This is a genomic window from Demequina aurantiaca (genome assembly GCF_000975135.1).
GTDB lineage: Bacteria > Actinomycetota > Actinomycetes > Actinomycetales > Demequinaceae > Demequina > Demequina aurantiaca.
In genome coordinates this window covers 142,036-257,378 of record NZ_BBRF01000001.1, presented here as the reverse complement: position 1 = coordinate 257,378, position 115,343 = coordinate 142,036, and the positions used below count along the sequence as shown (strand labels likewise).

At 64.9% G+C, this 115,343-nt stretch carries 97 protein-coding genes and 3 tRNA genes (1 of these 100 running past the window's edge); 51 read left to right on the top strand and 49 right to left on the bottom strand.

Annotated features, from left to right (window positions below; translation table 11 throughout):
• Window positions 1-1,832, top strand: the 3' portion of a protein-coding gene (locus AOP73_RS01120; protein WP_369345508.1) for a UPF0182 family membrane protein. The gene continues 1,213 nt to the left of window position 1, outside the view; 1,832 of the gene's 3,045 nt are visible here — the last part of the coding sequence; the start codon falls outside the window, past its left edge; it ends in the stop codon at window positions 1,830-1,832.
• A gap of 129 nt (window positions 1,833-1,961) precedes the next feature.
• Here the strand turns inward: AOP73_RS01120 and AOP73_RS01115 are convergent, their stop codons facing one another.
• Entirely contained in the window at window positions 1,962-2,717 is a 756-nt protein-coding gene (locus tag AOP73_RS01115) for a DUF4328 domain-containing protein (RefSeq protein ID WP_152650496.1), read from the bottom strand.
• Window positions 2,718-2,811: 94 nt separating this feature from the next.
• Here AOP73_RS01115 and AOP73_RS01110 point away from each other — a divergent pair.
• The 3 genes from AOP73_RS01110 (at window position 2,812) to AOP73_RS01100 (ending at window position 4,691) form a co-directional block, all read left to right on the top strand.
• Window positions 2,812-2,885 (top strand) — tRNA-Met (locus AOP73_RS01110).
• Between the two features lie 99 nt (window positions 2,886-2,984).
• Window positions 2,985-4,283: an APC family permease gene (locus AOP73_RS01105; RefSeq protein WP_061962814.1), complete on the top strand. Its 1,299-nt coding sequence runs from the start codon at window positions 2,985-2,987 to the stop codon at window positions 4,281-4,283.
• Between the two features lie 126 nt (window positions 4,284-4,409).
• Window positions 4,410-4,691, top strand: coding sequence for a DUF427 domain-containing protein (locus tag AOP73_RS01100; protein WP_236683476.1), 282 nt, complete (start codon window positions 4,410-4,412; stop codon window positions 4,689-4,691).
• A 46-nt stretch (window positions 4,692-4,737) separates the two neighbouring features.
• On the opposite strand, the gene AOP73_RS01095 is transcribed toward AOP73_RS01100, so the two are convergent.
• From AOP73_RS01095 to AOP73_RS01085, 3 genes are read right to left on the bottom strand one after another with little or no spacing between them, the layout of a single operon-like run.
• Window positions 4,738-5,106 carry a fluoride efflux transporter FluC gene (locus tag AOP73_RS01095; RefSeq protein ID WP_084626463.1) on the bottom strand — a complete coding sequence of 123 codons (369 nt, stop codon included), beginning with the start codon at window positions 5,104-5,106 and terminating at the stop codon, window positions 4,738-4,740.
• Entirely contained in the window at window positions 5,103-5,573 is a 471-nt protein-coding gene (locus AOP73_RS01090) for a FluC/FEX family fluoride channel (RefSeq protein ID WP_061962812.1), read from the bottom strand. Before AOP73_RS01090 ends, AOP73_RS01095 begins: the two co-directional genes overlap by 4 nt.
• Window positions 5,570-6,073, bottom strand: a complete 504-nt coding sequence (locus AOP73_RS01085; RefSeq protein WP_061962811.1) for a DUF2505 domain-containing protein — start codon at window positions 6,071-6,073, stop codon at window positions 5,570-5,572. Before AOP73_RS01085 ends, AOP73_RS01090 begins: the two co-directional genes overlap by 4 nt.
• A gap of 59 nt (window positions 6,074-6,132) precedes the next feature.
• Here AOP73_RS01085 and AOP73_RS01080 point away from each other — a divergent pair, with 59 nt between their 5' ends.
• On the top strand, window positions 6,133-7,578 hold the full coding sequence (locus AOP73_RS01080; RefSeq protein WP_061962810.1) for a sensor histidine kinase: 1,446 nt from the start codon (window positions 6,133-6,135) through the stop codon (window positions 7,576-7,578).
• Window positions 7,579-7,639: 61 nt separating this feature from the next.
• Here the strand turns inward: AOP73_RS01080 and AOP73_RS01075 are convergent, their stop codons facing one another.
• A complete protein-coding gene (locus tag AOP73_RS01075) occupies window positions 7,640-7,894 on the bottom strand; it encodes a WhiB family transcriptional regulator (RefSeq protein WP_061962809.1) in 255 nt (84 codons plus the stop codon).
• Between the two features lie 164 nt (window positions 7,895-8,058).
• On the opposite strand from AOP73_RS01075, the gene AOP73_RS01070 reads away from it, so the two are divergent.
• The gene (locus AOP73_RS01070; protein WP_061962808.1) at window positions 8,059-8,460 is read left to right on the top strand and encodes a hypothetical protein; all 402 of its coding nucleotides are present in this window, start codon (window positions 8,059-8,061) and stop codon (window positions 8,458-8,460) included.
• Window positions 8,461-8,482: 22 nt separating this feature from the next.
• Here the strand turns inward: AOP73_RS01070 and AOP73_RS01065 are convergent, their stop codons facing one another.
• Both AOP73_RS01065 and AOP73_RS01060 read right to left on the bottom strand, forming a co-directional pair.
• Window positions 8,483-11,524: a type VII secretion EssC family protein gene (locus AOP73_RS01065; protein WP_152650495.1), complete on the bottom strand. Its 3,042-nt coding sequence runs from the start codon at window positions 11,522-11,524 to the stop codon at window positions 8,483-8,485.
• A gap of 63 nt (window positions 11,525-11,587) precedes the next feature.
• On the bottom strand, window positions 11,588-13,711 hold the full coding sequence (locus tag AOP73_RS01060; RefSeq protein ID WP_152650494.1) for a glycosyltransferase family 39 protein: 2,124 nt from the start codon (window positions 13,709-13,711) through the stop codon (window positions 11,588-11,590).
• A gap of 105 nt (window positions 13,712-13,816) precedes the next feature.
• Here AOP73_RS01060 and AOP73_RS01055 point away from each other — a divergent pair, with 105 nt between their 5' ends.
• Together AOP73_RS01055 and AOP73_RS01050 are read left to right on the top strand one after the other, a co-directional pair.
• Window positions 13,817-14,494, top strand: coding sequence for a response regulator transcription factor (locus AOP73_RS01055; RefSeq protein WP_061964716.1), 678 nt, complete (start codon window positions 13,817-13,819; stop codon window positions 14,492-14,494).
• Window positions 14,495-14,502: 8 nt separating this feature from the next.
• The gene (locus AOP73_RS01050) at window positions 14,503-15,819 is read left to right on the top strand and encodes an ATP-binding protein (RefSeq protein ID WP_061962805.1); all 1,317 of its coding nucleotides are present in this window, start codon (window positions 14,503-14,505) and stop codon (window positions 15,817-15,819) included.
• On the opposite strand, the gene AOP73_RS01045 is transcribed toward AOP73_RS01050, so the two are convergent.
• Complete coding sequence (locus AOP73_RS01045) at window positions 15,770-16,336, bottom strand: GtrA family protein (protein ID WP_084626462.1); 567 nt, start codon at window positions 16,334-16,336, stop codon at window positions 15,770-15,772. The genes AOP73_RS01050 and AOP73_RS01045 overlap by 50 nt on opposite strands.
• Between AOP73_RS01045 and AOP73_RS01040 the strand changes: the two genes are divergently transcribed.
• Both AOP73_RS01040 and purE read left to right on the top strand, forming a co-directional pair.
• Window positions 16,335-17,480, top strand: coding sequence for a 5-(carboxyamino)imidazole ribonucleotide synthase (locus tag AOP73_RS01040; protein ID WP_061962804.1), 1,146 nt, complete (start codon window positions 16,335-16,337; stop codon window positions 17,478-17,480). The genes AOP73_RS01045 and AOP73_RS01040 overlap by 2 nt on opposite strands.
• Entirely contained in the window at window positions 17,477-17,983 is a 507-nt protein-coding gene (gene purE, locus AOP73_RS01035; RefSeq protein ID WP_061962803.1) for a 5-(carboxyamino)imidazole ribonucleotide mutase, read from the top strand. Before AOP73_RS01040 ends, purE begins: the two co-directional genes overlap by 4 nt.
• Before the next feature lie 67 nt (window positions 17,984-18,050).
• Here purE and AOP73_RS01030 read toward each other — a convergent pair whose 3' ends face one another.
• Both AOP73_RS01030 and AOP73_RS01025 read right to left on the bottom strand, forming a co-directional pair.
• Window positions 18,051-19,343 (bottom strand): LCP family protein, encoded by a 1,293-nt coding sequence (locus AOP73_RS01030; protein WP_061962802.1) that lies wholly within the window; start codon window positions 19,341-19,343, stop codon window positions 18,051-18,053.
• A 174-nt stretch (window positions 19,344-19,517) separates the two neighbouring features.
• Window positions 19,518-20,723 (bottom strand): LCP family protein, encoded by a 1,206-nt coding sequence (locus AOP73_RS01025; RefSeq protein WP_152650493.1) that lies wholly within the window; start codon window positions 20,721-20,723, stop codon window positions 19,518-19,520.
• Between the two features lie 131 nt (window positions 20,724-20,854).
• Between AOP73_RS01025 and AOP73_RS01020 the strand changes: the two genes are divergently transcribed.
• From AOP73_RS01020 to AOP73_RS01005, 4 genes are all read left to right on the top strand, one after another.
• Entirely contained in the window at window positions 20,855-21,853 is a 999-nt protein-coding gene (locus AOP73_RS01020; protein ID WP_236683475.1) for a glycosyltransferase family 2 protein, read from the top strand.
• A gap of 81 nt (window positions 21,854-21,934) precedes the next feature.
• Window positions 21,935-22,255 carry a WhiB family transcriptional regulator gene (locus AOP73_RS01015; protein ID WP_061962799.1) on the top strand — a complete coding sequence of 107 codons (321 nt, stop codon included), beginning with the start codon at window positions 21,935-21,937 and terminating at the stop codon, window positions 22,253-22,255.
• Between the two features lie 24 nt (window positions 22,256-22,279).
• Window positions 22,280-25,414 carry a glycosyltransferase family 2 protein gene (locus AOP73_RS01010; RefSeq protein WP_061962798.1) on the top strand — a complete coding sequence of 1,045 codons (3,135 nt, stop codon included), beginning with the start codon at window positions 22,280-22,282 and terminating at the stop codon, window positions 25,412-25,414.
• Entirely contained in the window at window positions 25,414-26,745 is a 1,332-nt protein-coding gene (locus tag AOP73_RS01005; RefSeq protein WP_061962797.1) for a DUF5719 family protein, read from the top strand. Before AOP73_RS01010 ends, AOP73_RS01005 begins: the two co-directional genes overlap by 1 nt.
• On the opposite strand, the gene AOP73_RS01000 is transcribed toward AOP73_RS01005, so the two are convergent.
• The gene (locus AOP73_RS01000; protein ID WP_061962796.1) at window positions 26,727-27,131 is read right to left on the bottom strand and encodes a metallopeptidase family protein; all 405 of its coding nucleotides are present in this window, start codon (window positions 27,129-27,131) and stop codon (window positions 26,727-26,729) included. The two genes, AOP73_RS01005 and AOP73_RS01000, sit on opposite strands and share 19 nt — an antisense overlap.
• Before the next feature lie 71 nt (window positions 27,132-27,202).
• On the opposite strand from AOP73_RS01000, the gene AOP73_RS00995 reads away from it, so the two are divergent.
• Genes AOP73_RS00995 through ahcY form a run of 4 tightly spaced genes read left to right on the top strand, consistent with a single transcriptional unit; the run spans window position 27,203 to window position 31,520 of the window.
• The gene (locus AOP73_RS00995; RefSeq protein WP_061964714.1) at window positions 27,203-27,559 is read left to right on the top strand and encodes a DUF3499 domain-containing protein; all 357 of its coding nucleotides are present in this window, start codon (window positions 27,203-27,205) and stop codon (window positions 27,557-27,559) included.
• A 41-nt stretch (window positions 27,560-27,600) separates the two neighbouring features.
• Window positions 27,601-29,049 carry a phosphomannomutase/phosphoglucomutase gene (locus AOP73_RS00990; protein WP_061962795.1) on the top strand — a complete coding sequence of 483 codons (1,449 nt, stop codon included), beginning with the start codon at window positions 27,601-27,603 and terminating at the stop codon, window positions 29,047-29,049.
• Window positions 29,050-30,036 (top strand): cation diffusion facilitator family transporter, encoded by a 987-nt coding sequence (locus AOP73_RS00985; protein ID WP_061962794.1) that lies wholly within the window; start codon window positions 29,050-29,052, stop codon window positions 30,034-30,036. It begins immediately after the preceding gene.
• Window positions 30,037-30,041: 5 nt separating this feature from the next.
• Window positions 30,042-31,520 (top strand): adenosylhomocysteinase, encoded by a 1,479-nt coding sequence (ahcY, locus tag AOP73_RS00980; protein ID WP_061962793.1) that lies wholly within the window; start codon window positions 30,042-30,044, stop codon window positions 31,518-31,520.
• A gap of 6 nt (window positions 31,521-31,526) precedes the next feature.
• Here the strand turns inward: ahcY and AOP73_RS00975 are convergent, their stop codons facing one another.
• Entirely contained in the window at window positions 31,527-32,354 is an 828-nt protein-coding gene (locus AOP73_RS00975; protein ID WP_061962792.1) for an RDD family protein, read from the bottom strand.
• A gap of 41 nt (window positions 32,355-32,395) precedes the next feature.
• Between AOP73_RS00975 and AOP73_RS00970 the strand changes: the two genes are divergently transcribed.
• Window positions 32,396-33,391 carry a stage II sporulation protein M gene (locus AOP73_RS00970; RefSeq protein WP_061962791.1) on the top strand — a complete coding sequence of 332 codons (996 nt, stop codon included), beginning with the start codon at window positions 32,396-32,398 and terminating at the stop codon, window positions 33,389-33,391.
• A 104-nt stretch (window positions 33,392-33,495) separates the two neighbouring features.
• On the opposite strand, the gene AOP73_RS00965 is transcribed toward AOP73_RS00970, so the two are convergent.
• The 5 genes from AOP73_RS00965 to AOP73_RS00945 are packed head-to-tail and all read right to left on the bottom strand — an operon-like array spanning window position 33,496 to window position 38,877.
• Window positions 33,496-34,788, bottom strand: coding sequence for a DUF58 domain-containing protein (locus AOP73_RS00965; RefSeq protein ID WP_061962790.1), 1,293 nt, complete (start codon window positions 34,786-34,788; stop codon window positions 33,496-33,498).
• 8 nt (window positions 34,789-34,796) lie between these two features.
• Window positions 34,797-35,765: an AAA family ATPase gene (locus AOP73_RS00960; protein WP_084626694.1), complete on the bottom strand. Its 969-nt coding sequence runs from the start codon at window positions 35,763-35,765 to the stop codon at window positions 34,797-34,799.
• Window positions 35,766-35,806: 41 nt separating this feature from the next.
• A complete protein-coding gene (locus AOP73_RS00955) occupies window positions 35,807-37,021 on the bottom strand; it encodes a DUF4350 domain-containing protein (RefSeq protein ID WP_061962788.1) in 1,215 nt (404 codons plus the stop codon).
• Window positions 37,018-37,656 (bottom strand): DUF4129 domain-containing protein, encoded by a 639-nt coding sequence (locus AOP73_RS00950; protein WP_236683542.1) that lies wholly within the window; start codon window positions 37,654-37,656, stop codon window positions 37,018-37,020. Before AOP73_RS00950 ends, AOP73_RS00955 begins: the two co-directional genes overlap by 4 nt.
• A 3-nt stretch (window positions 37,657-37,659) precedes the next feature.
• Window positions 37,660-38,877 carry a hypothetical protein gene (locus tag AOP73_RS00945; protein WP_061962786.1) on the bottom strand — a complete coding sequence of 406 codons (1,218 nt, stop codon included), beginning with the start codon at window positions 38,875-38,877 and terminating at the stop codon, window positions 37,660-37,662.
• A 97-nt stretch (window positions 38,878-38,974) separates the two neighbouring features.
• Here AOP73_RS00945 and mtrA point away from each other — a divergent pair, with 97 nt between their 5' ends.
• The 6 genes from mtrA to secA all read left to right on the top strand — a co-directional run bounded on the left by mtrA (window position 38,975) and on the right by secA (window position 47,810).
• Window positions 38,975-39,658 (top strand): MtrAB system response regulator MtrA, encoded by a 684-nt coding sequence (gene mtrA, locus AOP73_RS00940; RefSeq protein ID WP_061962785.1) that lies wholly within the window; start codon window positions 38,975-38,977, stop codon window positions 39,656-39,658.
• A 13-nt stretch (window positions 39,659-39,671) separates the two neighbouring features.
• Window positions 39,672-41,306, top strand: a complete 1,635-nt coding sequence (gene mtrB / locus AOP73_RS00935; RefSeq protein ID WP_084626461.1) for an MtrAB system histidine kinase MtrB — start codon at window positions 39,672-39,674, stop codon at window positions 41,304-41,306.
• Window positions 41,303-43,078, top strand: a complete 1,776-nt coding sequence (locus tag AOP73_RS00930; RefSeq protein WP_084626460.1) for an LpqB family beta-propeller domain-containing protein — start codon at window positions 41,303-41,305, stop codon at window positions 43,076-43,078. The genes mtrB and AOP73_RS00930 overlap by 4 nt, the downstream gene beginning before the upstream one ends.
• Window positions 43,079-43,192: 114 nt before the next feature.
• Window positions 43,193-43,990 carry a ComF family protein gene (locus AOP73_RS00925; RefSeq protein ID WP_152650492.1) on the top strand — a complete coding sequence of 266 codons (798 nt, stop codon included), beginning with the start codon at window positions 43,193-43,195 and terminating at the stop codon, window positions 43,988-43,990.
• 72 nt (window positions 43,991-44,062) lie between these two features.
• Window positions 44,063-44,767 carry a ribosome hibernation-promoting factor, HPF/YfiA family gene (gene hpf, locus AOP73_RS00920; protein ID WP_061962781.1) on the top strand — a complete coding sequence of 235 codons (705 nt, stop codon included), beginning with the start codon at window positions 44,063-44,065 and terminating at the stop codon, window positions 44,765-44,767.
• A 187-nt stretch (window positions 44,768-44,954) separates the two neighbouring features.
• Window positions 44,955-47,810 carry a preprotein translocase subunit SecA gene (gene secA, locus AOP73_RS00915; protein ID WP_061962780.1) on the top strand — a complete coding sequence of 952 codons (2,856 nt, stop codon included), beginning with the start codon at window positions 44,955-44,957 and terminating at the stop codon, window positions 47,808-47,810.
• On the opposite strand, the gene AOP73_RS00910 is transcribed toward secA, so the two are convergent.
• Both AOP73_RS00910 and AOP73_RS00905 read right to left on the bottom strand, forming a co-directional pair.
• Window positions 47,807-48,277: an Rv3235 family protein gene (locus AOP73_RS00910; RefSeq protein WP_152650491.1), complete on the bottom strand. Its 471-nt coding sequence runs from the start codon at window positions 48,275-48,277 to the stop codon at window positions 47,807-47,809. The genes secA and AOP73_RS00910 overlap by 4 nt on opposite strands.
• A complete protein-coding gene (locus AOP73_RS00905) occupies window positions 48,274-49,053 on the bottom strand; it encodes a LysM peptidoglycan-binding domain-containing protein (protein WP_061962778.1) in 780 nt (259 codons plus the stop codon). The genes AOP73_RS00910 and AOP73_RS00905 overlap by 4 nt, the downstream gene beginning before the upstream one ends.
• A 120-nt stretch (window positions 49,054-49,173) precedes the next feature.
• Here AOP73_RS00905 and AOP73_RS00900 point away from each other — a divergent pair, with 120 nt between their 5' ends.
• The gene (locus AOP73_RS00900; protein ID WP_061962777.1) at window positions 49,174-49,701 is read left to right on the top strand and encodes a hypothetical protein; all 528 of its coding nucleotides are present in this window, start codon (window positions 49,174-49,176) and stop codon (window positions 49,699-49,701) included.
• Window positions 49,702-49,730: 29 nt separating this feature from the next.
• Here AOP73_RS00900 and AOP73_RS00895 read toward each other — a convergent pair whose 3' ends face one another.
• Window positions 49,731-49,937 carry a helix-turn-helix domain-containing protein gene (locus tag AOP73_RS00895; protein ID WP_061962776.1) on the bottom strand — a complete coding sequence of 69 codons (207 nt, stop codon included), beginning with the start codon at window positions 49,935-49,937 and terminating at the stop codon, window positions 49,731-49,733.
• 107 nt (window positions 49,938-50,044) lie between these two features.
• Between AOP73_RS00895 and AOP73_RS00890 the strand changes: the two genes are divergently transcribed.
• The 3 genes from AOP73_RS00890 to AOP73_RS00880 are packed head-to-tail and all read left to right on the top strand — an operon-like array spanning window position 50,045 to window position 52,384.
• Window positions 50,045-50,677 carry a CpaB family protein gene (locus AOP73_RS00890; RefSeq protein WP_061962775.1) on the top strand — a complete coding sequence of 211 codons (633 nt, stop codon included), beginning with the start codon at window positions 50,045-50,047 and terminating at the stop codon, window positions 50,675-50,677.
• On the top strand, window positions 50,674-51,939 hold the full coding sequence (locus tag AOP73_RS00885; RefSeq protein WP_236683474.1) for a CpaE/TadZ family protein: 1,266 nt from the start codon (window positions 50,674-50,676) through the stop codon (window positions 51,937-51,939). Before AOP73_RS00890 ends, AOP73_RS00885 begins: the two co-directional genes overlap by 4 nt.
• Before the next feature lie 4 nt (window positions 51,940-51,943).
• Entirely contained in the window at window positions 51,944-52,384 is a 441-nt protein-coding gene (locus tag AOP73_RS00880) for a DUF6912 family protein (RefSeq protein ID WP_061962774.1), read from the top strand.
• A 36-nt stretch (window positions 52,385-52,420) separates the two neighbouring features.
• Here the strand turns inward: AOP73_RS00880 and hisN are convergent, their stop codons facing one another.
• The 4 genes from hisN to AOP73_RS00860 all read right to left on the bottom strand — a co-directional run bounded on the left by hisN (window position 52,421) and on the right by AOP73_RS00860 (window position 56,179).
• Window positions 52,421-53,218 carry a histidinol-phosphatase gene (hisN, locus tag AOP73_RS00875; RefSeq protein ID WP_061962773.1) on the bottom strand — a complete coding sequence of 266 codons (798 nt, stop codon included), beginning with the start codon at window positions 53,216-53,218 and terminating at the stop codon, window positions 52,421-52,423.
• Window positions 53,219-53,286: 68 nt separating this feature from the next.
• Window positions 53,287-54,327, bottom strand: a complete 1,041-nt coding sequence (gene rsgA, locus AOP73_RS00870; protein ID WP_061962772.1) for a ribosome small subunit-dependent GTPase A — start codon at window positions 54,325-54,327, stop codon at window positions 53,287-53,289.
• Window positions 54,328-54,335: 8 nt separating this feature from the next.
• A complete protein-coding gene (gene aroA, locus AOP73_RS00865; RefSeq protein WP_061962771.1) occupies window positions 54,336-55,658 on the bottom strand; it encodes a 3-phosphoshikimate 1-carboxyvinyltransferase in 1,323 nt (440 codons plus the stop codon).
• Window positions 55,655-56,179, bottom strand: a complete 525-nt coding sequence (locus tag AOP73_RS00860) for a hypothetical protein (protein ID WP_061962770.1) — start codon at window positions 56,177-56,179, stop codon at window positions 55,655-55,657. Before AOP73_RS00860 ends, aroA begins: the two co-directional genes overlap by 4 nt.
• Before the next feature lie 189 nt (window positions 56,180-56,368).
• On the opposite strand from AOP73_RS00860, the gene AOP73_RS00855 reads away from it, so the two are divergent.
• Both AOP73_RS00855 and rsrA read left to right on the top strand, forming a co-directional pair.
• Window positions 56,369-56,998 carry a sigma-70 family RNA polymerase sigma factor gene (locus AOP73_RS00855; protein ID WP_061962769.1) on the top strand — a complete coding sequence of 210 codons (630 nt, stop codon included), beginning with the start codon at window positions 56,369-56,371 and terminating at the stop codon, window positions 56,996-56,998.
• A complete protein-coding gene (rsrA, locus tag AOP73_RS00850) occupies window positions 56,991-57,233 on the top strand; it encodes a mycothiol system anti-sigma-R factor (protein ID WP_061962768.1) in 243 nt (80 codons plus the stop codon). Before AOP73_RS00855 ends, rsrA begins: the two co-directional genes overlap by 8 nt.
• A 115-nt stretch (window positions 57,234-57,348) precedes the next feature.
• On the opposite strand, the gene AOP73_RS12280 is transcribed toward rsrA, so the two are convergent.
• The gene (locus AOP73_RS12280; RefSeq protein WP_371327667.1) at window positions 57,349-57,423 is read right to left on the bottom strand and encodes a 50S ribosomal protein bL37; all 75 of its coding nucleotides are present in this window, start codon (window positions 57,421-57,423) and stop codon (window positions 57,349-57,351) included.
• 125 nt (window positions 57,424-57,548) lie between these two features.
• Between AOP73_RS12280 and AOP73_RS00845 the strand changes: the two genes are divergently transcribed.
• Window positions 57,549-58,637 carry a type IV pilus twitching motility protein PilT gene (locus AOP73_RS00845; protein WP_061962767.1) on the top strand — a complete coding sequence of 363 codons (1,089 nt, stop codon included), beginning with the start codon at window positions 57,549-57,551 and terminating at the stop codon, window positions 58,635-58,637.
• Between the two features lie 121 nt (window positions 58,638-58,758).
• Here the strand turns inward: AOP73_RS00845 and AOP73_RS00840 are convergent, their stop codons facing one another.
• On the bottom strand, window positions 58,759-59,373 hold the full coding sequence (locus AOP73_RS00840) for a GDSL-type esterase/lipase family protein (protein ID WP_061962766.1): 615 nt from the start codon (window positions 59,371-59,373) through the stop codon (window positions 58,759-58,761).
• Entirely contained in the window at window positions 59,370-63,113 is a 3,744-nt protein-coding gene (locus AOP73_RS00835) for a multifunctional oxoglutarate decarboxylase/oxoglutarate dehydrogenase thiamine pyrophosphate-binding subunit/dihydrolipoyllysine-residue succinyltransferase subunit (protein WP_439645232.1), read from the bottom strand. Before AOP73_RS00835 ends, AOP73_RS00840 begins: the two co-directional genes overlap by 4 nt.
• A gap of 417 nt (window positions 63,114-63,530) precedes the next feature.
• Here AOP73_RS00835 and AOP73_RS00830 point away from each other — a divergent pair, with 417 nt between their 5' ends.
• The 4 genes from AOP73_RS00830 to ald all read left to right on the top strand — a co-directional run bounded on the left by AOP73_RS00830 (window position 63,531) and on the right by ald (window position 68,086).
• Window positions 63,531-64,844 (top strand): hemolysin family protein, encoded by a 1,314-nt coding sequence (locus tag AOP73_RS00830; RefSeq protein ID WP_061962765.1) that lies wholly within the window; start codon window positions 63,531-63,533, stop codon window positions 64,842-64,844.
• Complete coding sequence (locus AOP73_RS00825) at window positions 64,841-65,872, top strand: hemolysin family protein (RefSeq protein ID WP_061962764.1); 1,032 nt, start codon at window positions 64,841-64,843, stop codon at window positions 65,870-65,872. The genes AOP73_RS00830 and AOP73_RS00825 overlap by 4 nt, the downstream gene beginning before the upstream one ends.
• A 165-nt stretch (window positions 65,873-66,037) precedes the next feature.
• A complete protein-coding gene (locus AOP73_RS00820; protein ID WP_236683472.1) occupies window positions 66,038-66,850 on the top strand; it encodes a M15 family metallopeptidase in 813 nt (270 codons plus the stop codon).
• Window positions 66,851-67,006: 156 nt separating this feature from the next.
• A complete protein-coding gene (gene ald / locus AOP73_RS00815) occupies window positions 67,007-68,086 on the top strand; it encodes an alanine dehydrogenase (protein WP_061962762.1) in 1,080 nt (359 codons plus the stop codon).
• Between the two features lie 13 nt (window positions 68,087-68,099).
• On the opposite strand, the gene AOP73_RS00810 is transcribed toward ald, so the two are convergent.
• Window positions 68,100-69,152 (bottom strand): patatin-like phospholipase family protein, encoded by a 1,053-nt coding sequence (locus tag AOP73_RS00810; protein WP_061962761.1) that lies wholly within the window; start codon window positions 69,150-69,152, stop codon window positions 68,100-68,102.
• Window positions 69,153-69,309: 157 nt separating this feature from the next.
• On the opposite strand from AOP73_RS00810, the gene AOP73_RS00805 reads away from it, so the two are divergent.
• The 5 genes from AOP73_RS00805 (at window position 69,310) to AOP73_RS00785 (ending at window position 74,819) form a co-directional block, all read left to right on the top strand.
• Window positions 69,310-70,179, top strand: coding sequence for an aldo/keto reductase (locus AOP73_RS00805; protein WP_061962760.1), 870 nt, complete (start codon window positions 69,310-69,312; stop codon window positions 70,177-70,179).
• Window positions 70,180-70,340: 161 nt separating this feature from the next.
• Window positions 70,341-71,408 carry a LacI family DNA-binding transcriptional regulator gene (locus tag AOP73_RS00800; RefSeq protein ID WP_152650490.1) on the top strand — a complete coding sequence of 356 codons (1,068 nt, stop codon included), beginning with the start codon at window positions 70,341-70,343 and terminating at the stop codon, window positions 71,406-71,408.
• 242 nt (window positions 71,409-71,650) lie between these two features.
• On the top strand, window positions 71,651-72,625 hold the full coding sequence (locus tag AOP73_RS00795) for a carbohydrate ABC transporter permease (RefSeq protein WP_084626458.1): 975 nt from the start codon (window positions 71,651-71,653) through the stop codon (window positions 72,623-72,625).
• Entirely contained in the window at window positions 72,622-73,443 is an 822-nt protein-coding gene (locus AOP73_RS00790) for a carbohydrate ABC transporter permease (RefSeq protein WP_061962758.1), read from the top strand. The genes AOP73_RS00795 and AOP73_RS00790 overlap by 4 nt, the downstream gene beginning before the upstream one ends.
• A 65-nt stretch (window positions 73,444-73,508) precedes the next feature.
• Window positions 73,509-74,819: an ABC transporter substrate-binding protein gene (locus AOP73_RS00785; RefSeq protein WP_061962757.1), complete on the top strand. Its 1,311-nt coding sequence runs from the start codon at window positions 73,509-73,511 to the stop codon at window positions 74,817-74,819.
• Between the two features lie 191 nt (window positions 74,820-75,010).
• Here the strand turns inward: AOP73_RS00785 and AOP73_RS00780 are convergent, their stop codons facing one another.
• Window positions 75,011-76,594: a sulfatase family protein gene (locus AOP73_RS00780; RefSeq protein WP_061962756.1), complete on the bottom strand. Its 1,584-nt coding sequence runs from the start codon at window positions 76,592-76,594 to the stop codon at window positions 75,011-75,013.
• Window positions 76,595-76,992: 398 nt separating this feature from the next.
• Between AOP73_RS00780 and AOP73_RS00775 the strand changes: the two genes are divergently transcribed.
• The gene (locus tag AOP73_RS00775) at window positions 76,993-79,773 is read left to right on the top strand and encodes an alpha-L-rhamnosidase (RefSeq protein ID WP_061962755.1); all 2,781 of its coding nucleotides are present in this window, start codon (window positions 76,993-76,995) and stop codon (window positions 79,771-79,773) included.
• A 78-nt stretch (window positions 79,774-79,851) separates the two neighbouring features.
• Here AOP73_RS00775 and AOP73_RS00770 read toward each other — a convergent pair whose 3' ends face one another.
• The 9 genes from AOP73_RS00770 to AOP73_RS00730 form a co-directional block, all read right to left on the bottom strand.
• Window positions 79,852-81,162, bottom strand: a complete 1,311-nt coding sequence (locus AOP73_RS00770; RefSeq protein ID WP_084626691.1) for an alpha-hydroxy acid oxidase — start codon at window positions 81,160-81,162, stop codon at window positions 79,852-79,854.
• A 44-nt stretch (window positions 81,163-81,206) separates the two neighbouring features.
• On the bottom strand, window positions 81,207-82,634 hold the full coding sequence (locus AOP73_RS00765; RefSeq protein ID WP_061962754.1) for a rhamnulokinase: 1,428 nt from the start codon (window positions 82,632-82,634) through the stop codon (window positions 81,207-81,209).
• Window positions 82,631-84,667: a bifunctional rhamnulose-1-phosphate aldolase/short-chain dehydrogenase gene (locus AOP73_RS00760; RefSeq protein ID WP_061962753.1), complete on the bottom strand. Its 2,037-nt coding sequence runs from the start codon at window positions 84,665-84,667 to the stop codon at window positions 82,631-82,633. The genes AOP73_RS00765 and AOP73_RS00760 overlap by 4 nt, the downstream gene beginning before the upstream one ends.
• 46 nt (window positions 84,668-84,713) lie before the next feature.
• On the bottom strand, window positions 84,714-85,880 hold the full coding sequence (gene rhaI / locus AOP73_RS00755) for an L-rhamnose isomerase (protein ID WP_061962752.1): 1,167 nt from the start codon (window positions 85,878-85,880) through the stop codon (window positions 84,714-84,716).
• 101 nt (window positions 85,881-85,981) lie between these two features.
• Window positions 85,982-87,064, bottom strand: coding sequence for a rhamnose ABC transporter substrate-binding protein (gene rhaS, locus AOP73_RS00750; protein WP_061962751.1), 1,083 nt, complete (start codon window positions 87,062-87,064; stop codon window positions 85,982-85,984).
• A gap of 9 nt (window positions 87,065-87,073) precedes the next feature.
• Window positions 87,074-88,180 carry an ABC transporter permease gene (locus AOP73_RS00745; RefSeq protein ID WP_061962750.1) on the bottom strand — a complete coding sequence of 369 codons (1,107 nt, stop codon included), beginning with the start codon at window positions 88,178-88,180 and terminating at the stop codon, window positions 87,074-87,076.
• Entirely contained in the window at window positions 88,173-89,231 is a 1,059-nt protein-coding gene (locus AOP73_RS00740; protein ID WP_061962749.1) for an ABC transporter permease, read from the bottom strand. The genes AOP73_RS00745 and AOP73_RS00740 overlap by 8 nt, the downstream gene beginning before the upstream one ends.
• Window positions 89,231-90,757: a sugar ABC transporter ATP-binding protein gene (locus AOP73_RS00735; RefSeq protein ID WP_061962748.1), complete on the bottom strand. Its 1,527-nt coding sequence runs from the start codon at window positions 90,755-90,757 to the stop codon at window positions 89,231-89,233. The genes AOP73_RS00740 and AOP73_RS00735 overlap by 1 nt, the downstream gene beginning before the upstream one ends.
• A 153-nt stretch (window positions 90,758-90,910) precedes the next feature.
• A complete protein-coding gene (locus AOP73_RS00730) occupies window positions 90,911-91,258 on the bottom strand; it encodes an L-rhamnose mutarotase (RefSeq protein ID WP_061964710.1) in 348 nt (115 codons plus the stop codon).
• Between the two features lie 92 nt (window positions 91,259-91,350).
• Here AOP73_RS00730 and AOP73_RS00725 point away from each other — a divergent pair, with 92 nt between their 5' ends.
• Complete coding sequence (locus AOP73_RS00725; protein ID WP_369345507.1) at window positions 91,351-92,379, top strand: LacI family DNA-binding transcriptional regulator; 1,029 nt, start codon at window positions 91,351-91,353, stop codon at window positions 92,377-92,379.
• 3 nt (window positions 92,380-92,382) lie between these two features.
• On the opposite strand, the gene AOP73_RS00720 is transcribed toward AOP73_RS00725, so the two are convergent.
• The 6 genes from AOP73_RS00720 to AOP73_RS00695 all read right to left on the bottom strand — a co-directional run bounded on the left by AOP73_RS00720 (window position 92,383) and on the right by AOP73_RS00695 (window position 100,142).
• Window positions 92,383-92,455: transfer RNA gene (locus AOP73_RS00720), tRNA-Arg, on the bottom strand.
• 32 nt (window positions 92,456-92,487) lie between these two features.
• The gene (gene pgmB / locus AOP73_RS00715) at window positions 92,488-94,869 is read right to left on the bottom strand and encodes a beta-phosphoglucomutase (protein ID WP_061962747.1); all 2,382 of its coding nucleotides are present in this window, start codon (window positions 94,867-94,869) and stop codon (window positions 92,488-92,490) included.
• Window positions 94,870-94,931: 62 nt separating this feature from the next.
• Window positions 94,932-95,789 carry an ATP-binding cassette domain-containing protein gene (locus AOP73_RS00710; protein ID WP_061962746.1) on the bottom strand — a complete coding sequence of 286 codons (858 nt, stop codon included), beginning with the start codon at window positions 95,787-95,789 and terminating at the stop codon, window positions 94,932-94,934.
• Entirely contained in the window at window positions 95,786-97,534 is a 1,749-nt protein-coding gene (locus AOP73_RS00705; protein ID WP_061962745.1) for a dipeptide/oligopeptide/nickel ABC transporter permease/ATP-binding protein, read from the bottom strand. Before AOP73_RS00705 ends, AOP73_RS00710 begins: the two co-directional genes overlap by 4 nt.
• Window positions 97,531-98,472 (bottom strand): ABC transporter permease, encoded by a 942-nt coding sequence (locus AOP73_RS00700; RefSeq protein WP_061962744.1) that lies wholly within the window; start codon window positions 98,470-98,472, stop codon window positions 97,531-97,533. The genes AOP73_RS00705 and AOP73_RS00700 overlap by 4 nt, the downstream gene beginning before the upstream one ends.
• Before the next feature lie 107 nt (window positions 98,473-98,579).
• Window positions 98,580-100,142: an ABC transporter substrate-binding protein gene (locus AOP73_RS00695; protein ID WP_061962743.1), complete on the bottom strand. Its 1,563-nt coding sequence runs from the start codon at window positions 100,140-100,142 to the stop codon at window positions 98,580-98,582.
• Window positions 100,143-100,280: 138 nt separating this feature from the next.
• Here AOP73_RS00695 and AOP73_RS00690 point away from each other — a divergent pair, with 138 nt between their 5' ends.
• Both AOP73_RS00690 and AOP73_RS00685 read left to right on the top strand, forming a co-directional pair.
• A complete protein-coding gene (locus tag AOP73_RS00690) occupies window positions 100,281-100,886 on the top strand; it encodes a TetR/AcrR family transcriptional regulator (RefSeq protein ID WP_061962742.1) in 606 nt (201 codons plus the stop codon).
• Between the two features lie 71 nt (window positions 100,887-100,957).
• Window positions 100,958-103,864 carry an alpha-L-rhamnosidase gene (locus tag AOP73_RS00685; RefSeq protein ID WP_061962741.1) on the top strand — a complete coding sequence of 969 codons (2,907 nt, stop codon included), beginning with the start codon at window positions 100,958-100,960 and terminating at the stop codon, window positions 103,862-103,864.
• A 15-nt stretch (window positions 103,865-103,879) separates the two neighbouring features.
• Here AOP73_RS00685 and AOP73_RS00680 read toward each other — a convergent pair.
• A tRNA-Arg gene (locus AOP73_RS00680) sits at window positions 103,880-103,952 on the bottom strand.
• A gap of 140 nt (window positions 103,953-104,092) precedes the next feature.
• Here AOP73_RS00680 and AOP73_RS00675 point away from each other — a divergent pair.
• Window positions 104,093-104,488, top strand: a complete 396-nt coding sequence (locus tag AOP73_RS00675; protein ID WP_061962740.1) for a hypothetical protein — start codon at window positions 104,093-104,095, stop codon at window positions 104,486-104,488.
• Here the strand turns inward: AOP73_RS00675 and AOP73_RS00670 are convergent.
• The 3 genes from AOP73_RS00670 to AOP73_RS00660 are packed head-to-tail and all read right to left on the bottom strand — an operon-like array spanning window position 104,485 to window position 108,677.
• Entirely contained in the window at window positions 104,485-105,963 is a 1,479-nt protein-coding gene (locus AOP73_RS00670) for a carboxyl transferase domain-containing protein (RefSeq protein WP_061962739.1), read from the bottom strand. The genes AOP73_RS00675 and AOP73_RS00670 overlap by 4 nt on opposite strands.
• A 3-nt stretch (window positions 105,964-105,966) precedes the next feature.
• The gene (locus AOP73_RS00665; RefSeq protein ID WP_061962738.1) at window positions 105,967-107,142 is read right to left on the bottom strand and encodes a CaiB/BaiF CoA transferase family protein; all 1,176 of its coding nucleotides are present in this window, start codon (window positions 107,140-107,142) and stop codon (window positions 105,967-105,969) included.
• Complete coding sequence (locus AOP73_RS00660) at window positions 107,139-108,677, bottom strand: carboxylesterase/lipase family protein (RefSeq protein WP_236683470.1); 1,539 nt, start codon at window positions 108,675-108,677, stop codon at window positions 107,139-107,141. The genes AOP73_RS00665 and AOP73_RS00660 overlap by 4 nt, the downstream gene beginning before the upstream one ends.
• A gap of 193 nt (window positions 108,678-108,870) precedes the next feature.
• Here AOP73_RS00660 and AOP73_RS00655 point away from each other — a divergent pair, with 193 nt between their 5' ends.
• The 4 genes from AOP73_RS00655 to AOP73_RS00640 all read left to right on the top strand — a co-directional run bounded on the left by AOP73_RS00655 (window position 108,871) and on the right by AOP73_RS00640 (window position 114,103).
• Window positions 108,871-110,448: an ABC transporter substrate-binding protein gene (locus AOP73_RS00655; protein WP_061962737.1), complete on the top strand. Its 1,578-nt coding sequence runs from the start codon at window positions 108,871-108,873 to the stop codon at window positions 110,446-110,448.
• Between the two features lie 72 nt (window positions 110,449-110,520).
• On the top strand, window positions 110,521-111,462 hold the full coding sequence (locus AOP73_RS00650; protein WP_061962736.1) for an ABC transporter permease: 942 nt from the start codon (window positions 110,521-110,523) through the stop codon (window positions 111,460-111,462).
• Complete coding sequence (locus tag AOP73_RS00645; RefSeq protein ID WP_061962735.1) at window positions 111,459-113,264, top strand: dipeptide/oligopeptide/nickel ABC transporter permease/ATP-binding protein; 1,806 nt, start codon at window positions 111,459-111,461, stop codon at window positions 113,262-113,264. The genes AOP73_RS00650 and AOP73_RS00645 overlap by 4 nt, the downstream gene beginning before the upstream one ends.
• 2 nt (window positions 113,265-113,266) lie before the next feature.
• Window positions 113,267-114,103 (top strand): ATP-binding cassette domain-containing protein, encoded by an 837-nt coding sequence (locus AOP73_RS00640; RefSeq protein WP_061962734.1) that lies wholly within the window; start codon window positions 113,267-113,269, stop codon window positions 114,101-114,103.
• An 83-nt stretch (window positions 114,104-114,186) separates the two neighbouring features.
• Here the strand turns inward: AOP73_RS00640 and AOP73_RS00635 are convergent, their stop codons facing one another.
• Entirely contained in the window at window positions 114,187-114,807 is a 621-nt protein-coding gene (locus tag AOP73_RS00635; RefSeq protein ID WP_061962733.1) for a TetR/AcrR family transcriptional regulator, read from the bottom strand.
• A gap of 210 nt (window positions 114,808-115,017) precedes the next feature.
• On the opposite strand from AOP73_RS00635, the gene AOP73_RS00630 reads away from it, so the two are divergent.
• Window positions 115,018-115,343 (top strand): sulfatase-like hydrolase/transferase (locus AOP73_RS00630; RefSeq protein WP_152650589.1); only part of this gene is annotated, 326 nt, incomplete at its 3' end.

Below are 115,343 nucleotides of genomic sequence, written 5' to 3'. Positions count from 1 at the left end.
AACTGCGCGACACCGTCATCGCGGTTCGCGAGTTGAACCTCGACGGCCTGGGTGACGAGAACCGCAACTGGGTGAACGACACCACCGTTTACACCCACGGGTTCGGCGTTGTCGCCGCCTACGGAAACAAGACGCAGCTGGACGGACAGCCTGACTTCTACGAGGGAGGCATCCCGTCGACGGGTGAGCTGCCTGACTACGAGCCACGCATCTACTTTGGCGAGACCACGCCTCCGTACTCGATCGTCGGTGCCCCCGAGGGAACGCCGCCGTGGGAGCTCGACTACCCGACGGACAGCTCGGAGGAAGTAACCGGAAACCAGGTCAACACCACCTACTCCGGCGACGGCGGCCCCAGCATCGGGAACACGTTCGCCAAGCTCATGTACGCGATCAAGTTCGGCGAGGAGCAGATCTTCTTCTCGGACCGTGTGACGGAAGAGTCGCAGATCATGTACCACCGCGAGCCACTGGACCGCGTCTCGCGTGTCGCGCCGTACCTAGAGCTCGACTCGCAGACCTACCCCGCAGTGGTCGATGGTCGCGTGGTCTGGATTGTCGATGGCTACACGACCACCACGCAGTTCCCATACTCGGGCGCGTTGCAGTCGGACAGCTTGTTCGCCGGCGCTGAGGACCGCCTCACGCCAGCGCGACTGAACTACATGCGCAACTCGGTCAAGGCCACGGTAGATGCCTACGACGGACACGTCACGCTCTACGCATGGGACCCCGAGGACCCAATCATCAAGACCTGGGAGAACATCTTCCCCAATGACATGAAGCCCATGGAGGAGATCTCGTCTCAGCTGATGAGTCACTTGCGCTACCCCCAGGACATGTTCACGGTGCAGCGCTACCAGCTCACGAGCTATCACGTGGACGACGCATCGTCGTTCTACTCGGGACAGGACTTCTGGCGCAACCCGTCAGACCCGACGCCCGGCAGCAGCGGCCCCCAGCCGCCCTACTACCTGACCCTGCAGATGCCTGGGCAGGAGGAGCCGTCGTTCTCGCTGACGAGCTCGTTCATTCCCGGTGGTAACTCGGACCGCAACGTGCTGACCGGTTATCTGTCGGTGGATTCGGAGACGGGCAACGAGGCGGGCAAGGTGGCTGAGGATTACGGGCAGCTGCGACTGCTCGAGTTGCCGCGTGACACGACCATCCCCGGTCCCGGTCAGGTTCAGAATAATTTCAACTCCAACTCGGACGCGCAGACCACGCTGAACCTGCTGCGTCAGGGTGAGACCGAAATTATCAACGGAAACCTGCTGACGTTGCCCGTGGGTGGCGGTCTGCTGTACGTGCAGCCCGTGTACGTCCAGTCCAGCGCCGGTACGCAGGTGCCACTGCTGCGCAAGGTGTTCGTGTCCTTCGGTGACGAGGTGGGCTTCGCGGATACTCTCCAGGGCGCACTCGACCAGGTGTTCGGTAAGGGCGCCGCGGTGACCACCGATACCGACCCGGACAACCCGGATGCCACGACACCCGACACGACGGAGCCGGACACCACGGAACCAGAGACGACGGAGCCGGACACCACCGAGCCGGGTGGGGAAACCACGGACACGGAAAACGAGCGTGCACTTCGCAGCGCGCTCGCTAAGGCGCAACAGGCCATCGAGGATGGTCAGATCGCGCTGAAGGCCGGCGACTTCGCAGCCTACGGAGACTCGCAGGATGCGCTGACCAGCGCCCTCGAGGACGCGGTGGCTGCCGAGCGTCGCATTCAGGAGGAGAACGGCGGAACGGTTGAGGGACTCCCCGAGCCAGAAGCCTCGCCAACGCCGAGCGCCGCACCGTCGGCCGACGATGGGGCGGCCGCCTAGGCACAACCGCCGTGTGCGCCTCCCGGGAGGCGCACCGTCATGAACGTGAAGAGCCCCGCAGATGCGCTAAGCATCTGCGGGGCTCTTCACGTGTGTCGCCGGCGTCCCGACTAAGGCGCCTGGCGAGTCTCAGTCCTCGAGGTGGCGGTCCGTCACGCGGCGGATGATCACGACCAGGAACGCCCAGGACACGATGGTGGCCACCGTCGCCACGTAGGTGAGGGGGACGATGGCGTCGAGCGCGTCAGGATTCGTGTACTCGCCAGTGGTGAAGTCGATGCCGGAGAACGAGGCCACGTAGGTCCCGAAGGAGGACAGCCAGACCACACACCACGCGATCCACCAGCCCAGCAAGATGCCCAAGCTGACCTTGCGGCGCGCGATGGCCTTCATCCCCAGGAACGGCAGGATGTAGTTTGCGATCGGCACAAACCAGCCCCACCACTCCACTCGGGGAGGGCCGCCGGCCTTGATGTGACGCTTGGCGAGGTTGGAGCGGATGCGTGTCATCCACAGGGCGAGCACCACGAACGACGCAATGCCGATGACCGCAGAAAGTAGTTGCGTGAGACTTCCCGCCACGTCGGTCTGCGTGGTGCCCGATTCGATGGCCTCCTTGGTGCGATCGGTGGCGTCCTGCGCACCGAAAGCTCCGACTAGCTGGACGACCGTGTACAGCCCGGTGAGGGCGATGGCGGTGATCGCAAGACCCTGAGGACGCTCCGGCTCCCATCCCGCAGCCTGAAAACCGCCGGGCGGCGGCACGTGGCTTGGTACGGAGGGTGGCGGCGGGGGAGTCGGCGCGGTCATGCCCGAGTTGCCCGCGGGCGAGCCTTGCTGCTCGGGTCGCTGAGTGTGTGGATCGTCAGGTGTGGGTGTTGTCATGCGCACGACTCTAACGAAAGGCCGTGCGGATCGCAGGTGTAAGGCAGACGATTAGGTGAGTGCCCAGATGCACTGTAGAGTGATGGCTTACCGACGCGGGGTGGAGCAGCTCGGTAGCTCGCCGGGCTCATAACCCGGAGGTCGCAGGTTCAAATCCTGTCCCCGCTACTTTGAGAAGTAGATACAAGAAAGCCCCCTCCTTCGGGAGGCGGCTTTCTTGTTCCTCCACCAGTACGCTAGCCGCGTGACTTCTCTACGGTGCGCGCGGTGACGACCCCGGCCCGGCGCATCGGCGTCGTCGCGGCCACCGGCATCGGCGTGGGCTCCATGCTCGGCGCGGGTGTGTTCTCGGACATGTGGGCGGCCGTCCTTGATACCGGCGATTGGTACCTCGCCGCCATCGCTTTGGCGGCGCTGGTCGCACTCGCCAACGCGCTGTCCACGGCCCAGTTGGCCAGCAGGTACCCCGTGGCGGGCGGCGCGTATGCGTATGGCCGCGCCGAGTTGGGGGCCTTTCCTGGTCACGTGGCGGGTGCCGCGTTTCTGGTGGGCAAGACGGTCTCGGTCGCCGTGGGAGCGCTCGTGCTCGGCTCCTACGTGCTGCCCGGGCACGCGCAGTGGACCGCCACGGCAGCGGTTGCGCTCGCGTGGGCCCTCAACGCGCGCGGGATCACTAAGACCGCCACCGGAGCCACCGTCATCGCGGTGGTGGTGACGCTGGCACTGGTGGGCATCGTGTGCGCGGCGGTCGTGGTTGACGGGGAGGTGCCGCAGGGTCTTCGCTTCGCGCAGGAATCGGGGCCGGTCGCGGCGTTCCTGGTCGCGGCATCGTCCGCCTTCTTTGCCTTCGCGGGTTACGCGCGCATCGCGACGCTCGGCGAGGAGGTGCGAGAGCCCGCCCGCGCCATCCCGAGGGCGATCATGGTGGCGCTCGCGGTGGTGGTCTCGCTCTATCTCGCGATCGCCTGGGCGTTGGCCACGTATGTTGGCGCCGATGCACTGGGTGCGTTGGCGTCGCGCGGCCAGGGGGCTCCGGGCCACGATGAATCATTGGTGGGTCCCATCGAGCAGTTGGCGGCCGTGGGCCACGTGCCCGTCATCGTCGTGACCGTCACCGCTGCCCTGGCGACCTTCGGTGCGATGCTCGCTGTCATGGCGGGCGCGGGTCGCACCGCGATGGCGATGGCCCGCGAGCGCGACCTCCCTGCGCCTTTGGCGGCCCAGGGTTCCTCGCGTGCGCCGTGGCGCGCAGAGCTGGTCGTGGCGCTGCTCGCGATCACCCTGGTGTGGACGAGTGGCGCCAACCTACTGCTGGTGTCGGTCGCCACTGTGCTGACGTACTACGCGGTAGCCAACCTGGCGGCTATCCGTCAACGAGTCGCGGGCCGTACCGAAAACCTGCGCGTGCCGGTCGTGGTGTCCATGTGTGGGCTCGTCGCGTCGCTGGCCCTCGCTGGCGTGGCCCTCAGCGCGAGCACCGACGACGTCGCGCCCGCAATGGTGGTGCTGGCGCTGGTTGTCGGCTGGCCCGCGGTGAGCTGGGTCGTGCGCAGGCGCCGGGCCTGACGGTATCGACAGGCCGTATACCGGGGTTGTGGCGCCCCAGGAATGCCGGGCGCCGTCGCGCTGTTGGCCAGGATGAGGGACCGTCAACACCAACCCGTTGCGCGGCCGACTACCGATGGAGGAATCATGAAGGCTATCTGGAACAACACCGTCATTGCGGAGTCCGACCACACTGAGATCGTGGAGGGCAACCACTACTTCCCCAGGGACAGCATCAAGGCGGAGTATTTTCAGTCGTCCGACATGGAAAGCGTGTGCCCCTGGAAGGGCGCGGCGACCTACGAGGACGTGGTGGTGGATGGCGAGGTCAACAAGGACGCAGCATGGCACTATGACGACCCCAAGCCACGCGCGGAAAACATCCGCGAGCACGTCGCCTTTTGGCGCGGCGTCACCATCGAAGAGTAGAACGCGCCGGCCGATGCCAGGGCTGGGTAACCTTGCTGGTGAGGCTTTAGAGCCAACCGACGAGGGCCCAGCCGAAGGCGGCTCCCAGTAGCCCGCCGACGAACGTTGCGGCGAGGTAACTTATCGAATAGGCAGGTCGTCCGCCCCGCCACAGCACCACTGCATCGACCGCGAGGGACGAGAAGGTGGTGAGGCCGCCCGCGAAGCCGCCGCCGGCGATGAGCAGGAGTTCGTCAGGGTGCGCCGCCGTCAGGGCAAGGTGAGCGATGGCACCCAGCGCGATGCAGCCGAGGAGGTTCGCGCCGAACGTGGGCCATGGCAACTTCCACAGCCCGTTCATCCGGGATAACCCAAAGCGCACCACCGCCCCCGCACCACAGGCAAGAGCCGCCGCGAGATAGATGAGCGGGCTCATGGGCGCTCCCCGTTCGCACTGTCGTCCTCAGCGCGCAGGTGCGAGTCGTGCACCACGCCCTCGGGCTCATTGGCGAGGTTCTCCACGAGTTCCGTGACGCGCGAGCCGCGTGCCCCGAGGGCCCATCCCCATGCTGCCGCGCCACACGCGAGCACCACGTTGAGCGCGAGCACGGCGGCCGCGAGGCCCGGACCAGTGCCGGCCGTCCAGTGCATGGCTGCGATCGCGGAGAAGGTCGTGAACCCGCCGAGCAGCCCGGGGCCGATTAAGGGGAAGTGGCGGTGGCCACCCATGGCCTCGCTGCGCGCGGCGACCACGCCCAGCACGAACGATCCAATGACGTTGATGGTGACGACGTCCCATGCGAGGCCTTGGGCACCGGAGGGAAACAGGTGGTCGAGGCCGATGCGCAATGCACCGCCAACGGTGCCGCCGATGAAGACCTGGACCGGTGCGGGAAGCGTCATGCCCGTTCGGCGAGCCACGTATCCGCCGCAGCGAGCTCGGCGACGAACCCAGTCTCCATCGCCTGAGCGACGGCTCGCTCGATGATCGAGCCGATGAGCGGCACGCTGACGGAGATCTCACCCGTCGCGAGGAATTCCACCGTTCCATCACCGGGCGTGAGGCCAATGGCTCCCGCGACATGGCCGGGTGCGCCCACAATCTCCATCGCGAAGGTGCCGACGCGGTCGGCTTCCTGCGGGTTGGGCGGCTCCCACGCCTCCGTGTATTTCACTTTGAGATCCTTGCTGACAAAGCTGCGAAACTCGGCAGGAATGGACGCCGACGGCACGACGCGGCGAATCAATACGGTGAAGGCCTCGTCCGGCTCACCGTCCACGAGGACGTCCTGCTCGGCCGCTCCGGAGGCGTTCGCGCGCACCGCGGCGAACTCCTCGTCCGCGAGCATCGCAATGACGCGGTCGAGGCTTGCGTGAAACGTGTGCTGGTGAATGATCTTCATGGCGTCCTCCGATGTGTCACCAGGCTACCGCGCCTGCGCGCGACCCTTAGGCTAGGGGCGTGGCAACTTTGCGCGAGACCGCCGAGCGGTTCGGACCCCTGACCGATGCTGAGGCAGATTGGTTGGCATTGCTGACCGCCGATTGGCAGATCATTGCGGACCTCGCGTTTGCGGACTTGGTCATGTGGCGCGAGGTGCCAGACGGATTCGTCGCGGTGGCACAGTGCCGCCCGTCGACCGGCCCGACCGTTCACCAGGACGATGTGGTGGGCACCATGGCGGGCCCCACCCGCGTCTCTCACCTGCGCCGGGCCCTCGACGAGGGCACCATGGTGGCGTCGCGCGAGCCGCGCTGGGATGAGACCTATGCCGTTCGCGAGGATGCGTTACCAGTCGTCATGAATGGCCGCGCCATCGCGGTGCTCACGCGCGAGGTGTCGCAGGTCGTCTCCCGCTCCTCATCGCGGCTGGAACTGAACTACAAGGGCGCGTCAGACGACCTGCTGCGCATGATCACCCAGGGAGAGTTCCCGGTTCACACCTCAGTGACTGGCCCTAAGCGAGGCGCGCCTCGAGTGGGTGACGGCGTGCTTCGGCTCGACTCGGTGGGCCACGTCACGTATGCGTCGCCCAACGCACTGTCCTGCTTCCACCGGCTCGGGGTGCACGGACCGCTGATGAACAAGTCGCTGCCCCGTGTCACGAGCGAGCTGGTGACCGATCGTGGGCTGATCGACGAGACGCTGGCGATGGTGGTGATGGGTCGCGCCGCATGGCGTACGGATCTAGAGGTCAACGGTGCGTGCCTATCGCTGCGTGCGATCCCAGTCACTGTGGATGGTGCGCGGGCAGGGGCCGTGTTGTTGTGTCGCGACGTGAGCGAACTGCGCCGGCGCGAGCGAGAGTTGATCACCAAGGACGCGACCATCCGTGAGATTCACCACCGCGTTAAGAACAACCTGCAGACCGTAGCCGCGCTGCTGCGGCTTCAGAGTCGTCGCGTCGAGGCGCCCGAGGCCAAGGAGGCGCTCGCGGAGGCCATGCGCCGCGTCTCGACCATCGCGCTCGTCCACGAGACACTGTCTGGCACGCTCGACGAACTGGTGAACTTTGATGATCTCGCTGGGCGTTCGATGCGCATGGCGGCGGACGTGGCTTCGCCCGGCGTCCAGGTGAAGATTGTCCGCGAGGGAGACTTTGGCCTCATCCCGGCGCAGTTTGCCTCATCGCTCGCGCTGGTCATCACGGAGCTCGTGACGAACGCTGTCGAGCACGGCTTTGTGGGGCGCGAGCACGGCACCATCACGGTGACGGCGCGCCGCAACGACGCCGACCTCGATGTGGTGATCGCGGACGACGGTGTGGGCCTGTCGTCCAAGCCCACTGGGCTGGGGTCACAAATTGTGACGACGCTCGTGGAGAACGAACTTGGAGGGTCGCTGACCTGGAAGCGCGTCGCCGGTGGTAGCGAGGTCGACGTGCACGTGCAGGTCAAGGACCGTTAGGTCACCGAACTCCCCAGGAGCCTCGGCAGCGCGAAGCGCTACAAAGGTTGCTGAGTCGCGGTTACTTGGCGGCGCGACGTGCGCGAGCGGCACGACGCTTGAGTGAGCGGCGCTCGTCTTCCGACAGGCCGCCCCACACGCCAGAGTCCTGATTGTGCTCCATCGCCCACTGCAGGCAGGTTTCACGGACGGGGCACGCGTTGCACACGGCCTTCGCCTTCTCGATCTGTACCAATGCAGGGCCCGTGTTGCCGACCGGGAAGAATAGCTCCGGGTCGTCAACTTCGAGGCAAGCAGCGCGGTCGCGCCAGTCCATAGGATCTCCTTGGGCAATATGGCGCGGCGAAATGAACACAAAAGTGTGGGAGATCGCCGCGGCCGTTGCGGTTTGACTCCTTTAAGGTTCTCATGGTTACGAACAGGTGACAAGAGATAGATGATGTGTCGTCGCTCACAATCCGTCAAGGTAGTTTGGGGAACATGAACAAGGACAGCGCCGGACGCGGCAGAAAGCTCGAGATAATTGCCGCGATTGGGCTCGGTATCGAGGCCCTTGCATTGACATTCGCGGCACTCGCCTACGGCTTTTACGCGATTTTTGGCGACCCTCGCGATGTGGGTTTTATCGCGGGTATTGGAGTGTTCTGCCTGGCACTTGCCGTAGGCGTCGGCTTCGGTGCGCGAGGCATGTGGCAGTCGCGGCGGTGGGCTCGGTCCATCGCTCTGACATGGCAGGTCTTTCAGGCGGGCCTCGGACTGTCCATCATCTCGTCTCGACCCGTCGTGGCCGCGATTTTGATCGTCGTCGCGCTGGCAATCGCCGGATGCGTCATGGCGCGCGCGGGCAAAGACGATGCGCCGGCGGCCTCGGCGAGCGCGTAGGGCCGGTTCTTGGCGCCTGGCGTCATCCCGGAAACTGGGCAGCCTCGACTCCTGACTCGCTGACGATCACCACTCTTCCTGGACGTGGCGTTGGCTCCACCAGTCCGATGTGCGCGGTGCCGCACGCGTCGCGCACTGTTCGTGATGTGGGCTGAACAAGCACGACCGTTCCGGCTGGCCGAGTGGAGCCAGGGAAGCTGATCAGGTCGTCGCGCACGGTCACGGTCGTCGAGATGACGCGCTCGACGTGAGCGATGGCGGCGTCTCGCTCACCCGATGGCGCGCCCACCACCGTGACCGGTCCAACGGGAAGATGAATGGGGCGGGCGTGGTCGCCTCCCACTGCCAGGAGCCGAGGGTCGGCCGCGCACCTGCGCGCGACCTCGGCCGCGGCGGGCAGCGGCTCCACGAGCCGGTCTGCGGGTGCCGTGTGTTCATGAGGGAGACACAGGTGCACCTCACACCATTGGCCGTGAGCGCCCAGCCTCCCGCGCCCCGCTAGGGCGGGACGCCCCGAGAGGGCACGCGGTACGTTCCACAAGGCGTCGTCCGTGGCATCTGCTCCCGAGAACACCATCCTTGTGCCGGCCGATGACACGAGCCGAGCCGGATCGTGAGTGGCGAGTGCGATCGCCGTGGGCAGTCCCCGGGACAGGCGACGCAAGAGTAGTTCCGCTGGTGCGCCGAGGTCGACCTCCGCGAGAGTGGCGAGTGCGCCGCCAGCGTCGTCGACAAGGAGAAGGACGTCGTCCCGATCGTGAGTGAGGACGACTGTCCGTGCCGCCTCGCGTGCCTCCGTGGGCATGGTCACCGCGGTTAGGCCCGCGAGGTGCGCCTGGGTGCGGAGCAGCTCGAGTGCGACCGTGCGGCCCGATCCGCGTGGCCCGATGAACGCAATGGGACCGGTCGATGGCTGCCAGCCGACAAACTCCTGACGTCGCTCGACCGGCCAGTCGGCTAAACCCAGCGTCAGCATCGGGCGGCCGCCGTTGTCCAACGGTGGTGGAAGGGCGACGTGGCGAGGCAGCGGGTCACGCCACAGTCGGCCCGGCGGGTCGACCCCCTGCCAGCGCTCAACCGTGGCCTGAGCGAGCTCGGCGGGAGCTGCCGTGGCTACTTGTCCGGCGGGTCGCACCGGAGCGGTGGCATGCAAGGTGGGTTGCGCGACCTGAACGGGGACGTGGTCGGCGCCGTGCGCGACGATTGCCCGACCCGGCCTGGAAGCCGGAAGGGAGGCGGCATCGGCTGTCCCGAGCAGATCCTGCGACTCGGCGGCCGAGGCGACCCTCAGGGCAACCGTGGTGGAGACATTGGCACGAATTTCCGGGGTGACCGCGCCGGCCGGGCGCTGTGTCGCGAGCACCAGATGCAGGCCGAGCGAACGTCCTTGCGCAGCGAGCCGCGCCACGTGCGGCAGGAAGTCTCGGTGGTGCTGGGCGATTTCCTGGTACTCGTCGGCGACCACCAGGAGGCGGGGCGGCGCGCCACCGGCCAGTTCCCACTCGCCGAGGGACCCGTACCCTGCGTGTGCCACCTCACGCTTGCGGTGCTCGAGTTCCGCACTGAGGGCAACCAGCGCCCGTTCGGCGAGGTGAGCGTCGAGGTCTGTGAGGCAGCCAACGACGTGTGGCAGGTCCATGCAGTGACGCAGGCCGGCGCCGCCCTTGAAATCGATGAGCACGACAGTGAGGTCGGCGGGGGAGTGCCGGTGCGCGAGTCCGAGCACCAGCGTCTCCAGCAGCGCAGACTTGCCAGATCCGGTCGTGCCCGCCACGAGGAAGTGGGGGCCGTGATGGTCCAGGTCTAACGACACCGTTCCGGCCGCGCCCACGCCGATGGGGGTGGACAGCGTGCGGCCGGGCCGCGTCGGATTGTCCGGCGCCAAGTCCGCCCACGCGACGTCGTCGGGGAGAGACTCGGCGGCCCGCGTGCTGGCAATCAGCCGCGCTAATTCATCGGCGGTGTGCTCCGAAATCTCGCACCGGCGCGCCACCCTCGTCACGGTGCCGGTGAGCACGTGGGTCTCCTCCCCATGAATCTCGACCACCGTCCCCGCCCACGAGGGGGCGAGGTGGCCAACCGGCATCACCATGACGGTCTGCTCCCGAGTGGCGCGAGGCAGCCACCTCATCCAGGGTTCATCCCACTCGTCGCCGTGGGGGCGCAACTGCTGTGCGAGCACCACGCTGCGCGCGGTGGCCGTGGCGAGCGGCGCGGGCCCCACCACGGCCACCGGACCCGCAATGGGCGCCACCGGAGGACCGACCGACGGGCAGGGGTCCACCGGGCCGGTGATGTTCTCATCGTCGTCCTCTCGCCGTCGGAGCCATTGCGCGAGCATCGGAACGCCCAGTATCAGCGGGTACCCCAACGCCAGCAGCGCGAAGTACCAGCGCCCGGTCATGACCGCGAGCATGATGCCGGTGAGCGCACCGGCGCCCATCGCGCTGAGCTGAGATGCCGATGCGCGCGGACCGAGCCGAGTCTTGACGCCATCCTCGGTGGGACGGGGGCGCACCTCGGCGACGGACCCTCCCATCAGTAGGTGTTCCCCGGCTCGTGGCCTGAGCCGTCGCGACCGGGTCCGCGTTCCGTCGACGCGTCGGAGCACCGTGCCGTTGCGTGAACCCGCGTCGCGCACCCACGGCGAGTTGCCACAGCCGGCGCGCGCGTGATCGGTACTCACGGCCCCGTCCGCGAGCGTCACGTCACACGCCTCGCCACGGCCGATGGTGACGCCCTCCCGTGTGAGCGGCACCATGTGCCCGGCGTCCGGGCCGCACGTGACGGCGAGATGGGGGTCCGTGAGGCGCACCGCCGGTGTGCCGGGGCCGCGCTGCAGCGATGCGCCGTGGACCAAAGGAGGAACTCCCGCGCGGTGGTCGGGATCGAGTCTGACGGAACCACACCACACGTCGTCCATGGCGGTCGCGCCAGCGTATGCAGTGTTGCCTCGACCGTGAACGCCGGTGGTGTCAATCAGCGCGACATAGGCCGCGATGTCCGCGCAGGTTGCCTGCGCCGACAGATCCAGGTCCACACGGTTGTCCCACGTCACACGCATGACACCAGGGTGGCTTCCGTGGACCACCACGCGCTACGTGGTCGTCACTTCTGTGGAGAACTCCTACGAATCCCCAGACACGGACTCGGGAACGGGGACTGCATCGAGTGAGCCATCGGTACCCACGATGCCCGCGTACCAGGTGTATTGGCGGTCCGAGTAGGTGCGAGGGATGTTCTGCAACGTGTACGACGCGGTGCGTACGGTGGAGTCGACCGCCGGTGCGGGGACCCCGTCCGTCCAGGTGAACCAGTCCGGGTTGCGGGTCAGCACCACGGGAGCCTGGCCCCACTCCTCGGTCATCGCGACGAGGGTGTCCGGCGTGGGTTCAACGAGCGCAAGGACCACGGGTTGGTCGCACATGACGCGCAGTGAGCCGAAGTGCGAGGAGGTTCCCGCGAGCACGATGGGCCGGTCGCCGGCGACCTCGCACAGGTCATTCAGTTGGTCACGCGCGCCAAGCATCTCGCGCGTGGTGACGTTGGTGGCGCTGCTGATGGGCAATGCTTCACCCGGCTTGATGGAGACCCAGGCGGTGAGGGGCGCCAGCAGCACCACCACTGCGGCTACCTTGCGACCCGTGGCGCGCGCCGATGCTGTGCGTAGGCGACCGGCGAGCCACCAGGCACCAACGGCGGCGGCCAGCACGAATCCGGGCATGGCTGCGGGTTCGAAGCGGCGGATCGCCCAGATTTGATCGGGAATGATCGACGGGTTCCACAAGTACAGCAATGTGGGAGCGAGGATCGCGCCGAGGAAGACGGCCCACGTCCCGTCGCGGCGCACCATGCGGTAGGCGGCCACTCCGAAACCAAGGATCGCGAGCGCGACCAGCACCCACGTGAGGTAGTAGCTCATCCACGTCATGGTCGACTCGGCATACGTTCGTGTGCCGTCGATGGGTAGTCCAGCGGACCTCTGGAAGGACTCCACCACCCCATTCGCGAAGATCTCGTTTGACTTGACCGTGCCGCGCCGCGCGATCATCCACAGCGGCCTCGAAGCCAAGAGCGCGAGGAGGCCGCTGACCGCGATGCCGATGCCGATGGCCCCACGGCGTCCCAGCACGGATCGTAGCGAGGTCAGCACCCGGTCGCCGCGCAGGCGCGGGCCCCAGGTCGCCATCCAGATGCCCAGGATCAGCGCGGCAGCAAAGTAGACGGAGACGAGGGCGATGGCCTGCCCCTCGAGGCGTACCAGATACTCGTTGGCCCACCGCCACAACGACACGTAGCCGAGGACGAGGGCGATGGCCTGTGTCGCGGCAAATGCGAAGCCCGCGCGGACGCGCCACGATCGTGGGGCATCGGACAGTGCGAGCGCGATAATCACACCAGCGAGGGCTCCCACGGCGAACGAGGCGCCGTCAATACGGATGAAGGTTGTCGCCCCAGAGGTGATGCCGGCGGCGAGCAGCAGCCACAGCCGCCGCTCCTTGACCCCCCGCCAGGCCCACAGCACTCCCGCGACCACCAGAACGAGGGTGAGCGGCTCGGTGTAACCGGCGCGTGATAGTCCAATGTGAGACACGGTCAGGGCGATGGCCCCGGCGGGAGCCAAGGCCGCGTAGGGGCCCAGGAATCGGCGCGCGAGCGCGTAGACGGCCAGGATTCCGACTCCGCCGATCACGACGTTGGCGGCAAGCACACCCGTCTCGCCCGCGAGCCAACCGCCCACGGAAAGCGTGGCGGGAAGCATCTTCGCGCCCTGTGGCTGGATCACGTCGCCGTAGAGGTTCCAGGCCTGTGCGGCATCGGGCAACATATTCAGTTGGGTCGCGGCGGCCTCCACGGAGCCGAGGGTCGGGATGTCCGTGCTGGGGTGGCGGGCCAGCCACAGGCCCGACAATGTAAGGAAGCCGGGGTCACGCACCACAATCAGGTACTCGGCCGCCATGATGATGTTGGCGATACACCACGCGATCGTGCCCCCGACCGCGATCGCGGCCGCGCGGGCGGCGGTGACCGTGACGGCGGTGCGGTGCGCGAGAGCAGTCCACGTGGAGGCCACCAGGATCGCTGCGAGGGGCAGCACTGTCCACCAATAGTGAACGCCGAGGCTCACGGTGGCCCCTGCGGCGAGCGCGATGGCCACCAATACTTGGACCGCGCGTTCCGGCATGGCTACCAGCGCCGATTGCGCGCGCGTCGGTGGTGCGGGCGCATGCGGGGCAGTGGTGGTGGTCACGAGCGCCCAGCCTACCGGGAACAGAAACGACAATTCGATGCTCGCCTTTGGCGCGGCATGCGCGCGAGGCGTTGCAATGTGGTCGCTCCCGGGTATCGTGGCACCATGACTCGAATTGTCTTGGTCGAAGATGACCCGACCATTTCAGAACCTTTGACCCGCGCTTTGGGAAGAGAAGGCTATGACGTTGAATGGCACGGGACCGGACTCGGGGGTGTGGGCGCGGCGGATGACGCTGATCTCGTCATCCTCGACCTCGGCCTGCCCGATATCGACGGTGTGGACGTGGCACGGCGTATCCGGGACAAGGGACTTGCCGTCCCCATCCTGATGTTGACGGCCCGCGCCGACGAGGTTGACCTCGTGGTGGGCCTCGACGCCGGCGCTGACGACTACGTCACCAAGCCGTTCCGCCTGGCGGAGCTACTGGCCCGCGTCCGTGCACTGCTCCGGCGCCGGACAGGCGCGGACTCGACCACCGACCTTGACGTTGCTGGCGTGCGCATTGACGTCGCCGGCCACCGTGCCTACCTTGGCGGCGATGAGCTTCAGCTCAGCGGCAAGGAGTTCGACCTCCTGCACCTGTTGGTGGCGAACGCTGGCTCCGTCGTATCGCGAGAGACGCTCATGCGCGAGGTATGGGCGGCCGACTCGGGTGCGCCCTCGAAGACGCTGGACATGCACGTGTCGTGGTTGCGCCGCAAGTTGGGTGACGACGCTACTCAGCCGCGGTTCATCACCACGGTCCGCGGAATGGGCTTCCGCTTCGAGAGCAACGTCTAGGCGCCCGCGTGCGTCGTCGCGTCCTCCAGGCGACCATCTCGGCGCTCGCCGTCGCGGTGGTGTTGCTCGGCATACCCCTGGCCGTCATGACGGCCACGCTGGTGCGCGACAGTTCGGTCGATAACCTCGACCAGCGCGCCACCACGGCTGCTCGCACGCTCGACGTGCGGTACTCCACCGGCGAGACCATCACCGAGGACAACCTCAGTTCTTACGTCAGCGACGCGCCGGGAGCGGCGTCCTACATCGTGCTCATTCTCCCAGACGGTACCGAGCTCACCTCGGGTACTGAGCCGGCCCGCTCGTTCTCCGCCTCGCATGTCATGGACAGCGAGCTGGTGGTGCTGATGTACACGTCCTGGTGGGACGTGTTCTGGGCCTCAGCCCGCGCCGTGGGCCTCGTGCTGCTGGTGGGCATCATCGCCGTTCTCGCGGGAATCGCGGTAGCCGTGGTGCAGGCAAACCGACTGTCCAAGCCGCTCGTGTACCTGGCCGCCAGTGCCGAGCACCTGGGCTCGGGCCAGGTGAAGCTGAACCTCACCAAGACGGGAGTCGAGGAGATCGACCTCGTGGCCGACGAGCTCAATCGCAGCGCCACGCGGATGGGCGCCCGGTTGGCAAGTGAGCGACAGTTCGCGGCCGATGCCTCGCATCAGTTGCGTACCCCACTCACGGCGCTCACGATGCGGCTCGAGGAGATCACGCTCGCCTCCAATCAGCCCGAGGTGCAGGAGGAGGCCGAGAAGTCGCTGGAGCAGGTGGAGCGGCTCGTGGGTGTCGTGGACGAATTGCTCGGGCGCACGCGCCGCACGCTGGGCTCCGGGACGGAACTGGTGGTTCTCGCCGACGTCTTCGACCAGCAACGAGCCGAGTGGGAGAAGACGTTCACTCAGGCGGGGCGCAAGCTCCGCATCGCGCCTACGGACGCGACGGTGTTCTCCACCCCGGGTGGCCTCGCTCAGGTGTTGGCCACGCTGATCGAGAACTCGCTGCACCACGGCGATGGCACCACGATGGTGCTCGCGCGCGAAAGCGGTCCCAACCACGCGATCGTCATTGAAGTGCGTGACGAGGGCGAGGGTGTGCCGGAGGACCTGGCGCCGCGCATATTCGAACGGGAAGTGACGAGTGGACGCGGCACCGGCCTGGGGCTGGCCCTGGCGCGTGATCTTGTGACCGCAGATGGCGGCCGGCTTGAGCTTTCGCAGCGCAAGCCCGCGGCCTTCTCAGTATTCTTGCAGGGCGTTCCCGCGATGGGCGACCTCGACGACGTCGTTACGCATGGGCGGGCGGCGCGGAAGAATCGTCGCCGTCGGGACTCGTAACGTCAGCATCGACGGCGCCCAGGCCCGCCACGGCATCGGCCGCGGACGTGGTGTCATGGTTGAATACGAACGCGCGGTAGCCCACGTAGCGCAGCACGGTGCCGAGCGGTAGGCCGATTCCGTAGGCGAAGAAGTTGTCGGCGAGCGCGCCAGTCAAGCCCAGCCAGTAGTGCGAGATCGCGAGTACCCCCGCCTGGGCGGCCAGAGCGGCCCCGTTGACGAGGGCGAAGATGACGAGTTCCCTGACGGGGCGATGGCCGCGTCGGTCGTTGAACGTCCACCATCGGTGCGCGGCCCACGCGAAGATGGTCGACACCACGGACGCGATGATCTTGGCGGTGATGACCTTGTTCTCGACGGCCAACGGGCCGAGCAGGAGCAGGTTGAAGACGCCGGCGTCGACAAAGATGCCCGCCACGCCAACGGTGCCGAATTTTGCCAGTTCACCGGCGCGTCCGCGCACCCACGTACCAATGCTCACGATGTCCGAGCCTAGCCGCCGGTAGGTTGTACCCATGACTTCACCGATTGTGGCCGTTATTGGCGGAGGTCAGCTCGCGCGCATGATGGCGCCAGCTGCCACCGAACTTGGCCTGACACTTCGCGTCCTCGTCGAATCTCCCGAGGCGGCGGCGGCGCTTCCCGCCCACGAGTTTGTGGTGGGGATGCCGTCCGACGCCGATGCTGTGGCGCAGTTGCTCGCCGAGCCCCGCCCCGTCGCCCTGACCTGGGAACATGAGCACATTCCGGTCTCAGTGTTCGAGGCTGCGCAGGCGGCCGGGGTCCCCGCGCGCCCAGGCCTTGAGGCGCTGGTGTTTGCGCAGGACAAGATCGCAATGCGCGAACGGATGACCGAGCTGGGCCTACCCAACCCCGACTGGGCTCACGTCACCGACGAGGCATCGGTGACGGCCTTCCTGGACGCACACGCATCGGAAGCTATTGTGAAGACCGCTCGCGGTGGCTACGACGGCAAGGGAGTCCGGGTGATTTCCTCCGCCGCTCAGGCGGCTGACTGGATCGCTGGGCGCGCTGAGGGCGGCCCGGAGTTGCTCGTGGAACAGAAGGTGCCCTTCACGCGTGAGTTGGCTGTGCTGGTGGCGCGCAGGCCGTCGGGCGACGTTGCGGTGTGGCCCGTGGTCGAGTCGATCCAGCGCGCCGGGGTGTGTTCCGAGGTGATCGCGCCCGCGCCGGATCTCGACCCAGCATTGGCGAGCCAGGCCCGTGAGATCGGCGAGCGGGTGGCAACCGAGCTGGGAGTCATTGGCGTGCTTGCCGTCGAGATGTTTGAGGCGGAGGGCCACCTGGTGATCAACGAGCTCGCGATGCGCCCGCACAACTCCGGCCACTGGACGATGGACGGCTCCGTCACGAGCCAGTTTGAGCAGCACCTGCGTGCCGTGGCGGACCTGCCGTTGGGCGACACGTCGCCGCGCGCGCCGTGGACCGTGATGGCCAACGTCCTAGGCGGGGCGCGTCAGGACCTGTCGGGGGCGCTCGCGGAGGTGCGCGATCCGGGAGCAAAGATGCACCTGTACGGCAAGGGCGTTCGGCCCGGCCGCAAGGTGGGCCACGTCAACGTTTCGGGAGTCGACCAGCAGGAGACCTATGACAGGGCGGTTGCCGCCGCCGCAATCGTTCGCGAAGGAGCACAGCAATGACTGACAGGCCCGTAGTGGGAATCGTGATGGGGTCGGACTCTGATTGGCCGGTGATGGGGCCCGCAGCGGCCGCGCTGGAGGAGTTTGGGGTGCCGTTTGAAAAGGACGTGGTCTCCGCGCACCGCATGCCCGACGAAATGATCGACTATGGGCGCAACGCGGCCGAGCGTGGCCTGCGAGTGATCATCTCTGGTGCCGGCGGGGCAGCTCACCTGCCTGGCATGCTCGCCGCGGTGACGACGCTCCCCGTGATTGGCGTGCCAGTTCCCTTGAAGTATCTGGACGGAATGGATTCGCTGCTGAGCATTGTGCAAATGCCCGCAGGAGTGCCGGTCGCGACGGTGTCGATCGGGGGAGCGCGCAATGCCGGGCTGCTGGCTGTCCGCATGCTGGCGGCTGGGGACGGCGAGCGTGCGGTCGAGTTGCGTGAGCGTATGGCCCAGTTCCAGGACTCTCTGCGAGACATCGCCCACGCCAAGGGCAAGGCGCTGCGCGACGCCTAGGGGCCCCGCGACGCACGAATGCCCGCCTCGTCGCACGACGAGGCGGGCATTCGTACGTCAGGGCTGGTTAGCCGCAGGCGGCCAGAATCTCGGCCTGCGTCTCGCGCTCCGGCGAGGGCGCAACCGAAGGCTCGGCAGCGGTGTCGGTGACCGAGGCATCGGGCTTCGTGGCCGTCGTCGTGCCAGCGTCCGCGTCGGTGGCCGTCGTGGTGTCGGTGGTGCTCTTCGAGTCGGCGGTCGCCTCCGGTGACGGGCTGGTCGCGTCGACCTCGTCCGGGTCCGTGATGGGCTCGTCGGCAACAATGTGCGCGAACATGATGTCCGCATCGGGGGTCCAGATGACGTCGCCGTTGTTGTCGCCTGGGTAGGCCCACGGAACGGTGGCGAAGGTGATGTTGGCGGTGTCGATGCCGCGCAAGCTGTACGCCAACCCCAGGATGTACTTGATGCTTCCCAGATCCGGGTCCATCGTCATCGCCTGGGCGCCGGCCTTGACGAACTGCGTCATGCCGCCCACGTCGGTGAGCATGTTGGCACCAAGCGCCTTGCGCAGGACGTTCATGAGCAGTTCCTGCTGGCGGTCGATGCGGCGCAGGTCGGTGCCCTCGGGCAAGCCCTCGCCGGTGCGGGCGCGAGCGTAGGCGAGTGCGGTCTCGCCGTCGAGCACCTGTGGGCCGGCCTCCAGGTGGAGCTTGGCCTTCGTGGAGTTGATGTTGTTGGGGATGCACATGGGCACACCGTCGATCGCGTTGATCATCTGCTCGAAGCCAGCGAAGTCCACGACCGCATAGTGGTCGAGCTTGATGCCCGTCAGGTCGGTCACGGTTTGCATGGTGCACGCGGCGGCTTCGGCGGGGTCGCCGTTCTTGCCACCGTTGGCGAAGGCGATGTTGAACTTGCCCGTCCAGCCGCGCGTCACGGTGCCGTCGAACATGGTGCAGTCAGACACGGCAACGCGGGAGTCGCGGGGGATGGACATGAAGTCGATGCGCTCGCGGTCAGCGGAGATGTGCATCACGATGACGGTGTCGGAGCGCATGCCGGCCACCTCGCCGCCGATCGCCTCGTTCTCCGTGCCCTCGCGGGTGTCCGAGCCCATGAGCAGGATGTTGACGTCGTTGCCCGCGGACCCATCCAGCGGCGGACCCTCGGCGTCGGGGTCGCCGGTGGCCTCGGGGTTGGGGTTGTAGAGCGACGCCACGTCCTTGGTGGTGAGTGAGTTCTGCAACAGGTAGAAATTGGTGCCGGCATATGCGACCGCAAAGCCCGCGATGGCGGCGACGCCCCAGAGGACACCCGTCAGCACGCGGTGACGGGGTGCGGTGGTGCCGTGGCGGGCACCCTTGTCGCGCTTAGCCATGCGCGCGCTCGCTCGCGGGGAAAGAAGCCATGGGTCCTGAACTTTCGATCGTCGTTGCGTGGGGCGGAGTCAGCGCTCCAACCTGGGCGCTGACGGACTATTTCTCGCCTGTCGTGGACATAACGGTTATCGGCACGTTTCGGTTCCCACCTTAAACGCGCACGCGAGTGGAGTCTACGAGGCGCAATCGTCCAGCAGAGCCTGGGTCGTGGACGCGTTGGTGGCGGCACTGTCCGTGGGGGCCGATGGAGCCGGCTCGGATGAGGTCTCGTCGGCATCCTTGTGTCCGCTATCCCAGGCGGATGAAGCGTCCCCCTCGGCGACGGCCGTCACCGGCTCGTCCCCGCGGATCTGCGCCCAGGTGTCCTCGGCCTCCGGCAGGAGCACCACGTTGTTGCGATCCTCGGTGTACCCCCACGGAACCGTCGCGAACTGGATGTTGCTACGGTCAATGTGGCTGAGGCTGTAGGCCAGTCCGAGCAGGTACTTGGTGTCCGCGAGTTGGGGATCCATCGTCATCGACTCAGCTCCCGCGCGTACGAATCCCGTCAAGTCGCCCACGTCGGTCAGCAGGTTCTTCGAGAGCGCAGTGGCCGCTACCTGGTTCAGCAACTCCTGCTGACGCGTGATGCGCTGCAGGTCGGATCCGGACACGCCGCCCGTCTCTGCGGTTCGCAGCCTCGCGTAGGCGAGCGCCGTCTTGCCGTCGAGCACCTGCGGGCCGGCGTCAATGTGAAGCTTGGCCTTTTTTGAAGAGATCGCGGAAGGGATGCACATCGGTACCCCGCCAAGGGCATCGATCATCTGCGTGAAGCCGCTGAAGTCCACCACCGCGTAGTGGTCGATGTAGATCCCAGTGAGATCCTCGACCGTATTGATGACGCAGGCCGCGGCTTCCGCGGCATCGCCGTGAGACCCACCATTGGCGAACGCAATGTTGAAGTCGCCGGTCCATCCCTTGACCGTGCTGCCGTCAAACAGCGTGCAGTCGGAAATGGCCACCTGCGTATCCCGCGGGATCGACAACATGTCGACTCGAGAGCGGTCCGCCGCCACGTGCATGATGATGGTGGTGTCGTTGCGCATGCCATCAAAGTGGCCGCCGATGTCTCCATTGTCGCCGTCGCGTGCATCGGAGCCCATCAACAGAATGTTGAGCGCCTTGCCGGCGTCCCCGTCCGTGGGCTTCTCGGGGCGGTTGGTGACGATGGTCTCCACGCTGCGCGCGTCGAAGGCGTGATCAATCTGGCTTGTCAGGGTCTGCCCGTAGACGATGCCGAAGCCGAGCACCGCTGCGACGGCCATGGTCGCCCATAACCACCATGGTCGGGCAGCATTGCGCGACTGGTTGCGGCGACGATCGATCGGGGGTGTACTCACGCTGCGCTCGTGGGGAAGGGGCGGGACATGCCGCCAATCTTAAGGCCGAGACGTGCCGCACAGGGGTAGGCAGAGTGCGCGCGTTGCAGGGGCTCTCGAGGGGGCGCGTGTGTCTGGGTTACGCTCTTTCGGTGCCCACCCTTGCCCCCGTCCAGCGAGACGCCCCAGTGAGCGTCGTGATGACGGTGCTCAACGAGGCCGCCCACCTCGATGCGGCAGTCGACTCGGTACTCAACAACGGCTTCGAGCCAGGCGTCAATCTCGTGATCGCGGTGGGGCCCTCGACAGACGACACCGCGGCGATGGCAGCGAGGCTTGCCAAGACTCACCGGAACGTGAGGGTTGTCGACAACCCGTCCGGGTTCACTCCCGCAGGACTAAATCTGGCCCTCGCCATGTGCGCGGATGACGTGGTGGTGCGCATCGATGGGCACACGGTGCTGCCACACGGCTACATCTCACTCGCAGTGACCGCCCTCGCCGACACGGGCGCGGGCAACGTGGGTGGCCGCATGGTTCCGCAAGCCGATGCTCCGCTCGGGCATGCCATTGCCGTCGCCATGGGCTCGCGGTTTGGGCTAGGCAGTGCGGGCCACCGTGTGGGCGGACGGGAGGGCGCTACCGAGTCCGTGTTTCTTGGCTCGTTCCGGCGCGATGCGCTCGCGGCGGTTGGCGGCTACGACGAGCACTTCCGGCGGGCCCAGGATTGGGAGCTGAACTTCAGGTTGCGCGAGGCGGGATACGAGGTTTACTACGTTCCCGACATGCAGGTGCCGTACCACCCGCGCTCCACATGGCGAGCGCTGGCCCGCCAATTCTTCCACTCGGGCGCCTGGCGCCGTGAGGTCGTCAAAACTCATCCGCAGACAGCATCGGCAAGATATCTTGCGCCTCCTGTGGTGGTGGCCGCGCTCGTCGTGGGGATTGTGCTTGGGGTAGTCGGGTTGGCGACCAATACCTGGTGGTTGTTGCTTGGATTCGCCTCCCCAATCGCATACCTAGCAGGCGTGTTGGTAGGGGCTGCGGCACTGTGGCCGCAGGCGGGGACGAGGTCCGTCGCTCTCATGCCTGGAGTGCTGATGACCATGCACGTGGCGTGGGGACTGGGTTTCATCCGTGGCGTGCGCTAGTTTCGACTTGACTCACGGGGATTACAACGGTGTAATTCCTACATGCGGGATTCCTTCCCGCAGCGAACGGAGGACAACCTCATGTGGAATATCTACGAAGGTTCAGTGCCCTCGGACGCAGGCAAGCCCGCCTCGACATTGGCGTCGGTGGTGGACATCTTTGGCGGATCAGACGATGACGGTCCGCTTGCTTGGCAAGAGCGCGCACTGTGCGCCCAAACCGACCCCGAGGCGTTCTTTCCTGAAAAGGGTGGATCGACGCGTGAGGCAAAGAAGGTCTGCACGTCCTGCGACGTGCGGGGCGAGTGCCTCGACTACGCGTTGGCCAATGACGAGCGTTTCGGAATCTGGGGCGGGCTGTCAGAGCGCGAGCGGCGCAAGCTCAAGCGCCGCGCCGTCTAGCCAACCCGTCTGCGGGGGCGTGCCATGAGTTCTGCGCGCCTGATTGTGCGCGCGATCGTCGTGACCGATGGTCGTGCGGGTCAGTTGCCTGCCGTGCTCGCGTCGCTGGCGAAGCAGGAGGTACGGCCCGATATCGTGCACGTGGCGCTCGTGGGTGGCGCAATCGCACCACTGATTCCCTCCGAACTCTCGGTCGACGTCGTCGAATCAGACGCGACTAGCTACTCCGAGGCCATCGACGGAGTGCTCGCGGCGTTCCCGTCGCATACGCGTGAGTACCTGTGGCTCCTCCACGACGACACGGCCCCGCTACCCGATGCCCTCAGCGCGCTGTCGGCGACGGCCCGCAAGCGCCGTCAGGCGGCCGTGGTGGGCGGCGCACACGTCCGCTGGGATGACACCTCCAAGCTGGTCAACCTTGGGACCTCGGTCTCTCGCTTCGGTGGTCGCCGCGTCACGATGCTCGAGAACGACGACATCAACCAGGGGCAATACGACGCACGCGATGACGTCCTCGCGGTCAGCCTCGCGGGAGCGCTGGTCAGGCGCGACGTGTGGAACGAGTTTGGCGGCTTTGACGCCGGCTTCCACGGCTTTGGTGAGAGCGCGCAGTACTGCAGGCGCGCGTGGATGGCCGGATACGACGTCGTCATCGTGCCGACCGCCAAGATCCGCCACTCGCAGGAGTCGCTGTACGGGCGCCGCACCGGGTCGACGCGCGGTCACCACGCTAGCTACGCCAACCGGCGCACGAGCGAGTGGTTCCACGCCAGTGTCTGGGCGCGCTGGTGGGCCGTGCCCTTGCTGGTCCTGTGGATGTTCGTATCCTCGATCGGTCGATCGGCCGTCCGCATCGCCCAGAACCAACCTCGAATGGTCGGCGCAGAGATCTCGGTGCCGTGGCGCCTGCTGGGGAGAACTCCGCAACTCATCGCCGCGCGGCGCGCATCGCAGTCAACGTCAAAGGTGAAGAGGTCGGTTGTCCGGCCACTCCTCGCGAGCCCCCTGGCGATCTTCGCGACCTTGCGGGCGCGTGAGATGGGTGCGTATGAGCGAGCCCGGGCTGCCGCGACCCCCACCGACATCGTCCGCGCCGACCTCGACGCCGCCCGCAGGCGCCGAATCAGAGGGCTCGTCGCAGTGATGGTGCTAGGGATCGGGGCCGCCGTCGTGCTTTTCGGTACCTGGATTCCTTCCGTCGTGGCCGGCAGCCAGCTCAGCTCGCGCGCCTTGGGAGTCACGGAGTTCGGCTGGCACGACCTGTGGCGGCGCACGTTTAGTGGCTGGAGTGACCAGGGTTTTGGTGCGCCCACACTCGACGGCACCTTCGCCGCGCTGCTGACCCCCCTTGGCGCCATGCCTGGAGGCACGCGCCTCTGGATTGGCCTGTTGCTGTGCTTTGCGGTCGCGCTGGCCGCGGCATCCGCGTGGTTCGCCGCCGGTGCGGCCACGCGCTCCGCGACGGTGCGTGCACTCGTGGCGCTCGCCTATGGAGTCTGGCCCTTCTACCTGCAGGCGATCGGCGATGGCCGCATTGGTGCGGTGATCACCCACCTCGCGCTGCCGTGGTTGGTGTTCGCGGTTGCGCGCGCGGTCGGATGGCATCGCGGGGAGCTCGTGGGGGACAACGACGAATTTCCCAAGCGGCGCCGCGGCTCGGCAAGCGCGGGAGTCGGAGCTGCGGTCATGCTGGCGGTGATCGCCGTGGCCACGCCGGTGCTGCTCGTGCCGCTCACCTTGGTGGTGGTGGTGGTCGGAGCCTTCGCGGGGCGTAGCCGGTGGCGCGTCTGGGCGATGCCCTTTCCGGCAATCGTCGCCTCCGGGCCAGCGATCATCGCGGCGTGGCAGGCGGGACCGTTTAACGGTGCAGCGTGGCACGTGCTGGCGCGCGAGCCCGGCCCTAGCCTCGTCTCACCGCTGACGCGCCCGTGGGAGCTCCTCCTCGGATTCACCGGGTACTACACCGACGTGCCGGGACTGGACGACAGTGGGGACCGGGCTGCAGCCATGGCCTTGGGTGCGACCATCGTTGTTGCGGCCCTGCTCGCGCTGCTGTCGCGCCGGGCTACCCTCGCCGTGCGACTGGGCTTCCTGGTCGCGGCCGTGGGCCTGCTCGTTGCCGTGGCCGCGCAGCGCTCCGTGGTGACGCTGGCTGACGGTGCTGGCCAGGCCGACGCCAATGGGTGGGCCGGGGCGGGCTCGTCGCTCGCGCTTATTGGGCTCCTGATCGCGGCCGCGGCCGCATCCCACGGCGTCTGGCGCGAGGGTCATGGGACGTCGCGCGCCGTCCGGCGCACAGCATCGGCCGTCGCGCTCGCGGTAGCCGGGCTGGTCCTGGTGGGCCAGGTGGGAGTGTCGGCCTGGCCGAGCCGGGCTCCGCAGACCGAGGTATCCGCGGCTAGGGCGGACGTGTTGCCGCTCGTCGCTGGTCTCCAGCAGACGGCGACGACGCAACCTCGAGTGCTGACGTTGTCGATGGATGAGGACTCGCTGGTGTCCTATGCGGTGCTCACCGACGATGGATCCGTCTGGCTTACCGGCAGGCCGGCGCGAACCCCCACGGGTGAGGTCCTAGCAGCCGGCGGTGAGACCCTCGCCACGCCGCAGTCTCTGAGCGGTGCGGTTGCGACGCTCGTCGGCGGCGGTGCCGGCGCCGACGTGGAGCTGTCGGCCTGGGGCATCGGAGTCATCACCGTGGCGCCGGATTCGCCGCGCCTTGAGGGTGCCCTGGCCCAGATCACCGACCTGCAACTCATGGGGGTGAGCACCCGTGGAACGTCGTATGCGGTGGCCCGGACGGGCTCCGACCAGCCGGTGTCGCGCGCGTGGTTCGAGACCGCGGATGGCGACGTTCAAGTGCTCGACTCCTACGGCACCCTCAGCCACGGTGACATCACGGGCGCGCGCGGCGGCCGCGTGGTCGTCGCCGTACCGGCGGACCCTCGCTGGCACGCGTCTCTGGACGGCGCGGCGCTGACCCAGGTCGAGGACGACTACGGCCGACTCGCGTTTGCTGTCGAGGCTGATGCTGGCACCGTGGACCTCGACTACGACGACGGCGATTACTCCCGATGGTGGTGGGCGGCGGCGATTGTGGTGGCCTGGTCACTGTTGGGCTCGATTCCCCTCAATGACCGCAGGTATAGGGCGGTGCGCTGATGATCATCAAAGTACTGACGGGACTCCTGGCTGCGGGGGCGCTCGCAGGGGCCGTTGTGGTCGCGGACCAGTTGCCAGTTCACGAGCCCGCACCGGCCACCGTTGACCACCAGGCGATTGCCCCGCTCCAGCAGGCCGTGGCGTGCCCCGGCAATATGGAAATTCCGGTGGGGGACATCAGCTCGGGTGACGCGGACCTTGATTCCGGTTCCGACGACGTGCAACTCGAGACCTTCACCTCGGGATCCACCATCAAGGTTGACTCCGGATTCGCGTCGGATGCCCCAGTCGCGGCCTCGATTGAACGCGTGGGTGGCGGCGACATCGCGGGCCTCGCGGCTGTGACGTGCGTGCGCCCCAGCATGGACCAGTGGCTCGTGGGCGGCGCGACCACGCTCGGCGCGAGCGCGCGGCTGGTGTTGACCAACCCCGCCGAGGCTCCCGTCGAGGTCACGGTGGTCTCGTACGGCCCCATCGGGCAGGAAGAGGAGCCGATGGTGATCGTCGTGGGCCCCGAGTCCCAGCGGTCAGTTCTCCTCGAGGGCACCATTCCTGAGAACCCAGCTCTCGCTCTGCACGTGGTGTCTAACGGCACTGGAATCGTGGCGAACGTTCAGGATTCGCGCCTGGACGGATTCGAGCCCGCCGGAACCGACTGGGTAACCCGGGCCGCCGACCCCGGCACCAGCATCGTCATCCCCGCTGTTGGTCCGTCCGACGCCGACGTCGAGGGGGCTAGTGCCTCGGTCTCGTTGCTTGCGCCCGAGGGTGCCCACGTGTCCCTCGCGCTCGTCACGGACACCGGCGCGAGCGAGTGGCCCGGTGCTGCCAATCTCAACCTAGAGCCCGGTGTCGTGACGGTTATCCCGGTGCCCAACATCAGTGCGGGCGCCGTCGAGGTGACCTCGGATGCTCCTGTCGTGGCGGCTGGCGTGAGCCGGCTCCCGCGCGAGTCTCAGGCCGGTCGCGAGGGATCGGTCGCCTTCGACACCATGTGGGTCGCCGGCCAGAGCGCGGCCGATACGTCGCACACCCTCGTGGCAGTGACTGACTCACCGGAACTCTCCGTCTACGCCAGGGAAGCGACCAGCGTGAGCGTCACCAACCAGAGTGGTGAGGTGGTTGCGACGCAGGACGTTGCCGCGCGCACCGTGCAGCGCGTGTCAGTGACGGCCAGTGCCGGAGACGTACTGACGGTGGGGGCTGGAATTGAGTGGGTGCAGGTGGTGAGCGCCGAGGACGGCTTCCTCACCGCAGTGGCGCCTTCCGACAGCGAGGTCGCGGACCTCGACGTCGCCGTCCGCGTCGACGGCTACGTGCCAGTTCCGTAATTCGGGTCGATCTCGTCGGGCCTGCGACCCAACAGGTGGGCCACATTCTCCACCAACACGTCACGCACGAGGTACGGCAGATCTGCGGAATCCGCGCGTTGCTCCAGGGGCCTGCGGTACACCACGATGCGTGCCGGCTGTCCGGCATCCGACGGGAACAGGCGGCCCAGCGGCACGCCGTTCTCCCAGGGCGTCGACTGTGAAGGAGGCACGCTCTCGGTGCCGAACTCGACACGGCCCCAGCGTTGGCCCCAGCGTCGCTCGAGGTCCTCCGCTACGTCCAGGACATAGCCGTCGAAGGTGTCACTGGGAGATCGGTAGCCCGGGGCATCGACCGGCAGAAGGGGGGCGCGTAGCCCGCGTCCGTGTCTGTCTCGTCGACCCATAGGGTGAGGCTATCGCGCGGTTCGGCGTGGCAGGCGCGCGCACCGCCGCCGTGCGGGTAACGTCTCGTCTCGTGAGATCTACTCGTCAGTGTTCGCGTTCAGCGTGCGCGCACCCAGCCGCAGCGACGCTGACCTACGTCTACGTTGACTCCACCGTTGTGGTCGGACAGCTTGCCGCGAGCGCTGAGCCCCACAGTTACGACCTATGCGTCGACCACGCGGAACGCTTTACCGCGCCGCGCGGCTGGGACGTCGTGCACATTCAGCAGGAGTACGTCGACAACGGCCCGTCCGAGGACGACCTCGAGGCCCTGGCCAATGCCGTACGTGAGGCCGGTCGCCCCCGCCAAGCGGCCGTGCAACCCCCCGCTCCGGTTGCATCGGAGCCGCGCCGCGGGCATCTTCGCGTCGTGGGCGGCAGTATCTAGCCTCGGGCGCCTCCCGGCGCCCTGCCTAGTACCCTGGTGCCGTGACTGACAACACCGACGCCGCCCAGTATCCCGACCTCTCCGGTCTCATCAAGTCGTATGACGTCCGGGGAATCGTGGGCGAGTCGCTCACCGACGAGGTGGCACGCGCCATAGGTGCCGCATTCGCCGATGCCGTGGTGGCGCCGGATGGCGCGCCACAGGTGGCCGTGGGTCACGACATGCGCGACTCGAGCCCGGGCCTTGCGGCCGCGGTGATGGCGGGCCTGCACGACCGGGGCATCGACACCGTGGACATCGGTATGTGCTCGACGGACGGCCTGTACCACGCCTCGGGCGTCCTCAACATGCCCGGGGTGATGATCACCGCCAGCCACAACCCCGCCGCCTACAACGGCATGAAGATGTGCCGCGCGCTCGCCCGCGCGGTGGGTGAGAGCACCGGGCTCGGCGACGTCCGTGCGCTCGCGAGCACGTACCTCGGCGACGGAATCCCGGTTGCGAAGCACCGGGGCACCACGACGGTGCGCGACATGCTCCCGGAGTACTCCGCGTTCCTGCGGGACCTCGTGGACCTCAGCGGAGTGCGCCCCCTCACAGTGGTCGTCGACGCTGCGAATGCGATGGGCGGCTACACGGTGCCCGCGGTGCTCGGCACGGCGGCGGGGCTGGCAGAGTTGCCGCTCGACATCATCCCTCTCTACTTCGAGTTGGATGGCACGTTCCCCAACCACGAGGCGAACCCGTTGGACGCCAAGAACCTGGTGGACCTGCAGAACGCCGTCATCGCGAACGGCGCGGACATCGGCCTCGCCTTCGATGGCGACGCCGACCGTTGCTTCGCCATCGACCAGAATGGCGCCGTCGTTGCGGCATCGGCGATCACGACGTTGGTAGGACTGCGCGAGGCCAAGCGCGAACTCGCTTCCGGTGAACAGCCCACGATCATTCATAACCTCATCTCCTCGCGCGCGACCAGCGAGCAGCTACGCGAGGCCGGCGCGACCACGGTGCGCGCCAAGGTGGGCCACAGCAACATCAAGGCCGACATGGCCGAGCACAACGCGGTCTTTGGCGGCGAGCACAGCGCGCACTTCTACTTCCGCGACTTCTTCTACGCCGACACCGGCATGCTCGCGGCCATGCACGTGTTGGCCGCTCTGGGCGAGCAGGACGGCACGCTCAGCGAGATATTGGCGGACTACACGCCTTACGCCGCGTCGGGGGAGATCAACTCACGCGTGGAGTCGGTCACCGACGCTCTCGCGCGGGTGCACGCCAACCACGTCGACGCGACAACAGATACCGACGAGTTCGACGGGCTGACCGTCACCCACTGGGACGACGCGGCGCCCGCGGATGAACAGTGGTGGTTCAACGTTCGCGCCTCCAACACGGAGCCGCTGCTGCGCTTGAACGTCGAGGCGGCCACGGAGGCAACGCTGGTTCGTGTACGAGACGCGGTCCTCTCCACCATCAGGGGAGAGTAGATGTCGACCGACGGCTCAACCAAGGCGATCGTCGCGGCGCTGAGCGCCAACCTCGGCATCGGTGTCACCAAATTCGTCGCCTTTGGCCTCACCGGCGCATCGTCGATGCTCGCCGAGGCCATCCACTCCGTCGCGGACTCTGGAAACCAAATTCTGCTACTGGTGGGTGGCAAGCAGGCACGCAAGGAAGCCGATGCCGAGCACCCGTTCGGCTACGCACGCAACCGGTACTACTACGCCTTCCTCGTGGCAGTCGTGCTGTTCTCGCTCGGTGGCCTGTTCGCACTGTACGAGGCGTGGCACAAGTTCCAGCACCCCGAGCCGATCGATTCGTGGCAGTGGGTTCCCATCGCGGTGTTGGTCATGGCGATCTGCCTCGAGGGCTACTCCTTCCGTACCGCCGTCCATGAATCCAACAAGGTGCGGGGCAAGCAGGGGTGGCTCGCGTTCATCCGCAAGTCGCGCTCGCCCGAGTTGCCCGTGATCCTGCTCGAGGACTTTGGTGCCCTCCTGGGCTTGTTGTTTGCGCTCTTCGGAGTCTCGATGACACTTGTCACCGGCAACGGCCTCTGGGACGCCGCGGGAACCGCGATGATTGGCCTGCTACTGGTGATCATTGCGATCGTGCTGGCCCGCGAGACCAAGTCCATGCTGATGGGCGAGTCCGTGACCGACGAGGACGACGCCCGCATTCGCGCGGCCTTCGCGGAGTCAGACCTCGGCGACATCATCCACCTGCGCACCATGCACCTGGGACCGGACGACGTCCTGGTGGCCTGCAAGGTGGGGGTGAGGCCCGGCACCACCATTGAGGAGATTGCCGACCACGTCGACGACGCCGAACGTCGCATTCGTGCCGCAGTGCCCGCCGCGCGACTCATTTTCATCGAACCTGACCTTCGCCACGCCGCCCCGGCTGACGAGCTGACGAGCGACGGCGGCGCCCCGAGCGCCGCTGTTGAACCCGACACTTCCAAGGAGCACTAGTACCTGTGAGCACTGCCGACTCGACCACCGCTGCCTCGACCTACCCGAACGACTACGTCATCGCGGACCTCGCGCTCGCGGAGGCAGGACGCCACCAGATCCGTCTGGCGGAGCAGGAGATGCCGGGCCTGATGTCATTACGCGAGGAGTTTGGCAGGGCCCAGCCGCTGGCTGGCGCGCGCATCGCCGGCTCGTTGCACATGACGACGCAGACCGCCGTGCTGATTGAGACGCTCACGGAACTGGGAGCTGACGTGCGCTGGGCCTCGTGCAACATCTTCTCCACGCAGGACGATGCGGCGGCCGCGATCGTGGTTGGCACGGGTACCTATGCGTCACCCGATGGTGTGCCGGTCTTCGCCGTCAAGGGGGAGTCGATCCGCGAGTACTGGGAGTACACGGACCAGATCTTGACGTGGGACGGCCACGACGGCCCCACGATCATCCTCGACGACGGTGGCGACGCCACGCTGCTGGTGCACGAGGGGGCCAAGGCCGAGCAGGCCGGCATGGTTCCCGCTCCGCTTGAGGAGGAGGACCCCGCGTACAACGCCGAGGTCGAGGGCATGCGTGCAGTGATTCGCCGTTCGCTAGCGACGGACCCCACCCGGTTTACTCGCATGGCCGCGGGCATCGTAGGTGTCTCCGAGGAGACCACCACGGGCGTGCACCGGATGGAGCAGATGGCCGCACGCGGTGAACTGCTGTTCCCCGTGATCAACGTCAATGACTCCGTCACCAAGTCCAAGTTCGACAACAAGTACGGCATCCGTCACTCGCTACCGGACGGCATCAACCGTGCCACCGACGTTCTCATGGGCGGCAAGGTCGCCTTCGTATGCGGCTACGGGGATGTGGGCAAAGGCGCCGCCGAGGCGCTTCGCGGTCAGGGAGCCCGTGTGATCGTGAGCGAGGTCGATCCCATCTGCGCGCTGCAGGCGGCGATGGACGGCTACGAAGTCGCGCTACTCGAGGACTACGTGGCCCGCGCCGACTTCTTCATCACGACCACGGGTAACAAAGACATCATCCGCGTAGAGCACATGGCGGCCATGAAGGACAAGGCCATCGTGGGCAACGTCGGCCACTTCGACAACGAGATCGACATGGCTGGGCTGGGACGCTCCGGAGCGAAGCACACCCCCATCAAGCCGCAGGTCGACGAATGGGTGTTCGCCGACGGCCACAGCATCATCGTGCTGTCCGAGGGGCGACTGCTGAACCTCGGCAATGCGACCGGCCACCCCAGCTTCGTGATGAGCGCCTCATTCACCAACCAAGTGATGGCCCAGATCGAGTTGTGGACCAACCTCGAGGCGTACCCACTGGGTGTCCATCGCCTGCCCAAGGTGCTCGATGAGAAGGTCGCGCGCCTGCACCTGGACGCCCTCGGTGTTCGCCTCACCGAAATGACCACGGACCAGGCGGACTACTTGGGTATCGACGCCAGCGGCCCGTACAAGGCGGACCACTACCGCTACTAGCGAGCGCTAGTTCTCGACGTCGGGGATCCCAAACGGCAGCGAGCGCACCAGCGCGGAATCCGCGTCACGGCGGCGGGCGCGGTTCATCTCGATCCCGTACTCACGGTCGCGGCGGGCGACCAACACGCCGGCGATGAACGTCTCCGGGTGGGTTCCCGGCGGTGGGCCGGGCGCGACGTATTCGTTGAGTTGATTCGCAATCTGCTGACCCAGTCGCGCGCGAGAACCCTGGTGCATACTCGCGGCGCGCGCCAGGAACATGCGTGCGGTCAGCGCGAGCCCGTCGGGCAGCCGACGGAAGTCCGCGGTACCTGCCCAGACCTCGAGCCCGTACGGCATTGACAGGGGCGGAAGGGCGCGCCTGCCGCCACGCGTGCGCATGGCGTATGTCCCGGCAAGGTAGTCACCCATGCGCTTGCCTCGGCGACTGAACATCGAGGTGGTCACCGCGATCAGGCCGAGCGTGAGGTACTCCTCCAACAGGGCGGCCGTGGACCGGGCGAGGGCGAAGCGGAAGGAGATCGGGCCGCCGTCGTCGCGGACAATCCGCAGTCCCACGGCCAGGCGCCCCAGCGACTTGCCGCGCGTGAGGGTCTCCACGCCGGCTGGCAGTAGGACGAGCACGATGACCAGCCAGGCGATGACGATGGCGCGCAGCGCGGCGTCGTTCAACTGGCTCGAGGCGCGGAGAATGAAACCCGTCGAAACGAGGAACAGGATGCCGTACGTCAGGACGTCGATCGCCCCGGACAGCATGCGCATCGTGACGGGTGCCGCTCCCGCATCGAGCACCACGCCCTCGCCGATGAGCAACTCGTCGTCGACGATTGTCATTCCTGCCCCCTTAATGGCTCCTGATATGGCATCGTAGCGGGGTGGACATTGATTCGTTCCAGGCCGTGCGTGAACCGCGGTGGAACCGCCTGAAGGAGCTCGCGGGAGCCCGGCGGCTGACGGGTGCCGAGGCGGACGAGCTCACCCGGCTCTATCAGTCCACCGCGGGCGACCTTTCCGCAATCCGTTCGGCCGCCCCGGAGCCATCACTGGTGTCGCGGCTGTCGATGACGCTGGCGAGCGCGAGAGTGTGGCTTACCGGAGCGCATCAGGTGTCGACCCACGAACTGCGGCGCTTCGCCACCTATGGGGTCGCAGCGGCGATGTACCGCGTGCGCTGGTGGGGAGTGTCCGTCTTCGCGGCTGTGGTGCTCCTCGGTGCGCTCAGCGCATGGTGGACGGTCACCCACCCGGATTCGCTCGCGTTGATTGGCACGGCGGCCGACCGCGCGCAGATCGCCGACCATGAATTCGCGAGTTACTACACGGACTACGACTCCACGTCCTTTGCCGCGAGCGTCTGGACCAACAATGGTTTTCTCGCGTTTCAGTGCATCGCGTTCGGGCTGACTGGCATCTACCCGCTGATACTGATGTACAACACAGTGCTCCAGCTTGGAGTTGCCGCCGCGGTGATGACCGAGGCTGGCCGACTGGACGTGTTCTTCCAGCTGATCATCCCGCACGGCTTGCTGGAGTTGAGCGCCGTATTCGTGGCGGCAGGAACCGGCCTACGGCTGTTCTGGGTGATGCTGTCTCCCGGAGCCCGCACACGCGGCCGGGCGCTCGCAGAGGAGGGGCGCACGGCCTTCGCCGTCGCCATCGGCCTTGCGGTGACGCTGTTTGTCTCCGGCCTCATCGAGGGTTACATCACCGGATCGACGATGCCATGGGGCGTCAAGATTGCCATCGGCGCCGTTGCCTTCGTGGCTTTCTGGCTCTACATCTTCGTGATTGGCCGGATTGCTACCCAGCACGGCATGACGGGTGACACCGAGGGAGATTTCGCTGTAGACACCGCTGCGGTGGCAGGGTAACGACAAACCACCTGCCGCCGATGCTGTGGTTGGCTCCGGCATCGGCGCCCGGCTTTCGGTGAGCGTGGCGGTGCCACGCGCGCGACCCGTGTACCGCCGGAGGGCTAGAGGCGTCCGGCGGCCTTGAGCGCGAGGTAGCGGTCCGCGACCGCGGGTGCCAGGTCGTCAGGCGAGGCCGTCACAACCTCCGCAGTGAGTTGGCGCAGGCGAGTGGAGACGGTGTCTCGCTCGAGGGCGCCGCGTGCGGCCGCACCGGCGGCATAGAGTTCGTGCGCGTCGTCGCGTCCCTTGAGCATCCGCTCTACCTCGGGGTCGTTGACGGACGCCACCATCACCACGTGGGACTGCGATAGCGCAGCAACTGCCTCAAGTAGCCCGCTGTCCGCGGTCGACGTGTCAATGGTGGTGAGCAGCACGACAAGCGAGCGCTGCGACAGGCGGCCCTGAACCAGGCGCACCACTCCGGGCCAGTCGGGTTCCAGTAGTTCGGGCTCGACCCCAGCGAGGGCGGAGGCCAGTTGGGGCATCACCCCGGCGCCGGTGGTGCCGAGAGCGCGTGCACGTTCGACCCGGTCGTACGCGGTGACCTGCACGCGATCCCCGGCGCGGGTCGCGAGGGCGGTGAGGAGCAGCGTCGCTTCGATGGAGGCGTCCAGACGCGGGGCGTCGCCCACACGCGCGGCGGAGAGCCGTGAGGTGTCGAGGACGATGAACACGCGTCGGTCGCGCTCGGGGCGATAGGTGCGGACCACCACATCGGCACGGCGAGCGGTCCCGCGCCAGTCGATCGAACGCACGTCATCGCCGATGACGTACTCGCGCAGCGAGTCGAACTCAGAGCCCGCGCCCTTGAGCTGGACGGCACTCTGGCCATCGATCTCCCGCAGGCGCTGCAGGCGCGACGGTAGATGTCGTCGGGAGGCAAACTCGGGCAGCACCCTCAAGGTGTCGCTCACGACGATGGACTGCTGGCGCCCGCCGAGGCGAAGTGGTCCCTGCAGTCGCACCGTGATGCGGTCGGCATGCCGGTCGCCCCGTCGTGTGGGGTGGAAATGCGTATCGAAGGTGGCGCGCACGCCACCGGCCAGGTTCAGCCGATGCCGGGTACTGCTCGCACCTGCGGACGGTTGCCAGGCGTCGCGTACGGCGCCGCGGACGCGACGCCGGCCGTTGTTGACCACGGTGACCGACCCCGTCGTCGACTCCGTCAGTCGCACCGAGCCGGGCACGGTCCGCCGCACACCCAGCGTGGATGGTTTGGGCGCCAGGCCGGCATCGATCAGCGCGAGTGCGACGACTGCCAGCATCCACAGCCAAGTGACCCCACGGTCCTGGGTGATTGCCGCAGGCACGGCACCCAGCGCCGCGAGCAGCACCGTCCACCCCGTGATGTACATGCGATTCCTTAGCGGGGGACCGGGACGGACGCGAGCACAGACGCGAGGACAGCGGAGGTCGTGACCCCCTCGAGTTCGGCCTCCGCGCGCATCTGCATGCGGTGGCTCAGCGTCCATCCGGCGAGCGCCTTGACATCGTCCGGTGACACGAAGTCGCGCCCCCGCATCCATGCCCAGGCGCGAGCCGTCGCCATGAGGGCGGTAGCGCCTCGGGGAGACACGCCCAGCGACACTGAAGGTGCCTCGCGTGTCGCGCGGCAAATGTCGACGATATAGCTCACGACGTCGTCGGAGATGCTCACCTTGGCCACCTCGGCGCGCCCCTGGTCGAGGTTCTCGATCGTGGCCACCTTCTGCACCCCGGCGGCGACGAGGTCGCGAGGGTTGAAGCCCGCAGCATGGCGGGCGACCACGGCGCGCTCGGCGTCGCGGTCCGGCATGGGCACGGTGAGCTTGAGCATAAAGCGGTCCAGCTGCGCCTCGGGAAGCGGGTAGGTGCCCTCATACTCGACGGGGTTTTGGGTTGCGATCACTAGGAATGGGTCCGGCAGTGGCCGTGACTCACCGTCGACGGTCACCTGGCGGTCCTCCATGGCCTCGAGTAGCGCCGACTGGGTCTTGGGGGGAGTGCGGTTGATCTCATCGGCCAGCAGCAAGTTGGTGAAGACCGGTCCCTCGCGGAATGAGAACGCGGCCGTGCGGGCGTCGTAGACCAGCGAACCGGTGACGTCTCCTGGCATGAGGTCGGGGGTGAACTGGACCCGCTTGAAGTCCATTCCCAGTGTGTGGGACAGGGTACGTACCAGGAGCGTTTTGGCGACACCGGGCACGCCCTCCATCAGCACGTGGCCCTTGCACAGCAGGGCGATCACGAGCCCGGTCACGACTTGATCCTGGCCGACGACGGCCTTGCCCACCTCAGCACGCAATCGAGCGAGTGCCTCGCGTGCCTCGGAGGTCGCCGGCTCGGGACTCAACGGATTGTTGTTAACGTCGGGACGGTCCTGGGGGTTGTCGCTCACGGTCGGTGAACCTCACTTTCGAGTTGGTCGAGTCGTTCCACTAGGTGCATCATGGCAGTCTCATTTGCGGGCGGTGGGCCGTACAGCAGCGACTCGACGTCGCCACTGGCACGCCCGGTGGCGCGGGCGATGGCCTCGAGCAGTCCAGCCTTGCCTGCGGCGCGGGGCACTCCCAAGCGTTGACCCATCCTGAGCGCGATCAGTCCACGAATCGCGGCGGTGGAGCGGCCCGTGGCCCGCGCCCGGCGGTACAGGCGAGCACGCCCACGGGTCGCCTCGGAGGACCGCACGACGACCGGCAGCGGCTCGGTGACCAACGGGCCGAATCGCCGCGCGCGCCAGAACGCTGCCACGAGTGCCGCGAGCCCGAGCGCGAACAGCGCATCAGCGGTGCCGGGAGGGAGGAAGTTCGGATTTGCCGTGATCCTGTCGGGCGCGGAGCCGTCCTCGCCCCACGTCAAGGTGGTCGTGTCCGCGTAGCTTCCTACGTACCAGGTCACGGATTCGTGGTGCCCCATCGTGCGCAGCGCGAGCGCTGCGTTGCCGAGCTCGTCGAGCTTGTCATTGCTAGCGATGGTCGGATTGGCGATGAAGGTGCGCGAACCGTGGGACGTCTCGACGCGCGCATAGGCATACCCGCCGTTCGCATCGGGGAAGCACAGCTCGGCTTGGGGGACGGCAAGCCCGCCAGTAGAGATCGAGTCCTGGCCGGTCCTGGTCTCCTCCGCTGCGACTGCGTCAGGGTCTGCACAGTTCGCGACGACGGCCGTGCCCGGCTCGGCATAGTCAACATAGAGATCAGGGTCGGCGGCCTCGAGAGACTCCGCGGTGAGCCCCAGGTAGACGATGTCGCCCGGGTAGCCCGCGACTGAGTCCGACTGGGCGCTCGAGAGGTAGCTCGAACCCGCGACGATGACGAGGGTGGTGTGTTCCGGGTCCTCGATGTGGGCGTCGCCAAGCAGGTTGACCTGTCGCACGCCCACGCCCTGGTCACGGAGGATCTGGGCAACCGCTCGTGAGCCGTTCGGCGCAGAGTTCTCGATCGACAAATCCTGGTTGTCGGCGGGACGCGACTGGGTGACCAGGATGGTGATGATGATCGCGAAAAGCGCGAGTCCCACAAATAACAGGGGTGAGCGGCGGGCGCGCGCGGTGATCGTGGGGCCGGCTGTGGCGCTCACGTAGCCGCGCTGGTCTGCGTCGATGCTCATGCGTTCGCCACCCGCCGCTTGGTAGTGGCGCGAATTTCCGCGAACGTGGTTGCCGCGTGTCGGAAGTCGGCTTCGGTGGTGGCCGTCCTGCCGTAGCGTGCGTCGTCAAAGGCATCCGCGTCGGTCGCCAGATCAACCGCCACGGGGGGAATCGCGCGACCGGCCAGCACCGCGGCCTCGTGAGCGGTCATCCCTGCGTAGATGTCGATGGTGCCGCGCTCATCCAGGTGACGCACCATTGCGCGGTACAGGTGTACCAGGGCAGTGGTCCAGTCGCCGACCGCCGCGGCCTCGTCAGCAGCGCTCGATAGTGCGGCGGAGTCGCGCTCGTCGCCGCCGAAGACCTCTGCGTCAGATCGCGAGCGACGAGAGCGACGCAACGGTCCCACCACGATCCATACGATCACCGCCACGACCGCCAACCCGAGTACGGCGAAGATCAGCATTCCGGGAACCCCAAGAGAGCCGATGTTGCTGCCCACGCGACCGATTCCATCGAAGAGATCTATGAGCCACTGCCAGAAGGCCTCGAGCCAATTGGTGTTGGTGTGCGTGTACTCGCGCTTGGCGAGCTCGTTGATGGCCCACTCACGCGCGGTGTCGGCATCCGGATCTACCGGGATCGAGGCCCACATCACTTAGCGTCGGCCCCTCGCCTCGGCGGCGCGCGCCAAGTCGAGGTCGAATCCCTCGTGCCGCATGCGCATGTCGGTGTAGAGCAGGGTGAACAGCGAACCCATGTAGGCGTAGGTCACGACGAGTGCGATGACGATCGCGAGTCCATAGATGACAAAGAAGGCAATGAACTGAACGACGCCACTCTCCGGCGCGACGGCCAGGCCGAGCGTTGCGATCAACTGACCGCCACCCTGCACCATCGCGGTAGCGATATAGATCAGCGCGCTGGACACAAAGACAATGAGTACCGACCACCAGAACCGGCCCTTGACGAGTCGCCATGCGCGCCCGAGCGCGGCGAATGCACCAATCTGCTCCAGCACGACGATGGGCTGCGCCAGTCCGGTGATCATCGCGACGACGAATGTCGCGGGTCCGAGGATGATCAGCATGAGGACGATTCCCAGCACAATCCACACGGTCTCGTTGGAGCCAATCCCAAAAATCAGCGGGAGGGTAGCGAGCATCACCATGACGCCAATCGCCACGGCAGTGACGACATACAGCAACAGAATGTGGCCAAACTTGCGGCGCACCTGGTCCCACGCGGTGCGCAGTGTGATGCGTTCGCCCAAGACGGCGCGTGCTACTCCAGGCGCGACGATGACGCTCGACAGCACGCTGGCGAGCAGCGTAGTGACGATGGCAAGTATTCCCACGATGACGGTGGTGGCCTCGATGCCGGAGCCTACGGCCGTGACGCTCGTCAGGCCCAGCTGTGGGTCGTTGACCAGGAGCCACAGCGCGGTGACCGACAGCACGGTGGCCAGCAGTGTGAACAGCAGCGGACCGCCAAGCACCACGCTGCGGTTAAAGCGCATGGCCTTGAACGGTGCGGACATGAAGTCCCCAAAGGACAGGGGGCGTAGTGCGATGATCCCCGGCTGCCATGACCGATAGGTGGGCATAGGGGCCGGCGCGGTGCCGACGCCGTACTGACCACCGCCGTACGGGCGGGATTCGTGCTGGCTGTATTCCTGCTGCGTCGTGCCCTGCTGAGGCGGCGCGTAGTGGGAGGGCTGCCCCGGCATCGGCTGGGTGGAAGGAACTACTGGAGCGGGGGCGGATGCGGGAGAGGACAGGGGAGCCTCGGCGGTCGGCGGCGCCCACTCGGGCGCATTCGGGTGCCATGAGGGTGTCCCCGAGGCATCGGGCTCCGTTTTGTTGTCTTCGTCCACGCGTTCGTCCTCCCTGACGTCGACTATCTTGCCATGGTGCCAGGACAAACACGCAGGTGGCTGTGGACTCCCGCGAATCTGACGGCATAATGGCTGTATGACGTCACGAATCCTAGTGGTCGACGATGACCCTGCAGTCGCGGAAATGATCGGCATTGTGCTGCGAGCCGACGGCTTTGACACGGTGTTTTGCGATCACGGAGACCGTGCGCTCGGCATCTTTCGCGCCGAGGAACCCGATGTCGTCCTGCTTGACCTGATGTTGCCCGGCAAGAGCGGAATCGATATCTGCCGCGAGATCCGGGCAGAGTCGGGCGTGCCCATCATTATGCTCACCGCCAAGTCGGACACGGTTGACGTGGTGCTTGGCCTGGAGTCCGGGGCGGACGACTACGTGCCAAAGCCCTTCAAGCCGCGCGAACTCATCGCCCGGGTGCGTGCGCGCCTACGCCGCAACGACAACGCAGCGCCAGGAACCGTGCGAGTGGGCGACCTAGAGATCGACGTGACCGGTCACCGTGTGACGCGTGGCGGCGAGATGATTCCGCTCACCCCGCTCGAGTTCGACGTACTGGTCACGCTCGCGCGTTCGCCGGGTCAGGTATTCACGCGTGAAGTGCTGCTCGAGGACGTGTGGGGCTACCGCCACGCCGCTGACACGCGCCTTGTCAATGTGCACATTCAGCGCCTGCGCGCCAAGGTCGAGCTCGACCCGGAAAACCCCAAAATAGTGCTGACCATCCGCGGAGTGGGATACAAGGCCGGCGGCCCCACGTCTTGATTGCCTGCGCGCCATGAAGGTCACCGCGCGCGCGGTTCGGGCGACCATCGTCGGACCTCCTCGCCGGGTATGGCGACGGTGGAGCAGGTCGATGATGCTTCGCCTGGTGGTCACCACGCTAGTCGTGGGCCTCAGCGCGGTGGCATTGCTTGGCGCCTACCTGACGAGCCAGATTCGCGACGGCCTAGTCGACACGCGCGTGGAGCGGATTCTTGCCGAGAGCGCGCGTGACTCCGCCGCCGCTCAGGCACAGATGAATGCCGCGACAGCGGAGACCCCTGGCGAGTTGCAGCTCCTGGTCTACGACACCATCGACGCGCTTCAGGTACTCGGCGGCGACGACCGCGGACTAGTGCTGCTGCCCGACCCAGACAACAGCTCGAACCTGGTGCTAAACACGTTGACATCAAGTTCGCCCACTGTCGTCAGCCCAGAGATGCGCGCCGCAGTCGAGGCGGGCTCCGCCCAGCCGTGGCAGTTCGTGGAGATACCCGGGACCGAAGTGCCTGGGGTGGTGGTGGGATCCTCGCTCGAGATTCGCTCCGCGGGAGAGTACGAGCTCTACTTTGTCTATTCGCTCGAGAACGAGCAGGAGACGCTGAGCCTGATCCAACAGGTGCTGGCATTCGGCGCGGGTGCGCTCGTCGCGTTGGTGGTGTTCATGGCGTTCATGGTGACCCTGCAGGCCGTGCGCCCGGTGCGAGCGGCGGCCCGCGTGGCATCTCGACTCGCGGATGGGCGGCTCAGCGAGCGCATGCCGGTGCGTGGCAACGACGAGATGGCGACCCTGGCACGTACCTTCAACGAGATGGCGGAGTCGCTCCAGCGACAGATCACGCGCATGGAGGGGCTGTCGCGCCTGCAGCGCAGGTTCGTGTCCGATGTCTCGCATGAACTGCGGACCCCGCTCACCACGGTTCGGATGGCATCGGACATCCTGTACGACGCTCGCGACACGTTCCCGCCCGATGTGTCGCGATCTGCCGAGTTGCTCAACAACCAGCTCGACCGATTTGAGACCCTGCTCGCGGACCTGCTCGAGATATCTCGTATTGACGCGGGTGCCGCCCGACTCGAGTTTGATCGCATCGACCTGGGAGACGTGGTGCGCGAGGAGATCGAGGCCATCCTGCCGGCAATCAAGGATCACGGTGTCAGGATTCGGCTGTGGATGTCGCCCGGCACCCACATGGCGTCGATGGACCGCCCTCGCGTGAGTCGCATCGTGCGCAACCTCTTGTCCAACGCCGTCGAGCACGCGGAAAGGAAGCCGATCGACGTAGCCGTGGTGGCAGGCAAGCGCGGCGTCGGGCTCGTGGTGCGGGACTATGGGGTGGGCCTCACGCCTCAGCAGGCGGAACGAGTATTCGATCGATTCTGGCGAGCCGATGCCGCGAGGGCTCGGACCATGGGGGGCACGGGTCTGGGGCTCTCCATTGCCCGCGAGGACGCCACGTTGCACGACGGCAAGCTCGAGGCCTGGGGTTCGCCCGGCAACGGCGCCAGTTTTAGGCTGATGTTGCCACGCACTTCACGCGGGCTGGGTCAGCAACCCGTGATGCCCCTCGTGCTGCGCGAGGCAGAATTTGGGACAGTGGGGGAGCGCGTGCCACTGTCCACCGATTCCTCCGAGGGGGTAAAGCCATGACCGCTCGCACTACACAGCGGACCCACAGGTTCGGGCCCCGCCGTATGCGCGGCCGGCTGGTGGCGGTGGTAGCCGCGGCCACCCTCGCGCTCGCGGGTTGCGTCTCGATTCCCGATGCCGGACCGGTCGAAGAGGGCGACGGCCAGGTGCCGGATACGAACCCCGTACTGCCCTTCGCCGAAGGCCCCCAGGTGGGCGACAGCCCAACGGCCATCGTCAGCGGTTTCCTGACCGCATCGGCCGCAGGTTTTGCCTCCAACTTCTCGGTGGCCCGCGAATATCTCACGCCAGAGGCGAGCAACGAGTGGGATCCCTCGACGCGGGTGCTGGTGTTTGACTCCGGCGCGTTGACGCCCGACTGGGACGAGGCGACCAACGCCATCCAGTACTCGGTGCCCGTCGCAGCCGAGGTCGACAGTGCCGGGGTGCTGGTCGAATCCACCGACGGTACGCGCGTACCCATCACGTTCCAAGTCGTCGAGAACTCGTACGGCGAGTACCGGATCTCGGAACTCGACGACGGTGCCGTCATCGCGCAGGCAAACTTTGATCACCTCTTCCTGCCAGTGCCGCTTGCCTTCGCGTCGATGGACACCACCACCATCGTCCCCGACCTGCGGTGGCTTCCGCAGAATAACGGGCCCACCTGGGCGGCGCGCGAGCTGCTTGCGGGACCATCGCCGTGGCTCGCGAGCGCGGTCAAGACTGGCTTCCCTGCGGGAGCAGCGCTCGAGGTTGACTCGGTCGTCGTGACGGATGGCATCGCCGCCGTGCAGCTCAACACCGAGTCGGCTGGGACTCCCAGTCAACGCTCGCTCGCCCAGGAGCAGCTCACGCGGACGCTCACGACGTTGCCGGGAGTAGTAGCCGTCACCGTCACGGTTGGCGGCGTCGCGCTCGGAGGCGACGGCAGCGTCGCGCTCAATCCCGCGCCCATTCCTGACGGCGACGCCGCGGCCATCGTCGCGTCGAGGCTGGGACTGTGGGACGGCACCCAGATGTGGGTCGCCCCTGATCCGGAGGGTTTCTTGCCGGATTCCGCGAGCCACGTCGCTCGCTCCTACGGTGGACCCACCGCCGCTTTCCTCGTGAACGACTCCGTTCTTGCCGCATCGTCTGCCATTCGGGGCGGTATCGAGAGCCTGGAACCTATGACCCCCGAGCTCGCGCCGCCCGAGAATGCGATGGAGTACACGACGCTCTATAGCGGCAACCGGCTCGTGGGGCCGTCCTACGACCGCCAAGGCTGGGTATGGACCGCGGAAACCTCGAACAACGGGCAACTCGTCGCGGTGCGCCCCAGTGGCGACCAGGCAGACATTGACGCGAGGTGGCTTGAGGGTCGCACGGTGCAAGCGGTCGCAGTCTCGCGGGATGGGACTCGGGTGGTGGTGCTCTCGAGGGAGGGTGGCCAGCAGCTCGCCGAGGTCGCGGCAGTGGTCAGGACCGAGAGTGGAGTGCCGTTGACGCTCGGCTCGCCACTGTCCGTTGGTGTTGATGTCACGACAGCCGTCGATGCGGAGTGGATCAATGACCTGAGCTTCGCGATTCTGGGTGAGGCGCAGGAGGAGGTTCCTTCGTCGCTATGGATCGCGACCGTTGGCGGAGAGACGGTGCTCGAATCCGCGACGGTGGGCGCGAAGTCAGTCACCGCTCGCCAGGGTGAGAGCTCGCTCACCACAGTGGGAGAAGACGGCTCGGTGCGCACCCGCGTCGGAACCGGGTGGGAAGAGATCCTGATCGAAGTCGACGACCTCGAGTACGCGGGCTGACGCTCCGCCGGGAGCTACCTCGGCCGATGCTCACAGGCCGCGCGGCGCGCGCGGACGTCGACACAGCGCGATGCAGCCAGGCTGTTGCGCCCGTATTTTCGACATGCTGAGAGCGTGAATCGACTCCTCACCACTGCAGCGGGCCTGGCGATCGCGGGTACGCGTGAGCTTGCGCGGCTCGTGGTGCCCGTGTGCTGTCCGGGGTGTGGTCGTGACGACGTGCGGTGGTGCGATGAATGTGAGGCGCCCTGGTGGGAACCGCCGTATCGCAGCGAAGAAAACGCCCCCCGGCTGCATCGGCTGGGGGACGTGCCGCTCGCCGTCTGGTCCATCGTGGATTTGGAGGGATCGCCGCAGTTGATGATCGAGGCGTGGAAGGACGCTCATCGGCGCGACCTCGACTCGTTCTTTCAGGCCGCGATGACGCGAGCAGCAGGTGACGTCGCCGTGGACGTAACGACTGCCCACCGGATAGCGGTGGTGCCGCTTCCGGCGAGGCGGGCGTCGACACGGCGACGCGGCGTGGACCTGCCAGGAATGCTCGCGACTGCCTGCGCGCGACGGTGGCGGGACCACGGTGCTGACGCAGTGATGGTTCCCGCGCTGACCATGCGCAGGGGTGAGTCGCGGGGCTTGTCGGCTCGAGAACGCTGGCGTGGCGCGCAACAGTCCATGCGGCTGACTCGCCAAGTCGATCCCTCCCGCGCGGTGGTCCTGGTCGACGACGTGATGACGACGGGAGCGACGCTGGCGGCGGCTCGGGATCGACTCGAGGCCGCCGGAACAGTGGTGTGTGCAGGGCTCACTCTCGCCACGGCACCGATGCGAAGCAAGAGTCCCGCGGTGGGGATAGGGTGGGAGTCAGAGGCCGACGAATTGTCGGACACCTTCGATCGTAGAGGGGGTGATTGAGCAGGCGCTGGACGCGCCGCTGACATCATGCCCTGAGCAATGCAGCTCATATCGACGAAGGAGTACCCGAACATGGACATCGCGATTGTTGGACGTCACACCAAGGTTTCTGAAGACGTACGCCAGAAGATCCTCGACAAGCTGGACAAGGTTGAGACTCTCGCCCCCAGGGCGACGAGGGCCGAGGTTCACGTGGTGCACGAGCGGAACCCGCGGCTGTCATCTGATCGCGAGCGAATAGAGATCACTCTCTATGACCACGGGGTAGTTCGCGTCGAGGCTGCCGCCGACGATCGCCTGGTCGCGCTCGACGCCGCCGTGACGCGACTGACGGAGCGCCTACGCCGGCAACATGAGCGCAAGGCGCACCGGCACAACAACACGCCGCCGCTGAGCGCCGTGCCCATTGCTGACATCGAAGCGACGCTTGACATGCCGGCAAAGGAAACCGAAGACGAAGAGAAGGTGGCCAGCGTCGAGTCCTGGGAGGGTGCTCCCGAGGGCAACACCCGCGAGGTCCCGATTGACGGCACGCCAATCGTCATCCGGTCAAAGACCCACGAGGGCGCCCCGATGTCAGTCGCCGACGCAATCGATCAAATGGAACTCGTGGGGCACGACTTCTTCCTGTTCCACGACATCGAATCCGGTCTGGCGTCAGCGGTCTACCGCCGACGAGGCTGGACGTACGGCGTGATTCACCTCGAATCCACTGCCGCGGAGCCCACACCCATTGAGCGAGACAATGTCGAGGCAGGTCAGCGCGAGAGCGCCTGACAACTCTTCCCCTAGCAGCCACCAGGGCGCATCTTCCCGCCGGGGGAGGTGCGCCCTGGTGCGTGCCATCACGGCCGATCGAGTACCTGGAGGGGACGCCGCGTACGCCGTGAGCGAGACGACAACTGGAAACCCCTAGAAGCGCCTACGATGGTTGACGGAACCGTACGCCCTGACTGGAGTTTTCGTGGCTGTTTTAGATCGCATCATCCGCATCGGCGAGGGACGCGAATTGCGTCGCTTGGAAAAAGCCGTAACGCAGACCAACTCGCTCGAGCCAATTTACGAGCAGATGACCGACGACGAGCTCAAGGATCTCACTGAGTCGTTCAAGGAGCGTCGAGCCGAGGGCGAGAGTCTTGACTCGCTCCTTCCCGAGGCGTTCGCGGCTGTGCGTGAGGCGTCGCGTCGAACGCTGGGGATGCGCCACTTCGATGTGCAGATCATGGGTGGTGCCGCCCTTCACAACGGCAACATTGCCGAGATGAAGACCGGTGAAGGCAAGACCCTGGTGGCCACCCTCCCCGCGTACCTCAACGCGCTGGATGGCAAGGGCGTGCACGTGGTCACGGTGAACGACTACCTGGCTCAGTACCAGTCCGAGCTGATGGGTCGTGTGTTCCGTTTCCTCGGCATGGAGACCGGAGTCATCGTCTCTGGTCAGACACCTCCAGAGCGCAAGGTGCAGTACGCGTGCGACATTACGTACGGCACCAACAACGAGTTTGGCTTTGACCACTTGCGCGACAACATGGTGATGGACCCGTCGCAGCTGGTGCACCGCGGCTATCACTACGCGATCGTTGATGAGGTCGACTCGATCCTGATCGACGAGGCCCGCACGCCGCTGATCATCTCGGGGCCCGCACAGGGCGACAACGGCAAGTGGTACACCGAGTTCGCGCGGCTCGTGGGCTCCATGAAGCTCGACGAGGACTATGAGGTCGAGGAAGCCAAGCGCACCGTTGGCATTCTTGAGCCAGGGATCGACAAGATCGAGCAGGCGCTTGGCGTCGCGAACCTGTACTCGCCTGAGAACACGCCGCTCATCGGCTACCTCAATAACGCGATCAAGGCCAAGGAACTCTTCAAGCTCGACAAGGACTATGTAGTGCAGGGTGGCGAGGTCGACATCGTTGACGAGCACACCGGTCGCCTCCTGAAGGGCCGTCGCTACTCCGAGGGTCTGCACCAGGCCATCGAGGCCAAGGAGGGTGTCGAGATCAAGGCGGAGAACCAGACGTACGCCTCGATCACGCTGCAGAACTACTTCCGCCAGTACAACAAGTTGTCTGGCATGACGGGTACCGCACAGACCGAGGCCGCGGAGCTCAGCGCAACCTACGGCCTGGGCGTCATCCCCATCCCCACCAACAAGCCAATGGTGCGCATCGACCAGGCAGACCTGCTCTACAAGAGCCAGGAAGCCAAGTTCAACGCGCTGATCGACGACATCGTCGAGCGCAACAAGAACGGGCAGCCAGTCCTCGTCGGTACCGTGTCCGTCGAGAAGTCCGAGATGCTCTCCAAGGTGTTGCGTCAGCGCGGGATCCAACACAATGTCCTGAACGCCAAACAGCACGAGAGTGAAGCGTCCGTCGTTGCTGAGGCGGGACGCAAGGGCGCCGTGACGGTCGCGACCAACATGGCCGGTCGTGGTACCGACATCATGCTTGGTGGCAACCCAGAATTCCGCGCCGTCGCAGAGATGCACAAGCGCGGCATCGACGCAGCGGAAAATCCCGACGAGTACGAGCGGGTCTGGAACGAGGTGCTCGAGCGCGAGCAGCACGCGGTCGAGGCCGAGCACGATGAGGTGCTTGCCGCTGGCGGGCTCTACGTGCTGGGAACCGAGCGCCACGAGTCGCGCCGCATTGACAACCAGTTGCGAGGCCGTGCGGGCCGCCAGGGTGACCCCGGCGAATCGCGCTTCTACCTCTCGCTCGACGACGACCTCATGCGCATGTTCCAGTCCGGACTGGCCGCGCAGGTCATGAACTCGAGCGCACTGCCCGACGACATGCCCATCGAGTCGAAGGTGCTGACGCGCGGCGTGCGCAGCGCTCAGGCGCAGATCGAGGGGCGCAACCACGAGGCACGCAAGAACGTGCTCAAGTATGACGACGTCATGAGCGAACAGCGCACCGTCATCTTCGCCGAGCGCCGTAGGGTGCTCGACGGCGAAGACTTCCGCGACCAAATGCTCGAGTTCGTGGACAACGTGACGGGCGAGTACGTGGAGTCCGCCACCCAGGTCGGCAACCCCGACGACTGGGACCTCGAGGCCCTATGGAAGGACCTGCGCACGGTCTACCCCGTGTCTGTCACGATCGATGAGATCGTCGATGAGGCCGGCGGGGTGGGCGCGCTCAACACCAACTTCCTTAAGCGCGAGCTGCAGGCGGACGCGAAGGTGCAGTACGAGGCGGTCGAGGACCGTCTAGGCGAAGGCATCATGCGCACCGTCGAGCGCCAGGTCGTCATGCAGGTGTTGGACCTCAAGTGGCGTGAACACCTCTACGAGATGGACTACCTCAAGGAGGGCATCGGCCTGCGCGCGATGGGACAGCGTGACCCGCTGATCGAGTACCAGCGTGAGGGTTACCAACTCTTCGAGGCGATGACCGACTCCATCAAGGAGCACTCACTGCAGATCCTGTACCGCGTGGAGAAGCGTGAGCCGGCACCTACCGATCAGGCCGCGTTGCCCAGCACCGGCGTGGGACCGGGTATCCGTGCCGTCTCTCCCACGGGCGAGGTGACGCAGGTGGGTGGCGCAGGGAGCCAGGCGCCCCGCCGTATGGCGGCCGGCGCGGCAACCACCACTGGAACCAGCGGCATGATGCAGGCCAACATGGGCGCGCTTACCTACTCATCTCCGTCCGAGGACGGTACGACGAAGGTGACGAAGCCCAAGGCCCAGCAGACCGCAGCAAAGACTGAGGCCGACGGTGGCACCTTCCCGGGTACCGCGAAGAACGCACCCTGCCCGTGTGGATCAGGCAAGAAGTACAAGATGTGCCACGGGAAGAACGAGGTCTAGCCGACTTCTATCGTCGTCACGAGCCACCGCCCGGCCGCGTCCTCCAGTCGCATTGCGATTGCCCGGGCGCGGCCGTCGCAGTAGGCGACGATGCTGACCTCGGCGGCGCGAGAGCTGACGCGGCACACGCGTGCGCGTCTGATGGCAACCGGGGGTGCTGAGGTCTTTCCCGCGCGGCGCGCGAGCGAGTGCTGCTGGGCAAGACTGTGGCGTACTTCCGGAGTGAGCCAGCGCACGAGGGAGTCGATGCTGGTGGCTCCCAACACGGTCTCGAGGGCTGCCTTCGCCACCGTGCAGGCGAGGGGCGCGGGGTCGCCCAGTGGCTTGCGGTGGCGGGCGTATATGTCCGCCCTCGTCACGCCTGCCCCCGGTGCTGCTGCCGTGACGGCCGCTATTGCCCTGGCCGCAGGTTGAGCACGCGCAGTGACCGGCTGCGCCGATTCGACTGAGACTCGCATCGCAGTCATGACAGCAGCTCCGCTGGAACGTCAAGAGTCTGGCCCGCGTAGATGAGCGAGGGGTTGTCGCCAATCACCTGCTTGTTCGCGCGATAGAGCAGCGGCCAGGCGTGCGCGATGTCGGCCTCCGAGGCGGTCTCTGGCAGTAGACCTTCGCAGATCAGCCACAAAGAGTCGCCGCGACGAACTTTGACGGTCGTGACCTTCGTTTCGGATCCAGTGGGGGTTTTCGATGTGGTCGGCTGCTCGGCACGGGGCTGTTGCATCGTGGTCGTGAAACGTGAGGAGGCATGGCTGCCCGTAGCCGTACCCAGAGGTGACGCTGGCTTGGTCGTTGCGGCGGCGGGACTGTCCACCCAGCCCGCTGACGTGACGGTGAAGGGTGCCCCGGCATCGGGCGCCGGATTGGTCGTGTCGCCAATGGTGGCGAACGAGGCGGTGGCCATGGACGCGGTCATCACTCCGCCGACGGCGATGCCCACGATTCTGCGCCATAGGTGCGGGGTGCACCTGGAGAGCCAGCGGGGTATGCCGCCAGCGCCGCGTCGCCACGTGAGGAGGAGGGGAATCGAAATTAGCGCGAGGTACGTAGCAGTAACTGCGCCGATGGCCGCCACGACGGCCCCGATCGCCACGTCAACCTGCAGCGGCTGCGACGCGACGGCGTGCCAGGCGTCGAGTGTCGCCCCTGCGAGCCACCATGCTGCGGGCCACGTGAGCAGCACAAGGAGCCGGGCAGCCCAGGTGTGGCCGGGCGAGGGTGCCGCATTCTCGGGACGTTGCATTTCGCATCCTTACCTATTGTTTGATGTTGTTTGGTGCTACTAGATGTACCTCAAAGCCGTTGGCGTGTCCATCGGTGGGCCGTTGCCCTGTGGAAAGACGCGGGGCGTTAGCGTGTCTCCATGCGCTGGAACGATCTCTTGGCCGACCTCGAGGGACAACTGGGCGCGGGGGTCGACGCTCAGTTCGCCGCGGAGGTGGCGGAACGCACTCGCGGTGAGCGGGCCGCGATCCCGCTCTCTTCCCGGCTTGCGGCGGGAATTGGCGGCCACGTAGTGGTGACTCTCGCCGACGGGGAGAAGGTGGCCGGCGTGCTCTCGGAGGTGGCTGCCACGTGGATTCTCGTGAACGAGCAGCGCCGCCAGTCGTGGATTCCGGCCGCGGCTGTCGTGGCTGTGGCGGGGCTCAAGGCCCGGGCGGTTGACCTATCGGCCGTGTCGAAGAGGCTGACCGTGGGCCACGCCCTGCGCGCATTGTCTCGTGACCGCGCGCCGGTGGTGATTGTCGCGACCTCGGGAAGCTGGCCCGGTGTGATCGCTCAGGTGGGTGCTGACTACGTGGAGATAGGAGAGCCCCACGCGGGCACTACCACAGTGGTGCCGTTTGGCGCGATGATCCGCGTGACGTCAGTCGGCTTCGCGGGCGCGTAGTTGCCGGGCTGATACGGGGCTAGAAAGCTCTACTTCTCGGTGGGAATGCGCGAGCGTGCCGCCTCGTACTGGCGCTGAATGTAGTTCTCGAGCTCGGTCGCTTCGACCCGCCACTGGCCGCGGCCGCCCACCTGAATTGCGGGCAGGTCACCTGACCGCACGAGCGAGTACGCCTGGGGCGAGCTGATGTTGAGGATCTCCTGCACATCGGTGAGGAGGAGGAAGCGTGGCGTCATGACTTCATTGTGGCACGACGGTGAGACAAGCCAATGTTTTCCACAACCGGTTGGCGATTGCGGACAAAACCGGCAAGATGGTGGGCAACTGAGTCAAGGGAGACTTCATGAGTGGCACCTCCGGTCCCGTGGCGGGGCGACTGAAAAGGCCGTCGTGGCGCGACCCTCGCCTGCTCATCGGCCTGGTGCTGATCGCGATCGCCGTCGTGGCAGTGGGTGCGTCGATGCGGGCGTCGGATTCCACGGTGCCGTATTACGCCGCCACCAAGGTCCTGACACCCGGCACGGTAGTTTCCGAATCTGATGTCGCGGTGACCCGCGTGCGAGTGTCCTCAGATGTCTACGTGCCGGCGATGGGCGAACCGCCGTGGGGTCAGGTGGTGACCAGGGTCATCGGCAAGGGCGAGTTGCTTCCGGCCGATGCTATGGCGGGGTCTACTGACGTCGACGTACGGGCGGTGGCGGTCCGCACCCAGACCCCCTTGGCGGAGGACATCACTACCGGCAGTGTCGTAGACGTGTGGTTGACGACGGATACTGACGGTAGCCCGCAGTCCACCCCTGTTGCCGAGGGGCTGGTGGTCAGCCAAGTGGATCAGGACGACAGCGCCTTCGCGGTCGGCTCCGCGCAAACGGTCTACGTTTTAGTGCCGCAGGCGTTGATGAGTGACTTCCTCGGCGCGGTGGCGACGGACGGCGCGATCTCGATTGTGGGACGTGCCTCCGGGGGAGACGCGTGAGTACAGCCGTAGCGGTCGCCATGATGGGTGACGGCGAGAGTGTGGTGGCGGGCGCCATTGAGGCTCACCCGCAGCTGGCGCTGGTACGTCGTTGCGCCGACCTTGCCGAGGCCCTCGCCCTCGCGCACGCCGGAATGGTGGGCGTGGCGGTGCTCTCCGACCAGCCGCGCCTCAACAGGGCCGTGCTCGCTGACTTTACCGCCGCGGGGGTGGCAGTGGTTGCAGTCCCGACCACGGCATCGGCGAGTAGCGAACTTCGGGCGCTGGGCATCGAACACGTGATGGACGCCGACGCAGACCCGGTCACCATTGCCGACCGCACCGCCACGGTGGCCCACACGCTCGTTCCGGCGGCGGCAGCGCCGGAGAGCGCCCCAGCCGCGCCGGCAGGCGATGGGGTCGTGATCGCCGTCTGGGGCCCCACCGGCGCTCCCGGGCGCACCACACTCGCCGTCAACATTGCTGCCGAGTGCGCTGCGGCAGATGACGAGGCGATCGTCGTTGACGTCGACACCTACGGGGGAGCCGTCGCACAGGCACTTGGCCTGCTCGACGAGGCACCGGGGATCGCCGCGCTCGCGCGCGCGTCGCTTCACGGCACCCTTACCGACGATGTGCTGTGGCGGCACCTGCTGTCTGTGGACGGGGGATTCAAGGTGTTGTCGGGAATCTCCCGCGCGGACCGTTGGCCGGAGCTGTCACGTAGCGCGCTCGACGGCATCTGGCCCGTGCTGCGTCGCCACAGCCCGGTCACGGTGGTGGACTGCGGGTTCTCCGTGGCGCAGGACGAGGCGGCGATGTACGACACCCGTGCGCCGCAGCGCAACGGTGCGACCCTGAGCGCGCTCGGCGCCGCCGATGTGGTGGTCGTCGTGGGATCCGCCGAACCGCTCGGCATCCAGCGCCTGGTTCAGGGGCTCGCTGAACTCGATGAGGTAGCGGAACTCATGTGCCCCCGCATCGTCGTGGCGAACCGGGTTCGCTCGTCCGTTGCGGGGCGCCATCCCGAGGAAGCCATTGCGGATGCCCTGGCGCGCTACAGCGGCGTGGAGAACGTATGGATGGTGCCTGCGGATGGGAAGTCTTGCGATGCGGCGACTCTCGCGGGTCAGTCGCTTCGCGAACGAGTGCCCCGCTCGCCCGCGCGACGAGCCATCGCCGTTGTCGCCGCCGCGGCGTTGGCCGCGGCTCAGGAGTCGCGCGCGGAATTGACTCCCGTGAGTGAGTCCCCGCGCGCGGTGGCGGCGACCCTGACAGACTGAAGCCATGCGCGTGTACATCCCAGCGACTCTGGGCGACCTCGACTCCTGCACCTCCGGCAAGTGGGAGCCCGACATGGGCTTTGCCGTCACCGAGCGGCTCATGGAAATCTCCTCCTTCGATGAGGACGAGGAGATGGCAGAACAAGCACGGGACGCCGCGGCGATCGAATCCGTGGTGGAGTTTGGGTCACAACTTCGCGTGGTCATTGTGGCCGACTACTCCCGCGCAGACGTGAGCGCGGTGCCCGATGCACACCCGGCCGCCGTTGCGCTCACGGGGCGAGTGCCGGCCGATGCCGTCGCGTGCGCCTTCGTGGACGACCTGGACGCGTTCGAGGACGCGAAGCAGGCGCTCGCGGGCGGTCCCGACGCTCTAGAGCGGCTCGAAGATCACGACCTGCTCTGGTACGACGTCACCGAGCTCGCTTCTATCCCGCGGCCGTAACGTCCAGCACGCGCGGGAGCACGACCGTCGCGAGGCTCAGGCGCCCGGAGCTAGCGCAGCGACCATGGCATCGTGCAGCACGGCGTTGCTGGCGATCGCGTTGCCCCCAAACGGACCGTCGACGCCGTCGAGCGAGGTGAACCGCCCGCCGGCCTCCAGCACGATCGGAACGAGCGCCGCCATGTCGTAGGTCTCCAGTTCGGGCTCCGCGGCCACGTCCACAGCACCCTCTGCGACCAGCATGTAGCTCCAAAAGTCGCCGTAAGCGCGCGTGCGCCACACGGTGCGCGAGAGGTCGAGCAGCGCATCGAGGCGGCCGAGTTCCTCCCAACCGGTGAGCGACGAGTACGACAGGCTCGCCTCCGACAGCGTGGCGACCTCGGAGACGCCTAGTCGGCGGGCGGCCGATGCTTCACGGCCCTCCCACGCACCGTCACCTGCCGCGGCGAACCAGCGCCGACCCAATGCGGGCGCGCTCACCACGCCGACGGCGGGCTTGTCGCCGTCAAAGAGCGCGATGAGGGTGGCCCACACGGGTACGCCCCTGATGAAGTTCTTGGTGCCGTCGATCGGGTCAATGATCCACTGCCGGGTGGCGTCGCCCGAAGTCCCGTATTCCTCGCCCAGGATCGAGTCCGTGGGGCGTTCCGTTGCCAGCGTTTCGCGGATGAGTTGCTCCGCGGCCCGGTCCACTGCGGTGACGGGGGAGTCGTCGGGCTTGAGCTCCACGGTGAGGTCCGCGGGGTCGGCGTTGCGCATCGTCAGCGCATCCACCCGGTCCGCGATGGACAGCGCGAGCGTCAGGTCTGCGGCATATTCACCAGTGGGATTCATGCGCTCAGCCTACTGGCGACGTATACCCGGCCTCAAAATGTAAGAGCAGCCCTGCGGCGGCGCGCGGCCTACTGCCAGGAGTCGTTGTCTGCGCGGGTCGCGAGCAGGCGGCGGATCGAGTCCACGCGTGCCTGTTGATCCGGAGTCTGGGACCATTCATCGAGCGCGCATCCGTCCTCGGCCGACGCATGGGCGCACCCTCGTGGGCAAAACTCTGCCGCCGCATCGGCGATGTCAGGGAACACGGAGATGAAGTTCTCGATGTCGACGTGCGCGAGTCCAAAGCTACGAATTCCGGGGGTGTCAATGATCCACCCGCCCGCGGGAAGTTCGAGGGCTACCGCCGACGTTGACGTGTGGCGCCCGCGACCAGTGACGTCGTTGACGATGCCAGTGACGCGACCGGCGCCGGGTACGAGGACGTTGACGAGCGTGGACTTGCCAACACCCGAATAGCCCACAAAGACGGTGGAGACGTCCGCGACCTGCGCGCGTAGCGCCTCCATGCCGGATTGCTCGTCAGGGGTACCGTCGTGGGACTTGAGGACGTCGGTGTCGTGGCGCACCGTTGTCTCCAGCACCTTGACGCCGAGTGGCTCGTAGGTGGCGCGCAGCTCCGCACCCGAGCCCAGGTCCGCCTTGGTGAGGACCAGGACTGCGTCCATGCCAGCGGCGAAGGCCGCCACCAGGCAGCGGTCGATCATGCGTGGGTTGGGTTCCGGATCGGCCAGAGCGGTGACGATCGCGAGCTGATTCGCGTTGGCGACGATCACCCGTTCGGTGGGGTCGGTATCGTCGGCTGTGCGTCGCAGCTCGGTCGTGCGCGGCTCACGCCGGACGATGCGCGCGAGGGTGCCCTTGTCGCCCGACGAGTCGCCAACCATGCCGACGATGTCACCGATGACCAGTCCGCGCCTGCCCAATTCACGCGCTTTGACGGCGATCACTGTGGTGTCGGTATCCGACTTCCACACGGTGAAACGGCCGCGGTCCACGCCTACGACGGTGCCGGGAACAGCATCCTCGTGTGCGGGTCGAAGCTTGGAGCGCGGCCGCGAGCCACGCTTGGGTGGCCTCACCTTGGCGTCTGACTCGTCGTATTCGCGCATGCGCGTGCCTAGTCCGGCAACTCGAGCATGGCTCGCCACAAGTGCGGGAAGTCGGGCATCGTCTTGGACGTCGTGCCGACGTTGAGAACCTGCACGCCAGGGACCGCGAGCCCGATGATCGCCGCGAAGGTGGCCATGCGGTGGTCGTGGTAACTCTCCATGACGGCGCCATCGAGTCCAACGGAGGGTAGTCCCGCAAATGTGAGGGAGTCATCTCCGTCCACGCAGTGACCGCCCACCCGTTGTACCTCGGTCGCGATCGCCTTGAGGCGGTCGGTCTCGTGGCCGCGCAGGTGACCGATGCCGGTCAGCGTTGATGGACCCGTGGCCAAGGCACACAGCGCGGCGATGGTGGGCGTGATCTCACCCGCGGGTCCCAGGTCCGCCTCGATGCCAAAGATGCCGTCGGAGGGCCCGGTGACGGACATGACGCCGTCCTCGAACTTGCAGGTCGCTCCCATCTGCTCAAACACCTGGGGGTAGTAGGCGCCGGGTTGCGTAGTGTGTGTGGGCCAGCCGGGGATACGGACGGTGCCGCCTGCAACGACGGCTGCCGCCATAAAGGGCCCTGCGTTTGAGAGGTCGGGCTCGACCCGGATGTCTCCCAGAGACATGGCTCCGGGGTGCACCACCCAGGTGCGCTCGTCGGGCTGGTCCACCTGGATGCCGGCGTCGCGCAGCGTCTCACACGTCATGTCAATGTGGGGCAGGCTGGGAAGTTTCTCGCCGGTGTGCCGGATGGTGAGTCCCCTGGGCAGGCGCGGTGCGGTCAACAGCAGCCCGGTGACGAACTGTGACGAGTCGCTGGCGTCCACCTCGACGGTGGCAGGTGGGGACGTCGGGGGAGTCACGGTGAACGGGAACGTCTGATCGCCGACGCTGGTGACGGTCGCGCCGAGCGCGCGCAGGGCGTCGAGCAACGGTGCCATGGGACGCCCCTTGGCGCTGGGCGCCGCGTCGAAGGTGACGGGACCATCGGCGGGGTCGGCGAGGAGCACCATGGGCGGCACGAATCGCATGACGGTGCCGGCGAGGCCGCAGTCGACCGAAGCCCCACCGCGGACCGTGCCGGGCGTGACCAGCCACTCGTCGCCGGAGTCGTCGACGTCGATGCCGAGCGCTCGTAGCGCTCCGATCATGTGGTCAGAGTCAGAGGACCTGAGGCCGCCCCTGATGCGTACGGGGGAATCGGCTAACGCCGCGAGTACAAGAAAGCGATTGGTGAGCGACTTGGATCCAGGGACGTCGACGGTGGCGTCAAGCGGACTGTCGGCAGTGGGGGCGTCCCAAACCTCGCCGACTCCAGTGCCGGCCGGGAATGAGCCGCTCACTTGCCCCGCTTCTTACTCAGGGCCTTCTGGTTGCGGGCAATTTTCTGCTCGTTCTTGGACACCTTGGCGGCGAGGGCCTTGTCGTGCGCCTTGATCTTCTTGGCCTTGGCGCGATCCTTGTGCTTGGATCCGTGTCCGGCGGTCGCGGCGAGCACCGTGGCGCCAAACAGCGACAGATTCATCATGAACCGCTCGCGCTCGCGAAGGCGCACTTCCTCATCTTCCTCGCGCCAGAAGGGCCGGCCAGCGGCCACCGTCACAGCGGCGAGTCCGGCGAGCGCGAATCCGGCAGTCTTGGGGGTGCGGGACAGTGCCAGGATCGAGGCGGCCGCGATGGTGGCGGCGCCGTGCACCTTGACCATGTCGGTGACCTTGACGTCCTCAAGTCCGGCCTCGACGAGCAGCGGCTTGACCACCGGTTCCGCGCGTTCGGCGCGGCGTTCGGGGGTAAGGACGGACTCGATGCCTCCATAGATAAACCAGGAGGCGAGCAATGGGCGGGCTATCGCGCGAAAGAACATACTCCTACGCTACCAATGTTGACTGGAGACTGTGTATCGCGAGAGTGCCTGAGTTGTGACCGCGGCGTCGGGAATGAACGAGAGGGACCGTTGGTTCCCCTAAGCATGACAGCCACCCTGGAACGTACGACGGCTCGAACCCGCCGAAAGCCACTTCGCCGCACGCGCGGCAGAGTAGGCTACGCAGTGATGAATGACACGGCGATGAATGACACCCAGGAAATGACCTTCGAGGTCGAGGCGCTGTCCTATATGGATCAGCTCTACGCTGCTGCCCTGCGCATGACGCGCAATGGGGCCGATGCCGAGGATCTGGTCCAAGAGACGTTCGCCAAGGCGTTTGCGGCGCAGGACAAGTTCACGATGGGGACGAACCTCAAGGCGTGGCTGTACCGCATCCAGACCAACGCGTTCATCAACACCTACCGCAAGAAGCAGCGTCAACCCAAGCGCTCGGACGCGGACACTATCGAGGACTGGCAGCTGTCAGCAGCGGCGGAACACACCTCCACCGGCCTGGCCTCGGCGGAGGATAACGCCCTTGACCAGATGGGCGATGGTGACATCAAGCAGGCACTCGCCGACTTGCCGGACGACTTCCGTATGGCGGTCTATCTGAGCGATGTCGAGGGCTTTGCGTACAAGGAGATTGCCGAGATCATGGACACGCCGGTGGGTACCGTGATGTCGCGCCTTCACCGCGGACGCAAGCTGCTTCGCGAGAACCTGCGCGAGTATGGCGCGGAGCGCGGTTTTTATGACAAGCGTCCCGTCGCCAACAAGGCGAACACGGATTCCGGGGAGGCATCGGATGCCTAATAACGACTGCGAGCAGGCGCTCGACCAGATTTTTGAGTACATCGACCACGAATTGCCCGATGATGAGTTGCGTCACATCGGCGATCACCTCAAGGAGTGCCCGCCCTGCGAAGCGGAGCACCGTATCAACGAGAAGATCAAGAACCTCGTGGGTAACTGTGGCGACGAGGTCGCGCCTGACGAATTGCGTTCGCGTGTACTTGCCACCATCAAGTCGGCACGCTCCGAATCCTAGACTTCGGCGCTCAGCGCCCGCCTGTCGACGCCCTTGAGGGCTCGCGGGCAAGCAAAAGGCCGCATCGGTCAGTGCCCGATGCGGCCTTTGTGTTTCCGGTGATTACCGGTGCTAACTATGCGTTGGGGCGCTTGCCATGGTTGGCTCCGCCCTTGGCACGCGCCTTGCGCTTGCGGCCTCGCTTGCTCATGGGTCCCCCTTTCTTAACGCGGGAAGTTCAAAACTCGACTATCTATCTTCCCACACTGTGTATGCCTGGCGCGCCGCGACCGGTAGCCTCTCAAGGCAACACCCATTACTGCCGATGGAGAATCCGTGAGCGACCAGCCAGTTTCCGTCATCCCGTTCCTGCACGCCCTCGCGAGCACGGGCGGCTCCGACCTCCACTGCAAGGTGGGATCAGCGCCTCGTATCCGTGTCGACGGGCGTCTTCGAAAGTTGCAGGTTCCCCCGCTGCGCCCCGAGGACACTCGGAACATGGTGGCGCAGGTGCTGCCCGAGGATCTCGTCGCTCAGTTCCGCGATACCCACGAGGCGGACTTCGCGTTTTCGCTGTCGGGAGTGGGTCGATTCCGTGTCAACGCTTACGTGGCGCGCGGCACGGACTCCCTCGTGTTCCGCCACGTCGCGGTAGGTGCGCAGAGCTTTGACGAGCTCGGCCTGCCTCCCGTCATCGCGGACTTGGCGCTCGAGCCGCGCGGACTGGTGCTGGTCACCGGCCCTACCGGTTCCGGAAAGACCACCACGTTGGCGTCGATGGTTGACCTCATAAACTCGTACCGCGAAGTGAACATCATCACCATCGAGGACCCGATTGAGGTCCTCCACCACGACAAGAAGGCGATCATCTCGCAGCGCGAGGTGCGCTCGGACACCTTGGACTTCAACAACGCGCTGCGTGGGGCGATGCGGCAGGACCCTGACGTCATCATGGTCGGTGAGATGCGTGACATCGAGACCGTGCGCGCGGCGCTCTCGGCTGCTGAGACCGGTCACCTGGTGCTTGCGACCCTGCACACCGTGGACGCCCAGGACACCATCAACCGCATCGTCGACTTCTTTACGCCGCACGAGCAGGGTCAGGTGCGGGCAACGCTGTCGCAGACCCTCAAGGGAATCGTCTCTCAGCGACTGGTCCGTCAGAGCGACGGTAAGGGCCGTGCCTTGGTCGCGGAGGTCATGGTCAATACCGGCCGCACGGCCGAGGCGATCGTGGATCCGCCTAGCCAGCCGCCCATTGTCGACCTGATCGCGGACGGCGAGTACTACAAGATGCAGACGTTCGACCAGCACCTGTTCCAGTTGGTCAGCGACGGCGAGGTCAACTTCGACGATGCCGTGGCGATCGCCTCGCGCCCGCACGACCTGTCGGTCTCACTGCGCAACGCCGGAGTCATCAGTTAGCAGGATGCCACGCAAAAGTGGCGATTGCATCGGCCTGCCGTGTGGTTCCGCGTGCTGAGGGAGCCAGTGAGGCGGCGTAGTCGTCGCCACTGTGGTGGGAACCCGGCGTCTCAGGGTGCTCCTACGAGTTGTTGAGCGCCTCGGCGTCATTGATCCCGAGCCACGCGTGCCAGCGGGAGTGCAGCACCAGCCAGGCCATCAGCCCGTAGCCAGCCTGCAGGGGCAAAGCATCGTGGCCGGTGTCCATGTCCGCGGCCCACTGTTCGTGTCGGGCCAGGGGGCCGTACATGTCCACGTATGGCACGCTTCGGCGCGCAGCCGACTCTTCGCACACAGCCGCGAGCTCCGCGATCTGCTGGTTCTCATCCTTGCGCCCGGGGGGCGGGCCCACCATCAGCGTCGAGAAACCCAGCGCCGATGCGCGGTCGAGGGCATTGGCGATGTTCAGCCTGGTCATCGTGGGGGAGACGGACCGCGTGACGTCGCCTCGCCCCACGGCGAACAGTGCGTAGCGGGGCTCGTCGGCGGCCTCGGGGCGGGCAATGCGTCGTAGCGCCTCCTCGTCCCAGCGGCTAGTCATCTCGCCCGTGGTCTCGCCGGGCACAGCGAGCGTGTGAAATGCCAGATCGGTGGCGTGAGGCAAGGTGCGCGCCGCCACGCGTCCGGTCCAGCCAAGTGCCTTCGGATCGCCGTGGCCCGCGACTAACTCGTCGCCCACGAAGAACACGTTTCTCATCGGCGGAAGGCCTTCTCGACCAACTCTGCCTGCTCGGCCGCGTGACGCGAGCTCATGCCCGATGCCGGCGAGGCGGAGGCCTTGCGTGAGGTCACCTTGAGTGGACGCTCGATGATCTGCGGCAGCGACATCGAGATGTGTGACCAGGCACCCTGGTTGCTCGGCTCCTCCTGGACCCACATCAATTCGGCGTCTCCGAACGGAGCGAGCGCCTCGGTGATTGCCTCAGGAACGAGTGGGTACAGCTGCTCGAATCGCACGATGGCGGTGGTGGTGTCGCCGGCCTTCTCGCGTGCCGCCAGCAGGTCGTAATAGACCTTGCCGGTGCACATCAGCACACGCGTGACGCCAGCCGGATCGATGGGGTCGGTGATGATCTCGCGGAAGGTGCCCTCGGTGAACTCGGCTACTCCGGACTGAGCCGCCTTGAGGCGAAGCATCGACTTGGGGGTGAACACGATCATCGGCTTGCGCGGGTGCGTGTACGCCTGGCGACGCAGCAGGTGGAAGTAGCTGGCGGGCGTCGACGGTGCCGCGACCACCATGTTGTCCTCGGCGCACATCTGCAGGAAGCGCTCGGGGCGTGCGGACGAGTGGTCCGGGCCCTGGCCCTCGTAGCCGTGGGGCAACAGCAGCACGACGGAGGACGACTGTCCCCACTTCTGCTCCGCGGAGGAGATGAACTCGTCGATGACCGTCTGCGCGCCGTTGACGAAGTCGCCGAACTGCGCCTCCCACAGCACCAGCGCATCGGGCCGCTCCACGGAGTAGCCGTATTCGAAACCGAGGCACGCGTACTCGCTCAGCGAGGAGTCGTAGATGTGCAGGCGGGCCTGGTCCGCGCTGAGGTACAGCAACGGGGTCCACTCGGAGCCGTTCTTGCGGTCGTGGTAGACGGCGTGACGCTGGACGAACGTGCCGCGACGGCTGTCCTGGCCGGCCATGCGCACTGGCACGCCCTCCTGGAGCAGGGTGCCGAACGCGAGGATCTCGCCGTAGCCCCAGTCGATGCCGCCCTCGCGACTCATCACCTCGCGGCGCTCCAGCAACTTCTCAAGCTTGGAGTGCACGGTGAAGCCCTCAGGGGGACGCACGTGGGCACGGCCGATGCGCTCAATCTGACCGGCGCTTACGGCGGTCTTCCAGCCGACCATCATGCCGGCATCGGACGACTGCGAGGTGGGGACCTCGAGGCCGGAGATGGACTCGGTGTCGGGTCCGGGCTTGAAGCCCTCGCGGGTCTCGAGAAACACACGCTCCAGCTGCGATAGGTAGTCCTTGGAGACCGACTCGGCTTCCTCGGTGGTGATGTCGCCGCGACGGATGAGCGCCTCGGTGTAGAGGTGACGCACGGAGCGCTTGGCCTCAATCAGGTCGTACATGCGCGGCTGGGTCATCGAGGGGTCGTCGCCCTCGTTGTGCCCGCGGCGGCGGTAGCAGACCATGTCAACGATCACGTCGCGGCCAAACTCTTCGCGGTATTCGAAGGCGAGCCGGGCGGCGCGCACGCAGGCCTCGGGGTCGTCGCCGTTCACGTGGAAGATGGGGATCTGGTAGCCCTTGGCGATGTCAGTCGAGTAGCGCGTCGAGCGCGAGTTCTCGGGGCCGGTCGTGAAGCCCACCTGGTTGTTGATGATGACGTGGACCGTGCCGCCGGTCTTGTAGCCCTTGAGTGCGGCGAGGTTCAGCGTCTCCATGACGACGCCCTGACCCGCGAAGGCCGCGTCGCCGTGAACAAGCACGGGGAGCACGGGGTAGCCGTCGGTCGTGGGGTCGGCGCCCAGCGCGTCGAGCTTCGCACGGACGATGCCCTCGAGGACCGGGTTGGCGGCCTCAAGGTGCGAGGGGTTGGCGGCGAGGTACACACGCGTGGTCTCGCCGGATTCGGCGGTGAAGGTGCCCTCGGTGCCGAGGTGGTACTTCACGTCGCCGGAGCCCTGGACAGACCCGGGAGCAGCGGTGCCGTCGAACTCGGAGAAGATCTGCCCGTACTTCTTGCCCGCGAGGTTCGCGAGGACGTTGAGGCGGCCACGGTGGGCCATCCCGATGCAGACTTCTTGGATGCCCGCGACTGCGGCGGAGGACATGACGGCGTCGAGCAGCGGGATCAGCGACTCTCCACCCTCGAGGGAGAAGCGCTTCTGACCCACATACTTGGTCTGCAGGAACGCCTCGAAGGCCTCGGCTGCGTTCAGGCGGTTCAGCACGCGCAGGTGCTCCTCGCGTGCGGGCTTGGTGTAGCCCTGCTCGAGGCGGGACTGGAACCAGGTGCGCTGCGCGCGGTCCGAGATGTGCATGTACTCGAGGCCGATGGTGCGGCAGTAGGCGTCGCGCAGGCGTCCAAGGACCTCGCGCATCTTCCAGCGCTCGCGGCCGCCAAAGCCACCGGTGGAGTAGACGCGGTCCAGGTCCCACAGCGTGAGGCCGTGGGTCTGAACGTCGAGGTCCGAGTGCTTGCGCGGACGCGAGCTCAGTGGGTCGACGTCCGCCATGAGGTGACCGCGCGAACGGTACGAGTGAATGAGTTCCGCGATGGATGCGGGCTTGGCGGCCTCGGCTTCCTCGGTGGTGGCGGCGTCCTGAACCCAGCGCACGGGCTCGTAGGGGATGCGTAGCGACACGAAGACGCGGTCGTAGAAGCCGTCGAGGCCGAGCAGTTTCTTGTGGACCAGGGCGAGGAACTCGCCGGACTGGGCACCCTGAATCACGCGGTGGTCATACGTCGACGTCAGGGTCATCACCTTGGAGATGCCCATGCGAGAGATGATCTCCTCGGAGGCGCCCTGGTACTCGGCAGGGTAGTCCATGGCTCCCACGCCGATGATCGTGCCCTGGCCGCCCATGAGGCGCGGCACGGAGTGGACGGTGCCGAGGGTGCCGGGGTTGGTCAGCGTGATGGTGGTGCCCTGGAAGTCGGACGCCTGCAACGTGTTGGTGCGCGCCTTCTTGACGATGTCGTCGTACGCGCTCCAGAACTGTACAAAGTCCATGTCGTTGGCGGACTTGATGCTGGGCACGAGCAGCTGACGGGTGCCGTCCGGCTTAGCCATGTCGATTGCCAGACCAAAGTTGACGTGAGCCGGCGTGATCATGGCTGGCTTGCCGTCTTCGAGTCCGTAAGCCACATTCATGGCGGGGAACTCAGCGAGCGCCTCCACGATCGCAAAGCCAATGAGGTGAGTGAAGCTCACCTTTCCGCCGCGGGTGCGCGCCATGTGGTTGTTGAGCACCACACGGTTGTCCATGAGGAGCTTGGCGGGGATGGTGCGAACCGAGGTCGCGGTGGGGACCTCGAGACTGGCTTCCATATTCGTCACGACGCGGGCGGCAGGGCCGCGCAGGCGAGTGACGCCCTGGTGGACGTCCTTGGTGGCACGCTCGGCGTGGTCGTGGCTCTGCAGGTAGGCCGCGGTTGGCGCCTGAGCAGTGGCAATCGGCTGCGTCACCGTCTGCTCATCGCCGTCGTGGCTGTCTCGGGCGTCGTCGTCCGAGTCGGACGCGACCACCGGGGTGGCCACTGTCTCGGGCTGTGAGATGTCGGGGCGAGCAGCCTTGGCATCGGCCGTCTCCTTGGGAGTGCTCGCCGGCGACTCGACGGACGCCTCGTTCTTGGGGCCCACGTCCTTGGGCTCGTTCGCCGCGGTCGCCACCGCGGCGGGTGCGGGCTCGGACATGTCCGCTGCCGCCGCCTGCTTGGGCGCGGCCTTTCCAGGGGTGGTGCCTGGCGCGGGCTTGATCACGAAGGCTGGCTTCGAAGGAGCCTGCTCCGCTTCCGGGGAGGGGTGGTCACCGTTCGAACCCAGGATGAGGGAGGCAACCGACGGTGCGCTCGCGGCGCGGGTGACGGTCGTTCGTTCGGTGTCTGGCGCGCTGGTGTCGGTGGACACGTGAGGCCGCTCACTTTCTTAGGCGTGTATGCGTCTACATTGCGGTGTTTGATTTATTCTCCAGCCTAAACGCTCTAGCAGGGCCTCATGTCACCCGTTTTGGAGAAATTGTTACGGAATATGGGGGACACAACGCCAAGGAGAGGACGTTGCTTGGTGCGCCCTTGGCACTATGACGAAGTCGCCACGGCGTCGGTATGCTTGCCCAATGAATGATGGGGACAGACGTAGGCCCAATCCCGGTTGCGAGTCGGAAGGCCACGAGCCTGTATGACCGCATGGATCTTGCTTGGACTCGGTGCGCTCCTCACACTAGGAACCGCCGTTTTTGTCGCCGCAGAGTTCTCGCTGGTAGCGCTCGACCCCGCCCACGTTGACGACGACGTCCGCGGCAACCGAGTGCGCCGCGCGCTCAAGCATCTGTCGACTCAACTGTCGGGCGCCCAAGTGGGAATCACGCTCACGACCATCCTGCTGGGCTACACGGCACAGCCGGCGTTGGTCGAGCTGCTCGGAATTCCCCTGTCCTCAACGCCATTGAGCAGGGCCGCGGTCGCGGGGCTCGCGGGCACGCTGTCCCTCATCCTCGTCAATGCGTTCTCCATGATCATTGGCGAGTTGGTGCCCAAGAATGCGGCATTGTCCGCGCCGATGCGCACCGCGAAAGTGGTGGCGCCCCTCAACATGGGCTTCACCGTCGCGCTGCGCCCGCTGATTGCCGTGCTCAATGGCCTGGCCAACGCCATCCTGCGGCTGCTCGGGATCGAGCCCAAGGAGGAGCTGTCCGGCGGTCGTTCACGCCAGGAGCTTGCGGCCCTGGTGCGGCGCTCCGCCGAGGCCGGCACTCTCGCCCCCTCGACCGCTTTGTTGCTGAAGAACACCATCGAACTCGACAACCTCACCGCGATTGATGTCATGACGGATCGCACCCGATTACAGACGCTCGGCGCCGATGCCGTGGCAGCGGACGTCTTGTCGCTCGCCCGTGCCACGGGACATTCGCGTTTTCCGGTCGTGGGCGACGGTCCCGACGACATCGTGGGTCTGGTCCACCTCCGCCAGGCGGTGGCCGTGCCATCGCACCAACGCGACGAGGTTCGCATCGGCACGTTGATGGTGAACGCGCCGCGCATTCCGGAAACCATGCGCATGCTTCCACTGCTAGTCGAACTGCGTGGACTGGGCCACCAGTGCGCGGTCGTCGTTGACGAATATGGTGGCACCGCCGGCTTGGTCACGCTCGAAGACGTCGTCGAGGAGCTCGTGGGCGAGGTAGCCGACGAGCACGATCGCCGGCGCGCCCCGATTCATCGGACGGCCGGCGGGGCGTGGATTGTCCCCGGCACCCTGCGCCCAGATGAGGTGCAGGAGCGCACCGAACTGGTGATCCCCGAGTCTCCCGCGTACGAGACCGTAGGCGGGTACGTGATGGCTCAGCTGGGGCGTGTCGCTGAGGTGGGGGATCAGGTCGCGGCGAGTGAGGTCCGCATCAAGGTAGAGCGGATGGACGGGCGCCGGATCGACCGGGTGCGCCTGGAAGCCATTTCTCCCGAGTTCGACGACCACGGGGGTGAGGGCGCATGAGTCTCGGAATGACGCTCCTGGTGATTGGCTTGCTCCTGGCGAACGCGTTCTTCGTGGGCGCGGAGTTCGCCGTCATCTCCGCGCGCCGCAGCTCGATTGAGCCGCGCGCCGAGGCCGGCTCCAAATCGGCAAAGACCGTGCTGTGGGCCATGGAGAACGTGTCGCTGATGCTCGCGTGCGCCCAGCTAGGGATCACGGTGTGTTCCGTGTCCCTCGGTGTCGTCGCGGAACCCGCGCTCGCCCACGCACTCGAGCCTGCCATGCACTCCCTGGGGCTATCCGACTCAGCGGCACATGTCGTCGCGGTCATCATTGCCCTGATGATCATCGTTGGCCTCCATGTCGTGATTGGCGAGATGGTGCCCAAGAACGCAGCGGTATCCAGCCCGGACCGTGCAGCGATGATCTTTGGCCCGCCGTTGGTGGCGATCGCCAGGTTCGTCCGCCCCGTCATCATCGCTTTGAACTGGGTTGCGAATCACCTGGTGAGGGCCATGGGATTTGAACCCCGGGACGAGGTGACGTCGGCGTTCACGGCCGATGAGGTGCAGTCGATTGTCGAGCGCTCCAGCGCGGAGGGCACGTTGTCGGACCCCGACGGACTCCTGACGGGCGCGATTGAATTCTCGGACTACAAGGCGGCCGATGTCATGGTTACGCTGCCGGATGTGCGTGGCGTGGAGATGGGGGTCACCGTCGACGAGCTCGAGCAGGCGGTCACCGACACCGGATTCTCGCGGTTCCCTGTGCGTGAAAACGACACCTTCGTGGGCTACCTGCACATCAAGGATGGGCTCTATGCGCGCCCAGGGGAACGCGAGGAGCCCATCCAGCGTTGGAGAGTGAGAGACCTGCCGGCAGTTGCTGACGACGACGAAATCGAAAGCGTCATGGCACTGATGCGCGGGTCTGGCGCCCACGTGGCGTCGGTCAATCGCGGTGACGTTGCCGTGGGCATCGTGTTCCTCGAAGACATCATCGAGGAACTCGTAGGCGAAGTACGAGATTCGATGGCCCGCGAGGATTAGTCCTCATAAAACGCGGTGTGACGGATCCGACATGGACCCGCCTAGCCATCACCGTTACCATTTGGTTACTATTGGACGTGCCCCCCGTTCTGGGGGCACTGAGGAGCACTGAGGATTTCCGGTATTAATCCGGCGCTGAGGGCAACGACAGTTAGGGAGGCGAATGTGAGTACACGTGTGCGTGCCGAGGACGCCTCCCCGGGACACCGCTCACGTAAGCACACTCGCATCGAACGAACCGCGGAGATCCAGGTCCGCACCACCCACCGCCGCCGCAAGGTGTTGACCCGGATGGGCGTGCTCGCAGGATTTGCGCTCGCGATGGTCGTCTACCCCGTGATGGGCACGATCACCCCGTACGGCAACGCTGCCGAGGCACTGCCCGATGTTCAGCAGGGTGCCGCAGCTCCCTCGACGGCACGCGCCATTCTTGGTGGCGGCCCACAACTACTGTCCTCCGACCTCCCGCTGCCCTCCATCGACCAGCAGGCGTCCGCAATTCTTACCTCCGCAGAAGTAGGCGCGATCGCCGACAGCGGGGAGTGCTCCGGCTCATCGACCGCCAACGGATCCAACGGTCGACTGGCGCAGTCGAGCCTGTGTGATCTGCCGTTCGCGCCCGGCCAGTCGTTGCGCGGTGATGCGGCGCTGTCGATGATCGCCCTCAATGAGCACTTCAAATCTTCCTTTGGCCGGGACCTGTGCCTGTCAGACTCGTACCGCTCATTGAGCCGCCAGTATTCACTTAAGGCGTCGCGTGGCTACTTTGCCGCACCTCCCGGCACGTCCATGCATGGGTGGGGTCTGGCGATTGACCTGTGCTCCTCGGATTCCCGTGGTGCCGCGCGCGCGTGGCTCGATGAGAATGCCGGAATCTACGGTTGGGCCAACCCCCTGTGGGCCAAGGGATCCAAGTACGAGCCCTGGCACTGGGAGTTCATTGCCGGCACCTCGGCGTACTACGACGTCCAGGAATAGTTGCTCCGCTGCGCAACACGCACTACGAGAGTTGTTGCATAAGTAGCGTCAGAGGGACACGCTGGTGTCAAGGGATACGCCTCACCGTGGCTGATCCTCAGTCGACGCCCGGCACATCCGCCGCCCGCGCGACGGTTAGCTGCTGAGGAGACATCCATGCTCGTAGGAATACCGGCCGAGGTGAAGAACCGCGAAACTCGCGTGGCTCTCACTCCCAGCGGTGCGAGTGAACTCGTTGCGCTAGGTCACGATGTCGTGGTCCAGGCAGGGGCCGGCGTGGGATCCATGATCCCCGATCAAGACTTCATTGACGCGGGAGCGCGCATCGGCACCGTCGACGATGCGTGGAACGCGGAACTCGTGCTCAAGGTCAAGGAGCCTGTGCCCGAGGAATTCGGACGATTGGGAAACCAAACGCTATTCACCTTCCTTCACCTGGCCGCCAACCGTGCGCTCGCTGATGCGCTCACAGGCGCCGGCACCACCGCGCTTTCCTTAGACACTGTCCAGCTCGCCGATGGGTCGCTGCCCCTGTTGGCACCCATGAGCGCCGTCGCCGGCCGGCTTGCGGCGCTGGCCGGCGGTTATCACTTGCTGAGCTCCGAGGGCGGCCCCGGCATCCTCATGGGTGGTATCCCCGGAGTGCCGCGCGCGGCGACAGTCGTGATTGGCGCAGGGGTAGCTGGCACCAACGCGGTGCAGTTGCTCTCCGCCATGGGTGCAGGTGTGACGGTGCTTGACCTATCCGAGGAGCGCTTGCGCAGCATCGACTCGGAAAATCTGCCGGGTGTCACGACGGTGGTGTCGACGCCAGAGGCGGTCGATGCCGCGGTGACCGAGGCCGACCTCGTCGTGGGTGCCGTGCTCGTTCCGGGACACACCGCACCCAAGTTGGTCAGTCACGAGCAGGTGTCGCGCATGCGACAGGGATCCGTCCTGGTGGACATCGCGATCGACCAGGGAGGCTGCTTCGAGGACTCGCGCCCCACCACCCACGACGACCCGGTGTACGTGGTCGAGCACTCCGTCTTTTACTGCGTCGCCAACATGCCGGGTGCCGTGGGCGCGACATCGACGGCGGCGCTGACGCACGTCACGCTGCCGTACATCAAGGCGCTCGCGGGCGGGGTGGAGGACGCAATTGCGGCCGATGCTGCACTCGCCGCCGGCGTCAACGTGGCAGGTGGGCGCGTGGTCCACCCGGTTGTCGCGAAGGCGTTTCCCGACTTGGCGTGACCCCGGGCGGGGCTTAGCGCCGACGGAAGAATGCGGCGAGTCCCCGGTGCTGAACTTGCTCGTCTTCTGTGTCGGCGGACTCGGCCTCGGGAGCCGCCGGCTCAGGTGTTTCCGGCGCTGCGGTGGCCTCTGCGGTAGTGACGTCGTCGTGCCCGCCCCCGTCGGCATCGGCCGGTGTACTCGGGTGGTACTCGGTGAAGTCGGAATCCGCGTCACCCTCTGGTGTCACTGGTGCCGTCGAATCGGCCTCGAGGCTGACCGCATCGCTTAGCGGCATGCCGTCCGGCACTGCCACCACCGCTGCTGGGCGCGGCGTCACGATGGCGTACTCCTCCAATGCGCGTTCCGCAGCCTGACGGCCGTCCAGGACGAGTCCCGGCAGATCCTTCTTGACCCACTGTGACCGGTGCTGAAGCTTGGGCGAGATAAGGGTGACATCCGAGCGAATCTCGAGTTCGTGGACCTTGACCGATGTGTACTGGCTGGGGATGGCATCCCATTCGGGAGCGAGTCGGACGCCAATGACGTGGTGTGCGCCCATCTCGAACGCGGCCTCGAGCGGCAAGTTTTCGTAGATTCCGCCATCGAGTAGCAGGTGGCCGTCCAGCTTGGTGGGGGCGAAGATTCCCGGAACGGCAATGGACGCGGCCACCGCGGGATAGAGCGGGCCGCGGTCCATGAGGACCGACTTTCCTGCTGCCAGGTCCGATGCGATGGCGCCATAGCGAATGGGCAGGTTTTCGATGAGTTCGGTGCCGACCACAGTCTCGATGCTCTTGCGGAGGCCCTCGGTGTTGAGCAACCCCAGGCTGGGTGCAATCGAGAAGGTGCCAAAGTCGCCCCAATCCGCGTTCAACACCAACTCTTCGAGCTCGTAGGGGTCGATCTCGGCGGCGTATGCAGCGCCCATGACGGATCCGATCGAGGTTCCCACCACGATGGACGGCGTGATTCCTCGCTCGCGGAGCACCTGCAACACACCGACGTGGGCGGCGCCCAGTGCTCCGCCGCCGCCGAGCGCGAGGGCGAGGTGCGGCTCGTAGCGGAGGTCGTCATGCCTGATCATGTCTCACATCGTAGAGTCCCAGCGAGGGAATTGCGAGGTATGGGCGGTATCTGGCGGCCCAGTCGCATCTGTCGGTGATGCGTCGTAGTCTTGCCGAGAGCCCGCGGGGCTGAGGAGATTCGCCCCCCGCACCACCTATTACTCATGGAGGCAATACATGGAGCAGCGGAACATTGGTGACGTGCACGTCAGCGCAGTTGGACTGGGCGGAATGCCCATGTCAATTGAGGGCCGTCCCGACGAGGATCAGGCGCTCGCGACCATTCACGCGGCGCTCGATGCGGGCGTGACGCTGATCGATACCGCGGATGCGTACCATCGCTATGCGCCCGAGGTGGGGCACAACGAGGCACTGATCGCCAAGGCACTGCGCCAGTACGACGGTGACACGGACGATGTCCTCGTCGCCACCAAGTCCGGGCACCTTCGTCCGGGAGACGGCTCCTGGACCGTGAACGGCCGGCCCGACTACCTCAAGCAGGCCGCCAAGGCCTCGGCGGCCCGACTGGGAGTCGAGGCCATTGGCCTACACCAGTTCCACCGGCCGGACCCCGCGGTGCCGTACGAGGAGTCCGTGGGGGCGTTTGCTGAGCTCCTCGATGAGGGCGTGATTCGCATGGCTGGCATTTCCAATGCCAACGTCGACCAGATCCGCATCGCGAACAAGGTACTGGGCGGGCGTCTAGTGTCGGTGCAGAATCAGTTCTCGCCGGCGTTCGTGTCAAGCTACCCGGAGCTCGAGCTCTGCGCGGACATGGGCATCGCGTTCCTGCCGTGGAGTCCCCTGGGGGGCATCCGCAACGCCGCGCAAGTCGGCCAGAAGCACGCCGAGTTCGCGCGCATCGGCAGGGCCCACGGCGTGAGCCCGCAGCAGGTCACCATTGCCTGGCACCTGGCGCTGTCGCCCGTGGTGATCCCGATTCCGGGAGCCTCGCGCCCGCAGTCCATCCAGGACTCGGCCAAAGCAGTGGATCTGGAACTGACCGCGGGCGAGGTGGACACGCTGAGTGGCGTCCTGACCGACTAATCGTTCGGGCGGTGCGCGGAGCATTCGGGGCCACTGCCGCGTGCCCGTTCCCTTGCGGAGCCTTGTTCTCATGCGCTCCGAGCGTCGTGACGTGTAATAGGATTTTGAACGTTCCACTCAAAGGTGCGCGTCGGAACGCCCGTAGACGAGGAGGTCTGGACGTGAATTCCCCCGCTGAGCGTGTTCAACAGACAACACCCAAGCAAGGTCGAAGCAACCGCAAGCGCACTAACATGGCGGCAGTTGCCGCGGCGGCTGGCGTGTCAACGGGAACAGTCTCCAACGTTCTCAATTACCCCGAACGCGTCTCGGAGCAGACGACCAAGTCGGTGCTCGAGGCGATGCAGCGAGTGGGTTTTGTGCGCAATTCTCAAGCAGCCTCGTTGGTGTCTGGCCGCTCGGAGCTCGTGGGATTTGTACTTGCCGACCTCAGGGATTCCCTCTATGGGGACATGGTCGAGGGGGCGCTCGGGGCATCGGCTGACACCAAAATCAAGTTGTTGCTCGCCAACGCGCTTGCGGACACTGAACGCCAGAACGACTTCATTCGGGTGTTTCAGGAGATGCACACTGCAGGTATCTTGCTGTCGCCAATGTCTGGAACGGCGGCCGACCTCGAGCGCGCACGTACAGTTGACAGCCCGATGGTGCTGTTGAACTACCGCGACGAATCGATCTCGTGTTGCACCGTCCTCACTCGAAACGAACAACACGGTGCACTCGCCGCAAGGCACCTCATTGAGCAAGGGTGTACCCGGATCGCGTATGTGGCCCACACCTATGATTTTCAACCGGTATCCGACCGGTGGCGAGGCGTCGAGCGGGCCGTCGCTGAGCACCCTGGAGTGACGTTGTCTCAGATCGACCCGGGCGGCCACTTGTTCGAGGATGGCTATGAGCTCGGTCGTCGCCTCTTGGCTGATCCTGGCGACCGTCCCGATGGAATCGTGGCCGTCACGGATGCCCTGGGGAACGGCATCTTGGAAGCGCTCTGTGACGATGGCTCAGTAGACGTACCAGGGGAGATGGCCGTTGTGGGGTGCGAGGGTGACCGCAACGTGGAACGCAGCAGGATTCCCTTGACGACGGCGAATCATCAGGGACTAGAGATGGGCCGCCAGGCGTGGTTGCGGCTGCAAGACGAGATCGCCAACCCAGACACCCACGTACACAGCACCTTGTACATCGAGCCGTCATTCAGCGCACGGAAATCCTCGCTACGGAGATGAACTGACTGACGCCGGGTTGATGCCGAGGCAAGCGCCCTGGCAGACGTGTCACTGCAGGGCCGATATCCAATTGTGATGTCTGCTGGCTGGCCAAGACGTCGACGATGTGTCACTATTTGAACGTATCAATTGGAACGTTTCAATTGACATGATGACAAGAGGCCGGGTCTTCCGGCTCCGAGAGCAGTGTCGCTCGCAATGCCGAGCGCTACTGCCGTAGAGAAAACGACAGGAGGAGACTCGTGCTTACCGAAACACCGCTCGAATCGCCCCAGGAAGCGCCAGCCCTTTCGCGGCGCGACCGGCGCAAGCGCGCCAGATTAGCTGGGAGTAGGGGATCGGCCCTGAGCCGCCGTCGCGGTAGCTGGATCTTCGTTCTTCCCGCGTTGGCCGTCTACCTGTTCGTGGTTGTATGGCCCAGCTTGCGAGGCGCGGCGCTTTCGTTCACCAACTGGAACGGCATCCAGCCCGTAGTGGAGTTTGTCGGACTCGACAACTTCTCGCGCGCCATGGACGACCCCCGCATGTGGCAGGCGCTCGGCAACACAATTCTCATCGCCGCAGTTGTGACCGTGGTGCAGACCACCTTGGGTTTGCTCTTCGCGCTGGGCGCGAACTCATTGATCAAGTCCCGGAACGTCATCCGCGTCATCATGTTCGCTCCCGTGGTGATCACCCCCGTGGCCACGGGATTCCTGTTTAAGAACATCCTTGGCTCGAACGGTGCGCTCAATAGCATTCTCGAAAACGTTGGTCTGGAGTCCTGGACTCAGGAGTGGTTAGGCGACTCGGATCTCGCGCTGTGGATGGTTTGTATGGTGATTGTCTGGCAGTACACGGGTATTGCGATGGTGATTTTCCTCGCGAACCTGCAAGGGGTGCCCACGGAACAACTCGAGGCGGCAGCCATGGACGGCGCGGGTCCGATTCGCCGGTTCTGGAGCATCACTCGTCCACACCTGGCCCCCGCCTTCGCCATCACCATCATGCTCGCCATCGTCGGCAGCTTGAAGCAGTTCGATCAGGTCTGGGTGATGACCGGTGGCGGCCCCAATGGGGCCACGGAAACGATGTCGACCCTGCTGTATCGGGTTGCCTTCCAGTACGGCCAGATGTCTTACGGCCTGGCGATCGCGGTCGTACTCACGCTAGTAGTCCTTGTCTTCGCGATTCTCCAGAACCGCGCAGTCTCATGGTCGACGAGGGAGTCACGATGACCAAGTACACCTGGCGCACTGCCATCCTGGAAAGCGGGATGATTCTCGGCACGCTCGTGTTCTGCATGCCGTTCTACATCTTGGTGACGACGGCACTCAAGAAGCCGAATGACCCGGGTGGCCCGCTAGCGCTGCCGAGCCCGCCTACGTTGGCCAACTTTCCAGACGCATGGGTGCGTGGCGAGTTGGGCTCGGCAATTCTCAACAGTGTGATTGTCACCGTCATCAGCGTGACGCTCATCGTCATCCTGTCCGCGCTGGCGTCCTATCCGCTGGCTCGCGTCACGCGAGCCTGGTCACGCCTGACGTACATCCTTATCGCGGGTGGTCTGATCCTGCCCTTCCAACTCGCGATGCTGCCCTTATACCAGACCATGCGTGACCTGTCTCTGCTCGGGACCCCTTGGTCTCTGGTGCTGTTCTATGTCGGAACGCAAATGCCATTCTCGGTAATCCTGTACACGGGCTTCCTACGAGAGATTCCGGTGGTGTACGAGGAAGCGGCATCTATCGACGGCGCAAATCAGCTCGGCACCTTCGTGCGCGTACTCTTCCCGATGCTGCGTCCGGTGACCGGCACCGTCATCATCCTGAATGTCGTCACGGTATGGAACGACTTCCTGACGCCGCTGCTCTACCTCTATGGGTCTAACCAGGAAACCATTCCAGTCGCGCTCTTCCAATTCGTCGGACAGTACGTCTCCGAATGGAACGTCGTCTTCGCTGGGCTGATCATCACCATCCTTCCCATCCTGATCCTCTACTTCCTCATGCAGAAGACCGTCATCAAGGGCTTCTCTGGAGGGCTCAAGGGGTAGTTCAACGCAATCCGCTTCTTATCCAACACACGTTTTACACACCAACACAGAATAGGAAAGAGACCATGAAAAACTCTCGACAGACTGGCGGCATCGTCGCCGCATCGGCCGTGATGATTCTTGCCCTCACCGCGTGCTCAAGCAGTGCTTCGGACGGCGACGCGGGCAACGACTCGGATGCCCCGGCCGAAGCCAATGTGGAGCTGCAGTTCTCGCATGTTGACGCCGATGATGCCGGCATCGCCGCCGTTGTTGCTGGCTTCGAGGCAGCGAACCCCGGCATCACCGTGACGCCTACCTCGCTGGGTGTCGACGCGTACAACACCACGCTCACGACGCAGTTGTCGAGCGGCACCGGCCCCGACTTGCTTGCTGTTTTCCCTGGTTCCGGAAGCGCTATGTCCGCGGGCAAGCTTGGTGGCGCGGGGTATCTCGTCGACCTCTCAGATCAGGACTTCGCGTCACAGATCCCCGAGGGCCTTCAGGCCGTGACGCAGGCCGACGGCAAGACTGTGGTCGCACCCGTCACATTGACGGCCATCGGCCCAATCTTCAACGAGAACGCACTTGGGGAAACCGGCCTCACCGCGCCCGACACGTGGAGCGGCGTCATCCAGTTGTGCAAGGACGCCAAGGCGGCGGGCAAGACGGCCTTCGCTATCGGCGCCGCTGACGCGTGGACCACGCAGCTAATTCCTCACACGCTCAACGCGACGTTGACCTACGGCCCCAACCCGGACTTCGCCGCACAGCAGGCGGCTGGTGAGGTGACATTCTCTGATTCTGGTTGGGTTGAAACCTTCACCGAATACCAGGAAATGGTCGACGAGGGGTGCTTCCAGGACAAGCCCGTCGGCACCACGTTTGACGAGGCGGCGAAGTTGGTTGCGAATGGCGACGCACTTGCCATTGTGTCCGTCAACGCTCACGTTGCCGCACTCGAGCAGATGGCACCGGAGGGCACCACCTTCAAGATGGAGGCGCTCCCCGCGACCGACGACCCGGCCGACACGTACATGCCCGGCGCATCGGGTAGCACCTACGCAGTCAATGCGAGCTCCGACCACACGGCGGAGGGCATCAAGTTCATCAATTACTTGGTGAGCCCTGAAGGCATTACCGCCTATGCCGATGCACTCAGTGCGCTTCCGGTGTTCCCGTCCAACTCGCCGACCCCGGCCGCACTCGCGACGTTCGATGGCTTCCTTGAGGCTGGCAAGGTGACGTCCTTCCCCGAGCAGCAGTGGCCGGACGCTTCCGTTCAGCAGGCACACTTCGACTCGGCGACCGGTCTTCTCAACGGATCGCTGACTCCTGAGGAAGCTACGGCTCAGATGGACTCGGCGTACGAGACTGCCCTCGCCGCCAACCAGTAACAGGGGTGAATGGCGTGGCGCAGCAGCCCTTTGATCCCCTGGGGTTGCTGCGCTAGGCCGCAGAGTGCAGGGCGGGACTTCCTTCTGAGGAGTCCCGCCCTTTTTGCGTGTTCTCAACGTAATGACGGCCCCTCATTTCGAAGGGCCGTCATTGGGCGGTGTGCTGGTCAGGCTCGCGATTGGGTCGGAGACTATGCCTCGTGATCGGCGTAAGGCGCGGGTTCAAAATGCACGTCGGCCGGTGCAGTCGGGAACCCCTCCACACCGCGTGCGCGATCGAACTGGGGAAAGCGCAGCAATTCGCGTTCCGTGTAGGGGAACGCCAGAAGGGCGTCGCCGCTGAAGGCTGCCGAGACCCCTTCGCGACGTAGTTCATCGGCAAGAATCTCGGTCAGATCAGCGACGATGTCCTCGCGATCTCGGATGGGCTGAAGTTCGTATGGGTCGCTCTCCACGTCGAAGAGGAGGGTCTTGCCGCCGTTGGCCATCCAGATGAGCTTCTTGGGGCCGCGCCTGACCATCGCCTTGAACCGCTCGGTGCCGGGCGTGCCATGGAAGCCGAGAAGTGCATCGCGAGGGGCGGCAGATCCGTCAACGATTCCCAGGACGTCGAAGCCTTGGCGAAAGTCGGGATCCCCGGCGGCGGACGTCGCAATGCCAAACAGATCGGTCAGGCACACGAGGGAGTGATTAGCCGAGGACGGGGCGATGCGTGCCGGCCAGCTGACCAGGAACGGTACCCGGGCCGATGCCTCGAAAAAGCTCTCCTTCTGCCAGCCGGAGTGGTCGCCCAGGAGGTCTCCGTGGTCAGCGTAGAAGCAGATGAGCGTGTTCTCTGCCTGGCCACTCGCTTCCAATCCATCGAGGATGCGCCCAATGCAGCTGTCGATGTATGTGATTTCCCCGTAGTAGCGGGCCTTCAGCGTACGGGCGCGATTGTCGTCCACACGCTCGGCATAGACAGCGTGATTCATCCACGGAATCTGCTGGTCGAGGTGATCCACCGCGAGATCCCCGCTGACCGGAGATGGCATCCGGTCGGGGTCGTACATGCGGTTGTACGGCAGCGGAGGGGCAAACGGCGGGTGGGGGCCGATATATGAGACAAAGCCAAACCAGGGTCGAGTGTCTTCCACCGCGAGTTGCTCGAGGGCTCTGTCGGTTGCCCACGACTCGACGGTTAGGGCCGCAGGCAACGCACTCATCTGTGGCATGTAGTACATGTCTGTGCGCTCACCCATGAGTGCTTCGATCCAGTTGAACGCAGGGTGTTCAGCCGCGATCCAGGCGGCGAAAGCGTCGCCCAGCCGCGCCTCGGGAGTCTCATAGAGCTCCTCGCTGCGTAGTTGCAACTCGAAGCCGAGTTCCGCGTTCCACGGGATGGTGTGAAACTTGCCCACGCCCCAGGTTCGGTAGCCTCGTCGACTCATCTCCGCAGGTAAGTAGCCGCCGCACTTCTCCACAATTGTCTCGTGCGAGCCCTCGGGTAGCTCGTTGTCGTAGATGTTGGTCCTCGTCGGCTCGGACCCGGACATGATGGTGTACCGGGAGGGCACGCACACGGGGCACGTGGCATACGCGTTGTCGAAGGCCACACCACGCTTGGCGAGGCGATCAAGGTTCGGCGTGTAGATATCGGAATTGCCGTGACTTGCAATGGTGTCGAAGCGTTGTTGATCCGTCATGACAAAGAGCACGTTTGGTCGCGAATCCTCGGCGGGCGTGATGCCACTCGTGGTGCTTCTGGTTGCTGTGGGCAGGTGATCTGCGGACATGTGTGGAGCCTCTCTTTTGCGACTATCAAACTGATTTCTACGTTTCAATATACGCGCATTCGTTCTCCGATGGGAGTTGCAGAAAACGAGCGTCGAGACACGTCGCAGATCTGGGTGCTGCTATCACGACCGAGGCCGATTTGTGCAGGAAAAACAGGGGGTGTGGCCTTTACTCGCCACGATTGAAGCGTTATAATTTTTGGAAGAGGCTTTCAATGCTTAGGTGGTGGCCTAGCTGATGTCGCATCCAGCGGCATTTTCCGTGCGATGGCTCAAGAGTGGTGACGATTGTCGCCGGGGAAGTGCAATCACACCGTTGTGGGATATTCGTCCACGCGTAACGGTGCAATCGACGAGGAATTGTCGACCGCGCAATGCGGCGACGCTAGGGGAAAACGATGGCTATCGCCACGATTGAACGCTTGACAGCCGAGTCCACTAGCCAGGGCATCGTCATGGTCGCTGCGCCAGTCCTGACGTGGACGGTTTCGTGTGCCGATGCCACGTGGGGGCAGCACGCCGCAGAGATTGAGTGGGCGTCCCAGTCCCGATCGGAGAGTGTGCTGGTTGATGGTGACATGACTGTTGCCGTCCGGTGGCCCTTCGCTCCACTGCACAGCGGCGAGCGCGGCACGCTGCGGGTCAGGATTCAAGGAAAAGACGGGTCATGGTCTCAGTGGAGCAACCGCCAAAGGCTCCAGTGTGGCGTGCGTGATGGCTGGCCTGCCGCGCGCATCTCCCATCCAAAGCCGGACCGTGAGCAGTGCCCCATCGCGTTGAGGCGCCAGGTTGGAGTTCGCGAGGGTCTCGTGTCGGCAGTTTTGACCGCCAGTGCGTATGGCGCCTTTCAGGCATACGTCGACGGCAAACCGGTCGATGACGAGCGTATGAAGCCCGGTTGGACTACATATGGGCGGCGTGACGTATATGTGACTACTGACGTTACAGCGCTGCTCGGGACCGGGGGTCACGAGTTGACCGTAGACCTCGCTGGCGCGTGGTTTACCGAGCACTACGGCTTCAACGGATTCGTCCGCCAGGTCTACGGTTCTCAACCCTCATTCACGGGAGTACTGAGGTTGGAATACGAGGACGGCAGCGTCGACGAGATTGCCACGGATGCCTCGTGGGAGGCAGCGAGCGATGGCCCAATAGTGACTTCCGAGTTGTATGCCGGCGAAGTGCACGACGCACGGCGGTGCGCAGCGGACTGGCTGCCGGTGGCAGTCGCAGACGTGGAAATTGCTCCCGTACCGAGGACGGCTCCGGCGGTACGGGCAGTTCAGGAACTAGCCCCTCTAGAGATTCTTCAGACGCCGAATGGGCACACAGTGCTCGACTTTGGTCAGAACTTAGTGGGCCACGTGAGGCTCAAGGTAAGTGGTCCAGCCGGAACCGCGATCACGCTACAACACGCTGAAGTCATGGAAAACGGCGAGCTCGGCATTCGACCGTTGCGTAGAGCGAAGGCCACCGACATCTACACACTTGAGGGTGAAGCCGCGGAGCAGTGGGAGCCAAAGTTCACGTTCCACGGCTTTAGGTACGTGCAGGTTGACGGTTGGCCGGGCGAACTGGCGCCGGACTCCATCACCGCAATTGCCGTGGGCTCGGACCTGCGACGCACGGGCACATTCGACAGTTCGCACCCGCTCCTCAACCAGCTGCACCAGAACGTGGTGTGGAGTATGCGAGGCAACTTCCTGTCGATTCCTACCGACTGCCCTCAGCGTGATGAGCGCATGGGGTGGACGGGCGACACACAGGTGTTCGCGCCCACCGCAAGCTTCCTATTCGACACGTACGAGTTTCTGTCGTCGTGGCTTGAGGACCTCGCGATCGAGCAGACTGACGATGGTGCGGTGCCGTTCGTAGTGCCTGATGTCTTGGCATCTGCCGAGACTGGCACTGCTGCCTGGGGCGACGCCGCGACGCTCATCCCATGGACGCTTTACGATCGATTCGGCAACAAGAAGGTTCTCTCCCAGCAGTTCCCCTCCATGCGGAGCTGGGTGGACTGGGTGGCGGCTCGAGCCGGCGAGAACCTGCTGTGGGAAGGTGACTTTCAATTTGCGGATTGGCTCGACCCCATGGCGCCGCGGGAGCGACCCGCTGCCGCGCGCACGTCCAAGGATCTGGTCGCGACGGCTCACTTCTACCGTTCGGCGTACGCGGTGGCTCGTTCCGCTGAGGTGCTCGGCGACGACGAGTCCGCGAGGCGCTACGACGATTTGGCGACGCGCGTTCGAACGGCGTGGCTGGATGCCTACGCGACTCCCGCCGGACGCCTCATGTCAGACACTCCCACGGCCTACGCGCTCGCGATCGCCTTCAACATTGTCGACGACGCACGCCGTGGCCGCATGGGAACTCGTCTGGCGGAGCTCGTGGAGGAGTCTGGCTACCGAATTGCCACAGGGTTCGTGGGCACGCCACTCATCACCGACGCACTGACGGACACTGGGCACGGAGCCACCGCAGGACGACTTCTCCTCAACGACGAGTGTCCGTCCTGGCTCTATCCAGTCACCATGGGAGCGACGACCATCTGGGAACGGTGGGACTCGATGCTCCCCGATGGCAGCGTGAATCCCGGCGACATGACCTCCTTCAACCACTATGCGCTAGGCGCCGTTGCAGACTGGATGCATCGCCGCCTGGCCGGACTCGCCCCGGGCGCCCCTGGCTACCGTCGAATGATCACCGCGCCCCTCGTGGTTGAGGGAATCGACTGGGCTCAGGCTTCTTACGAGTCAGGCTATGGAACTCACCGCGCCGGATGGGAACGAGTGGGAGGAGACGAGGTCCGCGTTTGGGTTGACGTGCCACTCCAGACCTCCGCCACCGTCAGGTTGCCGGGCTCGGATGACGGGATAGAGGTAGGGCCCGGTCGGCACGAGTGGACGACGGCCTTGGCGGCCGTCGCTCAAGCTTCCATCGACCGTGAGTTCACGACCAGCACGCCACTGATCGAAATCCGCCGTGATGAGCCCACGTACCGCGCCGTGCGCAGCTCTATCGAGGATGCCATCGGCGACAGTGCGGCGCAGGACTTCGTCGATGCGACCACCTGGACGAGTGGCGGAACATTTCTGGCCGAACGAGCTCTCTTGCCCACGGGTGTGTATGACGCCGTCGACAGCGCGCTGGCTGCGTTGCGTCAGGCGAGCGAGGAGTAAGCCCGGTCCATGCGCTGCGGCGCCAGGCCGTGAGGCCGTTCCCTCAGCGACGCGGCGCCACGGGCGCGAGGCACGGACCTACGGCTTTGAGCGCCGCGGATTCGCGACGCTCGAGACTACTGCGGCTGATGCCGCCTTGCGCTTTTGCGTAACGGTCCTGCCGGGTGTCGTGGCCTGCGAGGTCGCTGCCGGACGTTGTTCACGAGCGATGGGTGACAATCGCTGCAGCTGAGTGACGTGTCCTGGGTTCAACTCGTCGACGGAGGCGACTCCCAGGAGTTTCATGGTGCGGGTGATTTCTGAGGTGAGGATGGCGATGGTGCGGTCGACTCCTTCGCGTCCGCCGGCCATGAGTCCGTAGAGGTAGGCGCGGCCGATCAGGGTGAAGTCGGCGCCCATGGCGAGGGCGGCGACGATGTCGGCGCCGGACATGATGCCGGTGTCCAGCACGATCTCGACGTCGTTTCCCAACTCGGCGCGCACGGCGGGTAGGAGGTGGAAGGGGATGGGGGCGCGGTCGAGTTGGCGTCCGCCGTGGTTGGACAGCACGATGCCGTCTACTCCCATGTCGGCGACCGCTTTCGCGTCGGTCACGGTTTGGATGCCTTTAACGGCCACCTTGCCCGGCCATTGGTCACGGATCCACGCGAGGTCATCAAACGTGATGGTCGGATCGAACAGCTCGTTGAGGAGTTCACCGATGGTGCCATCCCACTGACTCAGGGACGCGAAGGTGAGGGGTTCGGTGGTGAGGAAGTTGATCCACCACTCAGGGCGGGGGATCGCGTTGAGGACCGTGGAGGGGGTCAGTTGTGGGGGAATGGTGAAGCCATTGCGGTTGTCGCGCAACCGGGCGCCAGCCACCGGCACATCCACCGTCACGAGCAACGTGTCGAAACCGCAGTCCGCGGCGCGTTGCACCAACGACATCGACTTGTCGCGGTCCTTTTGCATATACAACTGGAACCAGTTGCGTCCCTGCGGGTTGGCTTCCCTTACCCCTTCAGGGGAGGTGGTGCCCACGGTGGAGAGCGAGAACGGGATGCCCGCAGCGCCGGCAGCGGAAGCACCGGCGCGTTCACCCTCGGACTGCATCATGCGGGTAAAGCCAGTCGGGGCGATACCGAAGGGCAAAGCGGAGCGGCCACCAAAGATCTCGACCGAGGTATCAACGTTGGACACGTCCCGCAAAATCGCGGGATGGAACTCGATGTCTCGAAACGCTTGACGGGCACGAGCCAACGACAACTCCGCCTCGGCCGCACCATCGGTGTAATCAAACGCCCCCTGAGGGGTGCGTCGCTTCGCGATCGCCCGCAACTCGGCAATCGTGTGAGCCTTGGCCAAACGACGCGCACGCCCATCAAACTCAAACGACTTAAACCGCATCAACTGCGCGAGCTCTCGTGGCTTGGGAAGGTGTCGTTCCTGCTTCACCGTGTTGCCTCCATTGGCTTGTACTGCTTCACTGCGAAGGTCTTGCGCACGAGGTCGCGCATTCCTTCTAGTGTGCCATCGCCAGCACCCAGCGCCCGCGCCTGAATCAGCACGTTGCCGATGGCCGTGGCCTCGACGGGGCCGGCGACGACCGTCAGTCCAAGGCGATCCGCGGTGCGCTGGCACAGCAGTTCATTGAGCGATCCGCCACCCACGATGTGGACGGTGCCCACTGTCCGGCCCGCAAGGTCGCTGGCCTGCGCGATCGCGAGTGCGAACGCATCGGCCAGGCTTTCGATGATGCTGCGCACGAACTCAGGCTGGGACGCCGGTGGCGCCACGTAGTTCTCCGCGCACCACTGAACGATGCGCGGGGTCATCGGACCTGGCGCGAGGAAGCGAGGGTCGTTGGCGTCAAAGACAGGTACCGGACCGTTGACGGCCGCCGCTTGCGCGAGCACGGTCGTCAGCGTGGGAGTATTGCCCTCGGATTCCCATTCGCGCATGGTTTCGCTGAGGAGCCACAGCCCCATGACGTTGTGGAGGAACCGCGTGGTGCCGTCGACGCCGCGCTCGTTGGTGAAGTTCGCCTCGCGCGCGCGATCGGTGACGACGGGGCTATCCAACTCGAGCCCCACCAAGCCCCACGTGCCGCACGAGATGTACGCGGCATCGTCTCCCTGCATGGGTGCCGCCACGACCGCCGAAGCCGTGTCGTGCGAACCCACCGCGATCACCTTGGTCGACGGGCGAAGACCGGTCGCGGTGACGAGGCGGGGAAGTAGTGGACCCACCTCGTCACCAGCGTCGATCAGCGTGGGAAGGATCTCGCGCGGTAGACCCACGCGATGCATCAGATCCAGATCCCACTCGTTGCCACCCACGGGGAGGAGACCGGTGGTGGACGCGTTGGTGCGCTCGGCGCGCTTGTTGCCCGTCAACCAGAAATTGAGCAGATCAGGCACCAGCAGCATCGAATCTGCCTCGGCCAAAGTGGATCCGCTCAACTCTGCCGCGAGCTGATACACGGTATTGAACGGCAGGAACTGCAAGCCGTTTCGTGCGTAGAGATCCGCCGAGGTCACGCGGGAGTGCACGAACTCAACGCCCGCTGCCGTGCGCTCGTCGCGGTAGTGAAACGGCTCACACAGCATGCGGTCGCCACTAAGTAGCCCGTAATCCACCGCCCACGAGTCAACGCCGATGCTGGCGATCCCCGGCACGCGCTTCGCAGCCTCGGAAAGCCCCGCTACGGCGTGGTCAAACAGCCCGGAAACGTTCCAGTGCAGACCGTCGGCCAGCATCGTGCCGCCGTTGGCGAATCGAGAGACAGCCTCGAGCCGCAACTCGTTGGGGCCCACGTGGCCCACCATGACACGCCCACTGGTGGCGCCCAGGTCGACGGCGGCGACGGAGTGGATCATCGCAGGAATGCCGCCGCGACTCCGGCGTCCACGGGGATGTGCAGACCCGTGGTGTGTGACATGTCGGGACCGGTCAGGACGGCCGCGGCGTTGGCCACGTGCTCGGGCAGAACCTCACGCTTGAGGATGGTGCGCTGCGCATAGAACTCGCCCAGGTTCTCCTCTTCGATGCCGTAGGTCTTGGCGCGGTTCGCACCCCAGCCCGAGCTGAAGATGCCTGAGCCGCGGACCACGCCATCGGGGTTGATGCCATTGACCTTGATGCCGAACTCGCCGAGCTCGACCGCAAGCAGTCGAACCTGGTGGGCCTGGTCGGCCTTGGTCGCCGAGTAGGCGACGTTGTTGGGTCCCGCGAACACGGCGTTCTTGGACGCGATGTAGATGATGTCGCCGCCCATGCCCTGGTCGATCATGGCGCGTGCAGCTGCCTGCGAGACGAGGAACGAGCCCTTGGCCATGACATTGTGCTGCAGGTCCCAGTCCGCCTCGGTGGTGTCGAGCAGCGGCTTGCTGAGCGACAGTCCGGCGTTGTTGACCACCAGGTCAACGCCACCGAAGGCGAGGATGGCCTCATTCATAGCGCGGGTGACGGCCTCGCCGTCCGCGACGTTGATCTGGACGCCGATCGCCACGTCGGTGTTGCCGAGCTCCGCTGCGGCTTCCTTGGCCTTCTCCAGATCAAGGTCGGCGATGACAACGCAGGCGCCCTCGGCGGCTAGGCGGGTGGCGATGGCCCTGCCGATTCCCGATGCTGCACCGGTCACCAACGCCACTCGCGTGGCGTGTGACTTGGGCTTGGGCATGCGCTGGAGCTTGGCCTCTTCGAGCGCCCAGTACTCGATGTTGAACTTCTCGTCGTCGCCAATGGGGGAGTAGGTCGACAGCGACTCGGCGCCGCGCATCACGTTGATGGCGTTGATGTAGAACTCGCCGGCCACGCGGGCGGTCTGCTTGTTGGCGCCAAAACTGAACATACCGACGCCCGGAACGAGGACGATGAGCGGGTCAGCTCCACGGATGGCGGGGGAGTTCTCCGTTGCGTGAGCGTCGTAATAGGCCTGGTAGTCCGCGCGGTACTCAGTGTGGAGCTCCTTGAGGCGAGCAATCGAGTCCTCGACCGAGGCGTCGGACGGCAAGTCAAGCACCATCGGCTTGACCTTGGTGCGCAGGAAGTGGTCGGGGCAGCTGGTGCCAAGGGCCGCAAGGCGTGGGTGTTCGGACGATGCCAGGAAGTCGAGGACCTCGGGGGCGTCCGTGAAGTTGCCGACCATGGGACGGTCGACAGACGCGAGCCCGCGAATGGTGGGGGCGAGCGCGGCAGCCTTGGCGGTGCGAGCATCGGCGTCGAGGGCGCCGTAGCCGTCCAGTGCCTCGCCGAAGGGGTCCGACTTGCCGTTCTCAGCGATGTACGCCGCAGCGGTGTCGATGATGCGTAGCGAGTTGGACTCAGCCTCGTCGGACGTGTCGCCCCACGCGGTGATGCCGTGCCCGCCGAGGATGCAGCCGATGGCGTGCGGGTTGGCTTCCTTGATCTCGGCGATGTCGAGGCCCAGTTGGAAGCCGGGGCGGCGCCAGGGCACCCACACCACGGCGTCGCCAAAGATCTTCGCGGTCAGTGCTTCCCCGTCAGCGGAGGTCGCGATGGCGATGCCGGAGTCGGGGTGGAGGTGATCAACGTGGGCGGCGTCGACGAGGCCATGCATAGCGGTATCGATTGACGGTGCGGCACCGCCCTTGCCGTGAGCGCAGTAGTCGAATGCCGCGACCATCTCGTCCTCGCGGTCCACGCCGGGGTAGACGTCGACGAGGGCGCGCAGGCGGTCCAGACGCAGCACCGCGAGGCCAGCCTCTTTCAGGGTGCCAAGGTCTCCACCGGAGCCCTTGACCCACATGAGTTCAACCTGCTCGCCCGTCACGGGATCCGTCTCGGTGCCCTTCGCGGAGGTGTTGCCACCCGCGTAGTTGGTGTTCTTGGGGTCTGCGCCCAGGCGGTTGGAGCGGGCGATGAGGTCTGCTGCAGTGGGTGAAGTCACGGGAGTTCCTTTGTGGTGAGTGGGAAGTGAAATGTGGGAGGAGCGCTTATGCGCCCCAGCTGGCCTGGACGCCGCCTACGCGGTCCTCGGCGATCTGCTGGCCATAGCCGCTCGCCAAGTAAGCGGCCATCGGGTCACCAGGAAGACCGCGGGACTCGCGGTATTCAGCAAGCGGGCCACGAACGTCGGTGTAGAAGGCGTCCATCATGAGCGAGTTGGCGGCGAGTACGTCGCCGGAGCGCTGTGCCGCGTCGAGCGCCTCGCGGTCCACGAGCAGCGCCCGCGCCGTCATCTCTTGGACATTGAGCACGCTGCGGATTTGGCCGGGGATCTTGTCCTCGATGTTGTGGCACTGGTCGAGCATGAAGGCGGTGTCGCCGTCGGCGCCGTAACCGCCGCCGCGGATCACCTCGAAGATGATCCGGAACAACTGGAACGGGTCCGCGGATCCCACGATGAGGTCGTCGTCAGCGTAGAAGCGCGAGTTGAAGTCGAACGACCCCAGCTTGCCCAGGCGCAGCAGCTGCATCACGATGAATTCGATGTTGGTGCTGGGGGCGTGGTGGCCGGTATCGAGGCAGACCGATGCGCGGTCGCCCAGGGCGAGGCACTGCACCAGGCTGGTTCCCCAGTCGGGTACGTCCATGTGGTAGAACGCGGGCTCAAAGATCTTGTACTCGAGGACCAGGCGCTGGTCGTCTCCGATGCGCGCATAGATCTGCTGCAGCGAGTCGGCAAGGCGATCCTGGCGACCGCGCATGTCGTCCTGGCCCGGGTAGTTGGTGCCATCGGCGAGCCAAATCTTCAGGTCTCGCGAGCCAGTCTTGTCCATGACGTCGATGCACTCGAAGTGGTGGTCGATTGCCTTCTGACGGATCGCGGGGTCGGAGTGGGTTAGCGAACCTAGCTTGTAGTCGTCGTCCTGAAAGGTGTTCGAGTTGATGGTGCCCAGCGCGACGCCGAGGCCCTGTGCGTGGTCTGACAAGGCGGTGTAGTCGTCGACCTTGTCCCAAGGGATGTGCAAGGCGACGGAGGGGGACAGGCCAGTGTGCTTGTGGACCTGCGCGGCGTCGGCGATCTTCTCGAACGGGTCGCGCGGGCCGCCAGGCTGGGTAAAGACCTTGAAGCGCGTTCCGGAGTTGCCAAACGCCCACGAGGGCAGTTCGATGGCCTGCTCATCGAGTCGGGCGGCGATCGAGTCGAAGCTAGTCACGGTAGTTCCTGTCTAAAGAAGTAAGAGTGGTGGAGAGCCCCAAGGGGCGCACGCCCGACCGGCAACCAGGGGAGGGCCCGGCCGGGCATGCGAGGCGACGATTAGAAGTCGAAGTCGCCGATGTTGTCTGCGTTGAATACGTACGGTGAGCCGAGCAGCACGGTTCCGTCTGCGTCAACGGTGTATGAGCCGAGCTTGCCTGCCTCGAAGGAGTCACCCTCGGCACCGGTAATGGTGCCTTCGATGAGCGCCTTGTTGGCGTAGGCGGCAAGGTAGCCAAGGTCAGCCGGGTTCCACAGCGCGAATGCGGTGCAGGTGCCGTCCTCAACGTACGAACGCATCTGGTTCGGCGTGCCGAGACCGGTGATCGCGACCTTGCCCTTTGCCTCAGAGGTGGAGAGGTAGCGAGCGGCCGCGGTGATGCCGACTGTGGTGGGCGAAACGATGCCCTTGAGCTCCGGGTAGGTCTGGAGCAGAGCCGCAGTCTTGTCGAATGAGGTCTGGTCGTCGTCGTCGCCGTAGACAACGTCGACGAGCTCGATGTTCGGGTGGTCAGCAGCGAGGATCGTCTTCATGGTCTCGATCCAAGCGTTCTGGTTGGTCGCGTTGGCAGTGGCCGACAGGATTGCAATTTGACCCTCGTCGCCAATCTGCTCGGCGATCATGTCGACCTGAACCTGCGCGATGCCGTCGGAGGTGGCCTGGTTGATGAACAGGTCGCGGCAGTCGGGGTTGGTGTCGGAGTCGAAGGTGACGACCTTGACGCCCGCGTCACGCGCGTCGTTCAGAGCCGAGCAGATTGCCTCGGGGTCGTTCGCGGAAACGGCGATACCGCCAACTCCCTGCTGGGTGAGCGTGTTGATGTAACTGACCTGAGCATCGGGCGATGCCTCTGCAGGTCCGACCTCGGCGTAGGTGCCGCCGAACTCGTTGATGGCTTCCTCGCCACCGGCATCGGAGGTGTCGAAGTAGGCATTGCCGAGGTTCTTAGGGAGGAACGTAATCGCGAGGTTGGCGTCGCTGGTCATCGCGTCATCACTGCTATTCGACGCTGCCGGGCTGGTGCCGGCGTCAGGGGACTCGGTGGTGTCGTCCGAGCTACTAGAGCAGCCAGCCATGACGAGGGCCGCCGTGACCGCGAGAGCGGCGAAGGCACCCTTCTTGGACTTCATAGAAAACATCATTGTGATCCCTTACTTGTTATTCGATGGGGTGTCATCGGGTTGGGTGATGGCGGGCGGGTCGGCAGCCAGAGTTGCAGAGCCGGACCCCCTTTTCCCTCGTGAGCGAGCCCATTTGGAGCGCGCCCAAGCGAAGAAACTTGGTGATACCACTGAGAACACGAGCAACGTTCCCGTGATGATGTTGATGACGTCAGACGTCACGTTGGCGAGTCGAAGTGCGCTGGCGAGGGTGCCGATCAGCAGCACGCCAGCAATCACGCCATGGAGCGCGCCACGGCCGCCAAAGATCGACACTCCGCCGAGAAGTACAGCTGCGATGACTCCCAGCTCCATGCCGGTGGCGTTGTCACCGCGGGCACTGCCGTAGCGAAGCGTGTAGTAGACGCCGGCTAGCGCCGCGAGGATGCCGCTCAGGATGAAGAGCTTCATCTTGGTGCGCTCGACGCGAACTCCGGAGAACCGTGCGGCCTCTGACGACTGTCCGATAGCGAAAACACCGCGACCGAACGGGGTGGCGTGCAGAAGCAGGGCAAAGAGAATGAGTAGCACAACGAAGATCACCATGATCGACGGGATGGGGGTTCCGGGGATCGTCGAAGTTGCGAGGTCCGACCAGGTGTCGGGAAAACCGGTGACTGCGGTAGTGCCGAGGAACCCGACGGCAAGTCCACGGAACAGGGCCAAGGTGCCGATGGTGACTGCCAGTGACGGCAGGCCCACCACGGTGATCAGGAAGCCGTTGATGAAGCCGGCGATGGCGCCGATGACGAGACTGATCAAGATGCAGAAGGGAATGGGAATTCCCGCCTGGTACGTGATGCCGAACATCACGCTCGACAGACCCACGACGCTCGCCACCGACAGGTCGATTTCACCAGTGATGATGATCATGGTCATCGGAAGCGCGATGAACAGGATTGCCGCGACGTCCAACAACAGATAGGTGATGGTGATGGGTGCGGAGAAGTTCGGCACGGCGATGGCCGCGACGATGTAGACCGCGATGAGTGCGACGACAACTGCCATCTCGCGGGTGAGGAGCACGCGGCGCCAGAGTGGTTGCGCATAGTCGTGGTACGTGCGCGGCGCAGTCTTTTCAATAGTGGCGTTAGACATTTTGCGCCTCCTTCTGCTCAACCTCGGTATCTCGCAGTTCCACGAGTTTTCGTTCCTGTCTGTTCGCGGCGAGTTTGTCGAGCACGATGGCACCGATGATGAGAGCGCCTACTACGGCGCGTTGCCAGAAGTCCTGGACGCCCAGGACTGGGAGCGCGCGGTTGATGGTCAGCAGGAGAAACGCGCCAATCGCAGCGCCAAACACACTTCCCGAGCCCCCGAAGATCGCGACGCCACCGATCACGGCGGCTCCTACGGCCTCGAGTTCGAGCCCCGAGCCCACCTGCGAATTCACGGTTCCGTAGCGCGCGGCGTACAGCACTCCCGCCAGGCCAGCGAGGGCACCGGACATGATGAAGGCTGCGAGGATGCGCTTCTTGACCTTGAGGCCGTACAGATTGGCGGCGTCGGGGTCTGACCCGATGGCGTACAGCTCACGACCGCCACGCTGGGTGTACATGTAGAAGCCTGCGATCGCCAGCACGACGAGAGCGATGATGGTGATCACGGGGATCTTCCACCACGAGCTGGTGCCCAACGCAAGGAAGCTCGCAGGCATGTCGGACGCGTTGATGCGGTCGCTACCGGTCCACAACACGTTGATGCCTCGGAAGGCGTAGAGCGTGCCCAACGTAATCACGAGTGACGGGACTTTGGCGAACGCCACTAGCGCACCGTTGATCAGGCCAAGCAGTGCGCCGAACACGAGGCCGATGACAAACACGGTGGGCCAGGGTAGCTGCGGGTAGTCAATGAAGACGCGGCCGGTGAGGTAGGCACTGAGGCCCACCACGGAGCCAACCGACAAGTCGACGTTGCGGGTGATGATCACAATGGCCTGGCCGACGGCCACGATCATCAAAATGGAGGGGGTGACGAGCAGGTCGCGGAAGCCATCCGAGGAGAACAGGAAGTTCGGGTTCTGGATGGTGGTGACTGCCACCACGAGGACGAAGGCGAGGAAGATACCGAGCTCGCGGGCCTTGCCGATGCGACCAAGCTTCCCGAGGATGTTTGACTCGGCGAGAATTGACGTGGAGGAAATACTCATCACGCGACCGCCTTCGAGTGGGTGGCGGCGAACATGACTGACTCAGGTGTCGCATCAGCACGATCGATCTCGGCCGTAATTCGGCCCTCGTGGACTACGAGGACGCGGTCAGCCATGCCGAGCACCTCGGGCAGTTCGGAGGAAATCATGATGATGGCGAGCCCCTGTCCGGCTAGTCGCGATAGGTCGCGGTGAACTTCTGACTTGGTGCCGATGTCAATGCCGCGGGTGGGTTCGTCGACAATCAGCAGGCTGGGGTTGGTGGCCAGCCACTTGGCGAGTACTACCTTCTGTTGGTTGCCGCCGCTCAGGGTGCCGACGGTGGTGTCGAGGGCGTTCGTCTTAACCTCGAGACGCCCAGCCCAATGGCTCGCGGCTTGGTTCTCTGCGGCGGGCCACAGCAGTCCGGCCTTGGTCAGCGTCTTGCGGATGGCGAGTGTGATGTTCCGCGCTACCGATGAGTCGAGGACTACGCCCTGCTTGCGGCGATCCTCCGGTACCAGCGCGATGCCCAGGTCCATGGCCCTCGCGGGGTCGTGCTTGCGTACCGACTTGCCATTGATGGTGACCGTGCCAGATTCGTAGTTATCGACCCCAAAGATGGCCTGCGCGATCTCGCTGCGACCGGCGCCCACCAGGCCCGCCAGCGCAACGATTTCTCCGGAGCGCACCGAGAACGAAACGTCGTGAAAGACCCCCGGTTCCGTCAGGTTCGACACCTTGAGCACTTCGTCGCCTATCTCGGCGGGCTCCTTGGGGAACAGAGTGGCGACCTCGCGACCCACCATCTGGTGCACCATCTCTTCTACGGTGGTCTCGGCGATAGCAGAGGTGGCGACGTACTCTCCGTCTCGCATAACCGTGACGGTGTCGCAAAGCGCGAATACCTCGTCGAAGCGGTGGGAGATGAACAGCAGTGCTCGTCCCTCGTCGCGCAGGCCCCGGGCCACCTTAAAGAGACGATCGACCTCGACGCCGCTCAGTGCGGCGGTGGGCTCGTCCATGATGAGTACGCGAGCGTCGAGCGAGATGGCCTTCGCAATTTCGATGATCTGCTGATCCGCGATCGACAAACCGCGTGTGGGGCGGTCGGGGTCGATGTTGACCCCGAGCTGAGAGAACAAATCCCTCACCGTCGCCCGCATGGCTTTGCGGTCGATGCGTCCGAGCGAGCCTGTGGGCTGGCGCCCCATAAAGATGTTCTCGGTGACCGACAGGTCGGGGAACAGGGTGGGTTCCTGGTAGATCACTGCGATACCAGCGTCTTTGGACTGCGCAGTGTTGGAGAAGTCGACGACGTTCCCCTGGTACTCAAAAACGCCGCTGTCGCGCTGGTAGAGACCCGCAATGATCTTGACAAGCGTGGATTTGCCCGCGCCGTTCTCGCCGATGAGAGCGTGGATGCTGCCCGGCAGCATGTCTAGCGAGGCGGACTTGAGGGCGATGACCGGCCCGAAGGACTTGGCGACGCCGTCGAGGCGTAGCGCGGTGCCTTGGCCGGAGCCAGGCGCGGAGGTTGTCGACATTGACGGTCCCTTAGTCTCAAAATGAATCGTTTCAACTTGATAGAACCATAGGTCTACACCGGCGGTGAGTCAAGCCGAGCTCGGTAACGATTCCGTAATATCGCTGCACTCGCAACTTAATTGCGGCGCTGAGGTGGAGGCGAAGGGCAGGCGCTATCGTGCGTCTAGGCTCGCAATCTGCTCCTCGAGATTGAACACCTCGCGAAGCACGGGGGCGCCCTGGTCGGCGCGACCCCCCTCGAGGGCAACGAAGAAGCGTTGTGCCTGCTCTTCCCACTCTTTGGTGCGGGAGTCCTCCGCGAGGCGACGCGCGGACTCGGCATCGTCGTCGGTTTCGTAGTAGCCAACCAACAATCCGTCGTCCCGGAGGAAGAGAGAGTAGTTGGAGCGGCCGGAGTCTTCGATCGCGCGCAGCATCTGGGGCCACACGGAGCGATGGATCTCGATGTATTCGTCGATCAACTCGGGCCGGACCTGGAGGTGGAAGCAGATGCGCGTCATGGTCATCACCCTACGCTTGCCTCGGCAAGAATGAATCGTCATCAAAATGGCAAGGATCTATTAGAGTGTGATGCAACACCAGACAGTGGAGCGTGAATCACGTGACAATCAGCCTCAAAGATGTGGCGGTGCGCGCCGGCGTGTCCTCGGGCACCGTCTCAAACGTGCTTAACCGACCAGACCGCGTCAAGGCTGCCACCGTCGAGCGCGTGAACCGCGCCATCGCCGAACTTGGCTACGTCCCCAACGCAGCGGCGCGCCAGTTGCGCGCGGGTCAGAGCACGTCACTTGGTTTGATCGTTCTCGATGTGGGAAACCCATTCTTCACCGACCTCGCGAAGGGTGCGGAACGCGCTGCCGCGGACGTGGGACTGAGCGTGCTCCTCGCTAATAGTGATGAGTCGTCCGAGCGCGAGGACCGCTACTTGGATCTGTTTGAGACGCAGCGCGTGGCCGGAGTGTTGATCTCGCCTGTGAGTGAAGACTTGCCGAGACTGCATCGTCTGCGCGCACGGGGCATTCCCGTGGTGCTCGTTGACAGGGGAGCCACGGACAGCGACTTCCCGTCGGTGTCCGTGGACGACGTCGCGGGAGGCAGGATCGCGACGGAGCACCTGCTCGCCATCGGCCGCACCAAGATTGCGTTCGTCGGCGGCCCGCTCAGAATCCGGCAGGTGGCGGATCGATACCGTGGCGCGTGCGATGCGGTCGAGGCTGCTGGCCGTGGAAGCGTCGAATACATCGAGACGAGCGCCCTGACTCTCGCGGCGGGTCAGGTGGCCGGCACTCGGATCGGCAAAGGTGTGAGGGACGGTCGCTTTGATGCGGTGTTCGCTGCGAATGATCTGGTGGCGCTCGGGGTGCAACAAGCACTCCTCGGTGGTCCGGAGCCGTTGACGATTCCAGGTGATGTTGCGCTGGTCGGGTACGACGACATCAGCTTCGCCGCAGCGGCAGTCGTCCCAGTCAGCTCCGTGCGTCAGCCGCGCGAGCTCATCGGTTCCACGGCTGTTGAATTACTTCTCGCGAATGCCGGTGACGCGAGTGAGAACGAGCAGGTTGTATTTCAGCCTGAACTTGTGGTGCGAGATTCGACCAAAGCGCGTGGCGCATCGATTTAGGGGTGCCCTCGACAGGAGTCGAACCTGCGACCTTCGGTACCGGAAACCGGTGCTCTATCCGCTGAGCTACGAGGGCGTGACGCGGGCTTGCCGCGCCAGAAAGCTGACCTAGGTCAGCCTCGCATCCCAATAGTCACAGAACGGGTCGACGGGCGAGGTTCCCAGGAAGGGTGTCGCGCCGGTGAGGCAATTGACGACAGCCTCGACGGTCGCATCATTGGCGGCGTATGCGTTGACATACGTCTTGACACGAGGCACATCCTGAAGGTGGAAGGGGTTACCGAGCGACACAAACATGGTGGGGATCGAATGCGTGTACCGCGGTAGGTTCGCCGCAGTCCAGAAGGTCCAATCCGGCCGAGCCGTGTGGAAGTTCGAGGACGGTTGGATGTCGGCGACATAGATCACCGCGTCGTAGTTCTCGAGAAGTTCGGAACCGGTGACTGCGCCTGCCTGGCCCACGGGACGGAACATTGTTTCCTCGCGTGGCGGGTCAACATGCAAGGTCGCCGCGAACCCACGCTCATTGAGAGCATCCCTGAATATCTCCGCGGGCCCCGTTGAGGGCATCGGACCGCCACGCAGTGAGTAAAGAAGGACCCGCGGGCGCTCGCTCGCGGTGAGCGGCAGCACACCGTCTTCGCTCTTCACAAGAGTGATGGAGCGCGCTGCCTGCTCGGCGGCCCACCCCTCGTGCTGACCGCGGTTGACCTGAGCAAGTGAGTCGGGTACCACGTCCGCGACGGACGATGCGCGATGTAGGCCCAGAGCGGCTTTGAGCGCGAGTACGCGCGTCACAGCCTCGTTAATCCGTGAAGTTGAGACGATGCCCGCCGAGATGCCGGCGCGCAGGTGTTCGAGGTCAGTGGCGTAGTCCTCAGTGAAGAGGAACATGTCGCATCCGGCAGCGATTGACTGAGGGACGGCCTGCGCACGTGGCATGGACATCTGCATGCCCGCCATGAGCGAGGCATCTGTCACGACCACGCCAGCAAAGCCAAGCCGGTCGCGGAGCAAATCGGTGGTGATCTCCGGGGCGAGGCTGGCGGGCAGGATGTCGTCGTCGGCAATGTCGGGTCGGAGAGTCTTCGAATAGCTTGGCAGGGCGATGTGGGCGGCCATGATGGTCAACGCGTCGGCATCGATCATGCGCTGGTAAACAGTGCCAAACGATACGTCCCATTCGTCGGTCGACAAGGTGTTGACCGTGGTGACGAGGTGCTGATCGCGATCGTCGACGCCGTCCCCAGGCCAGTGCTTGACCGAGGCCGCAACTCCGTTTTCTTGAAGCCCCTTGACGAACGCCTCGCCCATGTCAGAAACAGTGCTCACGTCTGACCCGAATCCGCGCGTCAGAACGATGGGGTTGCGCCAATTGCGCTGAATATCCACGATGGGGGAGAAGGCCCAGTTGACGCCCATGGCACGACCCTGAACCGCGCAAACCTCGCCGATGCGGCGTGCGCTCTCAGAGTCGCCGGTCGCCGCGGCCTGCAGCGGTGAGCCCATCGAAGTCTGGTCGAAAGCGACGCCGTTGGGTCCGGCTTCGAGGTTGGCTGCGATCAGGAGCGGAACCTGCGCCTTGGACTGAAGGTACTGGTTAAACGCCACGACGTCGTGAGACATCGAGGGTCGCCGCATGTAGCCGCCGGGCTCAATCACCGCGAAGTCGGCATCAGCCTGGTCGACGGTATCGGGGTCAGCGAGCAGGCAGAAGAGTTGACCGATGCGGCGGTCGCCTTCAAGGGACGCGAGCGTCGAGCGCACCCACGTCTGGGCCTCGGCGTCGAGGTGGTACGGCGCCTGGTCGAGGGCCACGCCATGCAGTGCCCTCAGGTTGGGCAGGAGTGCCGTGGGCGCCTCCTCGACGTGAGCGAGGTCGGCAACCACGGCATCGGCTTCACGTAGGGTGCCGGGCACGCCAATCCCGACGACCTTCATACCCGCAGCGCGTGCTGCAGCGACGCCTGCGTCGGCATCCTCGAACACGACACACCGCGCGGCCTCAACTCCCAGTAGTTCCGCGGCAAGCAGGAACACCTCGGGGTCGGGCTTGGTGCGCAAGATTTGGTTGCCGTCGACGATGGCGTCGAAGAGCGCAACGATGCCGAGGCGTTCGAGAATGGTGAGGGCATTTCGACTCGCGCTAGCAAGCGCGACGGGTATTCCCGCCTCACGCAACTCCGTCAGCAGTTGAAGCGCGCCGGGAAGAAGATCCGCGGTGGAGAGCGACTCGAGAGACTTCACATAGCGGGCGTTCTTCTCATCCGCGAGTTGGCTCGCATTGACCTCGGAGGGGTCAATTCCACCAGAACGCAAGACGATGTCTAGTGCGTCACTGCGACCGACCCCTTTGAGTCCCTCACCCGTCGCGGCGTCAAGTTCAAAGCCCAGCTCGGTAGCGGTGTGGCGCCAGGCATCGAAGTGCAGGGGTGCCGTATCAACAATGACGCCGTCCAGGTCGAAAATGGCAGCAATGGGTAGAGGCATGAGGGTTGTCCTTTCAGCGGGACTCGAGTGGATGCCGGCGGTGAGGCCAGGCGGAAGAGGGGCTAGGCGCCCGACTGCAGTTCGGCCTCGCGCTGTGCGGCGAGCACTCGCTGCCGATCTGCGCGATGCTTTGTCTGCTTGACGGGGTGGGGAAGTGGCGCCGCCATGAGCAGGCGCTGGGTGTAGGGGTGTTCTGGACGGGCAGTGACCTGGTCGCAGTCGCCCCACTCCACGATGTCGCCTTGAAATAGCACGGCGACGCGATGGCTGAGGTGTCGAATGACGGCCAAGTCGTGTGACACAAACAGATATGCGACGCCGGTACGCTCTTGAATCTCAATGAAGAGGTCGAGAACGCGGCGCTGGTTGCTGAGGTCGAGGGCAGAGACGGGCTCGTCGCAGACAATCAGCGATGGGTCAAGGGTGAGAGCGCGCGCAATTGCGATGCGCTGCCGCTGTCCGCCCGAGAACTCATTGGGATAGCGCCCCAGTGAGTCAGTGGGCAGGTGGACTGCGTCAAGCATCGTAGCCACTTTGTCGAGGGCATCCCGCTTGCTGGTTCCGTTGGCTCGCAGGGGTTCGGTGAGCGTCTGCTCGATCGTCAGGTTGGGGTTCATCGATGTGTAGGGGTCCTGGAAGACCACCTGGATGTCACGAGTGAGACGTCGCCGAGCGGCCTTGTCGGCGTGAGTAATGTCCTCACCCTTGAAGAGGATGCGACCGCCCGTCACCGGAGCAAGTCCCAGAAGGGCACGCCCGAGCGTCGTCTTGCCCGACCCGGACTCGCCGACGAGGCCTACTGTCTCGCCGGCGGTGATATCGAGCGAGACGCCGTGAAGAATCTCCGTATCAGGCGAGCGGAAGCCACGCCCCGGATACGCGACTCGCAGGTCCTCGACGGCCAATAGTGGATCGGTCATGACGGCACCCCGTTCGTGGTCGTGGACGAAGGCAGCGTGCGGACACTGGCGTCGTCGAGAATCGCTCCGAGCAATTCGCGGGTGTACGGATGCTGGGGGCGGTCAAAGACCGACTCCACATCTCCGGTTTCGACGATCGAACCGTCCTGCATGACAGCGACCCGGTCGCAAATATCTGCGACAACGCCAAAGTTGTGGGTAACGATCACCATGGCCATGCCGAGTTCCGCCTGGAGGTCTCTGAGCAAGTCGAGAACCTCGGCCTGCACAGTCACGTCTAGCGCGGTCGTTGGTTCGTCCGCGATCAAGACGTCGGGTTCGGTCGCAATGGCACCCGCAATAAGCACACGTTGTGCCATGCCTCCCGAAACCTGGTGGGGGTAGAGGCTCATCACGCGTTCGGGATTAGCGATTCCGACCCGGGTGAGGAGGCGGAGGGCATTCGCGTTGGCCTCGGTCTTCGTCATTTTCGCGCACTTGCGCATCGGCTTCGTTAGCTGGGCACCGATGGTGTACGAGGGATCAAGGTTAGACATTGGCTCTTGAGGGATGTACGCGACCGAGCGCCCGCGTTCATGTGCTCGTTGAGCTTGCGTCGTGACCTTGCCCGCCAATGCCACGCAACCGGAGGTGATCCGGCCGCCTCCAGGCAACACATCGAGGATGGCGAAAGCTGTTTGTGTCTTTCCGGAGCCCGATTCGCCGACCAGACCGAGGACCTCTCCCGGCGCGACGTCGAAGCTGACGTTGCGTACCACCACGGCGCGTTCGGCTTTGTGGTTGCCGTAAGCGACCTCAAGGTCGCGCACGCTCAGGGCTGACCCCACCGGAATCGTGTACACCGCGGGCGCTTGCTCGCTGGAGCGCGACCGCCGGGCGCTGGACGACCTCTCCAGCACATCGCGGAGAGTATTGGCGACGAGCGTGAGGGCCACAGAAATGAGTACTAGTGCGAGGGTGGGCCACAGCAGCAACCATGGTTGGCGATAGATGGCCTGGAACCCGTCGTTCAGCATCCCTCCCCAGGTGATGAGCTTGGCGTCTCCCATCCCGAGGAACTCCAAGCCGGCTTGAATAGCGATGGCAACACCAGCGATACCAGCAGCCTGAATGATGACGGGTGCGCGCACAACGGAGAGAATGTGTCGGCCGATGATACGGACATCGGACAACCCGGATGTGCGTGCCGCGTCGACGTAGAGCTCGTGGCGGACGCCTGCGACGGTGGCGAAGGTCAGCCGGTAGAACGCGGGGGACACGATCACGCCAAAGATGACCATTGCCCACCAGAGGTTGGGTCCGATGACTGAGCGTGCGGCAAGCAACACGACCATTGACGGTAGGGCGAGGAAAAGCGACGCGCCATAGCTGAAGATGGATTCGAACCAGCCGCGGTAGTAGCCGGCGACCAAACCAGTCGAAATCCCGATGGCCGCTGCAACTACCAGGGCGATAGTCGCACCGAGCATGCTGGAACGAGTAGCAATAATGAGCCGGCTGAGGACGTCGCGTCCAGAGGGGTCGGTGCCTAGGATGTGGTCGGTCCCGGGAGGCAAGAGAATCGCGTCCAGATGAGCAGTGTAGGCGTCGCCAGGCACAATCCACGGGCCAATAATCGCCACGATGACAAAGAGTGCAATCACTGAGAGAGCGATGGCGCCGAGTGGCTGGCGAAGGACTGATCGTAGGAGTGAGGCGCGCTGCTGTGTGACAGCGCGCGGGGTCGGGGCAATCGGAGCTGTCATGACAGGCGCACCTTCGGATTGAGCCAAGCCTGCAGTAGGTCGATCAGCAGGTTGAGAATGACGACGAGGACGACGGTGACGACGACGATGCCCATGATGACGGGGACGTCGCTGCTCAGCGTCGAGGTAACAGTGAGCTTGCCAAGGCCGGGAATCGAGAACACCTGCTCGACCACGACTGCACCACCCAGCATGGCGACGAACATGAGTGCCAGTACGTTCAAGGCCGGCCCCGACGCGTTGCGCAGCACGTGCTGATAGGTAATGGTCCTGGAGGAAAGTCCGCGACACTCGAGAGTGCGAACGTAGTCTTTGCGGCGCTCGTCCAGCATGGAGCCGCGGACCTGTTGCGTGACCCCGGCAACACCAGCGACAGCCAGCGCAGTGATGGGTAGCACGGCAGTCGATAACCAGCCGGTGATCGACGTCGACGGATTGATGTAGCCCGTGGGTTCGAACCACCCGAGATTGATCGCGACGACCAGAACCAGCACCATTGCGATGAGGAATCCGGGCACCGCCGCGCCGACGAGCGACGCTACTTGGATGGTCCGGTCCACCCAGCCGCCGCGTGAGGAGGCGAGCGAACCGAGAATGACAGCGCCGATGCCCGACACAATCACGGCCGCGACGACGATGGTCAAGGTGACGGCGACGCGGCCGGAGAGGAGTTCAGTCACCGGGGCGCGGGACGCCCATGAGTTTCCAAAGTCCCCGGTGAGGGCTCCGCTGAGCCAGTCCCAATAGCGAGTGAGGAGAGGCTGGTCGAGGCCGAGCTCGGTTGCCTTCGCGGCCACCTGCGCGTCGGTCGCGGTGGGTCCCAAAAGGTTGCGTGCGACGTCACCGCCGCTCAAGTACAACAGGAAATAGGCGGCACTCGTGATGACGAACAGCAGGCTGATTCCTGCCACTATGCGCCGCGCGATAAAGCGTCCCACGTCAGTCTCCAGTGTGGTGGTGAGTGGGATGCTCTTCTGAGTTGAGCTCCCACATGGGTAGTTGAGAAACCGTTTGGGGGGCACACCCCGCGCCCCCCAAACGACTTCTAGTTGGTGACGGGAACGATGTTCCAGAGGTAGGGGTAGACGTTTCCAACCTGAGGCGTGACATCAGTCTCGGCGTCGGTATAGAACGTGGTGATGGTGCGGTACCACGGGTTGAACCACGCCTGGTCGACGATGTACTTGTTCAACTCCGCTGCCGCAGCTGCAGAATCCGCATCGCTTCCCGTCTGGATGGTCTCGCCATAGCCTGCGACGGTGTCGTCAGGTGTGTGGAACGCATTCCAGGGCGCACCTTGGCTCAGTTCGAGGGAGTAGGTCTCCCAGGCCGTAGCCGGCTGCTCGAGGCGGAAGGATGCCAGGGCAACACTGCCTCCCAACATGGTGGGGAAGTAGTCCTGGGGTGCGATGTCCGTGAAGTTAGCCGTGATGCCGACCTCGGCGAGCTGCTGGCCGACCAGGTCGAAAGTAGCCTGCGGGACAAAGCTCACAGTGGGGAAGTCGATGGTGAAACCATCGGCGTAACCAGCCTCGGCGAGCAGGGACTTGGCCTTCTCCGGGTCGTACGGGTACGCGTATTCGAGTTCAGCGTCGTACCCGGGGGTTTCTTTCCCGAATACCTGAGTGGTGACCTCGCCACGCCCGCCGGCAAGTCCCTCGAGGAGACCTTCCTTGTCGATGGCAAAGTTGATTGCCTGACGCACTCGAACGTCTCCCATGGGCTCGGAAAGCTGACCGGTGCGGTCGAACAGGAGGAGACCCTCCCAGTCCTGCGCGTATTCGTGGGCGGTGTAGCCTGCCCCCTCGATCTGGTCGAACCCTTGGTAGCCAGTGAAGAGAGCTGCATCGAGCTGGTCACCCATGAGCGCGTTCTGCATGGAGACTGGGTCATCGAAGACGGTCATGGCGATCTCGTCGTAGTGCTGGTAATCCGGAGCCCAGTAGTCGGGGTTTGCATCGAACACGTATGACGCGTCCACCACCGACTGGGTCTCATCGAGAATGTAGGGTCCGGATCCCACTGGAGTGTCACTGTCGAATGAGGCGGGGGACTGCTGATATCCCGCGGCGCGCGACAGGTTGAGCAGCAGCGCAGGATCCGGCGCGCTGAGGGTAATGACCAGTGTCTGAGCATCCTCTGCGACAGCGTCCGCGACGTTCGCCAACCAGTTTGCGTTCTCTGCCGAGCCGTCTCGGAACCGCAAGATGTTCTGTGCTGCCGCATCGGCGTTGAAATCCGTGCCGTCGGTGAATTTCACGTCGTCACGAAGCTTCAACGTGAGTTCGGTCTTGCTGGTGTCGTAACCCCAGTCCGTGGCGAGGGACGGTTCAAGCAAGTTGCTTGGGGTGGCTCGCACGAGCGTGTCATAGATTGCCTGGCCGTAGGGGGCCTTGGTGGCGAAGGACATGTCGGCCGCAACGAATCCGCCTTGGCCGGGGGAGTCGACGACGCCGAGGTTCAGCAAGGGTGCCAGTGCAGCGCCTGTCTCGCTTGTGGCCGCAGAGCTCGAGGGGTCAGCTCCCGAGTCGTTGTCCGTAGACGAGCAAGCCGCCAGGGCTAGAACACCGACCGCAGTGAGCGCGGCGGCGCGATATGAAAACTTCATTGTTCCCCAATCTCAGTATGAGTTCGCTGGACAGTTCGACCGGCGACTTGGGAAATGTAGCACGGAAACTGAAGGGGTGGTTAGTTTTCAACTCAATCGTTACGGAGATGGGTAGCCGGGGTGCTAACGTGGCGCATTATGAGCGACACAACGGCAATCCGCGGAAGCTATGCCAAGACGGCTGATCGGCGCCGCGACATTCTCGATGCTGCATTCGAGGTGTTTGCGGAGAGCGGCTATACCAATGGCTCGCTGCGTACCGTCGCGGACCGGGTTGGCCTGAGCCAGGCAGGCATCTTGTTTCACTTCAAATCCAAGACAGGATTGCTGCAGGCGGTGCTCGACCTGCGGGACGAGCGGAGCCGCGAATACTTCGCCACGATCACTTCGCCGGGCATTGACGCACTTCGTGGATTTCTTGAAGTTGTGCGCATGAACTGCGAAGAACCAGGGATGATAGAGCTCTACACCATTCTTGCTGCTGAAGGCACCGCGGACGATCACCCCGCGCATGAGTACTTCAGGGGACGCTACGACTGGATCGGCGATCAGGCGCGCCAGTCCTTCATTGTGATGCGCGAAGAGGGAACTCTCCGGCCCGGAGTTGAGCCGGGTCACGCGGCGCGTTCAATGATGGCGGTCGTTGATGGCCTCCAACTGCAATGGCTTTACGGGCGGACCAAATTCGACCTGGTGGCGGACGTGCGGACGCACCTCCAGTCGCTGGTCACTGTGGCTCTCTAGATCGCTGCTATTTCCGCCGCGATGTCGCGAAAATGCAGCAAGATGGCGCAAAAACTGAAAGGTAGTTAAGTATGTCGCAGGAGTCGAGAGTCGTCGTTGATCGCGTGCTCGTAGGTCCGCGAGGGGGCCCAGAGTTCGTCGCGTCTCCTGCACCCCTGTTGTCATGGAGCGTCGTCGCGGACGAGGATGGTTGGCGGCAAACCGCGGTAGAGATTCAGCTTGACCGGGATGGGGAGACGGCGCAGGTGAGGCTCTTGAGCTCGCTGTCGTCGGGAGCCTCTTGGCCGTTCTCTCCACTCGATGACTTTGCGGACGTGCGCCTGCGCCTGCGGGTGTTTGGCGTCGATGAAACGCCGAGCGAGTACTCGCCGTGGACTGTAGTCCGTACCGCTGCGCTGCAGCCCCAAGCATTGTCGGCACAGTTCATTACGGCATCGGGCGCCCCTCCCGCGGGCCCGAAACTCACCGATCCGCGACCCACTTTCCGAGTAGCCAAGGTGGTGGACGTACAACCGGGACTTCGTCGGGCAGTGCTCACCTCAACGGCACACGGCGTGTACGAAGCCACGGTGAATGGCGTCGTTGCCTCCGACGAAGTCCTCGCCCCCGGGTGGACCGCCTATGACCAGCGACTGCTGACGCAGACCGCCGATCTCACCGCACTGCTGCATGAGGGCGACAACGTTGTGGGCGCCGAAGTGGCCGAGGGTTGGTTCGGCGAACGTGTGGGCTTCGACGGTGTGTTCGCCAAGGGCTACGACGGTCCCCAGTCGGTGTGGATGCATGTGCGTCTCGAGTACGACGATGGCCGAGTCGAGCTTGTCGGAACCGATGAGACGTGGGACGCGACCTGGTCGGGCCTCACACTGTCGGCGTCCATCTACCAGGGTGAACGACGAGACGACCGTCGTCGCGATCAGGGGTTGAGTACGACGCGCGATGGGCGACCGGCATTTCCGGAGGCCTCAAGCGCTCAAGTCGTCGACGTTGACCAGTCAGTCCTGCGTCCTGCGTACGCCCCTCCCGTTCGGCGTATTGAGCGCGTCGAGGCTACGGAAATCACCTGGAACGACGGCATCGCCCAGATTGACTTTGGGCAGAACCTCGTGGGGTGGCTGGACCTGTCAGCGATCGCCCCCGAGGGCTCCATCATCACGATGCGACACGCCGAGGTGCTGGAGGATGGCGAGTTGGCCACGCGGCCCTTGCGTCATGCCGCCGCCACTGACTCGGTCATCGTCGGTCCGGCGGGGGCCGTGGACTTTGCCCCCCGATTCACCTTTCATGGCTTCCGCTACGCCGAGATCTCGGGGTTGCCTAGTGAGGATGCATTGCGCTCGGTCGCGGCCGTCGTCGTGCACACCGACATGGCGAGAACAGGGCGCTTCGAGTCGAGCAACCCGCTCCTCAATCAATTGCACTCAAACGTCGTGTGGGGAATGCGCGGCAACTTCCTGTCCATCCCGACCGACTGTCCCCAGCGCGACGAGCGTCTGGGCTGGACAGGGGACGTCCAAGTCTTTGCTCCGACAGCCACCTACCTCTATGACTCTTCGGCGATGCTCGAGTCGTGGCTCGAAGACTTGGCGCTGGAGCAGAGGCGCTTTGGTGGAGTCGTCCCGTCGGTGGTGCCATCGTCTGTCGACGCCGGTCCCGTGCTGCCGGCCGCGGCGTGGGGCGACGCAGTGACTCTGGTCCCGGCCGCCATCTTTGGGATGTTCGGCAACGATGCCGTCCTGACTCACTCCTACGACTCCATGACGTCCTGGCTCGATGTCGTCCTGGCACAGACGGATGAGGCTGGCCTGTGGGAGGGCGGCTTCCAGTTCGGCGATTGGCTTGACCCCACTGCGCCTCACTTCAACCCTGCCGATGCCAAGACCAAGCCGGAGATCGTCGCATCTGCGTACCTCTACCGATCGCTGTCGGTGGTGGCCGCGACTGCGGAACGGCTGGGCAAAGACGACGACCACGAGAAGTACTCGGCCTTGGCAAGGCGCACCAAGGCGGCCTTTCTCGCAACCTACGTCACGGCATCGGGGAGGATGACCTCCGACGCGCACACGGCGTATGCGGTCGCCATAAGTTTCGGCCTCCTCGAGGGTGACGAGCGCCTCGAAAGGGCCGGTAGTCGACTCGCCGAGCTCGTGGTGGCCCACGCCTACCGGATTCGTACGGGCTTCGTGGGGACACCCCTCATCTGCGACGCGCTGACGGAGACTGGTCACCGCGACGTCGCCTATCGACTCCTACTAGAGACGGAGTGCCCGTCCTGGCTCTACCCGGTAACCAAGGGTGCCACGACGATCTGGGAGCGATGGGACTCGCTGATGCCTGACGGGTCCGTGAATCCAGGAGAAATGACATCGTTCAACCACTACGCGCTCGGGGCCGTGGCGGATTGGATGCATCGAGAGATTGCCGGGATCGACGCCGCCCGCGCGTGGGGCGAGCGCTCTTTCGCTGGCATCGGAACGGTACGGTTCGCGCCGCGCCCCGGCGGTGACCTCTCGTCCGCGTCAGCCTCGCTAGAGACCACGATCGGCCGCTTCGAAGTGGCGTGGAGCATCTCCGCAGACCTGCTCTCCGTAGAGGTGGCCGTGCCCGCCAACGGTGAAGGTGTCATCGATCTTCCCGGTGTCGAACCTGAGCGCGTAGGGAGCGGGACGCATGTCCGTGAAGTCGAATGGCTGTCGCGGCCATCGGCGACCAACCGCATCACCCTCGACACCCCTCTGTCAGACCTCGTCAACGATGCGGCCGCGTCGGGGGCCCTGATGGGAGCGTTTGCTCAGACCGGATACTTCATCGGTCTCGGGTGGAGCGATGGGGGGAAGTGGCGTCCAGACTTCACGCTGCGCAATGGCCTGCCAATGATCAAGAGCAATCAGTGGGAGGCGGTGGCTCAGGCATTGGGCGGGCTCAACGCAGCGCGAGGCTTTGAGCCAATCCCGGGGGAATGGGACCTATCCTCGTAGGGCCCAACTGAAGGGTGCCCTCGACAGGAGTCGAACCTGCGACCTTCGGTACCGGAAACCGGTGCTCTATCCGCTGAGCTACGAGGGCGTGACGCGGGCTTGCCGCGACAGTCGAGAATACCAGGGTGAGCCGGGGCCGCTGGCGCTGTCACGAGCGACCGATCGCAAAACTCGCAACAAAGCCGCGCGGAATCGAAACCCTTTGCGAGCATCGTGCGTTGAGAAGGTATGGCTAAGAAGCGAACGCGCCGCGCATTGTGGGCACTCACCATCGTCCCTGGGCTCGTGCTCATCGCTGCTTGTGCGGGGCAGTCCAGCGGCAGCGACGACATCCGTAGTCAGCAACCGGCCGATGCGGTGGGCGTCGTGACCTCCGTCTCGAAGGACGCGACGACGGTCGCCGTAGGATTCTCAGCGGACAAGGGCTACGAATACTTTGATGGCGCGACCTTCGACCTGCCTACTGCCGGCGGCCTCGAAGACCCGGACGGGCTGGCGGCTGACCCCAACAACCTGGCGGTGGGCGACCACATTGAGGTGTGGGTCAACGAGTGCGCGGAATCCCAGCCGGTGCAATGCGCGGATCCCGTCGCGCGCATCGCCACCGATGCCAACAGTTCTTAGGAACCCGGTTGGCGGCTGGCCACTGCCACGCGCTCGAACCGTTTGGTGCGATTGGCCACCAGATCGGCGGTTGGAATCGATGTGAGGGCGGAAATGGCGCACATGAGATGACGTCGCATGGCCTCGATGCCGCCGTCAGGGGCTGAGCATTCGACCACCTCGTCGACGATCCCGTCCTCGTGCAGGTGCCATGCGGCCACGCGCTGATCTCGTGCGACCTCTGCCGCGCGATCTGTGGTGCGATACCGCAGGGCGCTGGCGCCCTCGGGCGGCAAGGGTGCCAACCAGGAATGGTCCGCAGCGAGGACTCGATCGGCGGGCAACATGGCCAACGCTGCGCCCCCCGTACCTTGGCCCCAGAGCACGCAGACGACAGGCACGTGTGCACGCACCAACCCGGTTAACGTGCGGCTGATCTGGCCGGCAAGTCCGCCCTCCTCGGCATCCGGGGTGAGTGCTGCGCCAGGCGTGTCGATGATGGTGACGAGTGGTAGCGATAGCTCCTCGGCGAGCGCGATCCCACGGGTCACCACGCGTAGTGCACCCGGACCCAGGCGAGTGGTGCCGGTCTGGGCCACCTTGTCCTGGGCGAGTACCGCGACTCCCTGGCCGCCCACCAGCGCGAGGCCCAGCGAAACGGTGGGGTCGGCATCACCACGGCCGGTGCCGCTGAGCGGAATATACGTGGTGGACGCGTGATGGATCAGCGCGCGGCTTCCTGGACGACCTGGGGCTCGGCTACGGAGCACCACCTCCCAGTCGTCGACCTCGAGGGGTTTGACTGCGGTCTCGGGGGTAGGCGGTGAGTTCGGCGCCCGCGCCCCCAAAATCTCGAGAGCGTTGACGATCAGCGTTCGCAGGTGAGCGGTGCCGATGACGGCATCGATCAGCCCGTGTGCGTGCAGGTTCTCGGCCGTCTGGACGCCAGCGGGAAACTCGTGGCCCTCTAGTGCCTCGTAAACACGAGGACCCAGGAACCCAACCATGGCCCCCGGCTCCGCAGCGGTGACGTGCCCCATGGACGCCCACGAGGCGAAGACTCCGCCAGTGGTGGGGTTGCGCAGGTAGACCAGGTACGCGAGCCCAGCGGCCTTGTGGTCCGCGACCGCGGCGGCGATCGCAACCATCTGCACGAACGCCCGAGTCCCCTCCTGCATGCGAGTTCCGCCAGAGACGGGCGCGGCCAGCAAGGGCAGTCCTTCGACGGTGGCGCGCCGAACTGCTGCCGTGATGCGCTCGGCCGTCGCGACGCCGATGCTACCGCCCAGGTAGGCGAACTCGCCCACGATGACGCACACGCGGTGGCCATCCACCGTGCCCTCGCCGGTGATGACGGCTTCGTCTTGGTCGGCACGGGCCGATGCTCGCTCCAGTGTGGCGGCATAGTCGGGATCTAGGGGAGTTGGCGGGGCAACGTCCCAACTCACGTAAGTACCGTGGTCCAGGGTTTGCGCAATCAGGTCTGCAGCGTTCATCGCCTAGTTCTCCTTCGCAAACTCGTGACGGAGCGCCTCGCCATGCTCATTGAGTAGCGGGGGAGCGAGGTGTGTGATGTTGGTGGTCTCCGTGCCAGTGCCGTCGAAGAACCTGAGCGGCGGCCCGGGCAAGTCAATGGGCCCAAGCGTCGAGTGATCGGTTGAGATGATGAGACCTTGGGAGCGGGTCTGATCCCACTCGTAGACCTCGTCGAGCGAGCGCACCTTTCCTGCAGGGATACCCGCGGCGTCGAGAGCGGCGAGTAGCTCCGCAGCGTCGCGTTCGGCGAAGACTGCCTCGATCTTCTCGATCAGGACGTCCCGATTGTCAACGCGAGCCGCGTTGTCGGCGAACCGCGCATCGGCCGCATCCATGCCGAACGCTGCGCAGAACTTCTCCCACAGGCGCGGCGACCCAACTGCGATCTGGATCGCGCCGTCGCGGCACTTGAAGAGACCATAAGGAGCAATGGAGGGGTGATGATTGCCGGCCGCGGCTCCCACCTTGCCCGCGACGGTCCAGGCGCTGCCTTGGAACGCGTGTACTCCGACGATCGAGGCCAGCAGTGACGTGCGGACGCGCCCGCCCTGCCCAGTGCGGACACGCTCGAGCAGACTCGCTAGTACCCCAAAGGCACCGTACATGCCCGCTAGCAGGTCGCCGATGGGCACGCCGACTCGCTGAGGGTCGTCCGGCGCCGAACCCGTGAGGGACATGAGGCCGGCCTCGCCCTGCGCGATCTGGTCGTAGCCCGCACGGCCGCCCTCGGGACCGTCATGGCCAAAGCCGGAGATGGACATCGTCACGAGGCGCGGGTTGAGTTCTGTGAGGCGTTCGTCTGTGAACCCCAGGCGCTCCAGCGTGCCGGGCAGGAAGTTCTCGAGTAGCACATCCGCCTGCTCGAGCATCGAACTCAAGACTGCGACATCCGTCTCCGCCTTGAGGTCCAACGTGATGGATTCTTTGTTTCGGTTGCAACCGAGGAAGTACGTGGATTCCTCCGCGTCTTTCTCGCCCACGAAGGGCGGCCCCCAATCACGCGTCTGGTCGCCGCCGCCGGGAGCCTCAATCTTGATCACCCGTGCGCCCAGATCGCCCAGCATCATTCCCGCGTGGGGGCCGGCGAGGGCTCGCGTCAGGTCGATGACGAACAGGTCGGACAGCGGCCCCGCGCTCATGAGGTTGATCCCTCGGCCCAGATAGCGCGCAGTTCGCCGCGCGGATCAGCAGTCATCGCTGGTGTCTCGTCGAGCATCATCGTCTGACGGCGATTGAGGGTGAACTCCGGCCAGTCGGGTAGAGATGCGCTAGCGGGCGAGCCGTCGCGCATGAAGGCGACCCATGCCTCCGACATTGCGTCGGACAGGCGTGTAGGAGGCTCAGATCCCACCATCATCTTCGCCTCGGGATTGGTGAGTTGACGGAACACGAACGGAATGTCGAGGGTGTGAAATGCGCCCATGGCGCCTCCCATTGCAGGGCTCTTCCATTGAAAGAGGTAGGCAAACGTACGGCCGTTCGCCTCAGCGCGGGCCTCGAGCAGACGATTGGTGGGCTGACGGTACATGCGATCCGACAGTGCGGCTTCGAGCATTTCCGCGTCCTCTGGGTCGTGACCTAGCTCGCGTCTGAGCGCATCCTCGTAGGCGGGAGCTAGGTCCGCGCCGATATCCTCGCTCAACACGCGGTTTGCACGGTCGCGGGCACTGGCCGTGTGGGGAGGGGTGCCGGGCATGGGCACTGCAAACATGGACCCCTCGTTGAGCGCAGTGCCGGTGAGGAGGTCAATGTCGGCATTGTTTCCCTCGCGTATGGCGTCAAGCGGGAGCTTTGGCAATGCGGGCGTGCCGTACGTCGGCTGGAATGGCATCGGTAGCCCGACCACGCGTGCTCCGTGGTCGGCTACGACGACGGACATCGCGGCGATGATGGCGTCAATGTCCAGCGTGAGGAGTCGATCCGCTTCGTTCTCGTGGAAGTTGGCCGCAGCGAGGAATTCTGAGGTGATCTGCTGGGACTGTTCGAGGGTGCGGGCACGCTCGGCTGTACCGCTCGACACAATTGCACGGCGGATCTTGCCCTCTGACAGGGGTGAGCCGACAACCGTCGCGACGGCTGCCCCTCCCGCGGATTGGCCGCCCAGGGTGACATGGGCTGGGTCGCCTCCGAACGAGCCGATGTTTGCCTGCACCCATTCGAGTGCTGCCAACTGATCCAGGAGCGCAAGGTTTGCTGAGTCCGCGTACTCCTCGCCCAGCAGGTGATCGAGAGCAAGAAAGCCGAGCGGTCCCAGCCGGTAGTTGATGGCAACCACGACAACGTCAAGAGCGGCAGCGAGCTCGGCACCGTTGCTGAAACCGGAAGAATTGCTGCCAGAAACGTAGGCGCCCCCGTGAACCCATACCACCACGGGGCGGCGGGCCTCGTCCCTCGCGGGCGTCCATACGTTGAGATTGAGGCACCCCGCCTCGTCCGTCTCGAGCTGTGGGGCTCCCATCGCGTCAAGCATTGGATTGCGAGCCTGCGGTGCGGCCGGTCCAAACTGAGATGCGTCGAATACGCCGTCCATGCTGGTAATGACCTGTGGCGCCTTGAACCGCTCGGCTGTCGCAAAGGGGACGCCTAGGTATGCGATGGCGCCACCTGAGGTCGTCGTCGCTTCAATGCCGCACATTTGTCCGCTGGGTGTGTTGACGATGATCCTGGTTGACACGGTGGTCTCCTCTTCTTTGAGATATTTATTCCGAGCGCCGATTTAAGTCTGGTTGTGTGGGAGTATCGAGCCACGACGACCAGTTGCACAAGGCGAACATTTCAATTATGCAACGAAAACCGTGTAACCACTAGTTTTTGTGTTACGGTCATCGAGAAGTAGCCCAACGGAGGGCAACTCACACTGGAGGACAATGATGTTCACAAGAAAGCGTGCGGCTATCGTCGCCACTATTGCTGCCGCGGCAATCACTCTTGCCGGCTGCAGCGGCTCGGATTCCGAGGAGACCACCGCTCCCACTACCGGGGCAGCCACGTCTGACGGGGCCATGGCTGCCCCCGAAGGCACCCTGACCCTGGGAACTCTGGTTCCTGTCACCACCTTCGAGGCGGCGAATGCGGCGTGGGCTAACGAGTCGCCCTACATGCAGGCCGTCTACGACACCATCCTTCGCGCCGATCCGGACGGAACTATCGTCGCTGGACTTGCCACCGACTGGTCGTGGGACGACACCAACACCGTTCTCACGATGACGCTCCGCGATGACGTGGTGTTCACCGATGGCAATCCCGTAGACGCCGATGCCGCCGCTCAAAGCATTCTGCGGTTCCAGGGCGGTACGTCACCCCAGGCGTCATCCCTCCGCTTTGTCGAGGATGCGACTGCGGTAGACGCGCAGACCCTGCAGATCACGCTCTCTGCTCCCGACCCGGCTCTTACCACCATGCTGACTCAGAATGCCGGAATGGTCGAGAGTCCCGCGGCGTTTGACAGTGCCGACATAGCAACGAACCCCGTCGGGTCCGGCCCGTACACGTTTAATGCCGAGGAGTCCGTAGTTGGAGATAGTTACGTCTTCGACGTTAAGGCCGACTACTGGAAGCCCGAGGATCAGTATTACGAGAAGATCGTAATGAAGGTCTTTAGCGACGCGACAGCAATGCTGAACGCGATTCAGTCCGGCCAGATCAACGGTGCGAAGTTGGCGGACAACACCACCATCCCTCAGATCGAGGGCGCAGGCTGGGACATCGTCTCGGGTGAGCTCAACTGGGCGGGATTGCTCCTTACGGACCGCGACGGGGCCCTGACTCCGGCGCTCGGCGACGTTCGCGTTCGCCAGGCGATCAACTACGCGTTGGACCGTGACGGGCTATTGCAGGCCGCTGCCGCCGGGTACGGAACTGTGACGGAGCAGATTTTCCCCACGTTCTCGACCAGCTTCGACGAGTCGCTGGACGCGACCTATACCTATGACGTGGAGAAGGCCAAGCAGCTCATGGCCGACGCTGGCTACGCTGACGGCTTCGACCTCACGATCCCCTACACGCCGGCGTTTGGGGCCACGATTTTCCCGATCGTTGAGCAGCAGCTGGGGGAGATTGGGATCACCGTGGAGCTCGATGAGATCGCGGTGACGGATTACATCTCCGGCATCCTTGGGCAGAAGTACTCTGCCGCGTTCATGCAGTTGCAGCAGGACCCCAGCGACTGGCAGATTGCGCAGTTCCAGATCGTCGCGGCTGCGGCGTGGAACCCGTTCAACATCGAGGACCCCAAGGTCGAAGAGCTGGCCGGGGTCCTTCAGACGGGCACTCCTGAGGAGGCCGAGGCCGCTGGTAAGGAGCTCAACGCCTACCTGGTGGACCAGGCGTGGAACGCCCCGTTGTACCGCAACCAGTCGACGTTCGTGACCGATGCGAACACTGACGCGCAGTTCCAGGTCGTGAACGCGTACCCGTACCTGTGGACCATCAAGCCCACTAACTAGAGAAGTGTGGTGCGCCGGCCCACACGGGTCGGCGCACCACCCCTCGTGGCCTTATCAATTGAGGACATCTACATGATTCGATTCATCATCACGCGACTGCTCAACGGAGTGGTGTTGCTCTTCGCGGTCGCCACCATCGCCTTCTTCTTGCTCTACTGGGGCGCCGGCGACATCGCCAGGCAGATTCTCGGTGCCAGTGCGTCGCAAGAAACCGTTGACCTGAAGGCCGAGCAGCTGGGCCTCAATGAGCCTGTTTTCTCGCGCTATGGCGAATGGCTGAGCAATGCCATCCACGGAGACCTTGGTGCTTCTTGGTTCACCAATCAGCCCGTGACCGAAGCGATCACTTCTCGCATGGGTGTCACGCTATCGATCGTGATCGGTACTGTAATTCTCACCGCGATTGTCGCGACGATCCTCGGTGTGTCCGCCGCCCGGTACGGTGGCTGGCGCGACCGCACGCTGCAGGTGGTGTCGATCCTCGGACTCGCCATTCCCGGCTTCCTCATCGCAATCTTCCTGGTGCGAATATTCGCCATCGAGCTCGGATGGCTTAACGCCACTGGCTACATAGACTTCACTGACTCCTTTACCGGATGGCTCAAGAGTGTGACCCTGCCGATCATTGCGCTGTCGATTGGTGCCATGGCCGCGGTCGCACAGCAAGTGCGCGGTGCGGTCAAGGATGCGATGCGTCAGGACTGGGTCCGTACGCTTCGCAGCCGCGGGATCTCGGAGAACCGTGTGGTGTACAAGCACGTCCTGCGCAACGCCTCCGGCCCCGCGCTGGCAATTCTGGCCCTGCAGTTTGTTGGCCTACTCGGAGGTGCCGTGATCGTGGAGAAGGTATTCGCCATCCCCGGTATCGGCCAAATATCCGTTACTGCTACTACTCAAGGCGACCTCCCCATCGTGATGGGAATCGTCGTCTTTACCGCCGCCCTGGTCGTGGTGATTAACCTCTCCATCGACCTCCTGCTGGGCTTCGTCAATCCTAAGGTGCGTCTGTCATGAGCGAGGTAACCCCCATCCAGCCAGAGGAAGTGGCCAAGGAGCCGTCCACTGGTAGTCATTTGGTGCGACGCCTGTTGCACAACCCCGTGGCAGTAGTGACCTCGGCAACTCTCCTCATCATCATTCTGGGTGCAGTGTTCGCGTCGTACCTGGCCCCCTACGACCCCAACAACTCCGACCTTCAGGCCATCTTGCAAGGGCCAAGCTCGGAACACTATCTGGGAACCGATGGTGCTGGACGCGACGTATTCTCGCGGCTGCTTTTTGCGACGAGGTATTCGCTCGCGGGAGCGCTGCTTGCCATGGGACTCGCGGCCATTATCGGTGTGACGTCCGGACTCATTGCCGGATACTTCGGCAAGTGGTTCGAGTCCTTCTCCACCTGGGTGGTCAGCCTCGTGATGGCCCTCCCCGGCATCATTGTGCTACTCGCGGCACGTTCGGTCATCGGCCCGTCGCTCTGGTACACGATGGCGATCTTCGGCTTGCTGCTGTCGACCGGATTCCACCGGCTCACCCACGCAGCTGTCATGGGGGTGCGCAATGAACTCTACGTCGACGCGGCGCGCGTATCCGGCGTTCGCAACCGCAGCATCATCTCTCGACACATCTTGTCGGTGGTGCGCGCACCCGTCATCATCCAGATGACCATCATGCTCATTGTGGCAATTGCGCTGCAGGCTGGGCTTGGATTCCTGGGCCTGATGGACAATTCAATTCCCACGTGGGGTGGCATGCTCGGTGACGCGTTCGCCAAGCTCTATCAGGACCCGCAGGGAATCCTGTGGCCCGCGCTCACCATTGGCATCACCGCGATGGCCCTCGCGCTGTTCGGAAATGCCCTTCGTGACGAGGTGGAACGCTCCGCAACGCCCAAGAAGGCGGCAACCGGCACCAAGGCTGCTGAGATCGTGCTATCCGATGTGCCCACGGTTATCCACCAGCCGGCCGATGCGGATCGTGAGGACCTCTTGCGCATTGACGGGCTCGTGGTGGGTTACGACCAGCCGGACGGTTCGCTGAAGCAGGTCGTCAGCGGTGTGGACATTTCAGTCAAGAAGGGCGAGATTCACGGCCTCATCGGTGAGTCCGGCTCGGGCAAGACCCAGACCGCATTCTCGGTGCTGCGCCTGCTGCCGCACGGCGGGCGTATTGCCGCCGGCACCGTGCACTTTGATGGTCAGAACCTGGCAACACTGAGTGAGAGTGAAATGCGGAAGGTCCGCGGCGCGCGCATCTCCTACATACCGCAGGAGCCGATGTCCAACCTCGACCCGTCGTTCACCATTGGCAGCCAGTTAGTGGAACCGATGCGCAAGGCGATGGGCATGAGCAAGGCGGCGGCAAAGGCGCGTGCACTCGAGCTACTCGATCGTGTGGGGATTCCCGATCCCAAGCGCACGTTCAAGTCCTATCCGCACCAGGTGTCGGGTGGAATGGCGCAGCGCGTGCTGATCGCCGGCGCAATCTCTTGTGAGGCCGACCTGATCATCGCGGACGAACCTACGACGGCGCTCGACGTGACCGTGCAGGCTGACATTCTCGACTTGCTTCGGTCTCTTCAGCGAGAGCTTAACGTGGGAATCCTCCTGGTCACGCACAACTTCGGAGTGGTCGCGGACATCTGCGACTGGGTGTCCGTCATGCAGGACGGCAGAATTGTAGAGACCGGGCCCGTGGGCGCGCTCTTCGCCAACCCTCGTGACGAGTACACGAAGTCCTTGTTCTCGGCCATCTTGGACGAGGAGCACGCTCGTGGTGCCTATGTTGCACCAGCCGGCACCGCTGCAGGAGGGAAGTAGAAATGACGAACGAATCACTACTAGTCGCGGAGAACGTCATCGTCGACTACCCCATCAAGGGCATTGGCAACAAGCCGTTCCGAGCTCTACGTGAGGTATCGATCGATGTTCGTCCCGGCGAGACCGTTGGCCTGGTGGGGGAGTCGGGGTCCGGCAAGACCACTTTGGGCCGCGCGGTCCTTGGATTGGCCCCGGTTACTGGGGGCAGCATTCGGTTCGAGGGCAAGGAGATCTCCAAGGCGAGCCCTCGCGAACGTCGGGCGCTATCCAAGGACATTCAGGTGGTGTTTCAGGACCCGTATACGTCCCTGAATCCGTCACTGACCATCGAGCAGACGCTGACCGAGCCGATGCGCGTGGCGAAAATCTCCGCCAAGGAGGCTTCACGCCGAGTCACGGAGTTGCTGGATCAGGTGGGTATGCCGTCCAATACGCTCGGGCGCTTGCCGCGCGAGTTCAGTGGTGGGCAACGGCAGCGTATCGCCATTGCACGTGCTTTGGCCCTCAACCCCAAACTGATTGTGTGCGACGAGCCGGTCTCGGCGCTCGACCTGTCCACGCAGGCACGCGTGCTCGATCTGTTCCGCGAGGTTCAGGAGGAGACGGGTGTCGCCTACCTGTTCGTCTCACACGACCTCACGGTGGTGCGTCACCTCAGCCACCGCGTCGCCGTCATGTACCAGGGTGAGATTGTCGAGTATGGAGACGGAGACAAGGTGACGAGCGACCCATCGCACGACTACACCAAGCGTCTGCTGCTTGCGTCCCCAGTTGCGGACCCAGGCCGTCAGAAGGTGCGTCGCGAGGACCGCCGGGCGCTGATCGACGCCTCGAAGTAGGATGCCGCGTTAAGGGTCATCACACATGCCTCGGGCCCGCAAGCATCGCTTGCGGGCCCGAGGCATGTGCATGCAGTCTCGAGCTAGATGGGATCAACCAGGATGTCGTTAACCGCCTGGCGAATCTCTTCGCCCATGTCGACACTTCCGGGGTCCAGTAGCCATTGGATCTGAAGACCGTCCATCAACGCGATGATGCGGATCGCCGAACTCTTGGGATCCACGCCCGGACGCAGGCTGCCCTCGGTCTCCGCCTTGACGGTCGCTTCGACGGCAATCCTGCGTAGGTCCGCGTAGCGGTCCACAAAGTACTCGTGGGCGGGGTGGTCACTCGACGTCGCCTCGGCAGACAGGGTAGTGAAGAGCGCGACCACGCCCGGCGCATCCGCGTTGTTCTGCATCAGCTTGGTGAAGGCGCCAAGGACCTCGCGTCCAGATTGTGTGTCGAGGTCGATCTCCAGGTCCTCCCTGGAGTGCTCGTCGCGCCGGTCGAGAACCGCCGTCAGGAGCGCGCTCTTGTTGGGGAAGTGATGGAGCAGCCCGGCCTCACTCATGTTGACCCGCGACGCGATCTCTGACAGCGACCCTGCACGGAACCCGCCCTCGGAAAACACCTCGAGCGCCGCATCGAGAATCGCAGTTTTTGTCGCCTTGCTCTTGGCGTAGGGGCCGCGCGTCTTGCGCACAACTGCGTCGCTGGTCACGGTTGATCTCCTTAAGATTCGAGAGCGACGCGCAACGTACGGGAGCGTCGTCGCCCATATTAACTGCGTCACGTGAGTCCGCTTGGATTTGCGTCCTGAAAAGGACACGAAAAGAAAACCGAGTGACCACTAGACTTTAGCACGCTGGATGTGGCATCGTGAGGTGATAGCGCATCAAAGGCGCCCTATTCGTCGTCAAGGAGGACAACGATGACCCGACCAAACATTCTGTGGATCTCGACCCACGACATCAACCCACATCTGGGTACGTACGCCGGCGTGTGGCCCGGGGCAGAGGAGGCGGTGACGCCCAACCTTGACGCACTCGCGCAATCGGGCGTGCGTTTCGACCAGGCCTTCGCTGCCGCACCCGTATGCGCTCCGTCGCGCGCCGCCATCATGACGGGGTGCTACCCCAGTGCAGTGGGCACCATGCACATGCGCACGCGTGCGGTCCCGCCGGACGAGGTGGGCCTGCTCGCGCAGTACTTCCGCGAGGCCGGCTATTACACCGCCAACTCTTTCTTCACGGACTT

Excerpts from the sequence above, each read along its gene's own strand:
- AOP73_RS00775 (WP_061962755.1), top strand. The coding sequence starts at position 76,993 with ATGGCTATCGCCACGATTGAACGCTTGACAGCCGAGTCCACTAGCCAG.
- AOP73_RS00895 (WP_061962776.1), bottom strand. The coding sequence starts at position 49,937 with ATGACGCCACGCTTCCTCCTCCTCACCGATGTGCAGGAGATCCTCAAC.
- AOP73_RS00670 (WP_061962739.1), bottom strand. The coding sequence starts at position 105,963 with ATGAACGCTGCAGACCTGATTGCGCAAACCCTGGACCACGGTACTTAC.
- AOP73_RS00785 (WP_061962757.1), top strand. The coding sequence starts at position 73,509 with ATGAAAAACTCTCGACAGACTGGCGGCATCGTCGCCGCATCGGCCGTG.
- AOP73_RS01040 (WP_061962804.1), top strand. The coding sequence starts at position 16,335 with ATGACTTCACCGATTGTGGCCGTTATTGGCGGAGGTCAGCTCGCGCGC.
- AOP73_RS00685 (WP_061962741.1), top strand. The coding sequence starts at position 100,958 with ATGTCGCAGGAGTCGAGAGTCGTCGTTGATCGCGTGCTCGTAGGTCCG.
- AOP73_RS00650 (WP_061962736.1), top strand. The coding sequence starts at position 110,521 with ATGATTCGATTCATCATCACGCGACTGCTCAACGGAGTGGTGTTGCTC.
- AOP73_RS01085 (WP_061962811.1), bottom strand. The coding sequence starts at position 6,073 with ATGAAGATCATTCACCAGCACACGTTTCACGCAAGCCTCGACCGCGTC.
- AOP73_RS00855 (WP_061962769.1), top strand. The coding sequence starts at position 56,369 with ATGAATGACACGGCGATGAATGACACCCAGGAAATGACCTTCGAGGTC.
- AOP73_RS00645 (WP_061962735.1), top strand. The coding sequence starts at position 111,459 with ATGAGCGAGGTAACCCCCATCCAGCCAGAGGAAGTGGCCAAGGAGCCG.
- AOP73_RS00690 (WP_061962742.1), top strand. The coding sequence starts at position 100,281 with ATGAGCGACACAACGGCAATCCGCGGAAGCTATGCCAAGACGGCTGAT.
- AOP73_RS01095 (WP_084626463.1), bottom strand. The coding sequence starts at position 5,106 with ATGAGCCCGCTCATCTATCTCGCGGCGGCTCTTGCCTGTGGTGCGGGG.
- AOP73_RS00910 (WP_152650491.1), bottom strand. The coding sequence starts at position 48,277 with ATGACTGCGATGCGAGTCTCAGTCGAATCGGCGCAGCCGGTCACTGCG.
- AOP73_RS00710 (WP_061962746.1), bottom strand. The coding sequence starts at position 95,789 with ATGACCGATCCACTATTGGCCGTCGAGGACCTGCGAGTCGCGTATCCG.
- AOP73_RS00655 (WP_061962737.1), top strand. The coding sequence starts at position 108,871 with ATGATGTTCACAAGAAAGCGTGCGGCTATCGTCGCCACTATTGCTGCC.
- AOP73_RS00860 (WP_061962770.1), bottom strand. The coding sequence starts at position 56,179 with ATGTTCTTTCGCGCGATAGCCCGCCCATTGCTCGCCTCCTGGTTTATC.
- AOP73_RS00740 (WP_061962749.1), bottom strand. The coding sequence starts at position 89,231 with ATGAGTATTTCCTCCACGTCAATTCTCGCCGAGTCAAACATCCTCGGG.
- AOP73_RS00890 (WP_061962775.1), top strand. The coding sequence starts at position 50,045 with ATGAGTGGCACCTCCGGTCCCGTGGCGGGGCGACTGAAAAGGCCGTCG.
- AOP73_RS01075 (WP_061962809.1), bottom strand. The coding sequence starts at position 7,894 with ATGGACTGGCGCGACCGCGCTGCTTGCCTCGAAGTTGACGACCCGGAG.
- rsrA (WP_061962768.1), top strand. The coding sequence starts at position 56,991 with ATGCCTAATAACGACTGCGAGCAGGCGCTCGACCAGATTTTTGAGTAC.
- hisN (WP_061962773.1), bottom strand. The coding sequence starts at position 53,218 with ATGAATCCCACTGGTGAATATGCCGCAGACCTGACGCTCGCGCTGTCC.
- AOP73_RS00665 (WP_061962738.1), bottom strand. The coding sequence starts at position 107,142 with ATGAGCGCGGGGCCGCTGTCCGACCTGTTCGTCATCGACCTGACGCGA.
- AOP73_RS00705 (WP_061962745.1), bottom strand. The coding sequence starts at position 97,534 with ATGACAGCTCCGATTGCCCCGACCCCGCGCGCTGTCACACAGCAGCGC.
- AOP73_RS00745 (WP_061962750.1), bottom strand. The coding sequence starts at position 88,180 with ATGTCTAACGCCACTATTGAAAAGACTGCGCCGCGCACGTACCACGAC.
- AOP73_RS00695 (WP_061962743.1), bottom strand. The coding sequence starts at position 100,142 with ATGAAGTTTTCATATCGCGCCGCCGCGCTCACTGCGGTCGGTGTTCTA.
- AOP73_RS00840 (WP_061962766.1), bottom strand. The coding sequence starts at position 59,373 with ATGAGAAACGTGTTCTTCGTGGGCGACGAGTTAGTCGCGGGCCACGGC.
- AOP73_RS00790 (WP_061962758.1), top strand. The coding sequence starts at position 72,622 with ATGACCAAGTACACCTGGCGCACTGCCATCCTGGAAAGCGGGATGATT.
- mtrB (WP_084626461.1), top strand. The coding sequence starts at position 39,672 with ATGAAGGTCACCGCGCGCGCGGTTCGGGCGACCATCGTCGGACCTCCT.
- AOP73_RS00730 (WP_061964710.1), bottom strand. The coding sequence starts at position 91,258 with ATGACGCGCATCTGCTTCCACCTCCAGGTCCGGCCCGAGTTGATCGAC.
- AOP73_RS01115 (WP_152650496.1), bottom strand. The coding sequence starts at position 2,717 with ATGACAACACCCACACCTGACGATCCACACACTCAGCGACCCGAGCAG.
- AOP73_RS00830 (WP_061962765.1), top strand. The coding sequence starts at position 63,531 with ATGACCGCATGGATCTTGCTTGGACTCGGTGCGCTCCTCACACTAGGA.
- AOP73_RS01045 (WP_084626462.1), bottom strand. The coding sequence starts at position 16,336 with ATGGGTACAACCTACCGGCGGCTAGGCTCGGACATCGTGAGCATTGGT.
- ald (WP_061962762.1), top strand. The coding sequence starts at position 67,007 with ATGCTCGTAGGAATACCGGCCGAGGTGAAGAACCGCGAAACTCGCGTG.
- AOP73_RS01100 (WP_236683476.1), top strand. The coding sequence starts at position 4,410 with ATGAAGGCTATCTGGAACAACACCGTCATTGCGGAGTCCGACCACACT.
- AOP73_RS01015 (WP_061962799.1), top strand. The coding sequence starts at position 21,935 with ATGTGGAATATCTACGAAGGTTCAGTGCCCTCGGACGCAGGCAAGCCC.
- AOP73_RS00880 (WP_061962774.1), top strand. The coding sequence starts at position 51,944 with ATGCGCGTGTACATCCCAGCGACTCTGGGCGACCTCGACTCCTGCACC.
- AOP73_RS00765 (WP_061962754.1), bottom strand. The coding sequence starts at position 82,634 with ATGATCCACTCCGTCGCCGCCGTCGACCTGGGCGCCACCAGTGGGCGT.
- AOP73_RS00675 (WP_061962740.1), top strand. The coding sequence starts at position 104,093 with ATGGCTAAGAAGCGAACGCGCCGCGCATTGTGGGCACTCACCATCGTC.
- pgmB (WP_061962747.1), bottom strand. The coding sequence starts at position 94,869 with ATGCCTCTACCCATTGCTGCCATTTTCGACCTGGACGGCGTCATTGTT.
- AOP73_RS00905 (WP_061962778.1), bottom strand. The coding sequence starts at position 49,053 with ATGCAACGTCCCGAGAATGCGGCACCCTCGCCCGGCCACACCTGGGCT.
- AOP73_RS01065 (WP_152650495.1), bottom strand. The coding sequence starts at position 11,524 with ATGCGTGTGACGTGGGACAACCGTGTGGACCTGGATCTGTCGGCGCAG.
- AOP73_RS00805 (WP_061962760.1), top strand. The coding sequence starts at position 69,310 with ATGGAGCAGCGGAACATTGGTGACGTGCACGTCAGCGCAGTTGGACTG.
- AOP73_RS00965 (WP_061962790.1), bottom strand. The coding sequence starts at position 34,788 with ATGTACATCACGGGGTGGACGGTGCTGCTCGCGGCGCTGGGTGCCGTG.
- AOP73_RS00950 (WP_236683542.1), bottom strand. The coding sequence starts at position 37,656 with ATGTGGGCCTCGATCCCGGTAGATCCGGATGCCGACACCGCGCGTGAG.
- AOP73_RS00975 (WP_061962792.1), bottom strand. The coding sequence starts at position 32,354 with ATGACAATCGTCGACGACGAGTTGCTCATCGGCGAGGGCGTGGTGCTC.
- AOP73_RS01055 (WP_061964716.1), top strand. The coding sequence starts at position 13,817 with ATGACTCGAATTGTCTTGGTCGAAGATGACCCGACCATTTCAGAACCT.
- AOP73_RS00770 (WP_084626691.1), bottom strand. The coding sequence starts at position 81,162 with ATGCGGTTTAAGTCGTTTGAGTTTGATGGGCGTGCGCGTCGTTTGGCC.
- purE (WP_061962803.1), top strand. The coding sequence starts at position 17,477 with ATGACTGACAGGCCCGTAGTGGGAATCGTGATGGGGTCGGACTCTGAT.
- AOP73_RS00825 (WP_061962764.1), top strand. The coding sequence starts at position 64,841 with ATGAGTCTCGGAATGACGCTCCTGGTGATTGGCTTGCTCCTGGCGAAC.
- AOP73_RS00640 (WP_061962734.1), top strand. The coding sequence starts at position 113,267 with ATGACGAACGAATCACTACTAGTCGCGGAGAACGTCATCGTCGACTAC.
- rhaS (WP_061962751.1), bottom strand. The coding sequence starts at position 87,064 with ATGATGTTTTCTATGAAGTCCAAGAAGGGTGCCTTCGCCGCTCTCGCG.
- AOP73_RS00955 (WP_061962788.1), bottom strand. The coding sequence starts at position 37,021 with ATGAGCATCGACGCAGACCAGCGCGGCTACGTGAGCGCCACAGCCGGC.
- AOP73_RS00930 (WP_084626460.1), top strand. The coding sequence starts at position 41,303 with ATGACCGCTCGCACTACACAGCGGACCCACAGGTTCGGGCCCCGCCGT.
- AOP73_RS01005 (WP_061962797.1), top strand. The coding sequence starts at position 25,414 with ATGATCATCAAAGTACTGACGGGACTCCTGGCTGCGGGGGCGCTCGCA.
- AOP73_RS00810 (WP_061962761.1), bottom strand. The coding sequence starts at position 69,152 with ATGATCAGGCATGACGACCTCCGCTACGAGCCGCACCTCGCCCTCGCG.
- AOP73_RS01070 (WP_061962808.1), top strand. The coding sequence starts at position 8,059 with ATGAACAAGGACAGCGCCGGACGCGGCAGAAAGCTCGAGATAATTGCC.
- AOP73_RS00735 (WP_061962748.1), bottom strand. The coding sequence starts at position 90,757 with ATGTCGACAACCTCCGCGCCTGGCTCCGGCCAAGGCACCGCGCTACGC.
- AOP73_RS00985 (WP_061962794.1), top strand. The coding sequence starts at position 29,050 with ATGTCGACCGACGGCTCAACCAAGGCGATCGTCGCGGCGCTGAGCGCC.
- AOP73_RS01010 (WP_061962798.1), top strand. The coding sequence starts at position 22,280 with ATGAGTTCTGCGCGCCTGATTGTGCGCGCGATCGTCGTGACCGATGGT.
- AOP73_RS00900 (WP_061962777.1), top strand. The coding sequence starts at position 49,174 with ATGCGCTGGAACGATCTCTTGGCCGACCTCGAGGGACAACTGGGCGCG.
- AOP73_RS01000 (WP_061962796.1), bottom strand. The coding sequence starts at position 27,131 with ATGGGTCGACGAGACAGACACGGACGCGGGCTACGCGCCCCCCTTCTG.
- AOP73_RS01090 (WP_061962812.1), bottom strand. The coding sequence starts at position 5,573 with ATGACGCTTCCCGCACCGGTCCAGGTCTTCATCGGCGGCACCGTTGGC.
- mtrA (WP_061962785.1), top strand. The coding sequence starts at position 38,975 with ATGACGTCACGAATCCTAGTGGTCGACGATGACCCTGCAGTCGCGGAA.
- rsgA (WP_061962772.1), bottom strand. The coding sequence starts at position 54,327 with ATGCGCGAATACGACGAGTCAGACGCCAAGGTGAGGCCACCCAAGCGT.
- hpf (WP_061962781.1), top strand. The coding sequence starts at position 44,063 with ATGGACATCGCGATTGTTGGACGTCACACCAAGGTTTCTGAAGACGTA.
- AOP73_RS01030 (WP_061962802.1), bottom strand. The coding sequence starts at position 19,343 with ATGGCTAAGCGCGACAAGGGTGCCCGCCACGGCACCACCGCACCCCGT.
- AOP73_RS00780 (WP_061962756.1), bottom strand. The coding sequence starts at position 76,594 with ATGTCCGCAGATCACCTGCCCACAGCAACCAGAAGCACCACGAGTGGC.